This window comes from Acinetobacter radioresistens DSM 6976 = NBRC 102413 = CIP 103788 (genome assembly GCF_006757745.1).
In the GTDB taxonomy this organism is placed as follows: Bacteria; Pseudomonadota; Gammaproteobacteria; order Pseudomonadales; family Moraxellaceae; genus Acinetobacter; species Acinetobacter radioresistens.
Genome location: NZ_AP019741.1, coordinates 57,672 through 173,014, shown reverse-complemented (window position 1 = coordinate 173,014; position 115,343 = coordinate 57,672). Strand labels below are relative to the sequence as shown.

Genomic DNA, 115,343 nt, shown 5'->3' with positions numbered 1-115,343 from the left:
AAGAGGCTTTAGTATTAAAAAATAATTAAGATTATTAGTCTTAACTTAAATGTTCATCAAAGTATTTCTGAAAGCTTTGGCAGTAGTGGTCATGGTTATACATGCCTTGAAACTGAGGATCAAAGTTTTCTACTTCGCTACCACAGAAAGTACAAAATGCTCTTTGTATCCCCTGCTTAGCAACGATTTTAATATCTGGTTCCATATCATATTTATCTAAGGTGGTAATTTGATAGCCACTCAAAGCAAATAATGAAAGACGAATATTAAGGTCGATAGATGTAATCATGGTAAATCTCCGTTGGCGTACGGATAACGGAAGAACGCGAAAAGTGCGATCATCAGCTATCCGTAAAAAATTATTAATCGAATATAAACTGACGAAAAACACTTAATAATTAAGCAATCTTCACCACGCAGATTAGCCGATGTATAAATATTTTGCAAACATTTCAAAAATTTAGGCCAAAAAAAAAGCCAAATAGAAAAATTCTAAGAGGCTTCTTGTTAAAAGATTAGATAACGTGATTAGCGTTACTTACAACTCATGAATAGCGACAACTAAACAAGAGTGTTCATGTAGAGCAGGAACGGCGCTAAGACATTCCTTACAGTAATTAAGCTGAATTTTATCGCGTGTCATTCGGACAAATGATTTAGCGTTAGTAGATTCAACAATATCCTGACGTTTAAACCCTTGATTCTGTAATGAACGAACATACTGGTCAAAAAAGTTTAATTGAACATTAGTTAAGATAACTTGTTGCATGGTAGAACTCCGTTGGCGTACGGATAACGGAAGAAGGCAAAATTGCGATCATCAGCTATCCGTACAAGTTTTATTAAATATGTAGGGATAGAATGTGATGTAAAACAATTTAAATAGCATTCTTCAAGACGAATATTAATTGATCTTTTTCATTTCTGCAATTCTAATATTATGCAAATTATTGTTTAGACAATAAAAAAAGCCAAATAGAAAGTTCTAAATGGCTTTTGTAAGATGAATCAACAATGAGTATTAATCATTATTGGAACTTAAATGATTTGATAAAACATTTAAGGGATACAGCTAAGGTATAAGTTGATGCAACCAGAATTGATAAAGCGATAGGAGCCATGTACCAAACCAAGAAACTAGATAGTCCATCAAGGATATAAGAGTTACTTAGAAGTTGGTAAACAGGTATTCCGCATAAGCAAATAATGGCTACAACAAACATGAATAGCAAGTGAGATAATGCAACCAAATCCAGACGATCTTTAGTCAGATAATTTGGATGTGCAAGATTAATTGCTAACATGACTACAACAACCAGTGAATATGAAATAAAACAGAAGAAGATCGAAGTAATACCCCAACCTAAAGCATTCATAAAGATTTCACGATTCAGAACTTCGGCGTAATGATCCCAGAACATAACTTTCGTATTCATTGCAGAAATAAAGCTTTCAGCGCAAAAAAGAAATAAAACGAAAGATGCAGCGAACAGTGCAGTAGATAAAAATTTCATTATTGAACTCCGTTGGCGTACGGATAACGGAAGAACGCTTGGTATGCGATCATCAGCTATCCGTACAAATTAATTTATGTATGGAAACTGATGAAAAACACTTATAAGAAAAAGCGATCTTCAAGAACCAATATAATTGAAGTTTTATTTTTAGGCAATTAAAAGGCAAAAAAGTTCAAAATTAGGAACTTAAATTAGAGTTAGATAAGGAAAATTAAGAAGTGGTAAGCACTTAAGGAGTGCTTACACTTTAGGTTTAATATACATCGTATATTTAACGTCTTTTAAAAAGAATTGGATGGTATGGTTTCGAGTGTCTACCCGATAGATAACTGCATTGTATTTCTTAAGCAGTTTCTTTGCCTCACCCATCTCAAATGCTTTCTGATCTGCCAGACTTTTTACGAATGCCTTTTCGCCGTTGGTGTCCTCTGTATCTTTACCAGAGATAGCCAATTCAAATGCGATGCACACAAAGAAGAATACAACAAATACTGGTAGCGCAACTGATTCAAATCCCAATGAATATGCTGCGGCTGCTGCCACGAAAGGGAGCAGATAAAAGAAAACCTTTTTTCGATCTAGGACTTTCTTTTCCATGGTTCCAATTTGTTGATTTAAAACACTAATAGCCGTCATCTTACATTACTCACTATCAACAAACAATTAAGTTAAATGCTGCATATTTTCACCATATACAACAATATACCACATATATAACATACTTTAATAATCTATTAAAATAGTTTTTATATAACCAATTGTACAATTTAGATATATTCAGATGTGTTCAGAGAGGTGCAAATGATTAAACAGCAATTAAAGAAACATAAAAAATATTTCATAATATAAAGTTAGGTTTTTATTTGGTATTAGTAAAACTATTAGATTTAAACGGTGTTTAATAAAGTTCAGACAAAAAAATAAAGCTCAATCACAAGGAGAGAGCTTCATCCGATTGGTACGTTAATACCATTCATATTGCTACAAGAACAATATGTCCACTTATAGATCAACTGAAATGAGCTATATTGAATGTAAGGTTATTATTGCAGATATATTCCTGAAATCAAATCATTTCATTAAAAAAATATTAAGACGCTATATCAGTAATAACCAAATCATTCTCAGGTGTAATTTCGGTGAATCTCAGGTGTTTGGTTAGAGGCATACGGCGTGTAAAGTATGGAATGAGCTTCCCCTTTCTCTCATATTCCGCATGAATGTTGTATATCTCTAATTGATTTTCATCATTCAGGACCAGATCACAGGCGACAACATAGCCAAATGTTTGTAAGGCTTTACGTGCCAGTACCTTATATCGCTCAAAATTATTATCGTGCATTTTATTGCTACGGATTAGAGGATATGCGATCAAGCCTACTACATGGCCTCGATGCACAGCCGCCCAACAATGGGAAATAAGCTTTCCCTTGAGATAGGTTTGTTGTCTGGGGTGTAATGGTTTCAAATCACCTTCTTCATTAAGCAGATCGTGTTGCAAATAACGTTTTTTGGCTTTTTGAAAAGAAAAATGGGTTCGGCCTATTTCTTCGGATTTAAACGGCGAATTTGCATAGAGTTTCACTTCCCGACTGTTATCTTCCGCTATTTCTAACACCAGACGGCCAGAAGTCACCTTTCTTGTACTATGGAATGCTAATACGTCATTCAGCTTGTTTTTGATATTTATACGCGCCGTTGAGTCAGCAATATGCTTAGTGTTTGGCAACATAACTAGAGAGAGGATTTTTCCTTTATCAACACAGGCAAGGAACATGCTTTCTGTCTGGATCACAGTAAATTACCCCCTTCATCTAAGATGGTTTTACGAAGATCAACCACTCTAAATGCTGCTTGCTTAGCTCTTGATGAACCACCCGAATTTGCCACGCGATATTTATCTTTACCTTCTTTAATTTCATCAGCATTAGGATTGTAAGCTCTGTACATCTTAGTAGCTAATTCCCTATACGAAGGCGTGCTATTAGGTGACTTCACCATGGTTTCAAGATAATAAACCATTGCTACCCGACTTTTGTTCACGACAATCCCTTCTGCTGAGAGTCGGGCAAGTGTATATGTTGCTTCAAGATCACCAGATGATGATGCTTGGGATAGCAAATCAACAGCTTTTCTAGCTTCTGTTGGCGATAGTTTGGTTTTAGTGATGCCAAGAATACTATGGCGTGTTTTACACTGAGGAATATATCTAGCCGGTATACATGAAGCATAGGTTTTAATTGCTGCGTTCCAGTTTTTCTTCGCTTCATACATCTGGCCTAAGATGTAGGTTGCACGATACATATTTTGATTGCTTGCCAATACAAATAGCTTTTGGGCAGTATCGAGATTCTTAGGTACGCCACGGCCATTTAAGTACAAAATACCCAGATTATATAAGGCTGCGGAATCCCCTGCTTTAGCAGCGATAGCCCAATACTGTGCAGCGTATTTAGGATTAGGTGTTATTAATTTGGGTTCCTGATCATACAAATAACCCATTAGAACAATGGATTTCGCATGTCCACGATTAGCAAGCTTATGAAGTTCTGGAATAGCATTTTTATCGCGTTTTTCCATGATGCTTTTTCTAAGTGCTAAATATTTGGCCGTATCCGGAGCAAAGCCACTCGTTTCAATATTAGGTAGTTCAGGGAGCCACTTTGGACGTTCCATTAGGTTTCCAATATCCGTCAACGTCATGTCACGAGCTGCCTGTGCTGTCTGTATAGGCATTAGCCACGGCGCAGTAGTCGCCACAAGCAAAATTATTTTACTAACATTTTTTCTATTTAAAAACATTTCTAAAATATACCTATATTATAAATAGAAACATTTTATAATTATTATTTCATCTTTTCCACAAAACATAATAAAATATTATTTTTATATTATGATTTTAAGCCATGTATAAAACATTTGAATTATTTCAGAAGGCAATATATATAATTTGCTTTTGGTCTTTGATTTTTTTTACCTTACAAATCAGGCAACACCAGACTTCGGTACTAGGTCTGGCGGCAGAAACAGTAGTCGGGTGGCTAATTTTTTTGGCTATTGTGGTCCTTTTTTTATTGTTTGTTTCAAGCAGCCATCGACAATCTAAAACTTTAACTAAAGAAAAAATAACAAAAAATGTCGTTGAGGATGGCATGGTGTTCACTGTAGGCGGTCACACCAAGATTCTTCCTGTACTGCCAGATGCCTACTTAATCGAATCCGAAATATTAAATAAATATGAAGAAGAAAATCCGAGTATTGAAAGCTCAAAAAGAGCGTTTATTCAGTCTACTGGCCGCTTATTAAAAGACGTTTTGGATAATTCAACTGCAACAACAATTAATCTGTCAGAAGAAAAACTCTTTAAAGAAAATGAGGGTGGATCAGACGTTTATGGAGATGAAGAACAACGTAACAACTTCAATTCCACTAATAACCAGTCTAATGATGAAATTCAGAAAGAAGCGAATAACGGTTTCAAGGCTATTCAGGGTGAGATCACCAATGATCATGAAAGTCGCCGTATTGATAAAGGCATTCTTGCGTATAAGTATCAGTTCAATCTTCTCTACAGCCATATCATTAATTATGATATTTATGATCTTCAAGACCGCTACAACAAAGGTAAGGAAGTCTGTTCTAAATCTGAATTAGAAGCCAAGAAGAAGCAGCTTAAAGCCAAGGCAGACCAGAAGCGTCAAGAAATAGAACAATCATTAACTAAAATTCTGGATGCCATTCCCAAGTTCCAATACAAGGGCATTACAACCACTACCCCCGAGATTAAAAACAGACGCGATCTCGACATGCAGGATTATCAGCTTATTATCTTTGCTGCATTATTCCCTTACATCGACTGGTTAACTTTGCGCTCAAGTGCAGCCCTGAATGCCTTGGACCCAGATATTAAGAAAAGCCTTACCAGTGAAGATTTAAAGAAACTTGATCCATCAGAACTAGGCTTAAGCTTGCGTGACAAGCGTGTGCTTTGGAATGCACGCCGTATGTATGACGTTTATGTGAACCGTGACCGAGATATTGTTGTAAATGGTAAGAGTGTTTACAACATGCCAATCAGCTTCGATCAGAATGGGAAAATGTATAACCCTATTGAAGAAACAGTCGCGCTTTGTGAAATGCTTCGTTTCTCACAAACAGTACGTTTAGTGAAGAACAAAACCAACAAGCAGAATAAGAAGAAGCCACCGATCTACACAGACAACGACATCATTCGTCTGGTCTACTCTATTTTCACTGAAAAGAACCGTTTCAATACCACCAGTGCATTTGAACGGATCGGTATCATCAAGAACGATTTAATCTACATCGACTTTGATGCCTTTTATCCTAAGTTTAATGGTCGTTTCAAAGAGAAGTACCCACATTTAGCTAATCATCTTGAATACCAGAAAGCGTTTAAGGTTTTCTATGACAAGGTTAAGCAAATGGGCCTATTAGCGATGCGTATTCGTGATGAAAATGCGGATAACGCCGTTGAAACTTTCTCACACAAGACAGATGGTGAATTATTAAAGGTATTCTGGGAATTTAAGGAAAAATCTACAGTTACCATTGATAACACCTTGATCCTACATGCTTCACAGATGTTTAAAGACTTACTTTCTGATCATCAGGACTACAATGCTAATCCTAAGATTCTGGGTGTGAGCCAGACTAAAGCAATTCCACTGTCCGACTATGCAGAAAAGATCAAGCCATTGATTGAAGCTGCGGAACGCGAGAAAAAGCGTGTAAAAGACATCATGGATAGCGTTAAGACTCAGAACCAACCGACAGTCAAAAAAACGCATAACTCAATTATCGACAACATGAACAAGCAACTGGAAGCACAGCAGAACCCTTCTGTTGATCTTGCAGCAGAATTTATGAGCGATGATAGCGATGTTGAAGTTATAGCCACCCCACCTCAAGCAGCAGTTCAACCAAAAGTGCAATCAGTTAAAGCAACAGAAGTTGAACCAAAGCCTACACTCCCTATTGATCCTTTATCTCAATTAGATGATGCAGACTTAGGGTTATTAGATGCAATCCTTGAAAACGCTTTTGCTGCAACAGAAAACGATCTAGGCATTAGTAACAATGCGCTTGAAAATGTTCAGGATGAAGATGCGGAAGATGCTTTCAAATACATTAACCGAGAAGTTCAAGTCGTATCACTTAGAAAGGCAGATAAACAGGCTAAAGCAGCTAAGGACGGCGGTTATCGTTATGCGATTAACGAGTTCCATAAAAATAAACTGCAATTAATTCAGTGTAGCCGTGATGCAGTTAATGATGCGTCAATGAATCTGGACTTTACCATCTTGAAGATTCTTGATGCAGCCAAAGCTACCAACAATAAAGACAAGCTGATCTCACATACCACTACGAGCAAAAATGTCCTGATTAAAAAAACCAAGATATTCACGCTATTCAATGTTGTGGAACAAATGGCCCTTTATCAGAAGAAAGGTAATGGTAGCTTCTGGTCAGTTAAACAGGAAGTGTGTAAAGGCAAAACTGGTAGCCCTACGGATCAATTCAATCAGATCAGCGTTATTGAATGCCTGACTATTGATGAATCTAAAGAGGAAGAAATCTATAAGTCTATTCGTGAATCAATGTGGAACGAGAACAAGGTTCAGGAATTGTTTGAAGAAATCCACAACCGTTTAAATGACATGGATAGTGCGACCAAGGCAAAACTTTCAATTCTTAAAGACCCTAAATCTGAGCTGTATTTAATTCCTAAACAGCATTTAGGAAAACTCAGACGTACAGGTGTGAACGTGAATAGCTTCTTATCCTATTGTGAGCAATTTAAAGATGAGCTTGCCCCAGAACTTGCGCCGTATGCAGAAAAACTAAGTGCTATCGAACTTAATGGCAAATCAACAATCAAATTTGAAAAGGTCTAAGGTGGGATCATGGCAGCAGCATTAGACAGCATTAAAAGATTTTTCTCGATACAGGCAGACTTTAACCTGATTGACTTGAGGCATCTTGCCCTTGGTGGCCGAAAAGACGGATGGATGTTATTACTATTCATCATCGGATGTTTGGCAGCGAATCCCTTTGTAATCGACAATATCTACTACCGAATGATTGTGTTGATCGCATGTGGTATACCGTGTGCAACCCTGCTTTTTTATGGAAAGATTAAATACTTCTTTGATAAAGAATTCACTTTCGATCCAATTATGGAGCAGGATAAGGCCCGACCATTCAGATTACCTTCTAGTAATCCCGTAGGTAGCCTTGAGGATAATATCGGTAAAGGTATATGTGTGGGCTATACCACCGACACAGGTGAAGCAGTCTTTATTCCGTATAGCCATATCTCACAGCATATTGCGATTAATGGAAGTACGGGTACAGGGAAGTCAGTATTGGCAACCTCAATGATGGCCCAACAGATGCGTAATGGCGGTGGACTATGCTTCATCGATGGTAAGTTAAGTAATAAAGAATTACTGGCTGTATGGCAGCTTGCATGTTGGTCCGGACGCGAACTGGACTTACTGATTATTAATGCCGGCGATCCCTCCACTTCTAATACGATTAACCCCATCCTACGTGGTGATCCCCAAGAAGTGACAAGCCGTATCATGATGCTGTTGCCAGAGGTATCAGGCGGTGCTGAACATTATCGTAACAGTGCCTTAATTGCGCTACAGGTCATTGTGGCAGCTTTCCAACGTATCGGCCTACCTTATTCATTCCAAGACATTACGGCGTGCCTACAGGATTTTGATGCCTTCAAATACGTGGAATCTAAACTGCAATTAGAATTTCCGGATTCTCAAGAAACTGTCGCTTGGTTCTCATTAATGAAAAGCTTTGTGAAAAACAAGTTTTTCGATTTCGATAGCTTTAGAAATTTACTTTCAGGTCTTGCAGCTCGACTATCTCAGTTCAGTGAAGGTTCATTTGGGCAAGTGATGAATAGCTACAACCCAGAAATTGATTTTGAAGAATGTATTCTGCAAAACAAAATCATTTATGTGATGCTCCCTACAATGGCAAAGAACGAACAGAGTATTGCATTGGCTAAAATTCTTATTGCAGATATGCGTACAGCGATCAGTCATTTTCAGAGATTGCCGGCACACTTATTACCTAATCCACCATTCATGATTTTACCCGATGAGGCAGGGTCCTATATTGATGAAACGTGGGGACGCATCTTTGAGCAGGCACGATCGTCACGCATTTTTCTAGCTCCATGCTATCAAACATACGCCAACCTTAAGCCAAATGGCCTAGAAACACTGTCAGAAGTCGTGATGGGTAACACCCTCTTTAAAGTATTCTTTAAACAGCTCTCTACCCTATCAGCTCAACAGGCAGCAGATGAAATCGGGTTATACAAGCAGACCACTTGGGCTTTAGGTTCTGGTGAGGGTGTCAGCAGTAGCGGTGATGAAGTAGATACTTCTCCTATTCAAAATCGTGGAGATAATAGAGCATCCAACTTTACGCAACGTGAGGAAGAAGTCTATCACGTTAAAACTGAGGAATTTAAATACATCCCAATCGGTGATTGCATCCTGTACTACGGCGGTACACACCTCTATCATCTACGTGTTCCATTGACTACACTCACTGATAAAGCAGCGAAAGAGTTTGGTAACGTACAGTTCAATCATTATGCTATGGATGTCGTGGAAGGCTTGAACTTGCGTGAGATCGTACGCGAATCAGTAAGCTGATAAGGAGATAACAAATGTTTATGGATCGCTCTCATATTGAATTAATCATAATTAGCTCAATCGCAATATTATTTATTATTGTGATCATTAAGCCTCTACGTGATCTCACTATCTGGTTCATTAAAGATATGATCATTCCTGCAATCCTTTGGTTCTTTAATTACGTTGTATTGTTCTTTATTAAGCAACTAAAAGAAGTCGTGATAAGCCATCAAGATATTTTTAAGAATCTTTATTCTTCTCGCGCCGTCATTTTCTGGAACCTTGATGATCAGCGTAAAGACAGAGATAAGGCAATGAACCGCAAAACCTGATTAATCATTGTTTAAAACCATGGGCGCTCAATTGAACGTCCATTTTTCTATTCATAATCTATTATAAATTCAATATACCTCTTGAACTCTTAATAGAGATTTTTAGATGAATATTCAATATTGGAAAATTAATAAACATTTTACACCTATATATTAGGCTCAATTGATCATTATTTAATCACCCTGTATCTGGGTGCTTATATACTGATTTTTATTAATCTTTTATTATTTATGATGATATTTTAAGCAACTTTATCAACAATAAATGTGGATAAATCAAAATTAAATAATTTCTTTGAATATTCTAAATTTGTGGTATATTGTGTATATATAAGAAAGAGTGGATTTAATAGTGAATACTGAACAGAACCTAAAGAATATGCCAGTTGCCTTGACCCCTGAACAAAATTTATGTGCAGATTTCGCTGTTAAATTAAACTCGTTTAAAACTTTAGCGTATGCCGGCACTGGTAAAACCAAAACTCTTGAAGCCATTAGCTACCGAATGGGTAAACTTGGCAAGAAAGGTTTATACCTTGCATTTAACCGCTCCGTGGCAGGAGAAGCCAAATCTCGCTTTGATAGCAGTATTACATGCCGCACCTTTCATTCTCTTGCACATGCTCATGTTCCTGCTCAATTAAGCAAGAAAGCGTATAACCCTAAAAACTTTCCAAAAGACTTAGCTGAGATGTATCACTTGAAAGAAAGTGACTGCAAATATTCTTCTGGCTACATGGCAGAGCTTAAGCACCGTTCTTATAAGAAATTCATGGAAGTGAATAAACGTGGTGGATCACGCCGTTTTACTGCTACCCAAAAAATGCAGTACATCAATGATGCGGTGAAAAATTTCTGCAAGTCTAGTGACGTTCAATTGACATCAAAACATTTTGATCATCTTGATTGGCTTAATCCGACTCAAAACGAAGCAATCATTAAAGAACTGCTCCCGTTTGCGGTACGCCGTTGGAATGATCTTACCGCACCCGACAATAACCTGAATATTTCGCATGATGTCTACGTGAAATATTGGTCTTTATCAAATCCTCAAATTAAGGGTTACGACTATCTGTTGCTTGATGAATGGCAAGACAGTGATGCCTTAATGAATTACATCGTATCTAATCAGAATATCCCCTGCTTCTATGTCGGGGATGAATATCAATCTATCTACCAATGGCGCGGTGCAACCGATAGTTTAAAAAAACTCGATTTGCCTGTCGTTCGATTGACTCAATCATTCCGCTTCGGTGAAAGCCTTGCTAACCATGCGAATTTGATCTTGAGTTGTTTAGGGGAAACTGTGCCTTTAATCGGTAATCCCGAGGTGCATACAGATATTGTTTATGACCATGATATGTCTGTAAAAGCGGAAGCGATCTTATGCCGTACTAATAAAGGCGCTTTTGCTGAACTGGTGTATCAGTTACAGAATTTTCCTGATCGTAAATACGCGATGTTGGCTGAGATTCATGAAATCAAGAAGTGGTTAGAAGCGGCAGAGCAATTAATTAACGGTTCGAGAACTTACCACCCCGACTTAAGTGCTTTTTATCGTTGGGACGATGTTCTTGAGTACACTGAACTTAATAAGTCAGACAATGAGTTTGCGAGTATGGTACGTCTGATCAATCAGTTTTCATCTAGCTTTACGACTCTTTATTCAATTTTGGATAGAGTTAATTCAAATATGGATGAAGCAGATTGTGTCATTACCACTGTACATAAAGCTAAAGGCTTGGAGTGGGATTCAGTCTATATTTCATCTGACTTTGACCTATGCCTGATGCCTAATAAATTCAATGGTATCGATCAGGGGTTTAAGAAATCTAGTAGCATCAGTCAGGATTTATATCTGGAAAATTGGGACTTACTACCCTTTCCAACCTCACTAAAATTGATACCAATGAAAAATAACATGGTACAGGGTTTGATCCCTACCCTAGATGCGCTTGATAAGCGCATGTCGGAACAATACTACCGCATCACTGATATGCCACTAGACGAGCTACGTTTGCTCTATGTGGCGATTACACGCGCTAAGAAAACCCTATATGCAGGGAATCTTAGTGAGCTATTTGTTCTGCTAGAAAAATTACGCACTAATCTGGATTAATCAATAAAAAACCTCTCAGTTAATGAGAGGTTTTTTTATATTAAATTATCTTGTAGGTACAGCCACAGGGTTAATTGGCAAGCTTGCAGCAATGGTCCCTACCATCTGGTTTAGATCGTTAAACTGCTTCACCCTGCCATCTGGAGTTATCTGATATTTAGCAATTTCATTGCGCCAACGTTCCAAATTAGTGTCATAAGACTGAGGTGGAGTAGCTTTAACTGTAGAACCATTAAAGGTAAGTACAGCAGCTTCTTCTAAGGTTTTAGCAAGCTTTACGGCCATATCGTGAATTACAATCCGGCGTACATGTTCCGCGATCAAATAGACTTGATCTGGTGAGTTGTTCACTTTTGAAATGTAGCCAATTAACTGCGTATCAATACTGCCATAAAAAGCTTTTTCTTCGGCAGTCATTACTGATTCAATATTTGCTTTGCCGGCCTTACCTACAATACCGTGTCCACCATTGATTTGAGCTTGAACAGTTGTTCGATTCAAATTAATTTCAGAACTATCAATATTGTAAAAGCTTTTGTTAACAATACGCGCAACACCCTTAAAGTATGTAGATAATTTTGCATTCTGATTTAATGGAAGTTTTTGACAACCTTCATCAGCCGTATCACTACCTTGACAAGCATAAAATGGCTTAGCGTCTTGAGGTGAAATCAAGTCATCAATACTAATTACACTTTCATAACGAGCCGGCTTAGGATCACATTGACCTGAACCGGTAGCACAATCCTTATCTCCGCTTGCCGTCTGAGCAGAAGCATTAAATACCTCAGTACCGATAACATTCATTAGCATGATCTTAGCCTCAAGCTCAGAACCGCCACTAGCCGGCATAATAGCCTTATAGCTGTCAGACGCATTAATAGCACGCCATGTCACGTTACCTACGTTCGGTAGTTCTTGAATTGCTTTATCGGCTCTTGAGGTTGCTTCGCCATCAGGTGAATTACCTCTCAAAGAGTTCCAACCTTGGGAAAAGTTCTTTTGAACATTACTAAAGTAATCTTTAAAACCACCAGTTTGCGTTTTGATCTCACCCATTGATCCTTTTACAGCATCCAACATTGCTCCACCAGTCTTGTCGATCTGGAACAACTTGCGTGCAGCCTCACAGCTATTCTTAAGCAATGAGTTCATTTCTTGTAGCTTTGCAGACCAAGTAGTTAGCAAAGACGAAAGCGGCTGACTGATCGCGTTAAGGCCAAGTTGAAATAATAAGCCTAGTGCATTCTGAGCGATCGCCCGTAAGAGTTGAGTCAGTTCTTGAGCATTGATGAAGCTGAATGATCCACCGAACAAGTTTATACCACCACATCCGGCACTGACACGAGGCGGATCAAATGAAACTAAGTTAATTGATTTAATACCAAAACGACCAACAAATGAACCACCAGAAATGACACCACGCTGTTGTGTTTGGAACATGCCGGGGGCGGTCGTATTGCTGTACATATCTGACATGAAGTTATCCAACCCACCAGTAGTAGCAGTTTGACTTGCGCCGGCAAAAGTAGCGAAAAGACAGCAAATTCTTAAAGGTTTAAGAAATGTTTTTGGAATATTAATCAAAGTTTCACCAATCTTTTGTTTTATCAAAATAGTTATTCAACCTTATTTACTCATTGCCAACAACTTTCTTGATATAATCAACAATCTTTGTTGGATCATCGTTTAACTCTTTTTCCACCTCTTGCATACGATTCATTTGCTGCGGTGTAATAATGCCTTTAGAATAAGGATCGAGCTTGTCTTTCAAATGTTTAGGTAAAAGATTTTGTTGTTCTGCAACAAGCAATATCTTTGATTCTAAAGAACTTTGAGTAATTAACCCTTGGCTCACAACATAAAAGTTGTTCGGTGGAGCTAATAAAACAATTGACGGTGTAATCCGTAATCTGAGATTAACTGCTTGGCCCTTATCAGGTAATATTATTTCATCGTTACCCATTTTCGGCAAACGCTTTCCGTCCATAGATATATTAAATATTTTAAAATTATTATCCACTTTAAAATCTTTTAAAAATTCATATTGAGAAGAACAGAAAGAGCAGCTTGTGTCATAAAAGAACCAAAGTCCTGTAGTTTGAGCCAAATATTTCAGAATCATTTTTTTATCATGTTCAGCAGCAGCTACAAAAACACGGTTAGATGCTGTATCCACTGGAACCCGATTGGTTTCATCTAGGAATGGATCAAGTTGGGTGACAGTACTGGCAGCTTTTGAAAAGTTCTGAGATCGGTCTAAGGCAATTCTCTGCATATACATATATGTCTGAACTTCTTTACTTGGTCGCCCATTTTCATCTGTAGGATTATCCATAGCAGCTTGTAAAGCTTTTGGCATATTTACCTTCAACCACTCTGTTGAAAGGGGTTTTGGTTGTGCAGGAGCAGCTTGTACTACGATCGGCTCATTGATTGTGTTGGTAGTCGGGTTATAAATATCTACCTTCTTGGGCTGTACAGGCTGTTGAACAACTACTGGCGGCTGAACAGGTTTCTGCTTTTTCTTAGCTTCGGGGTCCTCATACCAATACCACCCTTCACTTCTACGATCATAAAAGTTTTCAGAATATTGAGTTGGCGGTTGATTGCTAATAGCTTGCTGTCTTTGTTCTGTTAAAGCTGCATAAAGATGCGTAACTTGGAAAGTTAATGCAGCAGAAAGTAGCAGTACTTTCGATTTTTTCACTTATTAATCTCCAAGTTAAAATAATATAGGCGTAGCAATATCAACTTTAGTGTTTTCCTTAATAGGCAACACACCCCAATACCTACTATCAAATGATCTGTAGTAAGAACCTAAAACAAAAACTGAATTTAGAGGAACAATATAGTCAGCTTGCATTTGAGCTTCTGTTTTCTTGAGTTTTACTAAAGCGGCAGGATTCAATTCAGCACGCTTAACACCATTAATAAATAATTCGAGTCCTTTGATCTGAATATGATCCCCTTGCTTTGCAACTACTTTTTTAATAATAGTACTTTTACTACTAACGATAGGCTCTAATTTAGAAGAACTAAATGAAATATACTCACCGACTTTTAATTCTGAATAAGTTTTAATACCTTTATTAACTTTAAAGAAAATATGGTCATTAGAAGATACATTACTAATATCCACAGCGATACCAAAGTTATCTTTAACCTTCTTTACATAATAATCACTACTGATATAAATGAAACAAAAAATAGCAATTATCCAGAGAACAGTTAAACGGCGACCTTTACAAGCAATAAACAGCTCTCTAATGAATGAAATTAATGGCATAAATAAATAAGCCAAAAATAAATATACTTTATTTTGTCTAAAACTAATTTTCATCGCCAATTCTCAATAATACATTTTAAAAAGCGGTCAGTTGACCGCATTATTTAGTTCATTCAATATCAATGGATTGACCATTACTATCTGTAATAACTTCTGCATTATTTAGCTGTTGTTCAGCTTGTGCATTTATTGCTTGATTTGCATCATTTAATGCAGCAGTTTCGTAATCACTAACATTTGTTTGAGCAAAGGTTTTTAAAACCTCATATTTTTCTTGATTAGAATAATCTGCATCAAACCTTTCACGTTCTACAGGCTCAAATCCTAATGATTTAATAACCTGATCTGTGATGTCATTTGTTTCAGAAGTCACATAAACCGCACTACGATTAATAATGATATAGCCATTATCAGTATATTCCCGCACAACCTTTTGCAAGTTATCTCTGTATTGAAGTGAAACTTGCTGAGCTTGTTCAGGAGTAAGCTGTTTACTCATATAGGGAACGGTCGCAGAATAGGCCAAACGTGCAGTATCCAGTACCACTACTTTCGCCCCTTCGGTAGCCGGAGATATTGGCATCTTTATCAGGTTATATTTATATGCAAGAATCAAGGCCAAAATAGATACCAATATACATGAGCCAATAATCAACTTACGATTTTCTTTTCTGTTTTCCTCTTTAATTAAATCTATTTGGGATTTAATCTCAGCAACAGAATATATTTTAGCGAGTAATGCTTTAGAAGCATTAGTTTTATTTAGCTCAATCTTTTTTATTAATTGAAGCAGAGTAAGGTTCTTTATCCCACTATCATTGATCGTGAATAAAACACCACCTAGTACGGTTTCATCTGACTCATTTAATTTTTCAGGGGTAATAAAACTATCAATTGTTTCAATTACCTCTGCTTTTGAATATTGACCATCTATATAGGCAGACTCAAAAATTGGATTTTTAATATTTAATTCATTCATAGCATCCACCTATTAACCAACCACACGCATAATTTTGTTTTTAAAATCTAGTAATACTTGATCTAGGTCCTCACCATTTTCAATTCTAGCTTTGAGATCATTAATATCCTGATTAGAGTTTGCTTTATTTTCATATTTGTCCTTTTCTGCTTTCAACAAATACGAATCAATGATTTCAGCAATATCCTCACCTTTATCAATTCTTTCAATGAATGGACGGAAATATTCATCACTTGAGGAAAATAATATCTTTTCAAAATCATTTAAAATCGTACGAATGACTGAAATATTTTCAGTACTGGTTTCAAAGATCATTGCCTCTGAATAAACGCCTTTTGACAAGCGAAGTGATTTATAAGTATTAATAATGTAGGGATCGTCTTTAAGTAATTTCTTCTGTGCCATTACATCGATCTGTTCAGCAACATACGGTAAGTAGATCATGTAGTTCGCATTGATCATCACCTTCCCGATTGCAGGAGAATCAGCAATACGCTCAGCATTCTGAGTTACCAACCAACAACCGCCACGATACTTACGCACACGCTCATAGAAGTCAGCAATGAAAGCGCCTACTAGCGGGTCCTCAAAGTAACTTGTCACTTCCTCAAACAACACAAATTTACGTGCATAGCTAAAGTTACGGTACATATCAGCCTGAATACGTGTGCAGACCATCATCATTACGACCGTCTTAAGCAATGGGTCTGATTTCAAGCCTTCAAGCTCAAGCACAACCATTTGAGCATTCAGATTTAAGTTATTATCACCGTTGAAATATTTGCCGTATGAACCGTCTACTGTATATTCAAATAACTGGCTACCGAGTCTGCGAATTTCTTCTTCGGGTTGGATAGATAAAAAGTCAGCAATATCACTAATCGTTGTTTTTTTAGCACTGGTACTGTACACCGACTTAATAGCTTGCTTGATTTTAGACATACAAAAGTCGTCTAAATGTGTAGTGGGTGATGCCATCTGTTTTACTATACGTGCAAGCTGATCAAGTTCTTCATTGATATTTTCAACAAGAGTAAATGGATTTAAACAAACATCACTACTGTCGGTAAACTCAATGAATGACCCGCCAACCGTATAACATAATTTTTTATAAGATTGACCATCATCCAAAACTCGGATTAATGCACCTGATTCATATTCTTGAAGAAGGAAATTTTGACCAAATACTGATTTACCACCACCTGATGAACCAAATATCATGCCATTATGGTTCTGGCCGGCCATAGGATCGAAACCAAAGATATTTCCACGGCGCGTATAGTAGATTTGACTAAAATTACCGCGCAAATTCTGGAAATCAGCAAACAGAGGGGCAAATGTAGCAGCATGTACTGTTGTCATGCGTAATGTACGGCTTGTATTTTTAAGCGACTCAATACTTGCATATAGGGGCAAGGTATTCCAAAAAAGCGGTAAAACAATTTTAGAATCAGGTACAAGAATCAAACCAAGTGATTTGTAATAGCTTTGAAGAACAGTAGCGATTCGGGGTAGCTTTTGCTTATCTTTACTGAATAAAACTACATTAAAATACAAACGGCATGGTATTTCGCCGCGCTTAGTTGCATTACGAAGCAACTCTAAGCCTTCAAGACGATCCACCAATTTAGGAGCAAACTTTTTAGCCCATGGCGTTGCAGTATCGAATGTCTGTGCGTAGTCAAAATCAATTTTGGTGTTTTCATCCTGCGTTTCAGGAATAATGATCGTGCAGTTAATAAAATATGGACATCCAACTTGTTTGGTTGAACCCATTGGATCGCCAACAAGCATATTGGTTAAAGAAATATCATTCTTCTTAGGCAATGCACTTACAGACAGCACTGAAATGTGTGTATCCCCGATTTTCGTAATATTAGGATCACGATTATCTGTTTCAGTAGTCTTTCTAAACACCTGTTCGGATATTTTCTGGAATTCGTCATAAGTGTTATCTAATGGCTCAAATGGATAAACGATTGAGCGTAATTCAGATAAATACTCGTTCACTGTTAACTGCTTTAAATCTGGCAGTGTAGTGCTTCGTAAGCTGTCATATACAGTCAATATCAGCTCTTTACAACGCTGTAGATCGTATTCACTAAGCTGTAAGTCGGCAGGAATTTTTACACTCACAATAATTCGTGATTGACGTAAAGTAATACCATTTGCCGGAACCGGCGGCGTGATTTTAGCTTGTCTTAATGATTCGGTACGTTTTAAAACGATCGAATGAAGGTTTTCTTTTTGCTTTGCATTTAATCCATGATTATTTTTAATTGAATTATAGTTATTTTCATAATAACTATCGATCTGGTCATCAACATGGTTAGTTGCAGCTTGCTGAATTTGAATAATAGAATTCGGTGGAAGCTTTACCGAGATAGCACTCACAAAGAGGTTGAAGCCCTGATCATCCATACCATTTAAAGGCGTTGCCAAGAAACAAGCACCAACGTATGACTGCTTTTTATTATTTTCACAGTAAAAAAAATGATCTTCGGTTGGGCTAATTACTGGTGTTAAAGATGACAGACTGTATCGGTGTAGCATCTTATCGATGATAGAAGCTTTGGTTTGCATAATACATCCGAATTTGTATATAAAATATTTTAATTATTATAATTATTTTATTATAAATATCCAAACAAAAATATAATGTTTTATTAATATTTATTTTTAATTATGGCAAACGTTAACTTAATGATATTTCTTGGATTGCTAAAATTTTCTCCAAGCAAAAAAAAACTCGCCAATGGCGAGTTTATTTTTTTTGTACTTAGATGATCGCACCGAAGATAGACATCAAGATTGCAGGACCGAATACAGCAGCGATACCGATACCGATTGCAATGATGATACCCATCAATGATTTAGCAATAACAGCAGCATAAAGAGTCATAACAAATGCTAATACAGTAGCGAATAAACCACCTGTACCTTCAAGGAAGTTAATTACCCAAAGTACTGGCGTATTCATCACAGTACCAGATTCTGCTGCACCAGTACCCGATGTTCCTTCAAGGTCTGTTACTGAAATAGCCATTGATTCGTTAATCATGGCAAACATGATTACGGTAGCTACAGCTAAAGTAATATATGACATTAAACGTGCTGCTTTCTGAGAAGCAAAATCAGCAATGCTGAATTTCTTTTGAACTAATTCCATGGTAATTCCTTATTAATGACTAAAATTCTTGTGCAAGACTCTCAAACTTGCAATTATTAATTTTACATAGTTTTTTTAATTTTACTAGATAAATTATAAAAAAATTATGGAAATGTTTTAATATTATTAATAGTAATATTATGAAATTAAAAAAACCCGATTAATCGGGTTTTTTTAATTAATTCAAACTTTAATTGAAGCTACCATTTTCAGCCAATTGCTGTTGTCGCTGCATTTCAGGAGAAAGGTTTTGTGCTGAATTTGCCTGCCCCTGTTGTCCCGAATTTGCACTGTTAATAATTTCCTGAGCTTCTGCATTTGCAGGACTAGAATCACCGCCTGTTGCCGGCGTTGTAGAGCTTGGTGACATATAATCAGCTTGGTTAGGGGCAGTAACAGGCGTATTACGCATTACCGAATCCCCGAAGTTCCATCGGCGAGGTGTAATTTCAGTGAATAAATACGATGACCAATTTAAAGTTTCATTTTCGTCTTTCCACGGAGCAACCCAGATACGCAAAACCTTTGGTTGCTCAAGTACTGGCATTGGTGAAGATGCAGCCTGAAATTGTGGTTTAGCAAATAAGTTAACCATCTGCTCAGCTTGTGACGTTGGTTGATTCTTCTTAGACGAACCTTTGTCGTATTTAGACTTAGGACCAGAATCTTCTTGCAAATCTGATTGGTAAACTGCTACACGGTCATCACTATTAGTTTGTTCATAAACTTGCATTGGTGATTTACATACGATCCCATCTGGCAATCCAGAACATCCATACTTAGATTGCATACCTGTACAAGCTGTCATCAAAGCAGCTAAAGCACTGACGGTTAATAAAGTTTGAATTTTCATTATTAGTTTCCTTGAGTTGCTTTAGATACGTTAAATTTATTGTTTAAAATCAGAGTAACTTGACGGCCTGCGTCAATTTCAATCACTGGAACCATTTGTTCAGCTAAATCCATGTAAAAATTCGCTACACGATCAAGTCCACTACCAACACCACTAGCTACAGCCATTTTTGAAGCATTACCTAAATTTGGAACTTGGTATTGGGTTTCATCGCCACCTGAAATATCAAGGGATGGGACCGTAGTAGGAGCCATTTGCTTACCAAAGCCACCAAGTACACCGGCTACCATGGAACGTGCAATCACAGAACCTTGTTTTGATACTACACGACCACGTAAACCTGATTTACCATCTTCACCTACCACCCACGCTGAAATTGGACCATCAACAATTTGTCCATCTTTAAAGATACAAGAGATAGTTTCGCCACGCATTTCAGCACGTTCAGTAGCCAAGTTACCCACACCCGATACAATGATGAAGCATTCTTTAACAGCCTGAATATAACGGTTAGGCAAGACTGCATCCTTTTTTACACGTATCAATGCAGGAACCGCATTACCCTTTCCCCGTCCGGCTGTTGCATCCATACCATTAATTAAAACGCCTTGGATCATACTTCCTGTTGGTAGACCATGGGAGATAAGCAATTTAGCCTGTATGGATAAATCCTCTTTCTTTGCATTCGGGTTGCTACTACTACGATAGCCATTACTTTGAAATTTACTTGCATCTTTACCGCTACGAATAATCTGAAACGGATCAGATGATTCAACTGGACGGGCATCAATAGAGTTTTCAGGTACAGAATTCAAAGAAGGATCAGCCATTGGCGCTTGCCCCATATCTGGTACACTTCCTGCGTTCTGATTTTGATAAGCTTGGTCTAAATTAGGATCGATACCCTGCAATGGTGGCAGCGACACACCATTAGCACCACCTGATTGATTGCCTAATTTAAGTTGCTTTACTTCGTCAGTTACAGAAGCCAACTGACGAGAAAGATCAGATACAGTTTGACCTACAGCTTGATTACCACTTTTATAATCATTAGCAATCTGCTCTTGGTTTTGAATCAAGGCTTCTTGCTGCAATCGTTGACGTTCTAATTCTGATTGAGTCATACCACGTAAATCATCAATCCCGACTTCACCAACATTAGGTTGAACAAGTTTAGTTGTTTGAAGTTCCGTTTTTGGATTAATTGCATCTTGACGTTTTTCTGTATTTTCTTTTTCACGCTGATCGCCCAGATAGAAAATAAGTACTGATAAAAGGGAAATGAATGTAACCGCCATGATAATTCGGCGTTTAGTCGGATCAGTTTCATTCCATTTTTGCTTATATTCAGCAAGGCTAGTTTGAAGTTTTTCTTTCATGCTCATTGTAATGGCTCCGATTAGTCGTAAATTGAATCTTCGCCATTGCCAACATCAGCAAGGATCAAGATTTCAGTAGATTCATTAGGAGCTAATTTGATTTTGCCTTCACCAAAAGCAACTGCTCGTACCCCTTTGTGCCAAAATGAAGGTTCACTCAATTCTACATATTGACCAGTCACGTTTTTGGCTGAGTAGACATAAACGTTATGTTCAACTCCTGAATAAATTGCTTTTGGCTGCAACGTGACTGCACCAATACGAGCAAGCACTTTTCCATTCACATTTGAACGAGAATAACCATCTGGTAGTTTTTTCTGAGCAATCATCCCCAACGTCTGACGAATAACATCTGTGTAATCCGAAGCAATTTTGCCATTTGGATTTGTTAGTCGCTCTTTCATTGAATTTTCTAAAACAATAGAGATATTTTGTGGCGGTACAGCTTTCGGGACCAAGGTTAACGAGGCTACAGGACTGTTATTTGCTAAATTGTCATCTTCACGAATGAAAATACCAATTGGCTGATCACTTTCCATGACAAGAAAAACATCTTGACCGACTACTTTTGATTTAGCACCGCCATTAACCAACACAATCGGGTTACGAAACGGTGTTGAGATACGGTTCATATTCGATGCAGATACAGGAACAACATGCGTATCATCATTAGAAATTTGAACTGTTTGCTGCTTAAGGTTTGCCTGATCAAGTGAAATGGGCTGTTGAGCAATCATTGAAGCATTAGTCAATGAGCTATGCGGCATTTGTGCAACCTGAGTACGCACATTACCACCCGACTGAAAATTAGCAGGTAAATTCGGGGCAGGTTGATATTGGGTCTGCGGTAATGGGATATAGTTATTATTCCCACCATTTGAAGGTGCAGGAATATCCTTCGCATTTCTGAAAATTTGTCCATCAGCCGAAGCAATCGGGATCGTTACCGACATCCCTACTGCAACAGCTAAACCAATAAAAATCTTATTAAGTTTCATTTAATTTCTCCAATTATTATTTAGCTGCTATGCCTTGAGCTTGTGCTTCGGCCTTTTCTTGTTTACGCAATAAAGACAAGGTACGTGGCTTAGAGCCTTCATAACTATCGAAGAACGTAACGATAGGTTTTCCGCTTTGCATCTTAATAATGAACTCGTAAACAACAGGTTTTGCTTGGACATTTGCCCCTGTTAAAGAAGAATGCAAATTACCTGAAATGAATAACTTACCTGTTTGCTTTTCATAAGATGATTCACGAGGTACAAACCATGAAGTGAAGTTGCTTTTTGGAAGCTTGGCTACTAATGCACTTAAAGATTCAGACATCTGGCGCTGTAAAGCAGGAGATAAAAACTGGTTTAAAGTCTTAATCGTGTTATCAACATTTTGAGGCGTGGTTTGACCAATAATCCCCGCAATAACTACAGCAAAAGATTCGTAATAGGCTGTATTCGCAGAGTCATACTGGATTTGATAAACCTGATCAATTGTAGGAGGCGCAAGAATTACTCGTTCACGTTTAGTCGCCAGACCCCAAGACTGAACTAAAACAGTCGCCCCGAGAATTACGTTAGCGCAGCATGAAACAATAGCTACTTTATGGCTAAGGTCCCAATTTCCGTTGAATAAACTAAATTTCATTCCTTGTACTCCATAATCGATCCATTTTTAAAATAAGAATTCAACGGAACAATCCCCCAACGATACGGATAATGAATATAGAAGCCGGCCATCGATCTTTTTTTGTAGTTCACATATAGCTTAGAAAATGCGTAAAGGAGAATGCACATCACAATCATGTTTGTCTTGGTGAATAGACAAGCAAAGACGATCGTTACATAGATACTGAGTTCGTCCGATTCAAACACCAACAAGAATGGTGGACCATCGATAGAATCAGGGATGTCAATTTGAGTTAAGGCCATGAGTTTCCCCTTTTATTCAGTAACGTTGATTGTGAGAACAGCGCGGCGATTTGAAGCTCTGCCTTCACGAGTTTTATTTGTAGCGATCGGCTGTGTTTCACCCTTACTACTTGTGATGATTCGATTACTGTTAATACCTTGCTGTACTAACCATCGTTTAACTGCATTTGCCCGCTTTAAACCAAGCTTGTAGTTATAGCTCTGCTTACCAATTGAATCTGTATGGCCTACGATGTTGGCAATAGAAGTAGGATCAGCTTTCATTTTTTCTGAAATCAAAAGCAATTTAGACAGATCGCCTTTTAACTTAGCTTTATCAAAGTCAAAGTGTTTAGCATCGATGATCGTTTCTTCTGGTGCAGGAACCATGCGAATCCAGATAACATCATCTTCTTCTTGAACCCCTGCTGATACTTGATCACAGCCATTGCACACTACAGTTTGTTCTGTGGTTTGTACGCGAACAACTTCACTGTCCACATAAACTTTCAAAATGTTGAAAGAAGGCTGTGGTATTGTTTCGACTTTTAATTCTGGTACTGGTGCTTTGCTTGCACATCCATATAAAGAAGCAATTGCAAGTAGTACCGCACCGCTTAAGTATTTAGTGTTCATCGAATTGCTACTCCATTTTCAGCGATGTATTTAGAAGTGATTGCGTTAGCAAAATCGATAAACGAGGTTTTACTTTCTGCAATTGGTTCAGGAGTGAGGGTGTAAATACCCCCAACAGTTAAAGTTGGTGTGTAATCCACTTTATATTTGGCTCCCAAAATCACGGCATTTTTCACCAGAAGAACAGTACGTTGTGTTCCCCAATGTTTTTTGAATGTAGTCAGGTTTAAGCCGGCACGTTTAGCGGCTTCATAATATGTCCATTGGTCAGATGGGTCTTTTCCTAATGTTTTAATTAAATTAAAAGCATGTTGTTGGAATAAGTTAATTTTGGTCTTATCAGTCTGGAAGGCAGCGTAATAAGCAAAAGCACCCACAGTAGAGTTAGGTTCTTGAGTAATTACTGGAACACGAACATATTTGAATTTTGATGGAAGTGTTTTTGACCACTGTGCCATTTCAGCATCGTACTTCTGGCCGTAATCACAGGTATAAGTAAAGAAGAAGCGAATTACATTAAATTCGTTCTGTACACTTGTACGGCCAAAGATTTGCACATCAACTTTTTGACTTGTTTTTGGATCAATACCAGTCGCCTTACCCGTTTGCAGAAGGTTATCTTGTGCATGAATCACAGTACCAAAAGCAATCAAGCCTATTGCTAGTACAGATTTCTTAAGCATCAGGCGCATCTGCCACCTCATTGATTTGCTCAAGGGAACAGTAATGAAGTTCAAGAATAATTTCTGAGAGCTTTTTACGGTTCACTTCTGACGTTGAACGTTGAATGCTTTGTGCATATGAAAGTTGGTAGTCAGTGATATAGCCTAAAGAAAGTAGACGATCGCCAAGTAACATACCGTCCATGGAAGAACCAGATTTTGATTTACTGATTGAGATTACTTCTTCAAGAGAAGTTTTACCTTCCATGGCTAAACGTAAACATGCCTCAGATAATGGTTCATATTGGGGTTGCTTACGAGCCAGTTCATAAATTGGAGTAATGTCGTGTGCAGCTATATGCTCACGAATTTCATCGTTAATGACCAAGAATTCAATTACTGGTAGACGGCCTTGATAATTTTCTTTTGAATAGCCACGCCCGAAAGCTTGTCGAATATATTTTGTATAACCGTTTTTACGCAGCCAATCAGCTTCATGATTGTTTGGATGGTCCATGTTGCGTGCATCTTTACATTTACGCACCAGACGTTGTGCGCTAACAGCAAGCAAGGTTTCATTAATATGTGCGGGATCAATACCCAATTCAATTAGACGAGAGATTGCACCGACTGATGAGTTGGTATGAAGTGTAGATAAAACTAAGTGACCAGTTTGAGCAGCCTCAATCGCAATCTTCGCTGTTTCTTTATCACGAATTTCACCAACGAGAATAATGTCAGGGTCTTGACGTAATGCGCTTTTAAGTGCGCGTGCGAAAGGAATATTACGATCAACATTAATATGTTGAACACCTTGAATGGTGTATTCAACAGGGTCCTCTACAGTGAAAACCTTACGCTCTGGTGAGTTAATTTCGTTTAGAAAGCTATAAAGCGTAGAAGTTTTACCAGAACCAGTCGGGCCAGTGATCAGTACCAAACCATGAGCCGAATTAATCACATCGAGCGTTGCTTCACGAGTAGCATCCGTCATTTCAATCGTTTCAAGTTTACGACCTGAGTTTGATTGATCCAGTAGACGAATAACAATGGTATATCCTGCTACAGTCGGAAGTGAGCTAATACGCAAATCAAGTTTATTGCCATAGCGTAACCATGCACGAGCATCAACAGCATTACTTTTTGCGTATGATTCTTCAATCATTGCACGAGAATAAATTTTCTTACGAATGAAAGAAAATTCGGTATCAGAAAGCAAACGGCCATATTTATGAAGAATACCATCTTGGCGAACACGGCAAAGATTTCCTACTTCCTGACTTTCCAAATGAATATCGGAAACTTTGCTTTCCATCATCACTTTAAAAAGTTCATTTAAGTAATTGACCGCGAATACTTCATTCTTATTTGTTGAATCCACAACAATGAAGTTATCAGGGATGCGATCAGCACCACCACGCTTTAAATATTCTTCATCAGTAAGAGTTTCATCTTTGAAGAAGTCTGGTCTTAAAAAATCATTCATCATTCAACCCCTGCTTTTGTTTCACTTCATCATCTTTTTCTGAAAGTGAACTATCTGTTCCAAGAACACGGTCCTTATAAGCATCCCAATCACATACGACTGGTGGAACTGATTCGGAGTAAAACTGAATGCGAAATAAAATTGCCGCACGTAATCGGGTTCTAGCACTCCAATTGTCAATTGATTGAAGTGTTTCTGGTTCAGCCCATGGCTTAGCAAGTACATTCACAAAATCGGTCGTCAATTGAATAGGTTTGGTTGCCCGACTGATACGTTCACAAGAATCTGTAGTTAACATGACGTAGGTGAAATAAATCACAAACAGAAGAACGATTACTGCACTGATCAGCATCCGTATAAAAATCATAGTTGCCCCGCATGGAGTTTTTTAAGGTTTGCTGAAACTTTGTTGATGTAGCGCACGCGCTTATATTCGGTAACAGCGTTATATGCACCCACAGCACGCCACGAATAACCGAACTGCACAAAATTGTGAGCCAAAATCCACGAGGCCACTTCAATGTTGGTACAAGGGTTATAAAGATCAGTTAATGTGATATTGAATTTTTTACGAAGGCGAGGAACCCACCAATCATTGATCTGCATCAGGCCATGATCAGCACCCCAACCAAGTTGACCTTTAATGTCATGTCGAAATGAAGATTCTGTCTGTGCAATAGCCATCAAAAGATCAACTGGCACACCGTATTTGCGTGAGGAAGTGTAGAAGCAACCAACGTAAGGAGGTGGATTACGAAGCTTTATAGAGCTGCTGTACTGAGGAATATTTTTATTAAAGGTATTTGAATTAACAGGACTTACAGATGTTGCATAGTTCGGAGCTTTAAATTCTTGGGTAGCCACGCTTCCCATTAACTGCTTCTGAGTAGTAGTTGTTAAAGTAGATTTATTGGCAGGATCATTAATGGATGTTGCTACAGATGCCGATACAAGCTTTGGTGCAGAACTAGATGCAACATAGTTTGCCGGCGCAATTGATGGTACAGATGTTGATTTTGCAGCATCAGGTACAGTGCTAGAGGCAGCAAAGTTTGCCGGCGCAACAGAAGGTACTGACGGTGACTTGACAGCATCAGGTACAGAGGTTTCTTTACGCACGATAAGAATTTCTGCACTTACCGTCTGGGTGAATGCAGTAGTTGTTAGAAAAACAAAAGGTAAAATAAAACTTTTGTGAAACATTCTAAAACCTAATTATATAATGTTTGATAAATCATTAAGGCTAGTATAATCGTTATTTTTTTAATTTTAAATATTATTTATAGTAATTTTAATATTTTTAATAATAAACATTCTTTTAATATTAATTTTTAATTAATAGAAAAAGGTAAGCCCTGTCTACTGATGTAGAACAGGGCTTATGTTGGAGTTTCACGTAACCGCCTAACGCCAATAAAACGTATTGGTACGCTTTCACAGTTATCAACTTGTGACATCTTCTTTGCTGAGCAAAGGAAGCGAATCTCAAACCGTTCAGACAGCTTATGCCCGACTGTCATCACCACTGAGTTTGATACAAACTTCGGTTGTGTTTTAGTTCCACAACTACGACTTTCTAATACCATTTTTCCGCTAGTTACAAAGCAAGATGTTTTCCATCACCGCTAAGTACAGGTTCGCTAGTATTTTGACTAGATAAGTCATCGTCACCGCTAAGTCACATTTGGACCGCTAGATGAAAACCCAGATCAAATACGTCACCGCTAAAACACTATTCCGCTAGCAAAACAACTTTACTGCTTAATAACGTCACCGCTAAAAAAAATAGCTAGTAGCGATTAATTCAACATTAATATTAAATTAATGTTTGAGTAATAACTAAGATATTTGGTTGGCGTGAACCAACAACGGAGCCACCGTTAATGCTTCTTACTGAATAATCATCAAATACCACAACTATTAACAGCCACGTTAATATTTGGGTAATAGGTTTGATTTTCTTCCACGCCAAAAAAGTTTGTACCATTTCATAGATACTGAGGCTGCCACACCTCGCTTTTAAAAACCCTTGTCTTTGGTTTTAAATATTTCCCGCATTGTCTTTCGCTTCATCACCGCTTACGTTTTTATTCGCTCGAAGTGACTGGATTTATATAATCAAACATCTCTTTAAAGAGTGATTAATATATATAAAGTCTACTCAACAATTCTCCCTCTCTCATTAATCAAAACTTATTGCCCACTCAAGGTAGGTTTTCGCTTCAAACAGTCTATATCAAGGAGCCACCTTGTATAATAATCGACCTGAGAGATTCCCATATTAGTCATAATGGTCTTTGTCTATTAACTGAATAAATCAGTATTAATAAACGATCAGTACGCCTATCCACTCCACAAAATAACAGCTATTCCATCTTTCTACAGTAAGAGTTCCAAAAACCCATATTATTAACCGTTATTCGACTTCATTGTGGGTAAAGCACTTGATCTACGCAAAGCAACATACTTAATAATGCACACACCAATAATAAAAAAGACCACATTAAACTTAATTAATGCAGTCTTAATATCTTGATGACATTATCTTTTACGTGTCACCGTTACAGGCTTGAGCTATCCAACGATCTCACCAACCAACTTAAAATGTCATCTCGACAAGTCATTTAAGTCAATCCTTGAGTACCAGAGTTATCCAGATTTCTCCTCAAACTCCCTAATACCTCACGATATTCTCAGCAGCCCACCTGTGCGCCATACATCATGCCCTTCGTAAAAATTGAAGCATGAAATAGGTGTTATTAACGCAACTATCATTCCTTGAAGTTACTCACACTCTCCATTAGACAGGGTTTGATCTAGTCGCCTAGATTCCCGTTTCTATGTCGCCCAACGATTACATATAAATACTCAGATCAGCTTAAAAGCAGTCCTTTTCTTACATGCTGTCAGGATTGGGTCAAAGAGCGGAATTTCACCGCCCAGTGCCCTTCATAGCCGCGCCAGCTACCTTTCGGACGCACGCAGCTTTGCGAGTTTTAGCAATGTGGTGGCTGCCACATGCACATAAAACCTATCGACAAGAGTTTAGAAATTTTTGGTAAGGACACTACTCACATCCCCCCAAAAAAATCATGTTTGGCAAGCACAGGATATGCCACTGAAACCGCAAAAACAACCCTCAAAACCTTTATCAGCACGAATTCACAGGAATTCACAGGAACTCTTATTTACAGATAAACCATTCACCTTATAAAAAAGATAGATTTTAAACAAAATTTCTCTTATTCTTTTTGTAAAACATGGTGTCGCTTTTATGCTTCAACCAAATTTACTAAGGTTTGAACAAAATATGATCACTTATAGCATTAAGAAAACTGACTGCTTATCTGCGCTCATGAATGCGGTCGCCATGGCAGGATGCCGTTATTGGATGAATGGAAAAATTCCAATTAATAGCGTTAATGCTGTTATCCCAAAACTAATTGATAAGTACAAATTGGATCAGGATCAGAATGAACGCCAGTATCAAGCACGTAATGGTTTACCTGTTTGGACCTTAGTTATTCATTACAACCCTTCTCACATAGGCGAGATTGAATTCTGGTTGCTGACTACTGGCTTCCGTAAATCATCTCGAAGCAAAGTCAAAGAATCGGATGAGATCAGAAAGCTCAATGAGAAGCTGATGGCCCAAGAAAACTTGAAGCCTATCATTACCCGAAATCCACTTGAGTACCTTAAGTTTGGTGAATACGTTTTAGGTCTGTACATTTCTTATGATGACCTAAAGGACAATATCGATAACGACTATTTATTCCCTTTTAACTATGGCATTCCTATCGATCCTTCCATTGCAAACAACATGGATCATCTGTCATTTAAGTCAATTAATGGGCTTAAGACCAGTCTTGATTTAGGCTCGAAACTATCCCAAACCGAAGAAAAAAAATACGAAGCTATTAAAGAAAACTTCGGCTTTCTCTATATGAAAGATGCAGATAATCTTGAATATAACCAAGAGAAGGCTATTAGCATCCTTAAGAAACAATACGGCGTAACGGTCGAAGAAGGCACTTCTTACAACGATACAATCAAGCTATTAACCAAGCTACTGAATCGCACGAATAACCAGTATCTACATATTTTTAAAAGGAAATCTAAGAAGCGTTTCCGTTTTACTTGGTATCTAAACAACGAATTCTTGCAGAAAATGGGTACAGATATTGAACGCAAGATCACGCTGATCCCAACTCGCCCAAGTCAATTTGAAGATGCTATGCGCCGACTGTATGCCCGTGGCAACTTTCATGGGGTGCGTCACCAGATTGGGAAGATTTCTGGCCGAGTCAAAAAGATCGTTAAAGAAAACTATCCTAATATTTTCAATAAGTTGCAATTTCCACAAATGTTGCATTATGTGAGATATTCCCCTGTGCCATATAAGAACTTTAAAGAGTTCCAACAGGCTTGTATTAATGAAACTATTATGATTGAAATTAATAAAGAGCAACGTGAGAATAATCAAAAACGGCTTAAGAAATTACGGACGGCGCTACGAAATAAAAATCCTGAATTAATGAAGGCTTCCCCTGCAACATTAAATTCATTAATCCAGAAGCACGATACGAATAAACCTGACCGTATTGTTATGCCTTCCGATAAAGAAGTGGAAAACTTTATCGAACAACATAAAGAAATGGACCCAAGATTAATCTCAGACACGTTCTAAATATAATCTTGAATAATAAATAACCAGTGCTGCACCCTAAGTTACCAAGTTCTTTCATTTCAAAGTGAAACTACTTGGTAACTTACCTTTCTAAGCCTCATAAGATGTGGTTTTCCTGAATCCCCAAATTCCTCATTCTACTTGGTAACTTTTGCCTTAATTTCTTGCCAGTTTCCTACTTTGTTCAGGCACCTCTACGGCGTAACCAATTTCATAAGTCTAAACTATTGAATAGATTTGAATTTCTTCCATACTTTTATGACTGTTCTAGTTGGTAACTTTTTGAGTGCTAACGCTTTATTATCTTTAATTGATGAATAATCGCTTTCGCTACCTGAAATAAATCCATTACCTATAATATTGGCTTAAGTAATTCTGATTATCTCAAGTGATCTAATTAAATATTCATTGTATATCGCCTCACGGCTGCCATAAATGCGCTAACACTGTTTATGGTCATTGTGACTTCTACTAGATCGTGAATATAAAACCATTTTATGCTTGGGCTTTTTCCTTTGGATGAATGCCCTTCTATAGTCCACAATATAAATTATTATAGTTCCCTAGATTAAATCCTATAGCTCACTATTGATCAGGTTATAGCTCCCTATAGATAGTGGTATGGTTCCCTATATTTGGGATTATAGAATGCTATAGCGATAACATAGACTTCTATAAAAAAATGTTCGCCGTCCTATTTCCATAATCGGTAGCAGAACCATCAGAATGACTTTTTAGGATTTTATAATCGGTCGATCTATTATTAGGAGGTTTAATCTTATTATAGGGAAATGGTTTAGTACTCCCTATATCAGCGTGAGCTGATTCCTTCGCGTGAGCGTATCAATGATCCAGATCGGGTGCGCCGTAGCCTGATGTATTGTCCTCTATGTTGGGGTAAGAACCTGATGAAGAATGACGGCGTTTTGGTTCTGGAATGACTCGATTACTACTCTGGTGGCATGATGAAATTGACGCTTCTTTGACTCAACTTTTGTGAGGTGAATTTGGCCTCTTTTTCTTGTTGATTTTGATCTGATGCAGCAGTCCATTTTGATGAAAATTGAGATGTCCTTACGCCGTCTTTTTTCAGTACTGATTGAACTGAAATTTGCTGAATATTAATTAAACATTTCTTTTTTTCTCTTTCATGGAATTGCGCCGTGGTCGTAAATATTTTGAATTGACCTCCTATACCTTGTGGTTGCTTTAGACTATTTAGACTAATTTTAAGTGTATATAAGATTATTATTTTGATGCTTAGTTTATTAATTTGAATATTTTTATTTGCCCTCTACGGCGTTTTAAGCATTAAATATTTATTATCATTTTGGTTAATGTTCCGATCGCAACTGATCAGATTGAGTAGCAAAGTGATTGTGGGTTCGCTTCCGCTCCCTAGAGTTTTGACTTCCGCTAACGCTAATCTTCTTCTCCTATACCATGCTTAGGCAACTTGATTTGGGACTTCACTTTCCAAACTTATCCTACGCCGTATGGTCTATTACATTATTTGGCTTGCCTGATCTACCGTCTATCTCTCCCTATATAGATACATTCCCCTATATAGAGATTTGACTATTTCGACTCCCGACTGAATAAGCTTTGGCTTTTAAGGACTATCTTTTTTCTGGTAGCTGTTTTGATTCATCTTCTGCATGTAGCAGAATTGCTATATCATTCATAGCAAGATTTATTTAGTAAGTAGGCTTATGTTCAACTACATTATTTCAGAACCAAGGGATGCTATTGAGATATGGGGTACATTTAGCGATTACCGTTATCTTCATATGACAATAAATTCGGTTATTGCTACACCCCTTCTAGGATTAGAGGATAACGAATTCCTTTCCGAATTTTCACAGCTCATTCAAGCCAGTCTTTCTACGCAGAAAAATACTCACGTTTCCTATGGTGCGCCTCCAAGCTTGATGCTTAGTCCTTTCGATAAATCTGGGTTCCATCAATATCACGAACATCGTGTGACCTTAGACCCCATCCATCTCGTATTAAGTATGGCCTACCTAAGAAAAGTATTAAAAAGTGATTTTCTTGACTATATGGATATAGGTTACATCTGCCTGTTAAATCATGTTTCAACCAATGCTTTTAACGAATTAGCTTTTTGTTCACTCCATCCTTTAGAGTGGGGTGATGAACTAATAGCTAAACACTCTTATGAAACCTTAAGAAAACGATACTTCGATGCCCTAAAGCAGTTTGAGAAAATGTCTGAACCAAAACGCTATGAAAATTTTGAATCCATTCTGAATAAACTTCATGGCTAAACTTATAGGTAGCTATATCCATTCGTATAGTTACCTATATTCCCCTATATAGTTCCCTATGTATTTCTATTGCTCCCTACCTTAGTACCTTAGTTCCCTATTGATGGATCATAGTTATCTATCTCCCCCTATATTGATCTAACCCCTAACAGGGAATTGCTATATAGGAGATCAATCTCTTTTCCCGAACAATGTTTATCTTGGTATGAGCGAGAGCGGTGTTCTTCACTCTATGCGTGAGCATAGCAATGGGTGATCCGATCTACAGCCGGCCAACCATGTTCCTTTTGATTTTGATCTACGCCGTATGTGTATTCCCCCTATATCGGAATCAGGTTATGTCTTTCCCCTTATATAGCGTACTTATCACTTCCTCATGCTTATGTCCTTCTCCTATGATCTGCTTCGGGTGATCCAGATACAGGATCAGACCTTATATCTCTCCCTATATAGAGATTGGTATATATGTCTACCTATACACATGAAGGCTATGACACAGCTTATTTCATGTATTCATATGCACTGGCCGCCGTTTTCAAATTTTTGTCCCAAGCATTTTTTCTTTTTTTATCCAATCGGTCTAATTTAAAAGCAAAATTGGCCCGTAATGATTCTTTAACATATACACTTTTGTCTACATTGATTTATGATGTTGTTTTCTTTCTTACAGAACAATTTAAGTCATGAGCAAGCAATACACTCAGGTCAATTTTAGAATGCCAGTCAGTCTTAAAAAGAAGATCGAGAACGTTATTGCTGAAAAAAATGAAGGCTCCATTACAGAGGAAATCGTTAACCGTCTGGAACTGACCTTCGATCTTACTCACGCCGAGGGATATAATTATGGCTACCGTGATGCCATAGCTCACATGACTTTTGCTATGACCGCAGCTTTACAAAAACAGAATATTCCCATGGATCAGATACAGTCCATCATCAATGAAACCATGCAAAATTTTGATAAAAATGGTTAAGCCTATTTTTGACTATGTTTTTGTCATTGGCCGGATCAGTGTTCAGCTTCCATCGAAGGCTCTATTTGTAGAGCCTTTTGCTTGTCTACAGATCAGAAATGATTATGTTTGCTGATACAGGCCAGAACCACAAAAAGACTATCTATCAGATGGCAGTATTTCTAAAAGCTTCATTACTTTCTAATAAGGTTTACTACTATGCTTAAACTTGAAAACTCAACCGATCTCGAAACCCGTCTAAAGCTTTCCAGTACTCCCGAAATTTTGGGTTACGCTCTCTGGTACGAGAAATGCGATAAAGTAGGATTCATCAATAAGTTCAAGTTCAAGTTCGATAGCGTCAACGGCGATCGCAACAGCTTCGGTTTTAGCGTGCTTAAGGCTCCAACCAACAAAACCCCTGCTGATGGTTATATCTATGATCTGGACACAGCCATCATGGTTCAAAGCGTGTTTAAGTGGTTTACCGAGGTCACACCTCAACTGCATTACGTCTATATCAACCAGATAAATGGCAAAACAATCCTGTCTACAGCTTTGGTTCATAAAATCCTGTCTTAGACCTTTTTTGCGGGTGTAACATTTTGCCACCCCTAGAATTAGGTTAAGTTATTGTTATTAAAATATAAAGGTTCATATTTAACGATATGGGCCTTTTATATTTCCCCGAGGGCCAGTGTCATATAATGCCAATCCACGGCGTTTCTGATTGATTATTAAGGAACGAATCCAGACAATATATATTTTTAATTCCTTTTATTTACAATTATATACATATTTTTATATATTAAATATGCGGTATATGCTTTAACTGGTGTATAATGTATCTATCAACTTAGGAGATACACCATGTTAAAAGACGCATTGAAAGCAAGCTTCCTTAAAGACTTAGAGTTCAGTGGTTGGACTGATTCAGTTAACCTAGCCACCTTCCGTCAACCCAAAAACGGCTACACTAAAATTGTAGGCGAAATCAAAGATTCGGCCGCAGCCAAGAAAATTCAGGTGATTGTTTCAAACGGCGTGAATATCCGATTCCTAGAAGGCAATAAAATTATCCGTAAAATCTATTGGTCCAAAGCGATTGAAGATTCCAATTTTGAAAGTACTGTCACTGACTTTCTAGGTCTACCTTTCGCCCAAGGCCGTGAAGTATTCCGCTCTCTCATGGTCGTGATGGCTAAACAGTTTTAATCCGATGGCTACAGGTGAATAGATCGCCTGTAGCACTTCCCCCTATATAGATTGGAGATCAACAGCATGTTCATGCTTAAGGTGCTTGTTAAAAGTAAGACTGGTGGTTTTCTGGCTTATTTTTTCTTATCTGTCGTGATGGCTTTCATCGGTGACAAGTATTTGCCTTCTGGTGCTTTGACCAACCATGTACCGCCGTTTAGTTGGTTACTGTTTCTCTTTACTGGTCTGGTCTACGCTGCCTTGATTTTTGCAGTCTACTTCGCTATCAGACATGCCATTCAATTTGCCTATGACGATTTGACCAGTACGGCCAAGAAGCTACGCAACCAAGAAAAATAATGTATGTGGCCCGTATCTCCACTTTTTAAAGTCTTAAGTTGATCGTATTATCTAAATCGCCTAACTCCAATCCTGCCAAGTGCAGGATTTTTTTATGTAACATTTCTCCAATCCACTTCCTTTTTTTCAAACACCCCACGCTTACGCTTTATGCGCCGTATTGCTAACGCATTCGGCTCTTAGCCTTCAATAAAGGCATTGCGCGGATTTTGGAATTATCCTTACCCGACTGAATCATCTTTTTTTTGATTCTTAATTCTTAAAAGCAGAATTATTAAAAATATACTGATATTGGTATTCTATATTTGCGGTATATGCTCAAGTAGGGTATAATATAACTATCAACTTTGGAGAATCACCATGAAATTTCAGTCTATTGAAAGCATTGCTTCACAAATCAAGCACCCAAAATTTTCAGCAGAAATTTTCTTCAATAAAATGTCTGATAAAGACTATTTGATCCAAGATCAGGTATCTAATAAATTTCATGAAGAAGCCTTTCACGGTACTGTGAAAAGTTTCACAACCACTTTGGCTGATGTGGTTCCAGATTCTCCAATCGATCTTAAAGTGGGTGACTTGGTAACGTATACCAATGAAGCCGGCCTATCATGGGTAAATCATAAAATTTTGGGCTTTGATACCACCCCAAGCTATAAGCGTGTTGTTTACTTGGATTTTAGCTCGTACTGGTTCGCCGTAGAAATCGAATCATTAACCCTGCAAGAAGGCTATGTCGGCCTGAATGCTGATGATATGGCATTGATCGAAGAAAAATATCAAAACAGCTTTGTGCCTTTTGATGTACAGATGATTCGTAATAAGAAGGACGCTGCTTAAGCAGCTCCGGACGGCGCGACCGATCCTAAACTTAACTCATACACATACTGAGAAAATCCTAATGAATACCGTTGCAAACAACAGAAAAAACTTATTTACCTTTATTGGCCTTAGCCTTGCTCTACTATTGGCCTTCGGATCAGTTGCCTTAAGTATTCATGCTCAAAATAAAGCAGACAAACAGGCGCGAGATGCTGAACTTGAGCAAATTGCAATGTTCTATGCCCACAAACAGGATTTAGAAACCTGTAGCAACCAGACCCCAGACAAGGCAATCCGGATAGAGAGTTTTAATCTGCTTTTACAGCACACTATTAGCCAAGATGTGCCAGTCAGCACCATGGTTAACATGATCAATAAATGCAAAGCCACTTTAGGACTTTAATTAGTCCGTCTGCCCCACGCTTACGCTATGAAGCCATCTGCTTTCGCATCTGTCTGTAAGCCTTCAAAAAGGCATGTGCGCGGATTTTTGAATCATCCCTGACCCGACTGAATCACTCTTTTCATTTCACAATATTTAAAAGCAAAAATAATAAAATAATACGGCGTATGAGTATTTTATATTTGCGGTATATGCTCATTTAAGATATAATGCTAGGTATCAACTTTGGAGCTATTCCCATGAGTCACTATAAGACCACCCTACAAATTCATTCAGACAATGCAAATACAGTTCTTAATGCGCTTGCCTCTCAAGATTCTTTTGTGGACTTTGCGAATATCGTAGCCCTTCCAGAAGGTCACGAGCTGATTAGCGACATGCAGACCAACGAAGCAGTTTATTACTTCCTAACAAAGCGTTTAACACGCCCTCTAGCAGCATTTGAGTACAACATGTACTTTGTACTGTGCAATATTCCAGAGCTGCATACCCCATCGCTTAATAACATCATTTCTTTTACGGTAAATTACCTGTCTAAATTTAAAGAAGATGGCACGTTTGATACCGTTAAACATGCCGGCTACTATCCTTTCCCTCATAAAAACCTTGATCAACTGTATGAAAGCGGCAAAAAGACCGTTGCCATGATCGACAAGTACAACATCAATAATCTGTCGTACTGGAAATATAAAAATTGGGGTAGTTATACCAATGCTTTAGCTTCTGAGCGTATCAATGAAAACACAGTTTCTTTTAAAACTATGAGTAAAGATGCCCTACAGGTAATGAAGAAGCTGATCAAGGATCAAAAACTGACTTGCAGCCTGAAAATGACGTATTGGATTGATCAATCCACTGTAGCCGATCTCGAATTTGTAGACGGCGTACTTCAATTATCGAAAGCAGCTTGAGGATCAGGACATGACGACAGATAGAGCAGATGTATATATTGCGGTTAAAACTACGGATGCAGTTAAAGTCACTGAACTATTCCAGAAGAACCATTTTTATTTTGATGTGGATGAAAATGTCACAGGGCCATTCGGTAGTGACGAAAGCCTAACCGTGTTTTTCTTCTCAGAAGTGAAACACGCCAACATGGAGCGGGAAACCGCCCTATTGATGGAGCATTCAATCCCTTTTTCTCTTTTTCATGAAGAAGGGAGCGATTTTTATTATGGTTGGTCCCATGGTCGATTAACCCCAGAAGGCACGATGACGTATACTCAATATTTCGGTGACGGCGAAAACGTGAGTATTTCAGAAGTACAAATGCTTCTGGATCAGTCCGAATCTCTGGATCAGGCACGAACCGCGATTCGTGATTTATGTCAAAAGCAACGTTACCCCGATTGGTAATTGCTTGTTTTTCAGAATTACAGATAAAAATTTAAGGAAACGTATGGACACCCAACACTCAATCATCGATAAGCTTCTGGCCGAGAATAATATTTCGGCTTTAACGCAGAATTCAGGCGATGAAGATCAACGTTTTTTCGTTATATCTGACACTCAGGCGCAACCGTTTGTTGCTGCCTCATTTATTGATCCGTCTAATGCGAATTATGACGAAGCTGTTTTAAATATCTTCCTGCAAGGTATTGCTACAGAACTTCCTAAAGACTCAGTAGTTCAGATTTCTTTAGTTCATGAAGGGTATGAAGATTACAAGAAGTTAGCTGTACAGAAAAATGAAGATTTTAATGAAATCGAAAAGGCTGAATTACTGGATACCATTCATCAATGCTGTAATTCGGTTTATGAGCAAGAATCAAAGCCTCTACTGGTCAGCATAAAAATCCCAACCCATGCCGATCTCAAACCAGAGGAATCTAAAAAATTCGTTCAGGTTGTATATGACAAGCTGAAAAACTTCCTGATGGCTGAAATCCGACATCTTAACCGTGATGAATATGTGGTCCATCATCTGATCTATTAGGTCCTAGATCACTCACCCTTAGACTAGACTCTCCATTTATCCTCTGGTGAAAATGGAGAGTCTAGTTATTCAAGCTCAGTCAGATATTTTTTCAATTTTAAAGCACATATCCTATAGCCAATAGCACACTGAAATTGCTAATATTTTATTGCAAAATAATGTTATTAATTTCTAGTAAGATATGGTTTATCTGCGGTATATTCTATATAATATATTATTATTTTCAAATTATACGATCTTGGGGATTCAACCATGCCACTTGGCCCAATTAAACGTTTATCTCTGAGCCTTGCCACTATAAATTTTGCTCGAATTCTCAAGAAAACTCAGGCTGAAAAAATTGTCTGGGAAAATGGCGACAATATTCTTTGTGAATCGGCAATTAACCTAAAATGCCTCAATACAATCTGTGATCCGAATAGCGCAGAAAGACAGAATATTCACAACATGGACCAGACCGACTTCGATAGCCTGAAAGCGGCTGTTTCTAAACTGGTGGATCAGAAAATTATTCATACCACAGTCGATATTCAGGAAATCACCGGATTAGCTGCCAGTGGTTCAGATATTGCAAAACGGCGCACCATGGAGGAATTCTTGCAAAAAGACTGTGCAGGATTCTATGAGCCGACTGAACATAATTTTCAGGCCAATTATGAACACAAGCAGATCAGGGCCATTCACGAGCCGAATAGTGAAAATCTAATGATGTTTGGTTGGAATACAAAGCTCTATCTGGCTAATGCCGGAGGATCGCACCATTTCGCTTGTTTAAGACATATTGCATCAGAGCTTGATAGAAGTGTGCCAATTACTTCCAACATGCTCCTACAAGCCTTAAATCGTGATGCTGTGAGTGCGTTTAATCAGGATTATTCGTTCTATCTGTTCAATTCAAGTATTCACTATTCTCTTATTAGTGAATTTATCGAAAGTCAAAATCTACCTTCTTACACATGCTGTATTAATATTCCTTCTAGTCAGATTGGATTACTTTTTTTGCAAAAAGATCACTGGCAGCTAAGCCAATCCTCAGATAGTGCTATAAAAGATGTACTGACTGATTTCGGATCAGAGCTGACCAAGTTAGTTTCCATTCAAGAGAATAATCAACAGTTTCAAACGTACTGGTCACGCTAAAGATAGCGCGGCCTTAATCTATAAAATAACGATATGGAATATTCAGTTATGAATAACCCAATACAACAAGAAATCTTGCAGCTCGAAGCATCTTTTTCCGCAAGTTCTGCGTGTCCGGCGGTTCCAGTCCTGAAATCAATCAATCATAAAGGGATTACATGGGGAATCACCTTAGCCAATGACCAAGCCTGTCAGATGCACAGCACCTTTAATGACATTGATCATGAAATTTACGTGGTACATGTTGATGCTCAAAAATTCTATTATCACTGGCTTAAATCATCTCAATTTCTAAATCAACCGACTCGCCGCGAAGTGAACTGCTTGCTGATTAAAGATATGCTAAATGATCATAAATTCCATCGAGCAGCAGCCGGCTTTGCCAATTCACACTTCAATCCGGTTCCACTGGCATTTATCTCCCCGTCTGTCCAACAGGGCCATGACTGCATCGCATTTAACAACGGCGTAACACGTACTATATGGCTTTTAGCGAATGGCGCTAAATCATTTCCAATTGAAGTCCACAAACAGCATATGGCGCGGCATCTCTTTGGTCTGGCCGGCATTGGTGAGCCTCCATTGTCTAATCAGGACTATAAAGATCGTCATAGTGTCCAAAAGCCTTATTACCTTACTCAAGCGTATTTCGACACATTCAAGGATGATTGGTTAGAAAGCCCAGAGTTAAATGAGAGAAAATAGGATTTAATTAAATATATTCTCCAAGCTGTATATTATATTTGCGGTATATGTTGGTTATGCTGTATAATGTATTTCATCAACTTGGAGAATTATCATGAGTGCAAAAAAGAAAGCCGCACCGCTAAAAGAGAAACACATTCTTTATGTGTCTACTGGTGCAAAAGAACATTTCTACACCCTGCGGAAAATGGTCATCGATCGCGCCGGTAATTCCCGTGATGATTACATTTGCAATCTATCTAAAGACAAAGTTGAAGCTATTGCCAAAGCCAAAGAGTACTTTGAACAGATTCAAGCGCGTAACAGTGCCGCTCAGGTAGAGTTAACCCTTTCAAGTGAACCAGAGTTCAACACGACTCAGTACTTTAAATCCCGTAAAGCCCTGTCAGATGATCGCTTAAAAGACATCGAAAATGGCATTACACCGATTGGACGTTACAACGGATTCAAAGTTACCGAGCTACCTGAAACCTATATTCTCTGGTTAGCCGACAAGTTCACTGGTGAAGTGGTCACAGACAATGATCGGGTATTTCAGGCCCTATGCTCAGCAGCTCTAGGTCTGGCCCTAGAACGCAAGCTTTTTGACAAGCGGATTGAAGAAAACAGCCAGATCGGACATTTTGGTGAAGTAGGTCAACGGGTATCATTCAGAGGTGAAATCACCAAGTACGAAGTTAATCTGTCTTTTTATGGAAATATGCTAGATTACACGCTCAAGGTGGACGGAAAAACGGTTAAATACCGTGGGTCTAAGTTCATCGGGGCAGTTGGTGACATTGTTCAAATCAAGGCCACTATCAATGAACATCTAACCCTTGAAAATGGCTTTAAAATGACTTTTGTTAAACGCCCAACTCTTGAGAAATAAGGTCCAGAAAAATTGAATATTCTGAAAACTTTTAAAAAGAACAACGCGCCTCAAAACCTGTTCTTAATCTGTATGATTCTGGCCGGCATCGGGTCACTTATTCAACTTAACTGGCAAGCTTTCATTGCATGGGGCTGTTGCTTTGTCCTTTTTGTAATGTTCTGCTTTCAACGTGATCACAGCAATTATCTTATGGATCAGCTTAGAGAGCTACGCCGTGAACGTCTGGGCTTTGATAAAGAGGATTTAGAATGAATATTACTGGATGGGGCAAGCTCTATGCACGTACTCCCCTTTTTAAAGGCTGTGAAGTATTTGTCTGTATGGATCATGGCGGCATTATCGTATCTAAAGATACCCTTCACACTCACCCATACTTTGAAAAACTGAAATCGGTTGATCTTAGTAAATTTCAAATGGAAAACGGCGATTACGCTTTTGAGCAGGATTGCAACGCCAGTATTATTCTGGCCTTGGTCCCACGAGAAGTATTGAAGGTGTATTACAGCTATTGCAAAAGTGAGGAAACCTACACCGGATTCTATGAGCATTGTCTTATCATGCTTGAGCAATTTAATCCTGATGTCCTAGAGGTCATCACAGGCAATCAAACTCACCAGAACGGCCCTAGAATTGTTTAAATTCTGGGGTTCACTGTGGTCCCCGCGCTATCGCTTGTGCGCCGTATGCTGACGCTATCCGGCTGAGCCTTCAAAAAAGGCATTCGCCTTAATTTAAAAGCATTAACCATGGTAAAAATTCCAATTCCATCATCGGAAAACGTATAGCATTATCCAAAATGCTGAATCATCTAATTTAAAGGGAATATTTAATGAAAAATGCGGTACTGATCGTGGATATACTGCTTACAGTTTGCGCCGTAGCTGTCCTGATACTTCAACCTTTTGAAAGTTTTTCGATCAATATTTATGCCATGGTCACACTGTTGTTTATTTCATCTGGATTATTGGTCGTGTATTTCTTTTTGAGCCGTAATGAAGCCCGAAACAGACAGATTTAAGCGTTTTAATTCATATTTGAGTATTTTTATTCATTTCTAAGCCGTTTTTATGCAATAAAAGCGGTTTTTATTCATTTTTAAATGATGATTAAACCAGTCATTCGATCTCACTCCCCCAATATTTAACCATCCCTTACCCGACTGAAATAGCTTGTCTGTACTCAAAATTATTTAAACTAAATGATAAAATAATTTAGAAAAGTATCTCCTTTTTGCGGTATATGCTGTATAATGTATATATCAACTTTGGAGAGCTAACATGCTACAAAATTCAGTTTCAAAAATAATTCTGCACAATGCGTCACCAACTAACGTGATTGATGATTTCAAAGGTGAATTTAGCTTTAGTGGGATTCTACCAATGCCTTTTGAAGTACAAATGCTTAGAGATTACGAATTTAATTTACATGATCCTCTAAGAGCTAATCATGCCGAATATGTAAAAATCCTTTCAATTGTTCAAGATAAATTGCAAGTTTCATCAGCGCGTGAATGGTGTGAAAAATTCTGGCATTGTCGTTTTGACTGCTTTAATTCCTTTATTGCAGATAACAAAATCCAATTTAAAACCTCTGGATCAATTCCAATGGGTTTAATTGAGCCGTGGATCGCATCAAATAAAATTTCTTGTGATATTGCAAACCTCCAAGATGATTTTGAGTATTGGAGCTTTGCAACCTACAAGGACGGTGTACTGGTCAAGTTTGAAGATACCCTTGATGATATTTTATTAAAGGTACTTATGATGATTGATGAAGAAAAACCGAATGCTGAAACCTTTAAGCGTATATATAAGGAGTGCAATGACAGGAGTATCCCTAAATCGCTCTTAAAGACCTATATGAGTGGTGAAGCCTACATGCACACCTTCTAAACGAAACGAGCTGATAAAGGCACTAGAGATGCGAACTCTAGTGCCTTTTTTTATATTTTCTCGCCTCCCAAATGCAAAACGAAATCCCGTAGGGTTTTTTAGAAAAAATATTAAATTTCCCTTGGAGTTATGGCATATCAGATTTAACAAGATTAATTTAAAAATAAATATAAATAATACCCTAACAGGTATAGCATAATTGCGGTATATGCTATATAATGTTAGACATAATCAACTAAGGGGAAAAATACATGATTAACAACGAACTACAACAACAATTACGTGATGCGACTTCAAGCGATCAGTTCACTCAAATTGCTCAAGCGAACGGCTTGAAAGTATTTGGTGGTAATGGTGTCGGTTTTACCGCATTGGCTTGGGAAGAAGGCGATTACGACAATCGCATTTGCTCAAAACGCTTCTGCCCTGCTTGTGGTACGGCTGATCTGCCACGATCTACCCTGCAATGCAAAACCGAATACTGTACGCCGTGTGGCATCAAGTTCGGTGAGGTCGATCCCGAAGAAGTTGAAGAAAGTTCAACTTCGATCTTCAACGATCCATTTCTCAACAGTAACCAAGATGTTCCGCATCGTGTTACTCAAGGTGAAATGCACGATGATCGTATGGCGATATTCAATAAAGAATACTAAGAGTCGCCATATTTTAGTTTAAAACTTGGTATCGGTGGCATTCCCTCTGCCACCTACTTGCCCTGCAAGTTTCTTCTTAAATTTGTTCCCTACAAATTTGAAAATTCTTCTTCAAAGAAAACAGATATTTTCTTTGTGAATTCGATTTTCATTACCACGGCGCTCACGCGCCTAAGTTCTCCCGCAAATAACCTAAAAATGTTTTCCCCTCACCAGTATTTCCCATTGGCTTACAGCTACGCTCGTTTAAATATGTTGCTTCATAAGTTATATAAAATTTAATTAAATCTCTGTTAAATAATAATATATTACATTTTTTTGCATAAATATATTTCTTAAAAGCGGTATATTTTTGTATAATTGCAGGGTGGGTCATCATTGGTTTGTAGTGTTTAAACAACACAATGATAAAAGACAGTTGTTATGTTATTCTGATACCGTGTTTAATAGGCATATTGTTTTATTACTATCCAGTAAATAATCTTTATTGGAATTTAAGCAAAACAATCATATATTGATTATATAGAACGAAGTATTCGTGCAAGAATCATCGCTCTATCTATCAAACCTGATCACGGAGAGGTTTAAGATATGTCAACTCAAGCCCGAATCATCGAAAATGAAAAAGACATTGCTACTGCGGCGGGTACTGTTCTTAGTCAAAGATTTAGAGCAGTTCTTGAAAACCATACAGTGATGTATGTGGTAAATGATACAGTCGTGAGTAAATCACCAAATGGCAAACCTGTAGTGGTTAAACATTTGACTGGACGCAACCCAACTTTGGCAAGCAAATTTAATCGCCGTGGCACTTTCAAACTTAAAAAACGTACATTAGAAACAACAGAGTAATTTATGACAGTAAAAACACCACGAGTCAGAATGTTCGCAGGTCCTAATGGATCAGGAAAAAGTACAATGATTGGTGGTCTGGATAGTCGTTTATCCAAACTGTTTTTAAATGCTGATAATCTTGAGCGTGATCTTAAAGAAAACCCCATTCTTGATCTTACGCAATTTGATACAAATATTGATCCACATGCCATTATAGGTTCACTCAAAGAAGCCACCATTCCCCAACAGAATGATGATGGCACTAAAACCAAAGTTCCTTTTTTAGTCACTGAGCCTGTTATTGATGGAACAACTATCAATTTTAGTGGCAATCCTATTAATTCGTATTTAGCCTCTTTAATCATAGAGGCTGTACGTTTTGAACTTGTACGACTTAAAGTTAGCTTTACGTTTGAAACGGTCATGTCGCATGAATCCAAAATCGATTTTTTGCGTTTTGCAAAAGATAATGGATACAGAACCTATCTGTATTTTGTGACGACTGAGGACCCTGTAGTAAATGTAAACCGTGTACGAATTAGAGTAAGCGAGGGTGGGCATCCTGTAGACGAGATTAAGATCAGACAGCGATATTCCCGAACTATGAATTTGCTCCTTGATGCAATCGAAGTATCTGATAGAGCGTTCCTATTCGACAACTCAACAGAAACCTCCGATCACAATATAACTTATATTTGCGAAGTTACTGATGGGGCAGACCTGACTTTCAACCCTGAATTTGATGGTGATCTTCCTATTTGGTTTGAAACTCATGTCCTAGTTCATCTGGATAATGAAGCAGAATAAATAATCTAGTTTTTCAAATAATATGCTTCCCTTTCTTGACCCGCAGGAAACCTCAAGGGAGGCATATTTATGTCATATTGTCTTAAATATTTTTATCGACTATCTCTATTAAATCAGCACTTTAAACATTAATTAAGCTAATATTTTATATATCATATTTGCGGTATATGCTATAATGAAAGCCATAAATATATGTGTCTGGGTGATTTATGAAAAAGTCTAATTTTGATACGAAATACGACAATGATAATGTCCGTACTTACCGCAATGTCACGATCTATAGAAATCCTAAAATCAAAGTCGGTGATCTGGGCTGTTATTACGTGAAAGACAGTAAGCGCACTTCTATTGAAGATGCCAAAGAGTACATTGATAGTATGTTAGACGCTTGCGGTATTGAGTTCTTTAATACTCGTAGCAATCCCCTGATTGATCCAGAATTCAGTTAAGTCCCCTTATCCCATAAAACCTCTCTCTAATGCCAATTTAAGGAGAGGTTTACTTTTTTCACCACGGCGTTGCACCTTCGCTTGCGCTCATAGGATGTATGCTGACGCATCCATACCTGTGAGCCTTCAAAGAAGGCATATTCACGGATTTTTGAATCATCCCCGACCCGACTGAATCATCTTTTTAGAATGTCTTATTTAAAAGCATAAATATAAATTAATAATAGATAAAAAGTATTATATATTTGCGGTATATGCTCAATTGCGGTATAATGTCAGGTATCAACTTTGGAGCAGATAATATGAATAATCCAGTCGAGTTCCCCGATACAACATCATCATTTTTATACTTTCTTCAAGACAGTTTAGAAGAATGGAAAGATAACTCTATTGAGCAAAAAGACCGTGTTTTGCATGAATATTTAAACATCGAGTGCGGAGCCGGTGTTTTCACTGATGTTCTGAATGAAACTGACATCCGTATCGAATACAGCTATTCAAAGCATGTTGTGATCAATGTCATGGACGATCTGGCGACCATAAGCCAGAAAGTTGATGCCTTTTTAGAATTATTGGGGGACTAAGGACATGCCTATTCAAAATGAAGATTATTACTTTGTCAGTGTGGGTGAGAAAAGTTATTTCTATACGCTGAATTACAGCTACATCCATATTAAATATGTGAAGTCTGGAATTGAGCAAAGACCCTTCCCTGTTGCCGAGCGCCGTTATCAATTCTTGCGTAACTTAAGCCATGATTTTGACGAAGCCATGGAAAAAGCAAAGCAATGGCATTCCAATTCTAAATCTAAAAATCCTCTAAAATTGCTTGATTCGCCCCGCTCAATGTCAGAACGCGAGAAGCATGAATTACAGGAACGTACTGCGGTGATTGAAGCCGGCTACCTTCCAGTAGGTAAGTTCCAAGGTCAGCATGTCAGTACAGTTGATATTGATTACATACATTGGGTATGTCGCAATGTTTATGATCCGGAGCTTGCAGACGGCGAACAGAATCTAATGGCTCAGATTTGCTTCAACTACGCTGACGAGCAAGGTTGGATTGATCAATGGACCCAACAGGTTCAGGATGAACACTTTGGTCCGGAGGTTGAAGATCAACTCAATTCCGCACTGGAAAGTGATGTATTGTTAGTAGGTCAATATCGTGGTCAGTCATTAAAGGATTTTGGATACACAAAAAAAGGTTCAATGAAAGTCAAAATTGCGGATTATATTCAGTGGTTCCGTAAACAGATGACAGTAGTGGATATAATCATCAACAAGTTTAAACTTGAGCCTCAGTTGATGGATGACGGTTTTGAATACTACATCATCAAAAGTGAACACTTTTTAGAGAGAGAAGAATCCAAGCCGAGCGATTATGATTTAACAGTCCTGATGCTTCGCCAGATGAACAACAGACAGCGCAATGCCAAATTGGACGATCCGATCTTACCGCTCTACCGTTTTGAGTGGAATAAACATGTAATGCCACTGAAACAGGCTCTCGCTCTGTCCAAGTGCAAATAAAACCATGGGCGTTAAGCGCCCTTTTTTTCGTCTGTTACTTTTATATCCAGATGTAAGGCCATGAGCAAACTTCTGATACGGTCGCCCCGCGCTTACGCTTGCCCATTGTCTGCTGACGCATCCAAGGATTAGCTCTCAAAGAGAGCATCACGCATATTTATTACTGTTTTAAATTCGATTTAATACACTGAAATTACTACAATATTTAAAAGCATTTTATATTTGGTATATCATTTCTGCGGTATATGCTGTATAATGTTCAGCATAGGGCAAGTTTTATAAAAGGATTCTCAAAATGTTAATTGCAGTTAAAGAAAATGGTAGTCACGATGCAGTAAAGGTAGACAGCGTATTGGCTACAGAATTGATTGCGCGTGCAATGAACTCCTACTTGGACAAAGGTGTTTTCAACATTAAAGAGGTGATGTTAAACCCTGAAAGCGGTGCATACAGAAAATATAGTGGTTTGAATGATGCAGATTTTGTTGACATCCGACATGAACAACATACTTACCGCGATCCCTCAAATAACTTTGATCCAGTGATTTCCTATAACTGTCATAACTACATCCTGTTTGATTTCGATGCAAACAAGATTTTAGTTCCTGATTTCTCTGATCATGATAATGAACATCAGCTCTATGCCACCAATGAACTTAGTACTTTTTATTCAGCCTATAAATACGCTTCAAGCTACAATACTCTGCATAAGTCACAGGTATTTGCGATCGAGAAAGGATGGTTTGTAGCCAAAAGCGTGATGGAACATAAATTCCTAAATAACTGCTTGATTAGTGCAAACATCAAGTTCCGCGAGTACAAGCCAAAATCTGAAATCATGAGCCTTGATTGGTGCTTCTGTTGCGGTACGTTTGACTGCAAATGCACAGACGAACAGCTCGAAGAATTTTCAAGAGATTTACCATTTTGAATCATGTATTGAGGATCAGATAATATGAAAATCACCCCTGTACTACTTCATGGCTACTATCACTATATGACGACCCTTTCACGCACAGCCATGATTGGGGAGCATAAATGTACTTGGCACAAGTCCTTAATGATTATGACCAAAAAAGCTTTTTATAGTTTAGATGCCTTGAATAAAGCGGTAATGAAGCAAACCGAATCAGGCGTTAATCTTGCCATAGATATTAAAATGATGATGGAAGAAGAAGGCACTAAAGAAGCAGATGGCGGTACGGTGATTGGTAGTTATGAATTATTGTTATGGATTAAACAAGAATGTAACTACACGCTATTGGAAATTTGATCTAAGAGCCTTAAATGGCTCTTATTTTATCAATATCTCTAAATGCGCCTTAGAACGCCGTATTTACTCGTTTAGTTCCGACCTACCATGTGAGGAGCCACCCACTCACTAAACCCCCGCGCTTACGCTTCTACGCTGTCTGCTAACGCATTCATCGGTATGCAAGCAGATAAGAACGTTCACGAAAATGAAATTAAACTTAGTTTTAATAGGCTTTACAGGTCAACTATCACAAATAAAAAGCAGAAACATTAATTTAATATTAACATTTAAGATGTGGATTCATTGTCTTTATGTTATTATTTGTTACGTGTTATTTTCTTTTTGAGATAATTAAAATTTAGAGGTAAGTGTGATAACAATTATTCAGCCCTCATTATCAGACCACGATGTATTAATTTTAGCTCTGTGCATTTGTATGAGCGTATTAGTCACATCATTTGGTGCATTATTATCAAGCAGAAAGGCGCTCTGGTTCTGCATTACCCTATCTGTATCAATCGCTGTTTTTGGCATTGCATATTCAGCTTGTGATCATAAATATGATCCGATGTGTTACGGCATATAAATAACTTTCTTTTCAGCAGAACAGTACGCACTATGATGCGATCAGGAAAAATATAAGCAAAAACCACAAATTAGTATTATCTTTATGCGGTAGATTGTTTATAATATTTCTATATAATTTCTTTTAAAAAAAGGTCAAGATATGTCAGACCACCTACTTCCATTCGGTCTTGATATACTCAAGCATCTCAACCAAGTCAAAAATATCAAATCTGTCCAGTCTGGTTATTTCAGGCAATATCAAACTATCACCTTTACTTTTAATCATGACGGCCAAAGTTTAGAGAAAAGTATCATCGTTTACATCAAAGATAGCGGCCATACGGAATATAAAACTGTGAAGCTAGGCGGCTTTGAAACGCCGATTAAAGTGCCTTTAAATGAAATTTCTGTGATCCAGTTTAAATACGGTAATCCAGAATATGCAGTTTCTTATAATGATGAACCAGTTAACTTATTTCTAAAAGACTGCGATCAGATAGCAGCATATAGTGGTGATGTATTTGCTAAGCTACACGCTCAGTACCTTTTAGACCTGAATCAGCCCCGAGATCAAAAGTAAATCAATTGTAGAATTATAAAGGTATCCCTAGCCGACTGATGAATTCTTAAAACCAAAATTAAATACAGATATATTTGCTACTGTATTCCTTTTCTGCGGTATATGCTGTATAATATATTGTATATCAACTTTGGAGTGAATCAACATGGGCTTTTATGCTATCCAACAAAATTTCCGTAATGTTCAAGAATATGCAGAACAAGAATTAAAAATCAGTGAAGCAAATGGAATCCTTCTGGATCGTGCCTATCACGGCAATACAGTTTATTCCTTAATACAGCTCAAAAAAGATGGCTCAAAGTTAATTTTGGTCGATCTAGTACGCAAGGGATCAGATGGATTCTGGGGACATAAACCATTGTCTGAAAGTTGTGGCCCTTATGAACTTGACTGTCCTGAACGGATTTTAAAGCAATCAACTTGTCAAAGCCCATTAGCAGTAGCTTGGCGTGAAAAATGCCGCCAGAAACGCCGTGATAAAGCTGAAACCATCAAGATTTTCAAACAACTTAAACCCGACACCATCATCACGACCAATCGTGGCGATAAGTTGAAGTTTATGCGTGCCTACAATACTTCTTACTCACAGATCGTATGCAGTCAGGTGACTGATGGCAAAGTTTATCGTTTCAGCTATACAGATTTTGAACCGAATCAGTTGAAACAAGACCTATTAGAAACTGTAGCAGCTTAAGTCACACCCACCCACTAAGGCGGTCATTCTGGCCGCCTTATTTTTTTGACATATAATCTGAGATTCATCTTGACAGTTAATGTGAGATTTTTGACAGATATTTCGAGATTCATTCCACGCATATTCATACTATCGCTTTATTCATAAGCTTTTGATCAGCTACAAGTCGCTTAAAATCTCAGGTTATATGTCATTAGTTTGCAGAAAATCTGAACTTATCTGTCACTTTTTTAAACCACCCCACGCTTACGCTCGCCGTATGTCTGCTAACGCATCCATGCGTATAAGCCTTCAAAGAAGGATGTTCGCAAAATTTAACCAGTTCTAGGCCGATTAAGTACACCAGATAAAATCCGAATAAATAAAAGCAAAAAATATTGAATAAAATATACTATATGTGCGGTATATGGTGTATAATGTAAGACATGGAAGGGAGATGATCATGAACATACTTAATCAAAATCGAGAAGCAGCAATCAAAGAACTTAACGTGTGCTTTAAAGATATATCAGAAGCCGTTTGTCATGAACAGGCTATGGGGATCGATTGTTTTATTCGTGGATTCGCTAGTGCGTCAGTAGTAATGAATGCGATAACCCAAAATGAAGCTGACCAAATCATAGCAAGCTTAAACAAGACCTCTGCCCCACCAGTAAAACCATCGTTCTTAGATGTACCAGAGAAGCAGCTAAGCCGAGCTGATGCCAAAAAGACGGTCAAAACAATGGCTCTGGACCATGGCCGCAGCCTAGATTCAGCCTTGGATTGCCTGAACACGCTGATCTCACAGGACTTTGAATTCCCTACGGCGTTGTCATTGGTACTGGATGAATACCAAGTAGATCAAGAAGAACTCACCAACGCTTATGATGAACAATAACCCCTAAACTACCTGATGGTTTTGGCAGCTCCAAAATCAGACGGTCGCCCCCCTCGCTTACGCTCATTTGCTGTCTGCTGACGCTGACACCACTAAAGCATTCAAAGAAAAAATGTTTGCAAATTTAATGATTATCCCTGACCCGACTGATATTATCTTTTCAGATAAAAGAATTTTAAAAGCAAAATTATTCAATTATTTCAATAAGTAGTATGGTTATTATGCGGTATATGCTATATAATAATCATATTGATAACAGATAATTAATATTAAATATTTTGGAGAATAGAATCATGGAACAACGAGTACGAGTTTGTGGTGGGTTTATTACTGTGCCGGCTCCATTTCGCTCTTTAGCTGATGGCTACATCAAGCACTATAAAATCAAGGTGCCGAAAAAGTCGAAACTAGCGGCTAAAAAGGTCACAGCCGAAAAGTTCTGTGAAGAACTGGCCGATACATTTAACGATGACTACCAGAGCAACGGAGTGGAGTGTTTCAGCCGTTCGAGTTGGTACGTTAAACGTGGGTACATGTTTTTAAGTGTCCGGAGTGATGTGAGCTGCTAATGGCTCACTACGCTCTACATAAGGATAAATGATGAAAGACCGCGCCAAAACTACCATGGACGTTCCTGTAGGCTCGTTAATTGTGATCGATACGATCTACAATCATTCGGCTGTCACTCCGAGAGTATTCAAGGTTATCCATGAAACTGACAAATTAGTTGAAATCACTTCTCTGGATGCAGAAGGTGAGCCGAAAAACCTTGATAACACTAGAACGATTCGTAAGACCTCAATTGTGGCTGTATTGAACAATCTTGAAGAATTTGAGCCATTCAAGAAGATGAATGACGATCTGGCCGAGAAATTCAGAATTTACAATGAAGCTTATGCACAGTATGAAAAAGAGGTAAAGCTCATTAAAGCCAGAACCCACGGGAAATAGCGTTTATAGCCTGCTCTAAGCAGGTTTTTTTAACCCCAAAATAACAATTAAATATATTAAATCTGCGGTATATGTTATATAATATAAACCATATGACGGAGAGCTTGAGTATGTTTGTTTATCTTTTACCTATTGAAAATTTTCATGGTGGCGATGGTTGGAAAATGCCAGTTGTATTCTCTACTGGTACTGACTTGGATCAGCTTAAGCGTAGTGATCTTGCACGCTATATTAAGATTATGCTTCTGGCCTTCCAAAAGGCACACAAGGAAAAGTCATTTGATCATGGTTTTACTGCAATTCAGCTCGAAGCTGAATATAGTCAGATGCGATTAGAGCCTGACTTCTGGAATGATCAGAGCATTACAGTTGAACACATGACAAGCGATGAAGAACTCAAGCTCAGCATAATCGATAATCTAAATATTACTTATGATGTACTAGAACCAAAACGACTTAAGCAAGTGTTAGACCCCCTATTAATGGATCATCTACATTACATCAATCTATCCGTTGCTGATCTTGAAATTATTAAGGATGAGTAACCCTTCATTCATAAAATTAGCAATTTTGGGTTGCTAATTTTTTTAAGGCCCCACGCTTACGCTTTTTGGCTGTCTGCTAACGCATCCATGCCTGAGAGCCTTCAAAGAAGGCATGTTCACAGATTTAACGTTATCCCTGCCCGACTTTTATCACCTATCCACTAACCGCAATTTAAAAGCATAAAATTTACAATAAATAATGCCTAAGTATGGTTATTCTGCGGTATATGCTGTATAATGTATTTATCAACTTTGGTAATTATACAAAAGAGCTTAAACGCATGAAAACATTAGATTTAGCAATGAGTTGGAAAGGTGGTTTACCGGCTGTTTATGCACGCAATATGATAGAGCATGGAGATTATCCAACAGTGGCTTTTATTGTGGGTAGCACTCGCGGAGAATTAAAGGACAACGGTAAGTACTTGATCGACATTTGTTCTAGTTTCAATAACCCTGAGTATCTTAACCAAGTTAAGGCTTTTCTAAAACGTATCAATGATTCAATCAGCTTTGCCAACGATCAGCCAAGCGGCTGCTTTTTGGAGCCAGAAGCAGTTCTTCAAAAAGCCTCTGAACAGTTCAAGTTGATGAACTTTGAAAAAAGAATGATTTTAGATAACAAAAATATGCTGCATACCATTTATGTCAGCGCCATCAAGCACAATAAAAAGCCTGAACTACCGCAAGAATTTGAATATCAGGTGATGTCGGGCGGTTTATATCCTATTCGTCAAGTCTATCGCGCTATCTGCGAACTGATCTGAGAACAGGGGTCCAGCTATGAGCCGTATTCAACTCAATTGTGGTCAAAGTCTTTGTGACTGTTGTACAAATTTCAGTATCGTTTATTTTCGGTCTGGGATGAAGGAAACCATTTCGGAGCGTTTGCCAAAAGAAACAGGCTTGGCAATCATGCAGAAGAAAGCACGCATGATGCCTGTGGGCTATATGGCCCATGCTGTACACCCAGAAGATGCGAAACACTTAATTTAGGGATATATGAAGATGTTTAACTCATTCATGGAAACAGTTAATGAAGGCGATGCAGTACGCCTACGCAGTGGAAAGGTATGTAAGGTTGAATTCATTGCTTACATGCCAGATGATCTAATCTCCAATTATGATTATGTCGTACGCTTATCTGGTTCAGAACCCGCCACTTATACCAACGATGGCAAATGGTATGAAGATGAAGATACCGAGAGTGATATTGTGGAAGTACAGGAAAAAGCCTCATGAGTACTAAAAAATCAGCGTTTAATTTTGGCTATGAAGCTTTTGCCAACCATATTCAATGTGCCGCACATGATCAAGCGTTCATGGATACCCATATCAAGGGTTTAAAAGTCGGTGAATCTCATGAGCTTTTAGAAGAATGGAGCCAAGGATTTATACAGGCTCAAGAAGAATACTGTAAAGCCAATTTCCCTGAAATGTATCCGGCTTAACCCTTTAGATTTACCCTCTCCGTTGTTTGCCTTGAGTTCGCTCAAGGTTTTTTTTGCCCGTATGATCCCAAACCCCTTCCCCATATTCTAAAACCCCACGCTTGCGCTTTTTGGCTGTCTGCTGACGCTGCCACCCTTAAGCCTTCAAACAAGGCATGTTCGCAAAATTAAGACCTGTTTTGGGCCGACTGAATTACTGATCAGAAGCCGATAATTTAAAAGCAAAATAATTAAAAAATATTTAAATTAGGTATTCTATATTTGCGGTATATGTTGTATAATACCATCATAGGCTGAGATGCTTAATATCAACTTTGGAGAGTACTGAAAATGAATGATTTAGTTATTTATTACACTGCAACTAGCGGCACACTTAAAGGCCACATTTTCGTGCAATGCTTTGTTGATAGTCTGACTCAGGCTGAGATTGATGCCAAGCTTGCTCAGTTGCGTTCTGAGGGCTATGAGGGGCTGAATGTAGGTTCATATCAAGAATATGAAAAGGCTGCTGCCCAAGCTTCCTATGCAGCTTACAAAGCGTATGTAGCTCAACCGAGTACTGCTGAACAATTCAAAGAGATGTTTAACATCATGCCCCCTCAAAATCATGTCAAATACGAAGATTTTGAACTGTTTAACGTCCGTGAGCAGCTTGACGCAGGGCTTTATAATTTCTTTGTCCGTATTGCAGACCAATACTTCAAGATCGTGGCACGCCGCGACTCAAACAAATTTGAATTGGCAAATCTTTGCCGTAACGCTATCGCAGCATAAACTGAGAAAAGGAATCTACCTCATGCGTAATGTTTTTAACCCACCTAAAACATGTGCCGGCTCTCTGGTTGGTGTAAACGGTAATGCTTTTGAGATTATTGGCTACTTCTCCCGTTGCGCTAAAAATGCAGGATGGTCACGCGAAGATATTCTAAAGGTTCGCACCGAGGCCACCAGTAAGGACTATGACCACCTCATTTCAACCATCATGATTCATCTGGACGACTGATCCGAAGCTGTACCCCGAAGCCGAAAGGCTTCACACCTCTCCGTTTTTGCCTTGAGTTCGCTCAAGGTTTTTTTTGGCCCCCACGCTGACGCTACTCTGATGTCTGCTGACGCTAACATCAATCCTGTGTCCGGACAGAGAAGCCGAAATATTAAGATTGCCATTCATGACCTCACAAGTAAGCAATTTATCCAATCATAAAATCCTTAAAAGCATTCATTAAATATTCTATATATGCGGTATATGCTGTATAATATATATTATTGATATTAATCACATATTAGGAAAAATTTATGATGTTCAACCAATGGTTTAGACACGGTGTTGCTGATGTAAAGTTAATTGATTTCCATGTTGAAGATGAAGGCTGTCCACACATCTTTTTTAGCGTACATACCCCAATTAACTTCCTGCATGGGGCCAAAGCCCAGATGGAAACCTTAAAAATTAGTGCGCGGGTTTTTGTGACTGGATCAGAGTGTTTAGCAATTGATGGATATATCTTGACAGTTGAAGAAGAATTCAATTTTGCTGAATTTCATAATCAATTCGAGAAGCAACAGATCACTGTAGAAAAAGCAGTCGATGACTTTAAGACTAAATTAAAAGTAAATCTGGCAGAACAGTGCATGTTTGAAGGTATGACCAGTGAACTTGAAACGAAAGTCTTTTCTTTATGCCAGACCGGAGAGATCAATATTAATCAGATCGAACTGATGGATAATGTAAGTCGCGCCGTCATTCTAATTGATGAAACTATGACAGAGTTTAAAAAACTACTTGAGCTGAGCATCACTTTGAAACAGGTAGATCAAATCGTTTGACTTATTAAAAGATAGCATTAATAAAAAACCACCTCCTTAGACTCACTTAAGGAGATGGTTTAAGGTTTCTTATATTAATTACAAGGGATCATGTTCGGCAGTACACGGTTTTTCCAATACTCGATAATATCTTCAACACTTGCAGGTGTTCCATATTTTTCATGCTCATAAGAATAATGATAAGGCATCATGTTTAGTAAATACTGCTTGGTCCCTGAAAATACCTCTCTCGTTTTAGGTTGCTCCCCCAATTTGGAGATACTTTCAGCATCACCTAACAAATCACGAAACTCAGTATATTCAAAATCACTACCGCCAGTTTCAAAGTTAATGTTAGTAAAATATTTGATTACATACCTTTCTGATAAAAAATACTTTTTTCCTTCATCTAAACGATAATACTTTTTATCGGTTGAAATTTCGCTAATGATGGCCTTGAGTGCTAGTTGGTTATTTAGTCGAGTTTCTTCTTTAACCTTCTCAAGTTCAATATTCTCCTTAAAATCTTGAACTGTAGCTGCATTTCTATACGCCGACTTAAACTTAATTGTTACTTCTCTATCTAATGGGTTAGAAGTTCGACCAGAGATTTTTAATTCAACTTTATATAATCTGCTCATTATACGAATGAGCTGATTTTTAAATAAGGTAAAACTACTGTCATCCCATTCTGTAAATGTTACAAATTCTCTGAGAGGAACCTTATCAATTAAGTACTGACTTCCATCACCCTTACTTATATACATCGCATGACTAAAAAATGATGTTGCAACGCCATAATAATGATTGAATTCTTTAAATCGAGGAACAAAATTCACATCTGAATAATTTCTACCTGATTCATCATAGATATATCTACCATCTATTAAAGGCGTTAAACCAAAAGCAGTTTTTAAATTTTCAGTATTAGATTTATTTCGCTTAAATCCCAAATAAATATTTTCTGAAAGATTATTATCATTAAGTAAATCTCCCATAATTGCAGAAGAAAGCACATTCCATATTTCAGTATAAAATTTATTTAATGGGAATGGATTTAGAAATTCAAGTGCGTTCTCTTTAAGGTCATGGACTGAGATGCCTGATTCAATAAGGCCATTATAGGTGTTATATCCGATTGATCTCGCAAACGATTCAAGTATACGCTTATACCCAAAAGGCTTTATCAAATCGCTAGGAAATCCAATAGATTCTCGATTGTAGTTTTTATAAATCGGGGATTGCAGATTGTGATGGTTATTAAATAAATCAGTAGATTTATATCCACTAAAACAATTTTCAATAATACGTGCCAACGAACTCATTTCATTGAGTGACTTTTTCATTCTATTCACCTTGATTTAATGCTTTGGCATGAGATTAAACAAAGCTCAAATGAAAAGATTGAAATTCTGATTCACGAACTTTATAAGAATATCTGTTGATATAGGTTCTTTTCACTCTCATGTAAGTGCGGATACCCAACCCTAATAAAATTAAAGCATGTATTTTTTTATAATACAAATAAAAGAAATCAATATTTTCTTAGGAATATCAACGTACTCCATAAGTGTCCATATGTGGACATACTTATAATATTTTCAATTTATTACTAAAAAATAAGGGTGCAATATTGTATTTTGCGGTATATGTTGTATAATGTATTTATCAACTTGGAGATAAGCATAATGAATACAGCAGTTCAAAACATCGCTAATTTGGATCAATTTGCTAAAAAGGCAGTTAATTTTATTGATAGCTTCGGTATTAACTGGCATGGCATTGATAACCTTGGTGAAGCTACAAACTTCTTGCACAGCTTCAAAGGGATCACTGAGCGTTTCCAAAATTTGACTATTGATGACCTTCTTAACGAAATCAATCTGATTGAGTGCATTGATCGCCCAGATGCAGATTCAGGCTTTACTACTGACAACCGCAACCTTGTAGTGAAATTCCTACAAGAAGTGAAAGTGTTCAAAGAAGAATTTTTGAATTTGAACAATGGCCCTGACTTCATTAGCAAACTTGAACAGTTGAAGAAGCAGAGTCGAGAGCTAAATTACCTTGAAGTACGCGCAATCATTTATCACAACTTCCTAGCTTAAGCTAGGAATTATCACTTCTCTAAAATAAGGATAAGCTTGTGAGTACAGTTAAAATAATCATTGCGAATCATCATAAACAAGGGATCGGCTATCCGATTCACTTCGGTCAGGCTTGGAGCCATGTTCATAAAGCTCTTGAAGGCATGGGTGCATTCTCTCTAGGCAAGTACAACCAGAAAGCACCACTCACCAATATTCTTGATTCAGCAGCTTTCACCGAAACTGAGTTTAGCGCCGTCCATAAAAGCTATATTTTATGGACCAATGTAGTTGGCTTTGAAACACGCCAAGACTTGCAAATTAATATTTTACAGTCGGTGAACACTGGTTATCATTTTCTTTTCCCAAAAGAAGATTATATTGTTCTCATTTTAAAAAATGAATCTGAACCATTATTAAATGAAGTGGCTTATAATATTACAAAGCCATTAATACAAAATGATTACCGAGTATTTATTCCTAACCCTGATAGCTCGACAGGTGAACATATTTTATTAACTGAGAATATTATAGAAAGTATTCTTAAGGATGAAATCAGAACTTAAATAATCTTAAAAGAAGAAACGTCATTATTCACGTAATGGCGTTTTTTATCGCCCAGATTTTGTAATTCTGTTGCATTTTTTACAACATTTTTAGGCTCTAAACTTGCGTTTTTAATTTCACTTATGGTTTATGTAAGTAGTCCTTGAAATTAGCATGGACGAAAAAATCAACTATGGAGTTAAAGTCATGAGTAATAAAAATTCACCAACAGCGAATGATCCTTGGTACTCAACTGTAGTAGCATCAACAGGCACGCCAGTAAGCGGAGCTGCTGCTTTATTGGCGCGAATCAAGGCAATGGGTGGAATGAGCAGTCTAGTGAACAACTTGAATCAACAAGCAGTTCAACAGGCCACACAAGCTACAATGGCAGCTTACGTTAAGACACAACAAGGAGATGTGATTGGATTCCCTAAGTCTAAACGTAAAAAATAAGCCAAGTAGGGACTACATGCAAAGGACTGCAAAACCCTGCCCTCGCTTACGCTTTGATGTTGTCTGCTAACGCAGTCACCAATAGGTAAACAAAAAAAGGATGCGCGAATTTTAATACCCCCTCCCCCGACTGAAAATAGCATTTTATTAATAGGTGTTATTTAAAAGCATAAGCACTACATCGTTATGGCTTTTATTTATAATATTTATTTTAGTTAATATATTATTAATAATAGTGCAAACCGATCTATTATTTATAATAATCTGATATTGCAATTAATAATATTAAATTAATGTTTGATTATAATATTAAATATTTATATAATACTCGTATTGGAGTTAATCAACTCTATTTATTAACCTTAAGGTTGGAATTAAAAAATGACTACAGAAGCTAAAAAAACCGCTACTTCCCTTTATGCTATGTCTAAAGTAGACAAAGAAAATGTTCGCCGCCGTGATCAAATGATGGTTAGCCCTGAAATGCTAGTCGTTGAAGAAGGTTTCAACGTGCGTGGCGTGGGAATGAGCCAAGAGGAATACTGGCAGCAAGAACACGTTCAAGAACATGTCAACAATCTGGCACAGGCTTATGAGGCCGGCGACTATGTTCCGCCTATCGTGGTGAAATTCCGTGAGTCGGATCAGAAGGCCGTAGTGCGCGATGGACACCATCGATTAAAGGCCCTGAAAGCCCTTTTAGAACGCGAAGTACCAATTCAATTCGTCAATGTAGTCGAATATAAGGGTGATGAAGCGAAGCAGCAGCTTCTTATGCTCAAATCCAGTAACTCTCTGCAATTATCAGCAGTAGAGAAGGCTGAGATTTTCCACCGTCTACATGCGTATGGCTATAACCCTGACGAGATTGCAACTCAGGTAGGCCACTCTGTACAGCACGTTTACCAGATGTTGCGTATTTACGATCTTCCACTTGAGAAGAAACGCTTAATTCAGCAGAAGAAACTTAGCGTGAATAACGCCTTGGCTGAAACTAGCACCCGAGCGAAAAAGTTCACTCCACCGAAGAAAGCTGTAAAGCAAGTACTTGAGCTTTTAACTGTAAAGGCTGAAATCCAAGGTGATGTCGTTAAAGCAGAAATCCCACTGGAATTATGGCAGCAGCTCATGGCCCCAGAATCGCTTAATCAGTCTACTACCGAACAAGAATCAATGGACGGCGTAGAACTGGAAAGCAGTACTGTCAATTAAGACAGCTTCCATTTGATAAGGCTGCATCCTCAAGGATGTGGCTTTATCGCTCAGGTATTGGTCCTCAATCCTGATCCAGTTAAATAAGGTATCCGGTCGCAAGATGGACGAAAATAACCAAGTTATCTATACAGGTTATTCGGGCAACCGAATTTCTAAAAAATTGACCGTTTTTTTTAATGGCAAGAAGTATAAGTTTTTATTCCAGACGTTTGATCGAACCCAACCGACCCGAGAGGAACGGTCAAGAGGTATAAAAGCAAAACGGATTCTACTTAGTGAAAAGGAACTATTTTTCAGTTCCCTTGAAAATATTAATTTTAAATTATTCCCTTTTCAGGATTTCAGAGAAGATTTGATCATTAAATTAAATCTGGTTGTTTAACATTATTCAGGCAATTTAAAGCAAGTCGGATTGCTTAAGCTCACTTTGGTCCATTAAACATGAATATACTCGAAAAATTTAGAATCTATCCCACTCAAGAAAGCTTTGCGGCTCAATCTTCCGACTGGACAGAAATCACAGGTGATATTGATTTTGAGAAATCTGCTTTGATTACCAGTGATGGAAAACAATATCGCCTTAACTTCTCAAAATATTCTCTTAATGATCCATGGGAGGATATGGATTTCAATACCCCGATCAGCAGGATTGTTTGGTTTATTCCATTAGACGACTATAAATGGCGAATCGGTAGTGAAGCAGGAATTCAATATTATGGGTTTAAAGAAAATAATAATTGGTATCTTCACACTAATGGGAACACAGTTGGAAAAGCTAATAACTTTATTCCTGCCGACATCAAACGTACATATAGACGTTGTTTAAAAGTTATTAGAAGGGCAGAGTAAAACTTGAAGTGCGACATAAACCACCTAATTAATTTAAAGGGTTTATGGAGTATATAAAATTGTCATACCATCATCTTAACTTTGAAGATCGTACTGCATTAATGCTTGAGTCAAGAAAAGAAGGCTTTTCAGCCAGAAAATTTGCTGAACTCATTAAAAGACATCCTAGTACGATCTATCGTGAGCTTAAAAGAAATAGCATCAATGACGTTTATCAAGCTCGATATGCTTCTGATAACACCTTCGCTAGACGTAGACGTGGTCACAGAAAACTCAAAATCGATTCAATCCTCTGGAAATTTATTGTTGAAGCGATCCGTTGTTTATGGTCTCCTCAGCAAATAGCAAAGCGTTTAAAGACATTTCCTGATTTGGATCAAACAATGAATGTAAGCCATACAACGATTTATTCAACGATACGAGCATTACCAAAGGGTGAGTTGAAAAAAGACTTATTATCCTGTCTGCGTCATGAAAATAAAAAGCGAAAAGCTAACGGTGAACCTAAAAAAGATTCTATATTACAGGATATTAAAACTATTCATGAGCGCCCAGCCGAAGTTCAAGAAAGAAAAATACCGGGTCATTGGGAAGCTGATTTAATTAAAGGTAAAGACAATAAAAGTTCGATAGCAACACTTATTGAACGAAATACACGGCTCTGTATCTTGGCAACATTACCTGATGCAAAGGCAGAATCAGTGCGCAAGGCTTTAACTGAAGCTCTGAAATATTTACCTGCAGAACTGCGTAAAACGTTGACCTATGACCGTGGACGCGAGATGGCAGAACATAAAATACTTGAAGAAGATTTAGGCATAGATGTATATTTCTGTGACCCACATTCACCCTGGCAAAAAGGCACATGCGAAAATATGAATGGTTTAATTAGGCAATATTTACCTAAAGGGATTGATTTAAATCAGGCAGATCAGCATTATTTAAATCAAGTTGCCATGTCACTGAATACTCGTCCTAGAAAAGCGTTAGATTGGCTTACACCATTAGAGAAATTTGCTCAGCTTGTTGATTATCATAAGACTTTTCAAACTGTCGCACCTCATGTTTGAATTCGCCAAGTAATGGCGTAGATAACTTTTTAATGTGTTTTCCATGGGAGTCGCCTAAGTTCATTATTGAGCAAGCAGGGCCAAAAAAAATTAGACACACCCAAATGACTAAAGACCAGAATCAAATGCCAACAGCTTATGTTGATGATGAAAATCAGGAAGAAGTAATCGGCTACATCTACCCTGCTCCCTAATCAGAACTGCCTTCGTTCAAGGAGAAAATAGATCAATGAAAAAGTTATTGCTGCTTGCCTCTGTTGTTGGGTTGATTGGGTGTATGGAAGATATAACGGATGAAGATGTTGCGAAGGCACAATATTCAGAAACCTTCAATGCTGCCGACAATTATCTAAGCAAATACAACCAGAAAGGAGGGAATGATAAGGTTTATCAAAATTTTGAAGTGGATGGTAAATATTTCAGCGTAGACGATGTAATCCAAAGCGTAATGTTCAAGTGTTCTTCTTACATACCTGTAGAAAAATCTGATGTTGAAAAATACGAAGATAGATTAAGAGGTGATGTTAACTACTGGATCAAGGAAGGAGTGGTCGTTGATTATCAGCAGTTTGATCAGTGTTTGGATAAGCAGCTCGATAAAACTGGCCTAAATTATAAAAATCTTATGATCTTCTCTAATGATCCGGATGTTCAGAAATATAAGGAAGCAGATCAAGCCATTGCAAAATTGATAAACCAAGCGAAGTCTGATGGAGAGATTAGCTATTTTGAAGCTTTAAATATTTATATGGCAGTCCATACCCAACGTGAAAAAGACCTTTTCAATAAGATATAGTTTGCAGAGGAAACCATTTTATGAGTTCTAATACAGCGTATGATTATCAGGTAATGAAGCTGATTGATTACACTCAGACGGATTTCATTCTTGGAAGTCTGAATGGAAACCAGATTCTATCTAAGCTCATGGATAAAATCTGGGTTAGATCAACATCAGTTGAAATCTCATTGGAAGGGATTACAGGGGTCGATGCCTGTTTCATTCGTAACAGCATAGCTTCACTATCAAAGATGTTACTTAGTCAAAAAGGTGTAGTGGTATCGCATGTTGAAAATAAGGATGTATTGGATAATTTGATTTATGGATTCCATGCCATCAATGCTCCACTACTGCTTAAGAACAACGATGGATCAGGCGCGATTTATGCCAAGTTGCCATCTGGTGCAAAAGAAATTTTATCTTATGTTTACAGCCAGTCTAATGCTACAACTCAAAAGGTTGTTAAACAGTTTGATATTTCGGCACCGAATGCGAGTGCCAAGCTTAACAAGCTATATAAAGAAGGTTATTTACTGGCTGAACAAAAAGACGCACCTACGGGTGGCATAGAATACGTTTACAGCCCTATTTTTACTTGTCGAAGCCTCACATACCCTGCCCATTCATAATTGATCAAATAGAGCGTATACGGCGCAAACAAAGGTGGCATTAAGCCACCTTTTTCATACTTCAAGTTTTTGAAGGTTTGAAGCTATAAATTTTCCATCCAAAGAAATCTGATTCAAGGCAGCCCCATTCAAAGTTGTAATCAGGATCATGGCATTTAGGCGGCCCTTTCCGATCCGACTTACACGCCGTCATATAGTCCTCACCCACGGTAAAAATCTGCAATGTTCCAGTCCGGCCATAGTGGTAACGATTCTCTCTCAGGTCGGCTACATCCCATCCTAAATAAGTTGCTATTGCTTCTGAAACGCCTCTAATTTTCATGATCTATCTCCTTAGTTGATAAGGAGATTATGGGTTTTATTTACCTTCTAATCCAACGGTATATAGCGATAAAGGACCATATACAGAAACTTTAAAAAATATGGTCCAAAAACATCCGATCCCTCATTTTTTTATAAAAGTCATGTTCCCATGGAGAGGCCAGTTTTCAGATATTTGGTAGAGTTCGCCATTTTTTCATGCTCAAACTTCTCCTTTTACTTAAAAGACATTCATCGGTTAAAACGATCCAATAATAAGCGCCCTTCGCTTACGCTCATGCCCTGTCTGCTAACGCATCCAAAGCCTGATTTCAGAAGCAAGAAGCGCGAAAGTTTTGTCAATAAAACTCAAGTTAAGTAAATGTTTTAAATGGATATTTTATAAAATCAAGAGCGTCAAATTGTGTCGCACGCGCCCCATTTGATATATTAAATATGCGGTATATGTTTTATAATTTACATATCAACTTTGGAGCTATCTCTATGAACGACATCGTATTCTCAACAAGTGCAAAAAACTTAACTTTCAGCCTTATTTATGATCAAGACTGTGCCAGTCCACGCGAAGATAATGACGGTAATATCTCCCATTTTTATGTTGATCCACGTAACCGTTCAGGCTGTGTAGATAACCTTGCAGAATCAACCAATTTACTGAATGAACTCGCCAAAGAACTCAAGATTGCAGATTATTACGATCTATCTCAATTTGACCTGATCCGAGAAATTCAGAATGCCGATCCTGAACAAAAAAAGATTTTAGTCGAGCCGCTATACAAATTTGAACATTCAGGAATTATGTATGCGACCACACCTTTTAGTTGCCCTTGGGACTCAGGACAGGTTGGCTTTATTTTCTCTACATATAAAGATTTTAAACGTGTTGGCCTTGAGTGGGATACAGAAAAGGCGAAAGAATACCTCAAGGGTGAAGTTGAACTTTATAACAACTACATCGCCGGTGAATGCTTTGGATTCAAGATTGAAGAAGTTTCAACATGTGGAAGCTGTACCGCAGATCATTCAGAAGAACTTGAGGCAGTATGGGGATATGTAGGCGACCGAGATCAAATCATTAAGATGATTGCCAGTGATTACCTTGACCCATATCCAAGCCTTAAAGAAAAAGTTTTGGAGAGTGTTTAAGATGACCTTAACCAATAACGGACAACAGGTTCAGCAGCCTTCTGTTTACTTTACGACTTTGTGGTTACAGTGCTTTAACCCTGATTTAATACTTGAGCGATTGGACTTGGTTGAAGCTTATATCAATGAATCGTATGCGCGTTTTATCCAAAGCAAGTTTAACAGTTATGAAAGTTCAGAACTTGATTGCATTGAACGGTATTTAGCGGCAGAGCGTAAAGATGCTCAACCGATAAAGCTAACCGATGATTCATAAGCATGACATCTCAAAGCTTAGCCATTGTGCTAGGCTTTGAGGCATACATCCACAATCAAATCCAAAGACCCCTCGCTGACGCTCTTTGGCTGTTCGCTAACGCATCACGCCGTATTGCCTTCAATGAAGGGGTAAGGATTAAAAAGCCATCAAGCAATGCTTAATGCGGATCAATGTAATAACGCCCTTGCAAAGCCGATATAAGCAAGTTTAAGCTTGAATTAAACAGGGATTAAGAAATTCATGAGCTTAGATTCGAGAACTCTGCGTAAAGACGATAGCCCGAAGAATCGGGTTTTAGGTACACATCCAAATTGCGTGTGTGTCAAAAAGGAAGCACGCTTATTTGTCATCATGGATGGCGCGAAATATGTTTGTCATGACCGAAACGCTTATCAAGCATGGTTAAAAGCAGAAATATTTCTAAAACAAGAATGTGTATAGCCCAACATCGCTCCAAAGCGAATATAAGAAGATTTATAAAATGAGTATAATTCACTATCTCACCATCCAGTCTTGTAAACGTGTTTTCTTTGATCCGGACTATGGTGTTATGCGCTCAACTGAACCACTGGAAGCGGATGCACAGCTCAATCCCCTATGCTTACTTGGTATATCTGTTGATAATCTGCCATTAAAATACACCAAGTACTATCACAAAAATGATCCGGCCATATCATTATCAGCGTTTGTTAAAGCGTTCTGGGAACGTGTTTTTAAAGTTTCTGGTTTTAATAATCCAATAGTGACTGGAATGCCTGATCTATTGGTTATTGATCACCGAGCAAAGGACCTGATTCATGAAAATTTCTTTGAGTGGCTTAAGATCAATAATATTGAATATAAATTTTCAGACAGTAAGAACAGAACCGCTCTGGCGAAATATTTACAGCATCAAAGTTTCCCTCATGTTGGCTTTTGTGAAATGACGGAACAAACGTCATACGTTGCAGCACAGGAGAAATACGCGCTATCCGTGGATGTCTTGAATTACTATGAGAACTACAACGAGCATATTTCTGCTTTTTCAAAGCATCTGAAAACATTGAATCTTTATCAAAAAAATATTTTCAAACTGCGTTCGGTCCACCCCCCCGTTGATCATGATATTGATCTACAAAGTATCCAACCGCTACCTAGTAAAGCGGATCGTAAACTAGAAAATGCGTATTGGGTGAGAGCTGATCTTGAAAGAGAAGAATTTGGCTACTTGTATAACCGGCAAGATATGGACATTGCCGACTCAGAAAGAGTAGAAAAGAAGGCATTTATAGCGGCCATAAAAGCCCTGCCAGAATCACAGTGGCAAAACATGTTCACAGACGAGCAAATAGCCTTAATCAAAATTTTTAAAAAAGAGAGATTTAAGGATACTAAAAGCTTTGATGAGGTGAACTATCGTGATATGTGCAATCAGCTAGGTTTTAACAATGACCATTCTGAAATCTGCTTAGCTTTTGACACAAAGAGTTTATCCCGATCTGAAATGATTGAGCTTTGGGATGAGTATACATACGGAGGTGATGTAACTTTTTCGTGTGAGATATTATTACCGGTGTGGCAAAATTGTCGTAGTGGAAAGACCTATCGTTTTTTTTATTTAACCAGTGGTAGTAAAAGCATCTTTTTTGTATGTACACCGGATTCAGCAGCTTCAAAAGCATTTGATGATGAGAGCTGCACAAATCACATGGTTAAAAATAAATTTGATGTCCGTCAGATCAATGAACATATCAACTTATCTTACTTTGACGAGATGCTTCTCAATACCAGACAGTATTTATTGTTTATGGCAGGAGAAATGCGGAAGTTCCATACCTTGATTCTTGATTATTATTGACCGTCCAAAAACGACCCGCTTACGCTCTTAGGCTGAATGCTTACCCATTCAGCCTTAATGCCTTCAAAAAGGCATGTCAGCGAATTTAAGCCATGCCAAGGCCGATAGAAATACATAACAAATAAAGCGAAAATTAAAAGCAAAAATATTAAATATCATATATTAAATGTGCGGTATATGTTGTATAATATGTATATCAACTTGGAGATATACAAAATGCCATTACAAAGTGAGTTAACAATTCTACCTAGCAATCCATCACATGATATGGACTTCGGTACTGTATTTAATCATTGTCTTGAAGCTTTTCATACAAATGGATCGTATTCAGAAATTAGTTTCAACAATGAAAAGTATATAAACAAAAAAATCAATCTTGAGTTTTGCCCCCTCATTAAAGGTACGTTATACGGCCATTATCCGCTTTATGTACCAACTTTTGTTGACGATGGCGAATATACCCGCCGTAGTCCTTTTTTCCATTTTTCTACCCTTGTAGAAGAAAATATTGAAGATGCTAAAACTGCTTTATCAATTGTTTTAGATAAAGACGAACACGCCCAAACGTTTCTTATCACAGTAGCAATTTGCCTAATCCAAAAGGGCTATCGAGTATTTATAAATCCGGACAGTACGACCCCTTCTACACGTATTGAAGTCACCAAAGAATCAGTAGCGAAAAACGTTGCTAAAAATACCGGCTTTATTCATTAAGGGGAATGATCATGGAATTATTAGAGAAGCTGTTAAGCAATAAATTCGGCTACTACCTTCACTCTGTTGACGGCGCTTTAATTGACAATGATACCGAGCAAGATGTAGACGACTTTAAAAATTTGGCCGGATGTGACTTAGCTAACCAACCTAAGACCAACGTGATTCACCGTTTTTACTCTGATCAAAGTGATTTGAATTATGACTTTAATCCCAAAATGCCGGTGTCTTATTCATTCCAAAATGGCTTGATTACAGTGACAGACATTTACGGCCAAGAACGTGAGCTTAAGTTTGTCATGAACCTACAGCTTAGCCACCAAGTATTCGAGAATATCTGCTACCGATAGACCGTAACTTTTAACCGAGAGCGGGAGAGCTGAATAAGCCTTCCGCTTTTTTATGGTCTGGCCCCGCGCTTACGCTTTTCGCTGCCTGCTGACGCAGCCACCAGTTAAGCTTTCAAAGAAAGCATGTCGGCAAAATTACAATTCATCCCCGACCCGACTGAATCATTTTTTCTTATGAAGGAAATTTAAAAGCAGACGACACAGAATGACGTATGTACTTATTATTCAAAGATTAAATTAGGTTTTTTTAGTATAATCTCATTATCAACTTTGGAGATACAACCTTATGAAACATGCCTCAATTAGTAGCCTTGAAAAAACCACCATTAACAATATCAATAATTATTTGAACTTTACATGCCATGAGCCTTTTTCAACTGATTTCATCAAAGCTATTCAAAACACCCATATTTCTAATGAAATTGAAAATACACTTGGCTTGAATTTCCGTGGTTTTTTTATTGATTTGAGCCATAGTGATAACCCAGAAGAAGCCAATATGTTAGGCATTGTCCTTAGCTCAGCGATTAATGGTTCATACACCGATGTACTTTTGCTGCATCCAAATTTAGAGCCGTCTGGTATTAAACAAATTTTAATGTAATGGATGTGGTATTTCATAAATATAGTTTGGTGAAACCCCAGACATAAAGCCCTTAAAACCTTGGTGATTCCAAGGTTTTTTAATAAATAAATTAAAAAATAATTAATTAAATATACCTTATATGCGGTATATGGTGTATAATAAATCTATCAACTTTTGGAGAATAACAATGTCTATTCAGTTAGCAGCAAAACCATTCAACTACCATTCCGAAATTCAAGCGGCTGCCGATTTTCTCGATTCTGATGAAGTACTGGCACACCAAAAACACAAAGAAGCATCAGCTAAAAATAAATGCCTGAATAACATTATGGGCCTGTTCAATGAAATCCAGTTCAAAACGTTGCCGCATTGTCTTGTTCAGATGGCCCTTACACGCCCAGAAGCAAAATACCTTGTAGAAACATTTCTAGGTAGCTTTGTCGCATTATTCAACGCAGCACCAACGCATATTGACCTACGCAATAAAGCGAGTTTTGAGTTTTTTGAAGCACTGAGCAAAAATCTGGCTGATTTTGAAAACGCTACGCCAAAGGATACCTACACACTTAAAAATTTGACGGTCGATCCTTCACAAATCGAGATCGTAAATAAACTGGCTGACAACCTAATTAAATTAGGCACTACAGATGCAGCTTCTAGCGTTCTGGCGACTTGTTTAGGTAAAACCCACCCTACCCATCAACAGGACATTGCACGCGCCTATCTGGATGCCATGTTAGACATTACAGCATCACATTCCGACAAGGTTGATCCGGATGTTTTAAAGATGGCTGAATATGTTTCGGCGTATGGTGAAAACATTGGCCTTCCATACATTTAATCTGGGGAATATGATGTCTAATGATCCAGTCGTAGACCGATTAAACTGTGATCCAGTCTATTTAAAATCACTCTCAGATTTCGCTTTTAAGCGAAGTCTGGGATTGAAAGAAATCACGGTGAGAGGCATTGATCATGATCCTGCCACCCCAATGACCCAACCAGTAACAGCACAAAATAATTCACCCGTTTGACCCAACGCCGTTTTATTGATCCTCAGTCAGTAAAACGGTTTTTTATGTGCGCCCCACGCTTACGCTTTTTGCTGACTGCTGACGCAGCCACCAATTAAGCCTTCAAAGAAGGCATGTCGCCAGATTTTTTTATGGTGGAATTCGAGTATTTCATCTATCAAATAATCGCTATTTAAAAGCAAAAAATTAAATAAATACAAAATATTACTTTAATTTGCGTCACTAATGACGCATAATAACATCATTGATAAATATTACACAGGCATAGTCCGATGATCGATATTCAAAACTTATATACCGCCACTACTGTTGATCTAACTAAACTTGATATGTCTGTTTTACTTGGATGGCGTTATGGCAAACTTAAGCCAATGTTCCTGCATCTGATGGAATACGATGAAACGCTTAAAACTGCTATGGCTGAAATCAACCAGTGGACGGCGACCAATATGCCGATCCTGCATGATCTAGTGGCTGAATCAACTAAGTATAAAACTGGTTTAGCTGTCCTGATTGCAGTTTTGATCAAAGCTCAACAGGAAGGCGCGATCGAAAATGCACGCTATAAAGAATTTAAAGACGAGTTTGCCAGTCTTATTAATGACGTTTTCAATCAGGCTAAGGCTCAATTAGAAATGCTGCATGGCCGTCAAGAAATTGATCGCCGTGATGACATGTCTGATGCCATCGTTTATGACCGCCCTACCAATTTGCATGAGATCGGAAGTGCTTATAAAAAATTCACCAAGCTCACAAAATGGGTGGATGATAATACCGATCCTGCACCGATCCTTTTTGGTTTAACCAATCTGTTAAATGAGGTTTATGTTTTTCATATAGCCAATAAAGAGCTGAAAGAAATCATTACCGCTACAGTTCGCAAGAAAGCAGAACCTAGACCAGACCAAGGCGAACAGTTCACATGCTCATGCTGTTTCCGTCCAATCCGACTACAGAACAAGAAGTCGAATACCATTGCTTACCATGGATTTACACGCGACTGGTACGGCATTACATCGACTAGCTGTAAAGGCTCATGGTATCCACCTTTTGAGCAAAGTTGTGAAGGCACACTGGCATATTTGAAAGACTTAAAGCAGCTCCTTATTTCTCGTAAAGAATTTCTACCTAAGCTTGAGGCAAAATTTGCAGGGATGACCAAGGAAGATGAGGAATATATCAAAACAGGTCAGGCGGTGAGATCGCTTAAATCTCTCATTGAACGTGAAATTCCTTCTACTCAAGAAATGTTGTGCAATGCCATTAAAAAGAGCTATCCAAATCAGCACCCAGAAGCCCTAGCACTGGTTAGTACAGAGGTTAAATAATGAAAACTAAATCGAATGAAGTGAAACAGACTGATATTCCTGATATAGAGCAGATTGGTAAAGCTCTATATGGGGAAGTATGGGTTGCTCAGTTAACTCGACAGCTTAAAAATAAGCATGGTGATCCGTTACCGCAAAGCTCACTTAAGAGTATGCGGGACCGCAATAACCTACCGGATTACATTAGGGACCAGTTAAGGGACATCTTTGATAGCCGCATTAATGAGCTTGAACAAGCTAAAAAAAGATTTCATGCAGAACCAAAGGTCCGTTGTAAATTATTAGAACTACGTCTTTTTGGAAATATTGAAACTACGGTCGTAGAACAGATCAAGTTCATTGATGATAAGGAGGTTTACAGCTTGATAGAGGAATTTACGAAAAAGGTTCAGCGTGAGGGTTTAATTGACATAACTCATGCAGCTAGTACTGCTCTGAATAATGGGCATTATCAAGATGAACACTTTTTCTTTCGTATTCATCAGATAATATACTGAAAAATAAATGACTAAAAATTTGCTAACCAATCAATATTAAAAGGTAAACAGATATGAATATCATCCAAGACAAAACCCTAGACCTCCGTTTTTATTCAAATAACGGCCTGATTGAGCGGGATCACAAGATTGCTGACGTTCAAGAAGTTCATGACCTTGTAGACCAGTTCATTAAATATATCGATCGTGATGGCCTGTTTGATGTTGCTCAGGCGACTGAAAGCATGATCACTACTGGTATCTATGAAAATGGACAATTGATGCTTCGCTTAAACAGCTAAGTCATGACAAAGCAATGCGGCTTTTCTGGTTTCGGCCAGAACAGCCGCACCCTTTCCCAGAATACTGAGAACCAAAATAACAGTAAAATATAATAAATAAATATAAATAGTATGTTTATTTTGCGGTATATGCTGATATAATGCTAATTATCAACTTTGGAGATTATTCTTATGTCAGCTACTTTAGTAAAACCGTTCCATCTCGCCGTTGCTATCCAATATGCCTTAATCCATCGTGACGTACACAATGGCGGTGAACAGAAGTCTTTAGCCGCTTACTTCTTTAAGTCTATGGAATTGAAACTTAAGGCTCAGCACCTTGAAGGCAATACATTGATCCAAGAGCGTAAGGATATTTCCGATTTTGATAAAGCATTGTATGTAGAACTGGCTCAAAACGATTTTTTTGATGTCGATCTATTCCGCAGCGAGAACTTTGAATTCTTGGCCCGACTGATTTACACCACGAACTTTCAAGCTCTACAAGACCTCTACGGCGTAGAGTATGTCAAAGATATGAATCGTGATCTTCATATTCAGTTTGTTCTTGATCAGAAGCACAAAGCATATAAATATGCTAAACAAATGACATATTTAGGATTCATCAAGCTGATGGACTGCATCAATTATCAATGTTCATCAATGAATGGCTATAAAGATTCCCTATGCAAATCATTTGTTGATCTGGTGACTTATCACATTGTCCGTATTCAACCAGATTATGCAGAATTCCCATGGGATTTAACGGAAGCAGCTTAACCGTTCAGGAATGCCCCATAAATCGCCGTTAATTGCGTGTTATGGGGTTAACCCTACACTGATGAATCAATACAGTACAGGATCAAATAATGGATGACATGAAAAGCTATTTAATTACTTGTCCTAAATGCCTTGCAATGACTGGTTTAGATTAAGGATCAGAAAATGATATTCCCATTTTTTAAGAAATATTTTGTCGTTGAAGTCCGAGCAAATGGCAACCACCGCTTTTACCATACTCATGCTAAGAATAAAGATGATGCTTTGTTTGATACTTTGCATGAAACATTAAAACGTAAAAACTTAGATGTCAGCCGTGATGTTATTGCCCAGAACTTCGATATTTATGTTGAAGCTTCATGGCAAAATGAAGAATTACGCCGTTTTAAGACTGCTATGGATACTTTCAACCAAAAGAACAGCATCAGCCCGAGAAAACCGCAGCCGGCAGACTACGACCTTCAATATATCAATGAAGATAATTACCTACAGGCATTTGACTTTCCAGTATCGATCCTACCGACTGGCGTAGATCAATACCTTATTCAAACTTCACCAAATACAGAAGATGATTTTATAATTTGTGATCCGGTCAAAACCAGTGGCCGGACATTGAAGCAATATCCAAACATCGAGAAGATTGGATAAAAATATGATTCAAGCAATTGAAGTACCCGAAGGTTTCAAAGTTGTGCCTCTTGAACTAAGGATCAGTCACAAGGCATTAAGGGCATTAAGGTTCAACCAAAAAAATTAGAGCAATTTGTTAACTTCATTTACCAGACATCATACCTACCTGATATTCGGAAAAAGACACAATAGTTCATCGGACTAGAGTATTGCCCAATCAGGTCCCGCGCTTGCGCTTTTAATCTGCCGGCTAACGCAGCCAGATACGGTCATAAAAGGGATAGGCTTTAAAAGTTATTTATTATTTAGGATTTGATATTCCCAATTAAATTAAGTTTAATATTGAAAAGCCAAAGACTCTCAAACTCTTGCATATTCAGGCTTTCAGATACATTAACTAACGCAATTTATTGATAAATATCTAATATGGTATTGTATATTTGCGGTATATGCTGTATATTTATTGGTATAAATAAGACTTACAGCAAGGGTAATAAAAGATGCAAACTATCAGTATTTCAAACGTAATGGGCCATATCGGTAGCGATCCAGTATTCTCTACCCTGCCTAATGGAACACTTAAAACAACTGTATCAATTGCAACTAATATCGGTACTGGTGATAAACAGAAAACTCAATGGCATACAGCAATCTTCTGGGGGAAAGCTGCGGAAGCTGCTCAAAAGCTCAAAAAAGGTGATGGCCTGTATGTCACTGGTGTTCTTGAATACCGTAAGTGGACCGATGCAAATACTGGCGCACCACGCGAAAAATCTGAAATTAATGTTCAGCAGTTCAGTAAGGTGGATAACCCACTTCAAACGATCAACCAGATCAATATTCTGGGGAATCTGGGCAGCGATGCTCAGTTCAAAGCTTTCAGCGATAATGCTAGAACTACGATCTCAATTGCAACCAACTCAGGTTATGGCGATAAGCAAAAAACCCAATGGCATACTGTGATCCTCTGGGGCATAGCAGCAGAAATCACATCTAAGCTTAAGAAAGGTGATTCACTATTTGTATCTGGCTATATTGATTATCGCAAGTGGATTGATACCAACTCAGGTCAGAACCGTGAAAAGGCAGAAATCCACGCTCAGCAGTTCAGTATTATTAGCGGTGAAACAGGTCAGATCAGCAGTCACAGCAAAGGCAATGCACAACAACAGCCAAAGCAGTCACAAGGCTATGCGAATCTAAATAATCAAGGCAATGCGAATGCAGAACCCCACCCACAAGATTTTGCGCCGTTTGATCCCAACTACAGCCCAGAAGATTTAGGAAATGTAGATAAGTCTTTTGATCTACCTTACTGATCAATGTCCTAATGAATAAGCCTCTGACGAACAGAGGCTTTTTTATGTTTAAAAATCATGGTTAATTGACACATCATCTGAGATTTGAAAATTAAGATTAATCAGCTACATATAAATTTTACTGACATATAATCTCAGGCTAGTTTTGCCATATAAGTTAAGATTTTCATTAAAATTTTGACACATAACTTTAGATTTTTTTTCTTATGATAAGCGCGAATGCTTGTTATATCTGGGCTGATGTATCCGATCTGATTTCAATCTCGAAACTTATGTCATAAATCTCACACCTTATGTCATTTATTAAGGCAAGCTAATTATTTCCATAAGTACCAAACAAAGGCCCCACGCTTACGCTTTCCGGCTGTTTGCTGACGCATCCACCCTTAAGCCTCCAAAGAAGGCATGTCACCAAAATTTATAACCTTCCCTGTCCGACTGTTCTTGTAACTGTTATTTAAAAAAATATAAAAGCTGAAACATTAAAAATATTTAATTAAGTATACTATATCTGCGGTATATGCTGTATAATGTATTTATTGAATAATTATAGAGATTACAATGGTTACTGATACTTTAAAGTCAAAAGTTTTAAGTTTAATCAAGCAAAGTGCAACTGATCTAGGTGTGAATCTTCGTGTAACTGCACGCATCAAAGATTATTCCGCTCTAAAGGTCAATATCCAGTCTTGCAGTATCGACCTGAAACAAAACATGCTCGATACCATCAAAGATAAGCTTGTGAATGGCCGCCTACTTGGTACAGATCGTGAGTATTTACAAAGTGTATTAAGCAACTTAGAGCAAGAAACTGATGAACCACAGTCACTTCCTTGTAGTGAATATAAGCTCGATAAACTGTTCTCTGGTCAAGCTCTGGAACTCATGGAGAAGCTTTTTGCCAGTATTCGTTGTGACTATTATTGCAACAGTGATTCCGCTCGTGATTATTTCGATGTGGCCTACTACTATGAGTTAACCATCGGTAAAAATAAGTCAGGGTTTAAAGTCGTTTAATTTTTAAGGAATCATTAATCATGCAAACTAAATATTACAGCGTAGTCCTTAACATCACAGATGGCGAATCTAGCCTACCGACTGCATACATTGCATCGGTCAGTGAACCGGCAAGATTCGACCAAAATCAGCTTGAATCAGCCTTATTGGATGCTATCGCAAATGATCAGGGTTTTAGTCATAATGGCGAGTACTATGAAACAGTAGGCTTATCAGGCGTAAAATTAAATCGCATCGAAGCACTAAGCGAAGAAGATTACCTGATTGCAGCACGAATTTTCAGAAGTTTTGTATGTCATGTAGATTAATTTCTCTATTATAAAACTCAAAAAGAAAATAAACCGGAGAGTATTTTTGGAACTTTTTTTTCAAATAACCAATACTATTGTTGATTATTTATATATCGGAATGTCAATAGGTTTGTCACTCCTAGTTATACATAAACTTCTTATATATTGTTGCAGAAAAAGTGATGGAAGTAAGAATATTCTAAGCATTTTCAAAATTTTATACATCCGTTTCGCCGTAGCAAAAATAAATAAAATCGGTCTGGATGCCCTAGCCTATAGCCCTATCATTGATGGTAAAAAGGTCACGACTAAAGAGGCTAGAGATGATTTAGCCTTTAATTACCAAGACCCTTTAATACTTGAGCAGGATCATTCAATTCGTGGCTATATCTATAATAAAAATCTGAGCATTTTGTTTTATAAGCACGAAGATTCATCCGTAAAAGGATATTTTCATGTTCTGGGACGTAAGACTGTATATGCCGCTACACTAAAGGTAAGTGATAAATGAATACACTATTAATTCAAATCATCGCTATAGTAAGCCTACTTGTGGGGATTTATCTTGGATATAAAATATCTGATCTATTGTATGAAATATGGATGCTGAAATCGCGTAAGAATACTGTTAAGAAAGCTCATATAGACGAATTTTGCGTTGTTAATGAAATCGTCAATGAAAGGTATAACCTTGGCGCATTAAATCTTTATCCTGATCATTCATCATTTGAAAATGATTTCAGCATTCAACAATTGAATAAGATTGGTAAATTTTTTAACCAGATGGAAGAATTAGGTGTTCATTTTATTTATTTAAAACCAAAAGAAAAAAATAACTTAATTTATGTGGCAACTGGTATAAATAAAAACGGTGCATTTATTGGAAAAATTACTGTAGATGAATATTTAAATTAGATAGAAGAACTCCTTAACGGAGTTCTTTTTTTTGTGTGTTTCAGGAATTTAATGATAATTACGGCGGTGCTTACGCACCTCACTTCTGCTGCTTAATCTCCTATACATTTTTCTCTAGTCATATATTTCCCATTGGTTTACAGCTACGCTCGTTTGGTGCTTAAAAAAAAGTTAGTACACGCTGACGCTACTAATCCATCTGCTTTCGCATCTGGCTTATCGTTTAAAGAGAATAAGGGTGGCCGAACTATTTCAGGTCTGAATCAACTAGGATTTCAGAGCATATTCCAGAAGTTTAAAATCAAAAAAAACATAAAAATATCGAATAAATATACCTTATCTGCGGTATATGGTGTATAATGTATTTATCAACTTTGGGATGTATGAAAAATGAATATCACAGCTATTTGCCAAACATTACAATACTCAGAACTTACTACTCAAGTAATGGCTTTACTTGTTGCTCAATTTAATGAAGAACTAATCAAAATTGATGAGCATGAAGTTTGCCAAAAATACGGCGCAATCGACTTAACTCTAAGCACGCCAGAAGCTAAAGAAAAATGCACTCTGGAAGTTAATGATCAATCCCTGTATATCAACCCTATCAAGTCCATGGGTGACGACCGAGGTGACTTCAAGCTTAATTTCGATACGAGCCGAAGTGCAGAAGAATGGGCTAAGATCGCTATGGTGTTTATCAAAGACATTCTTTGGATCGGTAAAAATGAGTTTGTTTTTGAAGTCTATGACATTGAATATGAGCTGATCCATGAAAGCTTTACAACCAAAAGCCTGATCCATGCAATGTATAAAACCCAGAACCTTCATACCCTACGCGATGTAGACAGCGATCTTATTGATGAAGTGCTAATCATCATGGATAACGATGAATGCGAAAGCCGTGAGATTAAGTTTAAACCTCAAGATAATTTCTTTAACCTGACCGATCGTAGCCTTAAAACCGATGATTTAATCCTTGTGCTTTACTATATCAAGACTTTAAAAAAAGAAGCATCTTACTGCCACCGCCAAAACCTGAAATTGGGTGTAGAGCTATAATCACCCGTCAAATCATTTAAATGGAATGGAGTGTAATGCTCCATATCCACTCATTTGCCCTGCGCTTACGCTTTAACGCTGTATGCTGACGCATCCACCAGTTAAGCCTTCAAAGAAGGCATGTTCGCGGATTTTTAAATCATCTCCGACCCGACTGAATCATCTTTTCTGATCTTGAACTTTTAAAAACAAAATTAAAAAAATATGCTGATATTAGTATTCTATATTTGCGGTATATGCTAGATTGAGATATAATGTTAGATATCAACTTTGGAATAAAACACATGAATCAATTACCTACCATCACTCATATTACTCCTACTTCATTAGCTGTTTTCTTTCACGCTGTAGGAATTGCAGATGGTGAGATGCACCCAGACACTTTACGTTTTTTAGAAAGTCGCACTGAGTTGCTGTTTGAACAACCAGTACCCGTTAATCAAGACGGCGATCTCAGAGAAGTCGAAGAAGTTTTAGCACATCTTCTCGCAGTAGAATTATTTGTTTCTTACCGTCAGTATTTTGAATCGGCGCAATTCATAGAAAAGGTGAGCGTTTGCGTGCGTGAATTTGTTAAGGAAGCTCGTACTATTGCGACAACTTATCAGTCATACATGCCGGCCTTAAGTGTGATCAGTACTGCTAAACCTGTTTTTTATATGCGTAATAAAATTCAGGAAGATGCTGCTAGAAAACTCCTATCTGGAAAAATTACCAGTCAAGAATTAGCTTGGATTATCAGTATTACGAATCTGGTTTCAGATGGCTTGCTTGATTTGAATTTTGACTACCTTGAAGCACCAAGCTCCCACTTGATCTGATTTAAGAACTGGTAAAGGAATGTACGATATGAAAAGTAATATTTTGGTTCCGCTTAGAACGCATTACGCCCACTTAAAAAAACTTGAAATCTTCAAGCTTGAGGAAAAATTTTCAAATTTTTATAAAGCTCCTGAAACGCCTGTTTTAACTTCGATTAACCATAAATCTGCTGTCTGGGAGATTGCACTTGCAAACTCTCAAACATGCAGTATGCGCTGCGATTTTGGGGCCATTGATCAACAGATTTATGTTGTTATGGTTGATGCACTCAAGTTTTATTACTACTGGCTAATATCGTCTTTATATGAGGAAAACTTACGGCGATCAAATCACTGTGTACTGATCAAAGACATGCCACAGGATTATAAGTACAAAGACGCTGCTGATGGATTCGCCAATATTGATAGTCCAGTACCATTAGCGAACTTATCGGCAGGATATGTTGATGATCGGCCCTACATAGGCTTTACGAATGGTGTTACTCGTACCTTTTGGCTTTTAGCGAATGGGGCTAAATCTTTTCCTGTTGAGGTTTATTATGAAGATGCAGCAAAGCATCTGTATGACTTCGCAGGGATCGGTGAGCCTCCTATTAGCTATCAGCATCTTCAAGATCGTCATGACGTTATCACGCCGTATAACCTGACCAATGAAACCTTGAAAAAGTTGAAAGATACCGGCGTGATTAAAATATAAGAGCTATGGATCAAATTTTCCATTTGTTATGCCCCTTGCTTGCGCTAAGCTGTCATCAGCTTACGCATTTTTTCTATCCTTAAAATGTTTCTGATGAAGTAATAATTAATTGTAAAATTCTCTCCATGAGTACGGTATATTTATAAGCAGATTTTTATATATTTTTGAGATGTGGATAACTCTTTAATTTTGAATTTATGTTCATATTTAGGCTTCCTATCTCTTTTTCATAATTTGTTGTCTAATTTCTTCGTATTTCAATTTTTAACAGAATCATGTAGTCGTGCTTAGGAAAACTTTTTAATACGCCTTACAACGCAAACCAAGAGCATTTAGAGCATATTCGTAGATTGGTTCTTGCTCCTTGTTCAATTTTTTCTTATTAAATTAATCTTTAAATTTGAAAATAAATTTATAACTATTTTTTTAAGAAAAGTAGTAAGTAAATTTCTTTATTTAGATCGTTCCGTATCCCTTTATTTACAATGCTTCCGAGGAATTTAGGTGTAGAGATTCACCCCCTTTAGGTGTAGAGAATCACCCCCTCATAAGTGTAGAGATTCACCCCCCACGATCCTCAAGGTGTAAGGATTCACCCCTTATAAGTGTAGAAATTCACCCCCTGTAAAGTGTAGGAATCCACCCCCTCTGTGGATAACCCAGAAATAGTCTACGAAAAAAGACAAATAACCAATTAATGCCATGTTCTTAGGTGTAGAGATTCACCTCCTTTTAAGTGTAGAGATTCACCCCCTTTATTTGGAACCGATAAAAGTCATTTTCAGTGCATATACCAGTACTGATCAGGGCTAAAGGTGTAGAAATTCACCCCCCTTTTAAAGTCATAACTAGGTCTGTTTAAAACAATAGGTGTAGAAATTCTAGTTTTTATAAATTTTTTATATTTTAGGTAGAGTGCTTTCAACCTTTCGCACTTCATTAGCAGTCGATACATGGCTTTTGAGTGCAAAGATTCTAACAAGTAGGGTTATAGGTGTAGAAATTCACCCCCTTTTAGCGTCTATGACTGGTGATATTGCTCTTATAGGTGTAGAAATTCACCCCCTTTTAGCGTCCATAACAGGTGATATTGTTCTTATAGGTGTAGAGATTCACCCCCTTTTAGCGTCCATAACAGGTGATATTGCTCTTATAGGTGTAGAGATTCACCCCCTTTTTTATCCAAATCCTTTTATATAGGGCTTTAAGATGCAGAAATTCTTTATTTTTGAATATTTATTCATCATAGGTGTAGAAATTCACCCCCTTTTTTAATCCAAATCATTTTAAACAGGGCTTAAAGATGTAGGTATTCTATATTTTTGAATATTTATTCATCATAGGTGTAGAAATTCACCCCCCTTTATTGGCTCAATTGAGAACGGTATAGGTGTTAAGGTGTAGGGATTCTAGGATATGTGATTATTTAATATTCATAGGTGTAGAGATTCACCCCCCTTTTGACTTCAAAAGCAGTCTATATATGGCTTATAGGTGTAGAGATTCTTGGAATAGGGATTATAGGTGTAGAAATCCACCCCCTATGGCCGGATTTACTGTGGTTTTTGGTCAAGGATGCAGGAATTCAAGTAAATCGATCACATCGTACTCAACGGTGTAGAGATTCACCGACTTTTATAATTTAAACGCCGTAGCAAAGGTTTTAAAGGTGTAGAAATTCACCCCCTTTCAAGCTTCAATAGAAGCTATACATCGGGTTTAAGTGTAGGAAATCTGGGAATTGGACTTATAGGTGTAGAAATTCACCCCCCTTCGGGAATTAGATGTCCAAATAAACAACTACTAAAGTGATATTAGTTGATCATAAACTAAGTTTTTAAGGTGTAGAGATTTATTTTGACACCTACACCATTTGAATGTATAAATGTTTTTTATTTGAAAATGATAAAAACCATGAACAAAAAAGAGGGTACTGATGCTACTGATTTTAGTATCACAAATCCTGCCGATTTTAATATCGTAAAAACGGATCAATCATTTGTTCACATCAAGCACAATATCACCATTCGCCAATATAAATTTTGGCACCTAATTATTAAATCATTTGGTGAACAGCTTGAGAACGGCATTGAACCAGATAGCAATGGATTTTTTTATCAGTCAATCAAGGAAATTTCAGATTTCATTGGCTATGAAGTCGTTCGCTCAGAATTGAAAAATGATCTTGAGGGTTTAAGGATTGCACCTATTGTTGTCAATTACCTTGAAAAAGATGGTTTGCCTGCTGAACACTTCATGGGTTTTATTAGCGAATATAAAGTTCTAAGTAAGCGGGTCGGATTCCGATTACCCTCAGTAATAGAAAGCATCGTAAGAAATAAACAACAGAATCAGCAAATGTTCCTTTTATTAAACTGGGATATTTTTAATAGTTTCTCAGGTAAATATGAGGCAATTATCTACAAGCTATGCCGCGATTATGTCGGTGTTGGTCGCACACCTAACTTTACTCTTGAGAAGTATAGAGAGTATATGGGAGTTGAAGATACTGAGTACAAGGAATTCAAGGAGCTGAACCGTTGGGTTATCAAAAAGCCTGTAGGTGAACTCAATAAAAGTGAGCTTTGTGATATTGAGATTGATGTTGTATTTGAGAAGAAAGGAAGAAGTGTAGTTGGGCTATATTTCAAAGTAAAATATGCTCGACAAAACCTTCTCGAACTACCGCTTACATTGGAAGATTCAGCATTTAAAGATGCGTTAATTAATATACCTATTCTTGATCAACGCAAATATTTAGATCAATTTGACAGTGAAGAAATTCATGCAAGTATTTCCAGAGCTAATGCTTATATTGAAGATTTAAAATCGAAAAATAAGGAAGTTAAAATCGGTGCTATTTATCATAAAGCTATCAGTGAGCGTTGGGGCTTAACTGAATTAGAAGAAGAAAAATTAAAAGAAAGAGAACAAGAGGAAAAAATTAGGAAGCAAAATTTAGCTAAGCAGAAAAAGAAAGAACAAGAGCTTGAAGCTGCTAAACGTAAAGAGCAAGATGAAAAACTGCTGACAGACTTCTTACTATTGGATGATATGATTAAACATAACCTTATTTTAAAGATGATAGAAAATTTTAAAAAGATAAAAAAAGTTCATATGTTAATGTGGGATTTATATAATGAGCATGGCTTTGATGCACATAACCAATCAGAAGTATTTAAGGGTAATCTGTTGGCAGTCATCAAAGAACATTTTCAGCATACAGATCAGCCTATCAACGGCGTACTTTTTTAAAACAGATTAGTGTGACTGATACTAGATAGTTAGCATGTCTAAGTATTTATTGAATTTGCTAAATAACAAAAGAAGCTTTCAGAAAGGCAATGGATCGAATTTTTAAAGCATCCCTCCCCCGACTGAATCAACTTTTAATAATCCTGAATAGTTAAAAGCAAAAAAGGCCGTGAATCATGTTACGGCCTTTTTTATTCGTATTTAATTTAACTGAATGGGTTTGCACCTAGATTTGATTCATAGTAATCACCCAAGCTATACATCTGTTGAGCATATTCCTTAGTAATCTCGATAACGTTCTCTATGCAGCGATATTTATAATTTCCTACATCCACACAACCAAGAAAACCGGAGGCAATACAGTCCTGTTCATTTTCATCAACTGTATGCTCCTGAATCGCCTCTTTAAGCTCCTGATGCGAGTTAAAACTTTCTTCTAATAGAAAGTGCATCTCAACCCATACTTGAGCATGTGCAGCCGATGGCGCAGCTATCAGGAAGATACGATTAAATTCCTCAGTATCTCCGTGTGACATGACCAAAGTAACACCGTTAACTCTATAAAAGTTGTGGTCATTAATCACAGGTTTACCAATACGCTGATTAGCTTTAGCAAAGTCGAATTCATTAATTGTCATGGTATTTCTCCAAAGTTGATTTAGATATTATAAAACATATACAAAATATTTAACATACTTTATTTTATTATTTAATAAATAAACTACTGTTTTTATTATATATATAATATTTAAATAATATTGTCTTTGTGCGGTATATGCTATATACTATGTATATCAACTGAGGTAATATTATGAAAACATTAACTTCCAATCAAAAATCTCACTCACCAGTGAATGATGAGGTTTTGCTTTACGCAAAAGACCAAGCATGGCACTTATTTTTTAAAGATGGTTGTCACCCAAATTTCAATAACCAAATCGAAGTAAACGCTTATTTATTTGATTTGATTACCAACCTTCCAAAAGGCACAAATCTTTTTAAAGCTTATGAAGCTGAAACCAAATCAGCTTTGCCAATCCATGATCATTATAAAAATACAGACCATGACACGATCGTAAATGAGCTAAAAACCTTCTGCGAATCTGTTATGGCTTTATGTGCTTTTGAATTTGATCTTCCTGTTGAAACCAATGAAAAACCGCTACTTTCTTAGTAGCGGGACAAAACTGAATTATGAACCAGACTACTTCAAGAAAACGCCATTTCTTCGCTTACTACACTCCAAACGGCGAGGACGTAAAACGTAAGCACCGGATCACCGCCGTAATTGCTTTCACATGCGTTCTAGCTCGTGAGAACTGGATAGAGTTCTTTAATCGAGATGATGTTAATAGCGGTCATGGAATCTTGGCTCATAGAGCGACATCTCAAGAAATACGAAAATATTTCGGCATGGATAAAGGGGATGCTTTCGTGTTTACCCCTATTTGTTCAGCAAGCAGATTTTATCAGCCACAGCTCTCCGACAAGACCTATTACCTAACTGATGTATCCCGAAACTAAGTCAGATTAAATATCGCGCCCAGAGGTAAAAAACAATGAATAATATCACTGCTAAAGACACCCTAACCCTAGATGAACTCATTAAAGTAGTAGAGCAAGATGTTCATGAAAAAAAACAGGCTTTTGAGATTGCACAATCCAGACTAAAACAGGCACGAGAGGAACTTTTTCAGCTTCGTACTTCTCGTGATGCTTTTCATATTCAAAACCTGAACGACCAAAAAGATTGGGATATGGTTTTCAATTACACCCCGAATGAAACAAATGTAGCCACTGAGTATCGGGAAAATCTGTTAAAAGAATATGAGCTAATTCAGACAGGGGAATTTGATTCAGCCACCCAACAGCACTGTTTTGCCATCAAGTTTGAATCCGATATGGAAGATGAACGTTTACTGTTAAAATCAAAAGTCGAGTTTATTTTCAAAAATCTTAAGGTCAATCCAGAAACAGGCGTGAAAAGCATCACATTAGAAAATATTCGTGATGATTCATGGAGTGATTGGACATTAGTATTTAATCCAGTTGAGCAGAAATATTCAGTTATCAAAAAGCAATATGGCATTGATACTGAGATGTTCGCTTTTTCATGCCTAGAAGCAATTTTGGAAAAGATTCAATCGATTTCAGATTTTGAACCAGAAGATTGAACCAAGGAATAATTATGTTTGATACCACCACAACGCATTCTGTGGAAACTCCGGTTCAAGAGCCACTTAAATCAGTCGTACAGCTTCTTATGTCGGCAGCAAAAGGCAAACTAATCACCTTCCCTTTAGTTTGGCAAAATGGAAGAAAAGGCTCTATAACCCTTTATTCAGGCACTATTTATAAGATTACCAGTGTAGATGATAGTGAATCTAATGACTCAAAATGTACTGTTTACTATGTAGATGAACATTCTCCAGAAAGTTACAACTCAAACGGACAATTCAAATGTACACTTTCAATGGATGAAGTTATTCAGCTTATCAATAAGTGAAATATTCATAAATAAAAAAACCCAAGATTCGGTCTTGGGTTTTTTGTTTTAACTTAGATTAGAAATAATATTTTAACTGGATACCCGCGCCGTTGCTGTTCGCATAGCCTTTAATCGGATCATTTGTAAAGCTGTTGTTATAGGTGGCCTCTACTGCGAAGTCAGGACTTATTTGATAACCCAGACCTAGTTTGGCGGTGATCACATCTTCCTTAAATACTTTCTCAGCTTCAATCTTGCCATAGCCAACATAGGATTTGGCATACAAACGTTGATATAGATCAGCTTGAAATGTCACACCTACGCCGTAGTGCTTGATCTTGATTTCTTCTGAAAATTGACCTTCATTCAGGATTCCAACCTTGCCAGTGTTTTGCGACCAGTTTAACTCCAAACCCAAATAATCATTAAATTGCAAACCACCAACGACCCCGATCATATCAATACGATCTCTACTCGCCCAATAGTCTATATTCTGCACATCAATTCCCAAGTATGGGTAAACATCCCACAATGTACGATCTGAATAGTAATTACTATTTGCCACGGCGCTTAAAGCTGTACCAGAAAAAAGAAGTGCTGCAATACTACGCTTGAGATAAGTCATGAATCGTTCCCAAAAAATATCTTTATACAAATATTCCTAAATTTTAATGTTTATTATTAACAAACACAAAGAATATTATTTAATTATTAGATTTATCCAATTTTTTCTTTTTTTCAATATTAACTAAAGTTTCATAAGTTTTTGAAACTTGTTTATCGGAATATTTTTTAACTTTTAATACAAATATCTCCAATAAGGCAATGCCCAAAATAAACGCCAATCCAAAAGCGATAAATACAAAGATCATGGCACTAACGATCATGTTTACATGGTAATGATTGCCCACCCAAGCCATAAAAATAGCTGAACCAATCAGGAAAGCTGTAATGCCAAAAATGATACGATAACCATTGATTCTAATATATTTTATGAGTTTTTTACGTTGCTCTTTAATTTCTTTTTCTACATGAATATTCATAATTTAAACTCATAATAATCGCATAAGTATATTACCATAAGTCTTTCAGAAATCGCAGCCATTCGATGCGGTTTTGAGTAATAAACATGCTGCTTAATTCACACCTAAATATTGTATTTCTGTGGTATATTTTATACTATAAAATCTAATCATTTGCATTGGTCATTACAATGATTCCATCAACTTTTAATAACATTCACAACAAACAATTAATATATGGCTTGGTTAGTACTTTGACTGATCTTGATCCTAATATTATTGAAATTAGACAGCCCATTGAGGAAAGTAACCTTCTTGTAAAGGAAATCACCCAGAATATTGAACTTTTAAAAACCAAAAACGATCTCATTAAATTTGGTCATTTGGCTGTACTTGAGAAAAACCTTCCCTCTCTCAAATCCCAACTTGAAGGATTTATTGATGACATCAAAACTGGAAAATTAGATGCTGAAAAATTAGTCCAAGATTTTAATGTTGTGATTAACACTCTGACTCATGCCACCAATGTTCTTGAAGAAAATGACGCACTTAAAACAGATGCCTTAAGTATCGTAGCTTTAAACAATATCAAAGTTAAAAACATCCAAAACCAAATCAAGAATGCTGATCATCAAATAGAGATACTAGAGCGATTTAATGCAATCACGCTTTATCATCTGAATGACACTATTAACAGCAACAAGAAAGACAAGGACATGCCTGTTCTGGTGGAAATTGAGCGTGTTATGGCTCAAGTTCTCAATAAAATGCGTAGATTTAAGAGTGCAGCTTTTTATCTGGCGATCTTAAGTGGTTATAACTATCTTGCCTCAAACTACCATATTGCTTTTGAAAGGGTAGAAAGAATAGCCAATGGATCATTGTCTACAGCATCTACTTCATCAGATTTTCAGAGTGAAATTGATACCATTTTGTCTGTAATTGATGCTGCGGGAATGGTGATGATGACATTAGGCTCGATTTTTGTGTTTTTTACTATCTTTATGATGACTCAAAGAGAGGGTGGATCATCCAACATGTTCAGTACTGTAATAATAGCCATTACAACTATGATGCTTGGAGTCGCTGCTCCAATCGTTGCTGAAAAAATGTTTGGTAGTAGTGAACAAGTTCAATACATTGAAAAAACATCCTTATTTACTTTCGACTTTTGGAATTTCGGCTTCACTGGAACCTTAATATTTTTTGGGTTGACTGTGTTTTGCGTAATCATGGCCGTGATGAAGCATAAAGAGAAAAAACAATTCGAGTCACTTATTCAGAAACTTTCTGATAGCGAATCTAAATCGACTAATACCGATAAACATCAATCAACACTTGTACAAGCAGGGTAAGAAAATAATGCTTAATATTAAACAGACATTAATAGTAGTAGGTATTTCAGTCGCAGGTTTATCCGGATGTGGGCAAGAAAAACAGAGTATAAATTTTAGTTCTGATGATTATGCAGTTCTGGCCCAGATCACCGAAAAACCGACAGATGAATTCGATTTATATTCGCATATTGATAGTGTTTTAGGACTTAAAAAACTCTCATATCTTCATTTCTTAAATGAAGTAACGCCGTATACACAAATCACTTTAGAATGTATTCACTCAGGAGCTTTGAAGCTCGATAGTGACAAGTCAGCATTTCATAAAGTTGTTAAAAATGATGGTCTGAATATCTGTATCAAAAATGCCAGTCAGAAACCTGTAATGGTCGATGTCTTATTAACACATTCAAATGGGTGGAACATAGAAAAAATGAATTATGTTCCAGAAGTAAAACAATTGATAAACGAAGCCAAAAAAGACAATGTTTTGACTGTAGACGAGTTTCTTAAAATTGGTTCCTTAGTCGAATTAGAAGCATTAAAAGTAGATGATATGCCACTAAAGAATAAGGAATCTAATACAGAGTTACTTGATAACATTGAAGCAGTAAAAACAGCCTCATAATTTTATCCAGAGAGTATGTGGGCCATGGCTTGCTACTCTCTCCTTAAAATAATTCAAACATCAAACATCAAACAATTCTAATGAAAGGAGATATTGGGTGACTAACATCATTCAATTACATTGCGAATTAAAACAAATTAATCATGAATTAAAAGAATTCATCCTCTACCCGACTGATCGTATTCTTTCACCTGTAGGTTCATGGATTACCATTTTTTTAACGAAGAATGGGTGTGAGTTCACAAGTAAAATGGGCGAACATATTAATTTTTTTGCTGCTACAAGCAACCTACACAAGAACCAGAATGACTATAAAAAGTTCATTGGCGTATTACGCAATGCAATGGACGAGATATTTACAGGGATTAATAAAGATCGGTTTGACATCATAGTAGAATCCAAAAATTCAGACTATATTGTTAAAATAATATAAAATAGTATACCTTATCTGCGGTATATGCTGTATAATGTAATTATTGCATTTGAGGCATGACAATGAATAAGCAGAAACCAGTCAAACGTAGTACAACAACAAATGATCCATTAAACAGAGAAGTTTATGATCACCCTGCATTCGGTGTAATCCGTCTAAGCAATAGCCATGGTGGTAATGTGGCTTTGCTAGGTTCTGACCTCCCACATAGCGACTACATCACCCTTGAGATTGCACCGGCTGAACTGCATCGTTCATACGGTGATAATCGGGTGTATGGCACACGCAAGCCGATAATTAAAGTCGCATTAACCCATGCTAGTTTTCAATCGCTTGCTCAATCCATTGGCAGCAGTCAGGGTACACCAGTCACTATTCAACAAGGGCCGTCATCACTAAATAAAGAAGTTGTTCCTTTTCCAGATATAGAACCGCTTGAAAGCTCATTAGACATGTCTAAAGCTGAACTTGAGAAGATGCTTAAGGCTCAAGTTGGTAACGCCATGAGTGCGCTCTCAGAGCTATCTGAGGCCATTCAAGCTAAAAAGACAGGCAAAGCTGTACTCGAACTGGTACAGAAGGCCCAAAACCAAATCTCAATGCTTCCTACTAATCTTAGCTCAAGTCTGGATTTTGCCAGTGAATCTCTGGACAAGACCGCAAAAGAAGCGCAAGCAAATGCTCAATCATCAATTCAAATGCGCTTACAGGAAATTGCCATCAGCTCAATCAATGGTGACACCTCAAAACTACTCATGATAGAAAACACAGCGTATACAGCCGAAAAAAAGGATGATGAAAATGAATAAAGACGTTTTTAAATCAATCATCCGTGTTCATGCCAACGCCGTCAGCTCAGCTATCACAGCAGCTCTACCAGAAGAATTGATTATCATCAGTCCACACGCGCTATCTGAATCCACGCTTCTACTGATCAGCCATGACAAGTTACAGGAAAGTTTGGTAAGAGCTTTGGGCCAAGATTTTTTAATTCATTATATGGAGGATGATAGCGACAGCATTCATTACTTGCGCCTTAAAGATGGTGCAGGAACTTTGGAGTATCAGATCGAGCAAAAAAATAACTTGGTATCCGGACTAACCCCGAATGTCGATATTATGCGCTTGATCCGTGAAGTACGTTTATTTACACCATCCTCCCAACCACTTGAAGGGACTGTTTCATTTGGTATTGAATTCACCTTTAATAACGTATTGTGTGCAGCATCTTCCGATACAACAGACGATAGCCGTGTCTATGGGATAGTTTCTTATCATCCTGAATCTCAAACTCTGGATATTCATTGTCAAGATTTTATTGATAACGATTTGTCAGGGTTCGAGGATTTTCAAAATGTCATCAAGGGTTATGCAGATGCTTTCTTTAATCATCCGACTATCCCCTTCTCCCAGATGACCAATCTACAATTGGACATCTTTAGCCATCCATTACAACAACAGGACTATAAAGAAGTCCTGATCCAAGAAATTGCACAGCATTTCAAGGTTGCTTAATCAAATATCTACGCCAAAAAGAGAAACAGAATGAACAGTAATTTAATTAATTCTGGGCCATTTAAATAATGGCTCACTTTGTTATTAAACAAACTATTATATTTTTTTAATGTTAATATAATGTTTGCATTTATTTGTATTATCTTTTATTATTTAATCCATCAAGAGTGAAGCTAAACAAACCCCTAATTGTATAGTTTCATTTTCTTGACTAAACCCCTCTGTCCTCCTAATTTTGAGGACGATTTTTACACTCTGCTTCGGCAGAGTTTTTTTTACCTGTATTATGCTCCACGCTTACGCTACATCGCTGTTTGCTAACGCAACCAGACGTTAGTTTTCAAATAAATAAGAACGCGAATTTACTGCCAAAATAAAGCCTAAACCATGGTAAAAATAATGGCATAAATAAAAGCTTAATATTGTTATTATGCGGTATATGCTGTATAATTGATTTTATCAACTATGGAGCTTTATCAATGCAAAATACAGCAATCAAATTTAACTTATCTTTAATGGATAACGACACAATTCTAAAAAATGTTTATCTGGCAGACCATGAGAAAAACATGGAAATATTTGCAGCTTTAATGCAAGGTAAAGAAGCTATTAATAAGTACCTTCCTAATCACTTCGGGAGATTAAAACTTTGCTGCATGGAGGTTTGTACACTTCTTTCATCCCCCGATATTCACAATTTTATCTTAGAAGATGACATTCGCGCCGGCTTCCCCTTTCTGATGCTTGATGGTGTACCAGAGGAAGGTACAATCCTTTCAAATCGTATGAACTACGCAGATGAGAAAGTCGGCCCACTCGAAGCTTCGATGGTGGCTAATGTACTCGCTTATAGCTATCTATGCGAACAGTCAGGTGATGAAGATGAGCAATACTTTGCTGCTTTCATGGTGGACTACCTCAAGATGTTAGCAAGCTACAACCGAAGCAATAAAAAATTCAGTTCATCAGCGTTTACCCGAATCATTGATTAATACATGAACCTTATAGGGTTAGTCCTTATAAGGTTTTTAGCCGGCCCGCTTGCGCTCTTTCGCAGTCTGCTGACGCAAACTTACGAGTAGATCAAAGAGCCAGTCAATTGACTGGTTTTTTTTGTTATTCAGAGATGAAGGTCATATTAAATGCGCCTCGGATAACGCCGTAAGACTTGCCGATCGGCAACTTTTCTATTTTAAAAGCTATGTATTCAGTCGTATCATAATCAAGACCAAATAAAAAAGCCTGTAATGTTTACAGGCTTAGTGCAGTATGGGCTACTTATGAATTTTAATGAAAATGGCTACGTGGTGTAGAATTATCATCAAATTTCGTAATGTATTCTTCTACTTTGCGTTTTACAGCATCAATAAATTTTTCAGAAGATAAAAACTTTAATACTTCGTTTCTGATCTGCTCTTTAGACATACCAGTTTGTCTTAATTCTTCCGCATAATCTATAACGATGGTATCCGCCACATCACTCACCATTTTTTGACATTTACTTAAGTTATTGCACATATACCACACTCCTATTCATAGTTCCATACTGCTAAGCCGTTTAAAACAATCGCTCTTTTGGTAAACTGATACGGGAATCTATTGAGTAATTCATTATCACTCAAGTTCATAACATCCACTCTATCCAGATCAACCAAGTCACTTCGACCCGCTTCACTTACTGCAACTGCCAATGCTTTTAAAAGACTATCTACAAAATAATCTTTAGCGCCCTCTGTCTGTGAGAAACCATACACCGTGACTTTACGGTTAATGTGTTCTCTCTGAAAATCATTTAAAATACAAATTCTTTCCAGTTTTATTCTTAATTTCTCATTCATAAAGATTTCTCTTTTTAATAAAAGAAACATTAATATTTAAGAACAGGAAAAAGGAACGGCAACTACAACTTTATTACGAAACATACCGCATATTTACCATATATATAGCAGATATGCTATATATATTTTTTATGCTACGGCGTGAAACAAACTTATAATTGCAAACCTAGACTGTGAGATGCAGTGCAATGTAGCCACTACAAATCCCTTATTTATAAGAATTAAATGCTTTTCAGAGTTCCAATGGTATTCATCTGCACCACCGCAAGCCTGAATTGCTTCCATGATTGAATCCTCATTAATTGTATTTGTAGAAGCATAAAAAACATCTTTCTTAAGCCTGCTATCGAATACAAAATTATTAGTTTCTCTCACATCAATAATCCAGAAAAATCTAAGTATTTAACCACTTTTCCATAACAAGAATTATACAACATATACCGCTTAACAACAATCTAAAATCGCTCTAAATACAGTGATTTTTACATAAAATTACACAATACCTATGCGCTGAAAGCCTTTAATAACAAGGGTTTCAGGCATTTTAAGAGGATATTCGAGCATTCAACCCCGACTGTTTTTACATTCTTTTACAATGACTATGGCTTTAGTATTTAATATACTCATTTAATGATTTATTTATTATTTAATAAATATCTTATTTTAGTATTGCAATTATCTGTATATGTTGATACTATGATCTTACACACAGAATTCGTTGGTTAGCCAACAACAGTCATCCCTTTCTCGCCAAAGTTGATATGAATATGAGAAAGGGCGCTATAGTGGAGTTAATGAACTCCAAAGCTTTAAAGCCTCCAAGCAGACTTGTTTGGAGGCTTTTTTTCATGTCCAATATTTAGAAATGTATAATTAAAAGTTAATCTATGATTCTGAATAATATATAAATATAGATATTGCATATGTGCGGTATATGCTTTATATTTAGGGGTGTCAACTTTGAGATGGTTATCATGGCAAATAAAGAATTAGAAGTATTAAATATAAACAATGATTACTCTAAAAATGATCAGTCGATTCAGAACATTGAAGTCATTGAAAATTCTAATATTCTCAAAGAAGGCATGTTCGCAGCTCTTAAGAAACTCACTCCAAAATTATCCTATGACCTTGGTACTGTACTGCTTATTCAAGAGCTAAAGTTTGCTGATAATAATCTGTACGCTGTCTATGTGCGTCATCATCCTAATTCTGCTGATAACAGTAAGACGGTGGGTTTTATTCTGGATGAATTCTATGATCACTTTGATGTGCTTACCCAATCTGAGGGTGAAGCTGTCCGTGAGAGTGAGATTGCGAAAATACAACAGCGTATTGCCTATAAAGAATCAGAAGTCCAAGACCTTAAAGACAATCCAAAAAAGTTACAGGCTTTGGCTTTTTCGATCTATTCAAAACGTCTTGAAAGTCCAATGGCTCCGACACACATTAATACGGACAACATAGTAAATCTGTTGGGCCAAGAGAATGCCTTAGAACAAATTAATGCGTTTAAAAGCCAGACCAATATGTTTGCTGATGTAGCCAAAATTCAGGCAGATATTATAAAGGGTTGTGTAGATGAACTACAGGGGCTTATGAGTAAGCTCTCTCCTTTCATGGTAGAGAAATATGCAACAGCTTTAGCAACTACCAAAGAAGCTCAGGAGAGTGTCAAGGAGATCAATGACGGCGTTGCTACCTTGTCTATGTACACAGGTGACGGTGTTGAGTTGATCGAGATTAAAAGAGGCGCAGATGCAGCACCAGAAGTTCCTTTAACACTGGTTCAAGAAAAGATTCTTTGTGATGTAGAGCTTGCGTATTTCAATGATGTATCGGCAGCTTCCTTAAGCGTTGAAAACATCCAAGAACGTTTTTTTGATGTTATGGCGACCAATCAGCAATTGGTAGATCAAATTTTCCCTACGCAACGTTGTATTTGTATCGCGGCCATCAGAGAAGCCCAAGTCAAGCTAGGTTATAAACCTGATCCTCATTGGCGAGTGATTTTAGACAAGTTAAATAAGCAGACCTTCCTGCTTATCCGTAACGGCGACAACATCAGTGCAGTCTATTCCCCTATCGGTTCGCATTTGGCTGCTAATAACCTGTTCCCATCTAAAGACGTTCTTGATAAGTGTTTCTTCTCTCATGACGGCGCAGTTGAGATCACGGTCGATAGTTTGAACTATTCAGATGTGCTTAATGACATTGATCGCCTTACTCTGCACTATAAGCGTTTTCTGATTCTGATCGCCGGTTTGCAGCATCGATTAAATTTACTTGGTCGTTTTTACCCAGATAATGAAAGCTTCGGGATATTCTTTCCAGAGTTCCAAAAGAAGTACTTCAATTTCATCCATGATGAAGATGGTTCTGACCTATTAGGTGAAGTGGCTGAACATACGCTTGAAGATTTTGTCTGGCAGCAAAATATGCGCTTATCGATTGGCTCCAAGCTTATCTGTAATACAAACAAGATGGCGAGTGAAGAAGCTGCACCTTACTGTTGGACGTATTCATGGCGTAGAGCAGTATATGGGAGTGATGGCAAAACCTTTACCCGCCCACCAGTATACGATTATGAGATTGTTTCGGTTGAATATGATAAGGATGGTTACTTTGTCCGTTTCCCTGTTAGTTCAGGTACAAGCAATCGTACACAAATGGCGAAAGTGCGTATTGTAGAAAGCCGTTCTGAGATTGATTATCTGGTTTTAGATAACCTGAATGTTGATCTACTGAATAACTACATCACTAAGCGTAAGTACCGTAAAAAGTATCTTGAATATATGGGTCTGTTCAAAGGTGCTAAAGCGTACCTAGCGCAATTTGAGGCAGAGAATCAGAAAAATATTCAATGTTATCTGAATGCAGTTGAGCAGATTAAGGGCCTCAATATACACGGCGCAGGGCTTAAGGGCATTGTAATGAGTGCCATCAACTTCTTTTCACCCAAAGTCACTCAAGCCAAGGTGTTAAATAACCTTTACCTGATGCTGTCTGCTAATGAACAATCAAAAATTCAGACTCAATTTTCTGAATTAAAATTTATGAGAGATCAGCAGTATCTTTTAGATGCTAAAGCTATTGCGATTGTGGTTGATCGCTCAGGTAATGAGTATTTATATACCAGTCTACCGAAAGCGTTGGGCCTTAAAGAGCTTGAAAGTATTGAAAAGGACTATTGGGTTTATCGCACGCCGATCAAAGCCATCAAGAATGGAACCTTCAAGTTAGATAAAGCTGAGATCGTTTCCCTACTTGATAGTGTACGCGATGAACTGGTTATCAGCGTTGTAGATGCCGATCTATATACTTACTATCGTGATCTAGGGGCTACGCGCCGTCAGGCCAGTTTAGAGGCCGGTAAAGGCAAAATGACATACAACAAGTATTTTGTTTCTTATCAACATAAGCGCGATTTTCTTGATGCTATGTCGTTCTCCAAAACATTTATCGAGGCTTTCTACTCCAATCAAGTTACCCGAGAGATGGTTACAGCCCTGCAAGCGAAAATCAAAGATCAGCGAGAAGATTTGAAGGGAGATCAATTTGATCGTTGGGGTAATGCGCTGCATAAAGAACTCATTCTATGCTTACCATTCTCAATAAGTCATCATTTACGATTAGGAGCAATATGCCTTAAGGATGGTTTAAATTGGCTTGATCGACTAGCTGAACGTTATGAGCAAACTGCAAGCAATCTGATTGAGCAGGACAATCATTCTCAGACGATCGGTGTAATTAAACAGGACTTCCACAGAAACGAGGCAGATAAACTTTTTACCAAGGCTTTTGATATAGACCAAGGCTCAAATTCATTTGTCAGTGTGAACCTATTACAAAGCCAATATACGCACTCTACCAAGCTACTGTCTTATGTTCTCCATTCAACATCACATCAGGTATTAAAAGCTGATTATCTCTTTGAAGAAAGTTCTCCTGATGTTCTGTCTGATACTAGATATAGCGTATTTGGTATAGAGCCATTATTAAAACTGGATACGTCATTGGACGCAGTAATCAATAATTCATATTTACCAGAAGTTGTACCAGTCATCCAAGCCTATCATTTTGAGGTGCTTAAAAAAGATGGGCAGGAAACTACCTCATACCAAAAGCATCAGTATATTGGAGAGGAACATTACCTGAATGCCTTCATCAATGATCTTAAACGTAAGATACAGGCTGATTTAGATCAGTTAGAAGGTAAGGAGCATGGGGAAATTCGCTTTGATCGCCGTGATGAAAAATACATTTGCTCTACAGGTGACTTTGAACAATTCAAGAAAGATATAGCCGGTTCAGTTGAATTAGAGTTCAACCAGATTACGCCGCACATTTTTGGCCGTATCATTGAAAAATTGTATTAGTAAATTGATCACAAAATAAAATTAAGGTATTCTATATATGCGGTATATTCTGTATAATATAACTCATGATATTTGAGTAACCACCATGAATACAGATATTGATAAATTACAGACCCAACAATTTAAAGTTGAATGGCAATTGCCTGTAGCTCTGCAATTAGACCCTGATCTAAATGATGAAGAATCAGAGGAAATGGGTGAAACATTCTATGGGGATAATCTGGTCGTGAAGATCAGTGTACTTAATCATGTTTTTGAGGTCGCACGCAGATTTTTGATTTGTAGCACCAAAGATTCAATAAAGGTTCATCCGGAAGAAGCTTGGCACTGGAATGAACACGGCGATCTCACCGCATTAGAACAAGACCTATTTGAGTTCATTATCAAGAAATGTCCGGAATGCTTCATTCCACCAGAAGCATTCAAGGAAAAATTAAAATCAATGTTATAGGGAAGGCATTGCCTTTCTTGGCCCCACGCTTACGCTATTGGCATGTCAGCTAACGCAGCCCTGCTCTGTAATGAAAAGGGGGTGGCTGCGCAAATTTTTCAGTTATAAATTCGCATGAATTTCCTATCAATTTCCAATCTTTAAAAGCGTCATATCGTGTCGTTAAACATTGATAATACTGAATATATTGTTGTTTTTAATGGTAAAATATCTCTATCAACTTTGGAGATAATCTTATGTCAGCTCTTTCGTATTGCTATGGTCTATTAGGTAAGTGCTTCATACATGGTGAAGCACTTGATCCGGATGCAGAGGACCAATCTCTTAAAATCACATTGGATGAATTCGTCACGCAAAATAATGATGAAGATTACCCATCAGAAAACTATAAGCTGACCTTCGATAAGACAGCATTCCAGAATATTTTTCAAAACTATGATGGCACATTGCCAGAAGTCAAAATTGTTATGGCACATGTTCATGATTTTGGCCGCTATACCGTTGAATCTTATATCGGGTACAAGCACGATACTGCGACAGGTGACATCAGCTTTAAACTTGAAGATGGTTACACACCGATCTTCAACCTAAATCATCTGAATGAGTATGACGGCTATAATGTGCAGATTCACGATATTGATTATTTCCTAAATAACGTGGGCGACCAAATTTCACTAGATCATCACTGGATTATGGCCGTACTGGTTGATCCGGACAGTAAACAGGGATTAGTACCTGATTACAACTTCCTTGAAAAATATGGCATTGAACTGAATTAACGCCGTAGCAGCGAATACAACATGGACCGTTCTTTCAGAATATCCGATTCATGAAAGAATGGGTCCTCTAGCTTATACCGTTCAGGTGTGCTACTTCCGCAATAGATATTACCTTTCATAAAGCGTACAACGTCTACCCTACCCCTTTCATTGATTTCTAGTATTCCCCATGTGTTAGGTACTCTGGATGGATCGATGATGCCTCTGGGAGCTAGATAAAGGCGATAATTGCCCAGACTGCTGCATAAACCTTGCCGTTCAGGTTTTTTGAAGTCACTTAAGAAGTCAGCCCGAGAAGCCTTACACTCAATTAGAAAACTGGTGTCAGAACGAAAGCCAATTACATCAGGTATTTCCCTGCTACCAATACATTTTACTTCCTTAGCGATTACAGGGCATTTAATCACTTGCTTAAGCCACTTAGCGCCGATGTCTACTACATCATCATGCGTAAATTCTATAAGTAAACTCATTACTTCTTCTCAAATAATTTTCAAGCTCTTTAAGTTTTATCAAAATAAAGAAATTACTAATAGCAGTATTGTTTATCTGCGGTATATGCTTTATTATTATGGCATAGTTTGAGGGATTTAACATGACGAATAATTTTGTATACGGCACAACCCGAGTAAAGCCTAATAAAAAATTTGGAAACTGGCGTATTGAGGAATTCACAGTTACCGAAAATGAAGCAGAATTTTTTAACATGCGTATGCACTTTCAAGGGATACCAGATGAGTGCATTCAAGCAGGACAGTACCTCAGACTAGAACAGCTCAGTACCGGCAATGTTGTCATGAGCAACACGCCTATGGAATGCAATACAAACCAAGTTGCTTATGATTATGCGCGTGGTTCTGTTTTGGTGGCCGGATTAGGTATGGGCATGATCTTAGAAGCCATGTTGTCCAAACCAGAAGTGACCCATATCCGTGTAATTGAGATCGACAAAGACATTATTGATTATGTTGGTGGTTTTTTTAAAGATGATCCGCGAGTAGAAATCATTCAAGGTGACATTCTCAACTACTATCCAACTAAGGATGAATTCTATAACTATGTCTGGATCGACATCTGGGATGACATAAATAACCAGAATGAACCGCAAATTGCAGAACTAAACGAGCGTTTTAAGGACCATTGTAATGAGATGAATCTATGGAGTATGGACCTCATAGGTTGTGATCCCGAGGATTATTTCAAAATCGCTTTTTAAAACGTGAAAAATCGGGGGTTTTGGCGCTTTTGGCTGAAATCCCCTTACCTACCCCTTAAAACACTTAAAAAAGCAAAATAAGAGCAACCAGAGAGGGGTATCCACACCCGATCCGTCTACATTGTAGTTTTGAATTTAAACGCCGTCTTTTTTGTATTCAAGAACAAGTAATAAATAAAAATTATCTTTTCAAAACTCCCAGATTTTTCCTCTTATAAACCAGTTTTCTTTGTGTAAATTATCATTGCAATAAGCTACTCGTTCCTTGATCAACATGTTTTTACCTTTTGTTTTCACAAAAACATTTCAATTATGTTTTGTAGTACTTGGGATCATACAAAGTAGATAGGCAGAGAGCATGGATGTTGTTCAAGAAAAAAAAGAATTGAAGAAGAAAAAAAAATAAAAAAAAGTAGTCAGAATAGTAGTTTAATTTGGTTTCAATAAAGCAACTTAAACTGTTTGTTCAATATGGCGCTTGATAATTAAAGTAGCTTAAGCTTTATTTAAAAAATGGTATAATTCAACTTTAGGGAAACGGAGTAATTTTGGTTAATTAATATTATTGGTATTTATTTATTAATTATAATAAAACATTAATTTAATATTTTATTATTAAAGATTATGTATGAACATCAAGAAGTTTTTTGGTGTCGTTCAGACCGCTCAAACGAATATTAGAGTATATAAAAGAATAGAATAGAATATGTTAGAATAAGGACGGTTTTTTTTTAAGTCATATCAATGGGTTAAGTATAGGTCATCACACACAATACCTACCTGATCACACACAATACCTACCTTGTCACACACAATACCTACTTCGTCACACACAATACCTACCTCGTCACACACAATACCTACCCATCACACACAATACCTACTTTCATCCACAGCCTTATCCACAACAGGAAATAGTTAGATTTATTATGAATTTATTTTAACCATAGCAAGCTTACTATTATAAAGAATTATAACGAGGATTGAATTTATTTTAACCAGTTGCACTTAGTTTGATTAGTATTGTTGCTTTTGTGTACATTTATAATTGAGTTTGTTAACTATTATATGCAATAGCTTTAAAACAAGGTTTTCAGAATATCCATTCTCATTGCTTAAAATACTTATTTTCTACCTAGTATTATTGGTCATCACACACAATACCTACCTTTTTTGCTCCGTTTGGGTAGATCATCACACATAATACCTACCTGAAAAGCTTTTTAAGAGCTTGGATCACACACAATACCTACTTCTTTATGATTTTTTTGGCTTCATCACACATAATACCTACTTTTTAAAGCGCCATTTGCTGTGATCACACATGATACCTACCTTTTTTCTAAGTTTTTGGCTGCCATCACACATAATACCTACCTATTCTTATGTTTTAGTGGGCTATCACACACAATACCTACCTTTTTTTGGGTAAATTTGTCGTCATCACACATCATACCTACCTTTTTTGGGTAAATTTGTCGTCATCACACACAATACCTACCTTTTTTCTGAGTTTTTGGCTTCCATCACACATCATACCTACCTTTTTTCTGAGTTTTTGGCTGCCATCACACATCATACCTACCTTTTTTCTGAGTTTTTAGTAGCCATCACACACAATACCTACCTTTTTTAATTTTTGAGGTACTACGATCGCCATGAATCAGTTTAATTTCATAAATTGGTGTTTTTTTCTGCTTTAGGGTGGTGTTTATTGATGTTTTAATGTGATTTTAGTTGATTTAGAGCTATTTCTGAGGGGTTTTAAGGAGCCATCACACAAATCTGTGCCGTATTTTTTGGATTAATCACACAAATCTGTTTCACTAAATATCTATATAAAACAATAATATAAATATTAAAGCTTGTTTTTAAATTAAATATAAACTATTTTTTAGTGAATTTATGCAAATACTAAATATGGTTTTTAAAACAATATGAGTGATTTTACTCCTAAAGTAATAATGAAGCCTGTTCGGGAACATGATGTAGTTTCAACATTAAGTTCAATGCCGCAAGCATCGTATTTACTAGATATTAACCTTGAAAAATTGATGTATTGCGCGATAACCATAATTCATAAGCATGAAATGGATAACAATGCAGATTTCAATCCCCGAGATAAAGTTTCCATTACAGCAGAGAATTTTTACCAATTACTTTATGAAGATGTAATCGACAAAACAAAAAGTCATGAGGTCGATGCTGTGCGGCTTAAGAAAACACACATGCAGAACGTACGCCGTATCATGGAACGCGCTTATGAGCGGTTTACCTCAAGTCCTGTAATGCTTGTAAAAGTTCCGGATAGTGATATTCCTGAGAAAGTCACAATGATCCAAAAGTTGCACTATGAACCTAAAACTAAAGTTTTTAGCATTCAATTTGCAGAAGAATTTTTCAGATTTTTCTATAACTTATTAAAAGATAAAAATAACAGTTTCAATCGCCATGAACTTAAACAAATCATGAAAATGAATTCTTACTATTCATTGCGTCTATACAGAGTATTTAACAGTGAACTCTGGCGTACCAATACTCTAGTTCTTTCTTGTGACGAATTAAGACGTATGTTTCTTAAAGAAAATCAATATCGTCAACACAGTCATTTTAGAACTCGTGTCATTGAGCCTGCTATTGAAGAAATAAACTCTCTAACGAACTTACAGGTGAAACATACTTATATTAAAAATGGCGACAGTATTGATTCCATCCAGTTTCACTTTAACTATAAGACGGAGTATGTATCGAGCCGTATGTCTAAGGCTCTCGAAAAAATTAAGATTTCTTATCTGAAAAAAGCAATTCCATGGTCAGATGATTTGTCACATTTCGAGGACACAGATCGAATCAACCATTTCACACCACCTTTAAGTTTGAAACCTAAACAGATCAAATTCTTGATCAGCTCCCCTACTTTCATGAATGATTATGGATTTTTCTATGAAGGAAATGGTTTTGACTTGAAAACTGCTCAAACCATTATGAAAGCACTTCTTACAGAGAATTTAGCTTTAGTGAACACTAGAAAGCCAATTGATCTGGATTATTACTTTGCTCTCGATTATAAGCAGAAAGCTGAGAACAATGAGGATGAGGTGGATCATGATAATGATGATCTGACCGATCAAAACGAGTAAATAACTCATAATGGCTAATAGTTTGGTGCTGTTAGCCATCACTTCCAGTTGATATAGGTCGCAGGATAATAATTATTACAACAGACAACAAAAAATCGGCAGCAAATGAAGTCAAGAATGTAGAGGGGTTATCTCAAACTTCTTGTGATGATATATATGAGTCGGGGTTGCAAAAATTGGATCAGGAAAAGCAGAATCATCAAACACTAAAGGGACGTACCAAACCCTTCCTTTTCTCAGGTAAATGCCTTGATTTCATCGGGACCATGTTTACGCTCATTGTGTTCATGTCAGCGATAGGTCAGACAATCTTTAACCTCTTTGCTCATAATTACCTAATAATAGGCATCTTGCTCATGCTAAGTATGTTTTCGATCATACTTTTGCTTTTAGTAGGCTTTTACCTCTATCACGGCATTACTGGTCTACCTGTACACTTGGATAAAGACCAATCTACTCTATTCCCCCCTGCCCGACTTAAGATCAAAGATGTCATTATTATTGCTATTACACTTTCAGTAAATTTAGCTGTACTGATAGAAGGATTTACCTTAGCCCAACAAGGTACGTTTAACTCATTTGACCTATTCCAATCGTCATTAGCAGTAATAGCCTTTATTTTTGTTCTTTCGGGGTTCTTTCAGCTCTACAAAGAGCATCAGATTTGGAAAGCCGCTCATTAATTTTAATTGGTATTTAATAGTTGATTAAATAAACTTTAATCGACTTATTCAACACATATAGTATGTAAAATGTGTGGTATATTGTTGTATTGAAAATGCTGAATAATTACTAAAGAAATTTAAAAATTACCAGTTCTATTTTCATCATAGACGATGTTATGTGTGGATGCAGTTATGGAAAAAACTAAGAAGTTTGAAATTACTAAATTTGAGAAAATTAAGCTCTTTTATATTAATTTCTTCCCTGTAGTGTTCTTGTCATTCACTTCGCTTTATCTACTGGTCAGTGGGCATGATCCAAAGGGTTTTCTCTTAACCAATGTTCTTATCAGCATCTCTATCATCCTGATCCCTTTATTGATCGCGGTGTGTATGCTTGCTACTAAAATTCTGTATAAAGATCAGAACAAGCAAATTGAATACGCTTCAATTGGTATAGGCTTACTGTGCTTATTCTTTATGACCGGATGCAACTATTACCAGTATTATAAGTTTGCAGCAGACGTAATACCGTTGGTTCAGTTCGAGTTCGCATTTACAACCGCAATGCTACTTGGATGCTTCGTTTCCATACCGATATTTGTGATGAAATATCTGAAATATACAGCAGAAGTGAATGTGTCACGAAATTTAAGAATTACCCATATGTTATTTGCCGGTATGTTCCCCTTACTTGTTGCCCTTAGTTCTTATTTCTTTTAATAATTGATGTTTATTGCTTGTTAGTATGCGGTATATGTTGTATATTTGCTATATATCAACTTTGGATTTCTATCATGAATACAATGAATAACCGACCTAAAGGTAAAAATCTTAAGCCTATTTCAAAAGCTTTATATGTTTTATCTCAATTGGCAAACCTCAGAAAGCAGGATATTGCTTCCACAAACGCCCTACTTCGCACCAAAACTGAATCTGGTGCAGCTACAGATGCCGAACTCGCGGAATTGCAGCATACCGTTCAACAGTTATCTAAAAAGCAGCAATACTTCCATGCAGAACGTATGGAGGTGATTCGTAGTTTGATGCAAAACAAAGAAGTGAAAGTAAAAGGATATGTGGCATCAGGTGGCTATAATTATGGTGTAGTCCAGATCGGGGCCTACCAGTTCTATTCGATTCTGAATAACCGGATCATTGCTAAACTTAAGTTGGAGCAGCTTGGTACTGAGCTTGAACAATTTGAAGTATTATCAATGGAACAATTTGAAGTATTATCAATGGAACAACTTGAAGAAATTATGCCTGTGAATGAAGCTGAAAAAACCTTTAAACTTTTTTTAGCTAAAATCCGCTTAAACAAAAAGAAAGCAGATAAACAAGCTCAAAAAGCCAAAGCTTCTAAACCGGCCCAAGACGAAGTGTTATCTAAGAGCATCAGTGCCAAAGGCAATATTATGGTGATCAAAAAACGTAAGTTTTCCGATGTTGCTAAAGCGAATATGAACAAATCTTTTTAATTTAATTAATACTGTTGATGCGCCGTGGTGTATTAACAGTAATTTATTCATGCCCTAAAAAATAGAGTACAAATCCTGTATAAAGGAGAGCCTTAATGAAAAACATATTCAGTGTGAAGAATATAGTGCGTTTTTTTATTTTTTGCTTACTTAGTATCTTGTTTTCATTAGCTTTACTAAAAATACTACCAGTTGAAATTATTTTTACTATGTTAGAGGTTCAATCGTCAGAACATTCTTTTATTACTATAGTAATTTACTTCATTTATTTAGTTACTTGGATAAATATAATAATATTCGCCCAAGAGCTTGCCCACAAAATAGTTCCTTCACAGAAAACAGAAGCTATAGATAAGAATTAACCCTTTATTATACTCAATATAATATTTCTAATTTTTTAATCCCCCTTCGCTTACGCTCATGCGCCGTCTGCTTTCGCATCCCGCTATGCTTTTCAAAGAAAAGATGTGTTTAAAATTTAAAGCGGAATTAACTCTAAGTAACGGTATCTAAATGTTTTAAAGTAATTTTAAAAGCGTCAAACCGTGTCGCAATTAACAAATATAATATTGTATATGTGCGGTATATGTTTTATAATTCATATATCAACTTTGGAGCATATGCAATGAACTCAATTAATCTTGGTTTCATGGAAATTCAGCATTTCAATAATAATATCGATGCTATCAAGTGCCTAAAATTACATGAGGCAAATAGCACCACTCCTACACTGGCAGACATCGAATTACTTAAAAAATACGTTGGTTGGGGTAGCCTCTCTAAAGCCTTCCCTCATTCTGATGATAGCTTTGCCTCTGATGCTTGGCGTACACGCAACCAAGAGCTAAAAGACCTCTTAACCGATGATGAATATGCCGATGCACAAGCGTCAATTACAGATTCATTTTATACGCCCGACTTCATCATTTCTGCTATGTGGAATATTGCAGCACGTTTGGGCCAAAACGCCGGTATTGTGCTTGAACCTAGCTGTGGTAATGGCAAGTTTATGTATCAAGCCCCTACCCCTGAAAATATGCGTTTTGTAGGTGTTGAAAAGGACTCTTTAAGCGCACGAATCGCTAAATATATAAACCAAAATACAAGCTACATCTTCCAAACTGGTTTTGAAAAAATCCCTTTGCAGCCTCATTGCTTCGATCTGGTAATTGGTAATCCACCATACGGTGATTTCAGCTTAAACATGTCTGATTGTATTGAATACAATCGCTTCTCTATTCATAACCAGTTCATACTTAAAAGTCTGCAATCCCTAAAGCATAACCACTATGCAATTTATGTTGTGTCACGCTATGTATTAGATAGCTCAGATGCTCATGCGCGTAAGGAAATGTCTTATCTGGCTGATTTGGTCGGTGCATACCGTTTGCCTAATGGCGCGTTTAAAGATGGTACAACCTCTAATACTGAGGTGATCACGGATATTCTGGTATTCAAACGTAGAAGCGCAAACGATGAAAATCACGCACGTTTGAATTATGGTACTCATGCCTGTGACTATCCTTCATGGGTTTATACTGACTCACTGGAAAGCCAAGGCGAAAGAAATATCTTCATCAATGATTATTTCAATACAAACCCTGCTCATATTTCTGGCGAAATTTCTTTTAAGTCGGGGCCGTATGGTCGGGAACTGGCGATTACTGCAACAGGCAATCTTGAATCTGGTTTGAATGAATGGATTATCAATACATTCAGAGAATCTAAAGAGCCTGTAACTGTTGATTTAAACCACTTACAGACCGAATTTGATGCACTGGTAGCACACCTATACATTGAGTTATCAGGTAAAGAAATTGGTGTTATTGATACCAATGAAGCCGGCAACCTGTATCGCATCATTGAACAGGATATTGATAAAGGCTTTCGTTATAAGACCCAAGTACTTGATGAAAATACAGTATGGTCAGAAAAATACATTCCTCATATCAGTGGTCAGTATTACGAAAAAGTAGCGCGTCTGAATGAGTTAGGTCAGAAAGTTTATGAAGTTAACGAGCAAGGCTATTCCAATGGTCGTGTCGTTTACGATAAAAACTTCATTGATCCTGCTAATATTGGTCCACGTTCTAAATTAGGTAAAACGCGCTTTAAAAAGCTACAGCTTTTAATTGCTATTCGTGACTGTCTAATTACTCAACTTTCCCTTGAGTCAAACGATGCAGATCAAACGGAAATTGAAGCGAACCGTGAAAACTTAATTAAACAGTATGATCATTTTTACAAAAAGTTCGGTTACATCAACTCAAGTTCTAACCTTGCTTTAATCAATGATCTGCCAGATGCCGGCTTATTACTGGCTTTAGAGAACGACTATAAAAAACCTGTTAAGGAATTTGCAGGATACTTGCCGACCGGCAAGCCAGATTACAAAATCGTGAAAGAAGAAAAGGCCACTAAAGCCGCTATTTTTAGCCAACGTGTAATTTTTAAAACGATTCGACCAGTTAAAGCAGATAACCCATCACACGCGCTTAGTTTGTCCTTAAGCTACCGTGGTTGTGTCGATCTGGATTACATGGCTGAACTATTGAGCTGTTCAACAGATGAAGTAATCGAGCATCTACACAAAAACACCCCTGCCCCGCAGATTTTTTATGATTATGAAATTGGTGGGTGGGTTCACAAGAGCGTTCACCTTTCTGGTAACGTACGCAAGAAATTACGCCTTGCTGTTGCCAATGGTGACTATATCGGTGAGCAAGCCCTAGAAGCTGTGCAGCCGGCCTACATCAGCCTTGAAAATATTTCTATCTCACTAGGTATGACATGGCTGCCGATCGATATTTACCGCTCATTTGTACGGTTCATTACAGATGATGAATCAGCAAAAGTATTCTATGAGCGTGTATCTAATATTTATGATATTGACTGCACACCAAGCCAAGCTAAAACCGCCTTATACAGCACCGATTACATTACGCTTAACAAGCTGCTTGAGCATCTATTCAATAACAAGACAATCCGGATCATGCGTACTGAATACAACCCTATTCACCGCTCAGAAGTTAAAGTATTTGATCCAGAAGCTACAGAACTGGCTATCTCCCTTGCTGAAACCATCAAGCAAGAATTTATGTCATGGCTTTACAGTCAAGGCCACTTATTAGAGCAGTTAGAGGAAATCTATAACCAGACCTTCAATTCTTATGTTGCCCCTAAATTTGAAGGCTCTCATATCATTTTAGAGGGCAAAGTACCTGACTCAATTATTGCTCTTAGACCGCACCAGTTAAACGCCGTATATAGAGGTGTATTGTCGCAATTCACGCTTTACAGTCATACAGTGGGCGCAGGGAAAACGTTCATCACTATTTCTCGTGCAATGCTTAGAAAACAATTAGGTTTGACGAGTAAATCAATGATTATCGTGCCTAATCATCTGGTTTTACAGTTCGCGGCTGATGTTTACCGTTTATTCCCATCGGCTAAAGTACTCGCAGCGACCCCAAAAGATTTCGCTAAAAAGAACCGTAAACGTCTGTTCGCCCGAATTGCTACAGGTAACTACGATATTGTAGTGCTATCTCATTCATCATTTGAGTTTATTAAGCTAAGTGATGCGATTCAGGATCAGTTTATTAAGGATGAAATCACAGCCGTAGAAGATGCCTTATTAGAGATTCAAAGCAATAGCGGTCAGCGTAAAAGCGCAAAAGCTCTAGCAAGCCTTAAAAAACGTCTTGAGAAAAAACTAGCAGGGGGCTTGAACCTTAACCGTGAAGATAAGTTGATTACTTTTGATCTGTTAGGCGTGAATAATATTGAAGTTGATGAATTTCATTCTTATAAAAACCTTCAATTTTTTAGTAATCTAAACAATATTGTAGGTATGGGTAATCCTAGCGGCTCATATCGTGCATTTGATATGTATCTTAAGTTTCAGTATCTCCATAGTATTAATGGTTCTGCCGGATGCTATACAGGTACACCAGTATCTAACAGCGCCGTTGAACTCTACAACATCAAACGCTTTTTAATACCTAATGAGCTGAAAGAATTGGGCCTACAGCACTTTGATAATTGGGCTAGACTCTACGCTGAGAACGTCACTAAGTTTGAAGCAACAGAATCAGGCAAGTTAAAACAAGTTACCCGATTTGCCCGAGAGTGGCGCAATCTCAGCTCATTAATGGGCCTATGGTTCCAGTTCACAGATGCCATCAGTAATGAAGATTTAAATAAAATTTTTCGTGAAAGTACAGGTAAAGACTTTCCAATTCCACGATTGGCAACAGGTAGCCGCCAAACGCACGTTGTTAAGCCGACTTATGAACAACAAGCGATCTTGGATGAAATACTAAAACGCTATGAAAACTTAGATAAGATTTCAGACTTGAAAGAACGTAATAGTGAACGTCTACGCCTGATGGATTTAGCTAGAAAACTTTCTCTGGCTGCTCGTTGCGTAAATCCTTTTAGATACTCACGCGAAACAGGCGGCAAAATTGAAGCCATTGCTAACAATGTTTTTTCAATCTATCAGCAATGGGATCAGTTCAAAGGTACTCAATTAATCTTTTTAGATCGCTCAGTTCCTAAGTCAAATGGTGATCTAAAGATTATTAAGCAATATGATGCCCTGCGTGAGAAGCTACAGACCGCTATTGATGAAGAAAACGAAATCGCTATTCAGGTGTTAGAAGATCGTTTAGAAAGCTTTAATGCAAGCGAAATAGAAGCAATGCGTGATGCTCAAGAATCTAATTGGTCAGCTTATCAGGAGATCAAAGATCACCTAGTTTCGTTAGGAATCCCAAGCAATGAAATTCGTTTTATTCAAGAAGCTAAAACGGACCAAGAAAAGCAAGATATTTTTGATCTGGTAAATTCTGGTGAAGTTCGCGTATTGATCGGAAGCACACCGAAAATGGGGTGTGGTACTAACGTGCAAAAGCGTTTAGTACATTTGCATCATGCAGATGTAACTTTTAAACCGTCAGACATCGAGCAGCGCGAAGGCCGTATTTTACGGCAAGGGAACATGCTTTATGAGCTGTTAGGCGCTGATACGTTTGAAATCGGAATTAGCTGCTACGTTACAGAAAATTCATGTGATGCCCGTATGTGGGAGCTAAACAGCATTAAGTTAAAAATGATTGGTGTACTTAGAAACTATACAGGTCAGCACAGCATTGATTTTGGTGCCGAAGCAGATGCAATCAGCATGAAAGAAATTGCTGCGTTGGCGACCGGCAACCCTCTTATGATGGAACGTGTAGAACTAGAAGCTGAAATTCAAAAACTTGAACGGCTGAAAGCTAACTACTCTCGCAAGCAAGCCAATTTTGCCCTACAGGTTTCTAAAGCGGAAAACCAGTTACAGACTATGCCGGCTCGTAAAGATAGCTATGTAGACAGTGCTTTGTTCTGCTATGGCCCTCGCCTAGAAGAAGCTATATTTCGTAACGAACAAATCAATATAAAGATCAATGCCAAAGTATTCAAAGATCACAACGATGCTATGGAATATCTGGATAGTTTGAAAGCAGCTAACAAGAAAATTTTCATCAATAAGGTTCCTTTCTCATATACAAAAGCAAAAACAGCCGTTAAATCTGTTTTAAAGAACAAATCAGAACCTTTCGTGTATGTTGCGCCGTCTGGTGGTGAGTTTAATAACTCCATAGATGCAGCAGAGGAAATTTTCAAATTGTTAAAAAATGAATCTATTTATGATTTTGGTACTTTGTTTGGCTTGCCATTGCTTAAGCGTGGTGTTGGGTGTGAATTGTCCGTAACAACGAAAGACCAAGAATATGATATTGCATTTGGGAACGTTCCAGATAATCGCCTCACAGTGATTAACATTGCAACTCTATTACTGACATTAGTAAATCGCGTTGGTAGTGAGTTCAGCGAAATTGAGAGCAGAACCACTAAGGCTCTGAAAAATGCAAAAGAGATTATCAGTCAAATTAAACCGAAGATCGGCGCTATTTTTGAAAGTGAATCAGAACTTCAATACAAAAAATTGCGCTTAAGTTTGGTTCAAACTTCCTTAGCAGATGCAGACCCAGAAAGTAAACTTGAAGAACTTCTTTTAGAAAATGAAGCTGAGATTTCACGACTACAGGCAAAGATCGAAGAAAGCACTATTACAAAACAGATTCCAAGCATTAATAATGTCGAATCTGAAAATTTTGACGATGAAAAGGCCATCGCCCAAAGTGAAGTAAAGACAACTAAAAGGAGTAAAGGTTGCATCAAAATGCTTGTAAATGGTGAGATTAAGTTAGCCCTTCAACTAGACCTATTCTAATTCCCTAATGTGTGGCTTAAAACTGTTTAAGTCGCACATACCAAAAACCGCTCCGCTTGCGCTGCGGCATTTCGCTGACACTCAATGCTTTTATATGTTTGGCTTACGCTTGATTCATTATGCTGACGCTAAATGAAGGAGGTCAGGAAAAAGGTATGTTGAATTTTATTGTAATCTACATTAGTGGATTAAGTTTATCGTTTAATGTTTTTAGTAAAAGCTTTTGCTTCACTTTGAGCAGCTAAATTATCAAAAGCATAGTAGACAGATAGAGTGGCTAACAGTGTGGAAAGAATTAAAACCAAAATAATTTGGAACCGATTTGGATGGTTTCTGAGTGTACAAGGAAGTTTCATGAGCTTTATCTTTGGGAGTGCAAAGTATGCACATATTATGCAATATAATTAACAATAATTTAATATTAAGGTAATAAAATATTTTAAGATAATTTATTTTTTGGTTATTTAATTATTAAATATATTCTATAATAACCTCTAAAAAAAGAAAAATAAAAGTGCTAATTAACGTTAATAAATAGCTAAACCATTGTTTATTATATGTATATTGTTAGTCTAATTAATTGAATATTAAGTAATGTATTGTTAAACTTTGATATATTGAATATTCAAAGCATCAAATCCATGAACTTTTTTAATATCTATATTCAGAATTATTTTGAGGATGTTAGTGATATACAACTAATATTCCGGCAATCAATCAAGCTTAAAATTATTAAAGAAGAACATTTACCAACTGTACCTTCAAAGGACGAGCGCCCTCTCCCCTCTCCTTTAATAGAGGATATAAATTCTGGAAAGTTGGCGAATAGGATTTCAAGTTATTCAATTACAACAAACTCAAAAAAACGGTGTGATTCGATATTTTCAATTTCTGATCGGGAAAAGTTTATTGAAGTTTCATGTAAAAATATTGATAAAAAAGGGATGTACACCTTTTGCCGAGCGGCAAAAATCCAATTTAGTGATGAAGTTCATAACTATCTTAAAGAGTTCGGCAAAGTCTACCTCTTTGCCATCTTTGACTCGTTTGATTTGAAAGTTGGAACAGATTTGAGAATTAAATCTATTGTTTTAACGCCTTTAGAAATGGAACAGATCACTAAGGAACAACAGCAAATTAAACATTGGAATGAATCTATCTTCAATGTCAAAAATACCTATACCCGACTGAAATATAGAATTTCTGAAATTGAGTGTGTATGACTATGATCCAGAATTCCATAAAACGTATTAAGCAAAAGAAAAATATTTTTTTAACTTCACTTTTTATAGGTATCAGTTCTTCAAGCTATGCTGTTGGGTTTGACCGTTGTAATCATAATTTCTATGCCAAAACGCCTCCTATAACTGTAAATAGTCTGCTTACAAAAGCAAATTATGATCTCTGTTTTACAGGGTTTGCTGTTAAATATTCTGGCTTATCTAAAACTGGTTTATGGTCGGCTTCTATTCTTACACCGGACTCTTTAAAAGCTGCATCGCAAATTAAGCGAACCAATAACTTTCATGAAGAAGAAAGAATTCCATTGGTACATAGAAGTTTACTAACAGACTATCGTGGCTCTAATTTTGACCGAGGCCACCTTTCTCCAAGTGCGGATAGGAAAAGTATTAAAGACCAATATGATAGTTTTTCATTGGCTAATATGATCCCGCAAAGTTCTCACGTAAACCAAGAAGAATGGCGTTTAGCCGAAGAAGCTGTTCGCGCTTATGTGAAAAGCCACAATCAATCGGTTTATGTAATCACTGGATCATTATTCTTAGGTAATAAGCTCCGTAAAATCGGAAATAATGTTATCGTTCCAAGTCACACTTATAAGGTTGTTCTTTTTCCCCAACTCAATGTTGCCGGTGCGTATGTTGCAGTTAATGATGAATCTGGCCGAATAGATTATGTTTCTATTAATCAGTTACAGCAATATAGTGGAATTAATTTTTTCCCTACTGTAGCTAAGTCAGACTTGTTCAATTATCGCTTTGTACTTCCTCTTAACTCGCGTGAAGCGGTTGCCATGAAAAGTTTCCGTACTGCTGCGACTAATCAAAGCTCAATATTTACTAAATTACCTTTGTATGGTGCAGCCAACAAAGCACCAAGAGAAAAAGAAGCAACAACGCAAGTAAAACAGAATCGTTTAGATGCTGCTAATCTTGCTGCTGAATCAGCCATATCAAATGCAGGAATGATTTCTGAATGGGCTAAAAGAGTCCTTTCAAAATAAATTTAGTTTTGTATGTCGAAGCCTTGGTATTATCCAAGGTTTTTTTATTTTTTAGATTCTTAAATCTTGCCGATCGGCAACTAAATATGGTTCATTCATGAAATGTACTTTTTTGAAAAGTCGATTAGAACGTAAATTTTCTACAGCTTCAAACTTGCCGATCGGCAACTAAATATTGTTCATTTATGAAATGTATGTTTGAGAAATGTCGATTAGAGCATCTAATTTTTTAAGTCTTATAACTTGCCGATCGGCAACTAAATATTGTTGTTTCATAGATGTAAGTTTGGGCAATGTCTATTAGGGCAGCAATTTTTTAAGCCTTGAAACTTGCCGATCGGCAACTAAATATTGTTGCTTCATAGATGTAAGTAGAGGCAATGTCGATTAGGGCATCAATTTTTTAAGCCTTGAAACTTGCCGATCGGCAACTGAATATTGATGCTTCATAGATGAAAGTTTGAGCAATGTCGTTTTCGGCAACTAAATATTGTTCATTTATGAAATGTATGTTTGAGAAATGTCGATTAGAGCATCTATTTTTTAAGTCTTATAACTTGCCGATCGGCAACTGAATATTGATGCTTCATAGATGAAAGTTTGGGCAATGTCGTTTTCGGCAACTAAATATTGTTCATTCATCAAATGTACGTTTTTTGAAAAGTCGATTAGAACGTAATTTTCTACAGCTTCAAACTTGCCGATCGGCAACTAAATATTGTTCATTTATGAAATGTATGTTTGAGAAATGTCGATTAGAGCATCTATTTTTTAAGCCTTGAAACTTGCCGATCGGCAAGTATTATTAAGAATTCACAGAATGGATGATTTTAAAGACTTATGATCAAAGTATATGTAAGGTCAATTTAATAAATTTTAGATATTGAAAAAGCAAACATATTAAAGAGCAAATAATAACATTTAGTATTGTATATATGCGGTATATGCTATAAAATAATAAGCAAGATATAAAGGTGAAGAATGATGATGGATTTTCTAATGTTAGTTGCTTATGTTGTGGGATTTGGTTTTTTGTCATATCTAACATTAAGCGCATTAGTTTATCTTATTAATGCTTTTAAGAAATGGGAATCTAAACCTGTTTCAGTAGTAGCAAGTATTGATAGCTTTTCTCGTTCCACACCTAATATGTTGGTGTCTTTGGACAAGCAATTAAATGATATGGATTTACAGGTTGTTCCAAGTTATTTAGGCGATTTTGATACAGGTGTTGTCCAGTCACTGATAGATGATTCGATTGTAGGTAACTATGAATTTGTTAATTCAAATGATGGTGGAGGTGTATATTCAGTAACAATTAAAGACGCTAACTATGGTGAATTTAACAGTGACTACAATGTAAATGAGAACCATAACATTACAGATATTCCAGAAGCAGTTTCTAAAATGCTCATGGATGAATTTAATTCAATTGCCGGTCGTCAAGCAGAAACTAAAGATCATAAATACTTTCATGAGAATGGCGTAACAGTTAGCAAAGGCATCTTACTTGCTTCTAAGAAGCACATAATTAAACATAACCATGTTGGCGATGAAAAGTTAGATAGTGGCCGAACTTTCAAAGTGGCTAAGAACGATATTCTAATTCCTATTAAAAATGTTGATGGTAAGTTTTTAAGTTATCAAGTAGTGAATAGTTCTTGTGCTAAAAATGTCCGAATTGCTTCGAGTATTAAGGGTGGGTTTTTTGCAATTGGTGACTTTCCATCTAAAAATAAAGAATACGTTCTGTGTGAAGATTACTTAACAGGTAGTACTTTGAATCGAGTCACTGGTGATACAGTTCTTGTATGTATTGATGTTCAAAACATACCTGATGTGGCTCGATCAATATTATTTAAGGATTCCGATAGTAAGTTGACTTTTGCAACTGCAAAGGATTCACTAACGAAGAATCAAGCAAGAATTAAAAAGGCTTTACAATTTGCTAATGAATTTAATATGCCTTTCATTTTTCCAGTGTTTCCTGTCGGCAAGAAGTTTGAACAATATAAAACATGGAACGAATTACAAAAATTTGTATCTGATGGCGAAATGAAATTACAAATCGAACGTCAAGTAGAATTCTTTTTAAGGGTAGGTAAGGAAGTGGCAATTCCACAAGTAGTTAAAAAATACGGAGTTGTATATAACTAATTTATGAAGATCAAAACGTTAAAGACTATCTAAAACCACGTATTTTTATTTACAGAAAGGTTCGGTGTCAGTATTGCAACGTACTATCTAAAGTGATGGAGGGTAGGTCACTATATGGAGAAAATCACAAGCTCTCTGCAAATCAATTTTATAATTGTGGGGCTTGTGGTTCTAGGGTTGGAATACACAATACAAATAAAAATTCTTTAGGAACATTAGCCAATGTTGAGTTGTGAAAATAGCGAGTAGCAGCACAT

Annotated in this window: 127 protein-coding genes; 97 read left to right on the top strand and 30 right to left on the bottom strand. The window is 37.2% G+C overall.

Annotated features, from left to right (window positions below; translation table 11 throughout):
- Window positions 1-40: 40 nt before the first annotated feature.
- From ACRAD_RS15305 to ACRAD_RS15280, 6 genes are all read right to left on the bottom strand, one after another.
- A complete protein-coding gene (locus tag ACRAD_RS15305) occupies window positions 41-289 on the bottom strand; it encodes a hypothetical protein (protein ID WP_010699969.1) in 249 nt (82 codons plus the stop codon).
- A 249-nt stretch (window positions 290-538) separates the two neighbouring features.
- Window positions 539-769: a hypothetical protein gene (locus ACRAD_RS15300; RefSeq protein WP_010699968.1), complete on the bottom strand. Its 231-nt coding sequence runs from the start codon at window positions 767-769 to the stop codon at window positions 539-541.
- Window positions 770-1,028: 259 nt separating this feature from the next.
- Window positions 1,029-1,514 carry a hypothetical protein gene (locus tag ACRAD_RS15295; RefSeq protein ID WP_010699967.1) on the bottom strand — a complete coding sequence of 162 codons (486 nt, stop codon included), beginning with the start codon at window positions 1,512-1,514 and terminating at the stop codon, window positions 1,029-1,031.
- Window positions 1,515-1,757: 243 nt separating this feature from the next.
- Window positions 1,758-2,153, bottom strand: a complete 396-nt coding sequence (locus ACRAD_RS15290; protein ID WP_010699966.1) for a hypothetical protein — start codon at window positions 2,151-2,153, stop codon at window positions 1,758-1,760.
- Between the two features lie 454 nt (window positions 2,154-2,607).
- On the bottom strand, window positions 2,608-3,312 hold the full coding sequence (locus ACRAD_RS15285) for a hypothetical protein (RefSeq protein WP_010699965.1): 705 nt from the start codon (window positions 3,310-3,312) through the stop codon (window positions 2,608-2,610).
- Entirely contained in the window at window positions 3,309-4,193 is an 885-nt protein-coding gene (locus tag ACRAD_RS15280) for a tetratricopeptide repeat protein (RefSeq protein WP_170211171.1), read from the bottom strand. The genes ACRAD_RS15285 and ACRAD_RS15280 overlap by 4 nt, the downstream gene beginning before the upstream one ends.
- A gap of 476 nt (window positions 4,194-4,669) precedes the next feature.
- Here ACRAD_RS15280 and ACRAD_RS15275 point away from each other — a divergent pair, with 476 nt between their 5' ends.
- From ACRAD_RS15275 to ACRAD_RS15260, 4 genes are all read left to right on the top strand, one after another.
- Entirely contained in the window at window positions 4,670-7,435 is a 2,766-nt protein-coding gene (locus ACRAD_RS15275) for a hypothetical protein (RefSeq protein ID WP_010699963.1), read from the top strand.
- 9 nt (window positions 7,436-7,444) lie between these two features.
- Entirely contained in the window at window positions 7,445-9,229 is a 1,785-nt protein-coding gene (locus ACRAD_RS15270) for a type IV secretory system conjugative DNA transfer family protein (RefSeq protein WP_010699962.1), read from the top strand.
- Between the two features lie 14 nt (window positions 9,230-9,243).
- Window positions 9,244-9,543, top strand: coding sequence for a hypothetical protein (locus tag ACRAD_RS15265; protein WP_010699961.1), 300 nt, complete (start codon window positions 9,244-9,246; stop codon window positions 9,541-9,543).
- Window positions 9,544-9,895: 352 nt separating this feature from the next.
- Window positions 9,896-11,662: a UvrD-helicase domain-containing protein gene (locus tag ACRAD_RS15260; protein WP_010699960.1), complete on the top strand. Its 1,767-nt coding sequence runs from the start codon at window positions 9,896-9,898 to the stop codon at window positions 11,660-11,662.
- Between the two features lie 45 nt (window positions 11,663-11,707).
- Here ACRAD_RS15260 and ACRAD_RS15255 read toward each other — a convergent pair whose 3' ends face one another.
- The 16 genes from ACRAD_RS15255 to ACRAD_RS15180 form a co-directional block, all read right to left on the bottom strand.
- Window positions 11,708-13,141, bottom strand: coding sequence for a conjugal transfer protein TraH (locus ACRAD_RS15255; protein ID WP_227548718.1), 1,434 nt, complete (start codon window positions 13,139-13,141; stop codon window positions 11,708-11,710).
- 154 nt (window positions 13,142-13,295) lie between these two features.
- Window positions 13,296-14,372 carry a conjugal transfer protein TraF gene (gene traF / locus ACRAD_RS15250; RefSeq protein ID WP_010699958.1) on the bottom strand — a complete coding sequence of 359 codons (1,077 nt, stop codon included), beginning with the start codon at window positions 14,370-14,372 and terminating at the stop codon, window positions 13,296-13,298.
- Between the two features lie 15 nt (window positions 14,373-14,387).
- Window positions 14,388-15,005 (bottom strand): signal peptidase I, encoded by a 618-nt coding sequence (lepB, locus tag ACRAD_RS15245; RefSeq protein ID WP_010699957.1) that lies wholly within the window; start codon window positions 15,003-15,005, stop codon window positions 14,388-14,390.
- 55 nt (window positions 15,006-15,060) lie between these two features.
- A complete protein-coding gene (locus tag ACRAD_RS15240; RefSeq protein WP_010699956.1) occupies window positions 15,061-15,930 on the bottom strand; it encodes a hypothetical protein in 870 nt (289 codons plus the stop codon).
- 12 nt (window positions 15,931-15,942) lie between these two features.
- Window positions 15,943-18,513, bottom strand: coding sequence for a TraC family protein (locus ACRAD_RS15235; RefSeq protein ID WP_010699955.1), 2,571 nt, complete (start codon window positions 18,511-18,513; stop codon window positions 15,943-15,945).
- A gap of 196 nt (window positions 18,514-18,709) precedes the next feature.
- Window positions 18,710-19,099 (bottom strand): hypothetical protein, encoded by a 390-nt coding sequence (locus tag ACRAD_RS15230; protein ID WP_010699954.1) that lies wholly within the window; start codon window positions 19,097-19,099, stop codon window positions 18,710-18,712.
- A gap of 190 nt (window positions 19,100-19,289) precedes the next feature.
- Window positions 19,290-19,952, bottom strand: a complete 663-nt coding sequence (gene traV, locus ACRAD_RS15225; protein WP_010699953.1) for a type IV conjugative transfer system lipoprotein TraV — start codon at window positions 19,950-19,952, stop codon at window positions 19,290-19,292.
- Between the two features lie 2 nt (window positions 19,953-19,954).
- Window positions 19,955-21,337, bottom strand: a complete 1,383-nt coding sequence (locus tag ACRAD_RS15220) for a TraB/VirB10 family protein (RefSeq protein WP_010699952.1) — start codon at window positions 21,335-21,337, stop codon at window positions 19,955-19,957.
- Window positions 21,338-21,351: 14 nt separating this feature from the next.
- Window positions 21,352-22,284: a TraK domain-containing protein gene (locus ACRAD_RS15215; RefSeq protein ID WP_170211169.1), complete on the bottom strand. Its 933-nt coding sequence runs from the start codon at window positions 22,282-22,284 to the stop codon at window positions 21,352-21,354.
- A gap of 61 nt (window positions 22,285-22,345) precedes the next feature.
- Window positions 22,346-22,972 (bottom strand): type IV secretion system family protein, encoded by a 627-nt coding sequence (locus ACRAD_RS15210; RefSeq protein WP_010699950.1) that lies wholly within the window; start codon window positions 22,970-22,972, stop codon window positions 22,346-22,348.
- Window positions 22,969-23,256: a type IV conjugative transfer system protein TraL gene (locus ACRAD_RS15205; protein ID WP_010699949.1), complete on the bottom strand. Its 288-nt coding sequence runs from the start codon at window positions 23,254-23,256 to the stop codon at window positions 22,969-22,971. The genes ACRAD_RS15210 and ACRAD_RS15205 overlap by 4 nt, the downstream gene beginning before the upstream one ends.
- Before the next feature lie 12 nt (window positions 23,257-23,268).
- Window positions 23,269-23,871 (bottom strand): OmpA family protein, encoded by a 603-nt coding sequence (locus tag ACRAD_RS15200; RefSeq protein ID WP_010699948.1) that lies wholly within the window; start codon window positions 23,869-23,871, stop codon window positions 23,269-23,271.
- Window positions 23,868-24,563 carry a thioredoxin domain-containing protein gene (locus tag ACRAD_RS15195; RefSeq protein WP_010699947.1) on the bottom strand — a complete coding sequence of 232 codons (696 nt, stop codon included), beginning with the start codon at window positions 24,561-24,563 and terminating at the stop codon, window positions 23,868-23,870. The genes ACRAD_RS15200 and ACRAD_RS15195 overlap by 4 nt, the downstream gene beginning before the upstream one ends.
- Complete coding sequence (locus ACRAD_RS15190) at window positions 24,547-26,019, bottom strand: GspE/PulE family protein (protein WP_052017292.1); 1,473 nt, start codon at window positions 26,017-26,019, stop codon at window positions 24,547-24,549. Before ACRAD_RS15190 ends, ACRAD_RS15195 begins: the two co-directional genes overlap by 17 nt.
- Window positions 26,012-26,386, bottom strand: coding sequence for a hypothetical protein (locus tag ACRAD_RS15185; RefSeq protein ID WP_010699945.1), 375 nt, complete (start codon window positions 26,384-26,386; stop codon window positions 26,012-26,014). Before ACRAD_RS15185 ends, ACRAD_RS15190 begins: the two co-directional genes overlap by 8 nt.
- Complete coding sequence (locus tag ACRAD_RS15180; RefSeq protein ID WP_010699944.1) at window positions 26,383-27,222, bottom strand: lytic transglycosylase domain-containing protein; 840 nt, start codon at window positions 27,220-27,222, stop codon at window positions 26,383-26,385. The genes ACRAD_RS15185 and ACRAD_RS15180 overlap by 4 nt, the downstream gene beginning before the upstream one ends.
- A 2,071-nt stretch (window positions 27,223-29,293) precedes the next feature.
- On the opposite strand from ACRAD_RS15180, the gene ACRAD_RS15175 reads away from it, so the two are divergent.
- The 39 genes from ACRAD_RS15175 (at window position 29,294) to ACRAD_RS14980 (ending at window position 56,308) form a co-directional block, all read left to right on the top strand.
- Entirely contained in the window at window positions 29,294-30,709 is a 1,416-nt protein-coding gene (locus ACRAD_RS15175; RefSeq protein WP_010699942.1) for a hypothetical protein, read from the top strand.
- A 1,712-nt stretch (window positions 30,710-32,421) separates the two neighbouring features.
- Window positions 32,422-32,997, top strand: a complete 576-nt coding sequence (locus tag ACRAD_RS15170; protein ID WP_010699941.1) for a hypothetical protein — start codon at window positions 32,422-32,424, stop codon at window positions 32,995-32,997.
- A gap of 683 nt (window positions 32,998-33,680) precedes the next feature.
- The gene (locus ACRAD_RS15160) at window positions 33,681-33,971 is read left to right on the top strand and encodes a hypothetical protein (RefSeq protein WP_142093834.1); all 291 of its coding nucleotides are present in this window, start codon (window positions 33,681-33,683) and stop codon (window positions 33,969-33,971) included.
- Window positions 33,972-34,169: 198 nt separating this feature from the next.
- Entirely contained in the window at window positions 34,170-34,532 is a 363-nt protein-coding gene (locus ACRAD_RS15155) for a hypothetical protein (protein ID WP_010699938.1), read from the top strand.
- Window positions 34,533-34,820: 288 nt separating this feature from the next.
- On the top strand, window positions 34,821-35,165 hold the full coding sequence (locus ACRAD_RS15150) for a hypothetical protein (RefSeq protein ID WP_010699937.1): 345 nt from the start codon (window positions 34,821-34,823) through the stop codon (window positions 35,163-35,165).
- A 66-nt stretch (window positions 35,166-35,231) separates the two neighbouring features.
- Complete coding sequence (locus ACRAD_RS15145; protein ID WP_010699936.1) at window positions 35,232-35,507, top strand: hypothetical protein; 276 nt, start codon at window positions 35,232-35,234, stop codon at window positions 35,505-35,507.
- Between the two features lie 360 nt (window positions 35,508-35,867).
- Window positions 35,868-36,347: a hypothetical protein gene (locus ACRAD_RS15140; RefSeq protein ID WP_010699935.1), complete on the top strand. Its 480-nt coding sequence runs from the start codon at window positions 35,868-35,870 to the stop codon at window positions 36,345-36,347.
- A 61-nt stretch (window positions 36,348-36,408) separates the two neighbouring features.
- Window positions 36,409-36,732, top strand: coding sequence for a hypothetical protein (locus tag ACRAD_RS15135; protein ID WP_010699934.1), 324 nt, complete (start codon window positions 36,409-36,411; stop codon window positions 36,730-36,732).
- A 239-nt stretch (window positions 36,733-36,971) separates the two neighbouring features.
- On the top strand, window positions 36,972-37,643 hold the full coding sequence (locus tag ACRAD_RS15130) for a hypothetical protein (RefSeq protein WP_010699933.1): 672 nt from the start codon (window positions 36,972-36,974) through the stop codon (window positions 37,641-37,643).
- A 10-nt stretch (window positions 37,644-37,653) separates the two neighbouring features.
- On the top strand, window positions 37,654-38,091 hold the full coding sequence (locus tag ACRAD_RS15125) for a hypothetical protein (protein WP_010699932.1): 438 nt from the start codon (window positions 37,654-37,656) through the stop codon (window positions 38,089-38,091).
- Between the two features lie 43 nt (window positions 38,092-38,134).
- Window positions 38,135-38,671, top strand: a complete 537-nt coding sequence (locus ACRAD_RS15120; RefSeq protein ID WP_010699931.1) for a hypothetical protein — start codon at window positions 38,135-38,137, stop codon at window positions 38,669-38,671.
- A 252-nt stretch (window positions 38,672-38,923) separates the two neighbouring features.
- The gene (locus ACRAD_RS15115) at window positions 38,924-39,811 is read left to right on the top strand and encodes a DUF6685 family protein (RefSeq protein ID WP_010699930.1); all 888 of its coding nucleotides are present in this window, start codon (window positions 38,924-38,926) and stop codon (window positions 39,809-39,811) included.
- Between the two features lie 48 nt (window positions 39,812-39,859).
- Window positions 39,860-40,516, top strand: coding sequence for a plasmid fertility inhibition factor family protein (locus ACRAD_RS15110; protein ID WP_016801620.1), 657 nt, complete (start codon window positions 39,860-39,862; stop codon window positions 40,514-40,516).
- Window positions 40,517-40,610: 94 nt separating this feature from the next.
- On the top strand, window positions 40,611-41,387 hold the full coding sequence (locus ACRAD_RS15105; RefSeq protein ID WP_010699928.1) for a putative quorum-sensing-regulated virulence factor: 777 nt from the start codon (window positions 40,611-40,613) through the stop codon (window positions 41,385-41,387).
- Window positions 41,388-41,399: 12 nt separating this feature from the next.
- The gene (locus ACRAD_RS15100) at window positions 41,400-41,642 is read left to right on the top strand and encodes a hypothetical protein (protein WP_010699927.1); all 243 of its coding nucleotides are present in this window, start codon (window positions 41,400-41,402) and stop codon (window positions 41,640-41,642) included.
- Complete coding sequence (locus ACRAD_RS15095; RefSeq protein WP_010699926.1) at window positions 41,639-42,028, top strand: hypothetical protein; 390 nt, start codon at window positions 41,639-41,641, stop codon at window positions 42,026-42,028. Before ACRAD_RS15100 ends, ACRAD_RS15095 begins: the two co-directional genes overlap by 4 nt.
- Before the next feature lie 191 nt (window positions 42,029-42,219).
- Window positions 42,220-42,408: a hypothetical protein gene (locus tag ACRAD_RS15090; protein ID WP_010699925.1), complete on the top strand. Its 189-nt coding sequence runs from the start codon at window positions 42,220-42,222 to the stop codon at window positions 42,406-42,408.
- 259 nt (window positions 42,409-42,667) lie between these two features.
- Window positions 42,668-43,282, top strand: a complete 615-nt coding sequence (locus ACRAD_RS15085) for a hypothetical protein (RefSeq protein WP_010699924.1) — start codon at window positions 42,668-42,670, stop codon at window positions 43,280-43,282.
- A 251-nt stretch (window positions 43,283-43,533) separates the two neighbouring features.
- Complete coding sequence (locus ACRAD_RS15080; protein WP_010699923.1) at window positions 43,534-43,935, top strand: hypothetical protein; 402 nt, start codon at window positions 43,534-43,536, stop codon at window positions 43,933-43,935.
- 591 nt (window positions 43,936-44,526) lie between these two features.
- A complete protein-coding gene (locus tag ACRAD_RS15075) occupies window positions 44,527-44,787 on the top strand; it encodes a hypothetical protein (protein WP_010699921.1) in 261 nt (86 codons plus the stop codon).
- A gap of 3 nt (window positions 44,788-44,790) precedes the next feature.
- Window positions 44,791-45,576: a hypothetical protein gene (locus tag ACRAD_RS15070; protein WP_010699920.1), complete on the top strand. Its 786-nt coding sequence runs from the start codon at window positions 44,791-44,793 to the stop codon at window positions 45,574-45,576.
- 209 nt (window positions 45,577-45,785) lie between these two features.
- Window positions 45,786-46,025, top strand: a complete 240-nt coding sequence (locus ACRAD_RS15065) for a hypothetical protein (protein WP_010699919.1) — start codon at window positions 45,786-45,788, stop codon at window positions 46,023-46,025.
- Window positions 46,026-46,327: 302 nt separating this feature from the next.
- Window positions 46,328-46,609, top strand: coding sequence for a hypothetical protein (locus tag ACRAD_RS15060; protein WP_010699918.1), 282 nt, complete (start codon window positions 46,328-46,330; stop codon window positions 46,607-46,609).
- Between the two features lie 4 nt (window positions 46,610-46,613).
- Complete coding sequence (locus ACRAD_RS15055; RefSeq protein WP_010699917.1) at window positions 46,614-47,558, top strand: hypothetical protein; 945 nt, start codon at window positions 46,614-46,616, stop codon at window positions 47,556-47,558.
- A gap of 295 nt (window positions 47,559-47,853) precedes the next feature.
- Window positions 47,854-48,489 carry a hypothetical protein gene (locus tag ACRAD_RS15050; protein ID WP_010699916.1) on the top strand — a complete coding sequence of 212 codons (636 nt, stop codon included), beginning with the start codon at window positions 47,854-47,856 and terminating at the stop codon, window positions 48,487-48,489.
- Window positions 48,490-48,513: 24 nt separating this feature from the next.
- Entirely contained in the window at window positions 48,514-48,831 is a 318-nt protein-coding gene (locus ACRAD_RS15045; protein WP_010699915.1) for a hypothetical protein, read from the top strand.
- A 709-nt stretch (window positions 48,832-49,540) separates the two neighbouring features.
- The gene (locus ACRAD_RS15040; RefSeq protein ID WP_010699914.1) at window positions 49,541-49,960 is read left to right on the top strand and encodes a hypothetical protein; all 420 of its coding nucleotides are present in this window, start codon (window positions 49,541-49,543) and stop codon (window positions 49,958-49,960) included.
- A 145-nt stretch (window positions 49,961-50,105) separates the two neighbouring features.
- A complete protein-coding gene (locus ACRAD_RS15035; protein WP_010699913.1) occupies window positions 50,106-50,654 on the top strand; it encodes a hypothetical protein in 549 nt (182 codons plus the stop codon).
- Window positions 50,655-51,096: 442 nt separating this feature from the next.
- A complete protein-coding gene (locus ACRAD_RS15030) occupies window positions 51,097-51,534 on the top strand; it encodes a hypothetical protein (protein WP_010699912.1) in 438 nt (145 codons plus the stop codon).
- 293 nt (window positions 51,535-51,827) lie between these two features.
- The gene (locus ACRAD_RS15025) at window positions 51,828-52,103 is read left to right on the top strand and encodes a hypothetical protein (protein ID WP_010699911.1); all 276 of its coding nucleotides are present in this window, start codon (window positions 51,828-51,830) and stop codon (window positions 52,101-52,103) included.
- 55 nt (window positions 52,104-52,158) lie between these two features.
- Window positions 52,159-52,485, top strand: coding sequence for a hypothetical protein (locus ACRAD_RS15020; protein ID WP_227548712.1), 327 nt, complete (start codon window positions 52,159-52,161; stop codon window positions 52,483-52,485).
- Window positions 52,486-52,595: 110 nt separating this feature from the next.
- Window positions 52,596-53,030 carry a hypothetical protein gene (locus ACRAD_RS15015; RefSeq protein ID WP_010699909.1) on the top strand — a complete coding sequence of 145 codons (435 nt, stop codon included), beginning with the start codon at window positions 52,596-52,598 and terminating at the stop codon, window positions 53,028-53,030.
- Between the two features lie 281 nt (window positions 53,031-53,311).
- A complete protein-coding gene (locus ACRAD_RS15010) occupies window positions 53,312-53,797 on the top strand; it encodes a hypothetical protein (RefSeq protein WP_142093832.1) in 486 nt (161 codons plus the stop codon).
- A 16-nt stretch (window positions 53,798-53,813) separates the two neighbouring features.
- Window positions 53,814-54,026 (top strand): hypothetical protein, encoded by a 213-nt coding sequence (locus tag ACRAD_RS15005; protein ID WP_010699907.1) that lies wholly within the window; start codon window positions 53,814-53,816, stop codon window positions 54,024-54,026.
- Window positions 54,027-54,038: 12 nt separating this feature from the next.
- Window positions 54,039-54,272, top strand: coding sequence for a hypothetical protein (locus tag ACRAD_RS15000; RefSeq protein WP_010699906.1), 234 nt, complete (start codon window positions 54,039-54,041; stop codon window positions 54,270-54,272).
- Complete coding sequence (locus ACRAD_RS14995; protein WP_010699905.1) at window positions 54,269-54,481, top strand: hypothetical protein; 213 nt, start codon at window positions 54,269-54,271, stop codon at window positions 54,479-54,481. Before ACRAD_RS15000 ends, ACRAD_RS14995 begins: the two co-directional genes overlap by 4 nt.
- Before the next feature lie 330 nt (window positions 54,482-54,811).
- On the top strand, window positions 54,812-55,255 hold the full coding sequence (locus ACRAD_RS14990) for a hypothetical protein (RefSeq protein WP_010699904.1): 444 nt from the start codon (window positions 54,812-54,814) through the stop codon (window positions 55,253-55,255).
- Between the two features lie 22 nt (window positions 55,256-55,277).
- Window positions 55,278-55,484: a hypothetical protein gene (locus ACRAD_RS14985; RefSeq protein WP_010699903.1), complete on the top strand. Its 207-nt coding sequence runs from the start codon at window positions 55,278-55,280 to the stop codon at window positions 55,482-55,484.
- Between the two features lie 293 nt (window positions 55,485-55,777).
- Window positions 55,778-56,308 (top strand): hypothetical protein, encoded by a 531-nt coding sequence (locus ACRAD_RS14980; RefSeq protein ID WP_010699902.1) that lies wholly within the window; start codon window positions 55,778-55,780, stop codon window positions 56,306-56,308.
- 74 nt (window positions 56,309-56,382) lie between these two features.
- Here the strand turns inward: ACRAD_RS14980 and ACRAD_RS14975 are convergent, their stop codons facing one another.
- The gene (locus ACRAD_RS14975; RefSeq protein WP_010699901.1) at window positions 56,383-57,633 is read right to left on the bottom strand and encodes a hypothetical protein; all 1,251 of its coding nucleotides are present in this window, start codon (window positions 57,631-57,633) and stop codon (window positions 56,383-56,385) included.
- Window positions 57,634-57,975: 342 nt separating this feature from the next.
- On the opposite strand from ACRAD_RS14975, the gene ACRAD_RS14970 reads away from it, so the two are divergent.
- From ACRAD_RS14970 to ACRAD_RS14930, 9 genes are all read left to right on the top strand, one after another.
- Entirely contained in the window at window positions 57,976-58,395 is a 420-nt protein-coding gene (locus ACRAD_RS14970) for a hypothetical protein (RefSeq protein WP_010699900.1), read from the top strand.
- Window positions 58,396-58,433: 38 nt separating this feature from the next.
- The gene (locus tag ACRAD_RS14965; protein ID WP_010699899.1) at window positions 58,434-58,940 is read left to right on the top strand and encodes a hypothetical protein; all 507 of its coding nucleotides are present in this window, start codon (window positions 58,434-58,436) and stop codon (window positions 58,938-58,940) included.
- 154 nt (window positions 58,941-59,094) lie between these two features.
- Complete coding sequence (locus ACRAD_RS14960; RefSeq protein ID WP_010699898.1) at window positions 59,095-59,376, top strand: hypothetical protein; 282 nt, start codon at window positions 59,095-59,097, stop codon at window positions 59,374-59,376.
- A 381-nt stretch (window positions 59,377-59,757) separates the two neighbouring features.
- Entirely contained in the window at window positions 59,758-60,588 is an 831-nt protein-coding gene (locus ACRAD_RS14955) for a ParB/RepB/Spo0J family partition protein (protein ID WP_010699897.1), read from the top strand.
- A 444-nt stretch (window positions 60,589-61,032) separates the two neighbouring features.
- Window positions 61,033-61,440 (top strand): hypothetical protein, encoded by a 408-nt coding sequence (locus ACRAD_RS14950; RefSeq protein ID WP_142093830.1) that lies wholly within the window; start codon window positions 61,033-61,035, stop codon window positions 61,438-61,440.
- A 44-nt stretch (window positions 61,441-61,484) separates the two neighbouring features.
- Window positions 61,485-62,510 carry an IS30-like element ISAba125 family transposase gene (locus tag ACRAD_RS14945; protein WP_010326927.1) on the top strand — a complete coding sequence of 342 codons (1,026 nt, stop codon included), beginning with the start codon at window positions 61,485-61,487 and terminating at the stop codon, window positions 62,508-62,510.
- Window positions 62,507-62,704, top strand: coding sequence for a hypothetical protein (locus ACRAD_RS14940; RefSeq protein ID WP_142093827.1), 198 nt, complete (start codon window positions 62,507-62,509; stop codon window positions 62,702-62,704). Before ACRAD_RS14945 ends, ACRAD_RS14940 begins: the two co-directional genes overlap by 4 nt.
- 35 nt (window positions 62,705-62,739) lie before the next feature.
- On the top strand, window positions 62,740-63,306 hold the full coding sequence (locus ACRAD_RS14935; RefSeq protein WP_010700232.1) for a hypothetical protein: 567 nt from the start codon (window positions 62,740-62,742) through the stop codon (window positions 63,304-63,306).
- A gap of 20 nt (window positions 63,307-63,326) precedes the next feature.
- Window positions 63,327-63,917: a hypothetical protein gene (locus ACRAD_RS14930; protein ID WP_010700233.1), complete on the top strand. Its 591-nt coding sequence runs from the start codon at window positions 63,327-63,329 to the stop codon at window positions 63,915-63,917.
- A 61-nt stretch (window positions 63,918-63,978) separates the two neighbouring features.
- On the opposite strand, the gene ACRAD_RS14925 is transcribed toward ACRAD_RS14930, so the two are convergent.
- A complete protein-coding gene (locus ACRAD_RS14925; RefSeq protein ID WP_010700234.1) occupies window positions 63,979-64,239 on the bottom strand; it encodes a hypothetical protein in 261 nt (86 codons plus the stop codon).
- A 482-nt stretch (window positions 64,240-64,721) separates the two neighbouring features.
- Here ACRAD_RS14925 and ACRAD_RS14920 point away from each other — a divergent pair, with 482 nt between their 5' ends.
- The 22 genes from ACRAD_RS14920 to ACRAD_RS14815 all read left to right on the top strand — a co-directional run bounded on the left by ACRAD_RS14920 (window position 64,722) and on the right by ACRAD_RS14815 (window position 83,035).
- Window positions 64,722-65,384 carry a hypothetical protein gene (locus ACRAD_RS14920; RefSeq protein ID WP_010700235.1) on the top strand — a complete coding sequence of 221 codons (663 nt, stop codon included), beginning with the start codon at window positions 64,722-64,724 and terminating at the stop codon, window positions 65,382-65,384.
- Window position 65,385: 1 nt separating this feature from the next.
- A complete protein-coding gene (locus ACRAD_RS14915; RefSeq protein WP_010700236.1) occupies window positions 65,386-65,640 on the top strand; it encodes a hypothetical protein in 255 nt (84 codons plus the stop codon).
- Window positions 65,641-66,124: 484 nt separating this feature from the next.
- Window positions 66,125-67,480, top strand: coding sequence for a hypothetical protein (locus tag ACRAD_RS14910; protein ID WP_010700238.1), 1,356 nt, complete (start codon window positions 66,125-66,127; stop codon window positions 67,478-67,480).
- Between the two features lie 216 nt (window positions 67,481-67,696).
- The gene (locus ACRAD_RS14905; RefSeq protein ID WP_010700239.1) at window positions 67,697-68,194 is read left to right on the top strand and encodes a hypothetical protein; all 498 of its coding nucleotides are present in this window, start codon (window positions 67,697-67,699) and stop codon (window positions 68,192-68,194) included.
- An 11-nt stretch (window positions 68,195-68,205) separates the two neighbouring features.
- Window positions 68,206-68,544, top strand: coding sequence for a hypothetical protein (locus ACRAD_RS14900; protein ID WP_010700240.1), 339 nt, complete (start codon window positions 68,206-68,208; stop codon window positions 68,542-68,544).
- Between the two features lie 286 nt (window positions 68,545-68,830).
- The gene (locus tag ACRAD_RS14895; RefSeq protein WP_010700241.1) at window positions 68,831-69,148 is read left to right on the top strand and encodes a hypothetical protein; all 318 of its coding nucleotides are present in this window, start codon (window positions 68,831-68,833) and stop codon (window positions 69,146-69,148) included.
- 169 nt (window positions 69,149-69,317) lie between these two features.
- Window positions 69,318-69,971: a hypothetical protein gene (locus tag ACRAD_RS14890; RefSeq protein WP_010700242.1), complete on the top strand. Its 654-nt coding sequence runs from the start codon at window positions 69,318-69,320 to the stop codon at window positions 69,969-69,971.
- 13 nt (window positions 69,972-69,984) lie between these two features.
- Complete coding sequence (locus ACRAD_RS14885; RefSeq protein WP_010700243.1) at window positions 69,985-70,164, top strand: hypothetical protein; 180 nt, start codon at window positions 69,985-69,987, stop codon at window positions 70,162-70,164.
- A gap of 272 nt (window positions 70,165-70,436) precedes the next feature.
- A complete protein-coding gene (locus ACRAD_RS14880) occupies window positions 70,437-71,492 on the top strand; it encodes a hypothetical protein (RefSeq protein WP_010700244.1) in 1,056 nt (351 codons plus the stop codon).
- Window positions 71,492-71,989: a hypothetical protein gene (locus ACRAD_RS14875; protein WP_010700245.1), complete on the top strand. Its 498-nt coding sequence runs from the start codon at window positions 71,492-71,494 to the stop codon at window positions 71,987-71,989. The genes ACRAD_RS14880 and ACRAD_RS14875 overlap by 1 nt, the downstream gene beginning before the upstream one ends.
- 53 nt (window positions 71,990-72,042) lie before the next feature.
- Window positions 72,043-72,270 carry a hypothetical protein gene (locus ACRAD_RS14870; protein ID WP_010700246.1) on the top strand — a complete coding sequence of 76 codons (228 nt, stop codon included), beginning with the start codon at window positions 72,043-72,045 and terminating at the stop codon, window positions 72,268-72,270.
- Between the two features lie 171 nt (window positions 72,271-72,441).
- A complete protein-coding gene (locus ACRAD_RS14865; RefSeq protein ID WP_010700247.1) occupies window positions 72,442-73,029 on the top strand; it encodes a hypothetical protein in 588 nt (195 codons plus the stop codon).
- A gap of 165 nt (window positions 73,030-73,194) precedes the next feature.
- Window positions 73,195-73,677, top strand: coding sequence for a hypothetical protein (locus ACRAD_RS14860; protein WP_010700248.1), 483 nt, complete (start codon window positions 73,195-73,197; stop codon window positions 73,675-73,677).
- 482 nt (window positions 73,678-74,159) lie between these two features.
- Entirely contained in the window at window positions 74,160-74,978 is an 819-nt protein-coding gene (locus tag ACRAD_RS14855; protein ID WP_010700249.1) for a single-stranded DNA-binding protein, read from the top strand.
- Window positions 74,979-75,539: 561 nt separating this feature from the next.
- A complete protein-coding gene (locus tag ACRAD_RS14850; protein WP_010700250.1) occupies window positions 75,540-75,995 on the top strand; it encodes a hypothetical protein in 456 nt (151 codons plus the stop codon).
- A 20-nt stretch (window positions 75,996-76,015) separates the two neighbouring features.
- The gene (locus ACRAD_RS14845; protein ID WP_010700251.1) at window positions 76,016-76,303 is read left to right on the top strand and encodes a hypothetical protein; all 288 of its coding nucleotides are present in this window, start codon (window positions 76,016-76,018) and stop codon (window positions 76,301-76,303) included.
- Window positions 76,304-76,349: 46 nt separating this feature from the next.
- On the top strand, window positions 76,350-76,796 hold the full coding sequence (locus ACRAD_RS14840) for a hypothetical protein (protein ID WP_010700252.1): 447 nt from the start codon (window positions 76,350-76,352) through the stop codon (window positions 76,794-76,796).
- Window positions 76,793-77,200, top strand: a complete 408-nt coding sequence (locus tag ACRAD_RS14835; protein ID WP_010700253.1) for a hypothetical protein — start codon at window positions 76,793-76,795, stop codon at window positions 77,198-77,200. The genes ACRAD_RS14840 and ACRAD_RS14835 overlap by 4 nt, the downstream gene beginning before the upstream one ends.
- A gap of 390 nt (window positions 77,201-77,590) precedes the next feature.
- Window positions 77,591-78,262: a hypothetical protein gene (locus tag ACRAD_RS14830; RefSeq protein WP_010700255.1), complete on the top strand. Its 672-nt coding sequence runs from the start codon at window positions 77,591-77,593 to the stop codon at window positions 78,260-78,262.
- Between the two features lie 254 nt (window positions 78,263-78,516).
- Window positions 78,517-79,083: a hypothetical protein gene (locus ACRAD_RS14825; RefSeq protein ID WP_010700256.1), complete on the top strand. Its 567-nt coding sequence runs from the start codon at window positions 78,517-78,519 to the stop codon at window positions 79,081-79,083.
- 28 nt (window positions 79,084-79,111) lie between these two features.
- Complete coding sequence (locus ACRAD_RS14820; RefSeq protein ID WP_010700257.1) at window positions 79,112-79,780, top strand: plasmid fertility inhibition factor family protein; 669 nt, start codon at window positions 79,112-79,114, stop codon at window positions 79,778-79,780.
- A gap of 1,857 nt (window positions 79,781-81,637) precedes the next feature.
- Entirely contained in the window at window positions 81,638-83,035 is a 1,398-nt protein-coding gene (locus tag ACRAD_RS14815; RefSeq protein ID WP_142093825.1) for a replication initiation protein, read from the top strand.
- A gap of 206 nt (window positions 83,036-83,241) precedes the next feature.
- On the opposite strand, the gene ACRAD_RS14810 is transcribed toward ACRAD_RS14815, so the two are convergent.
- Complete coding sequence (locus ACRAD_RS14810) at window positions 83,242-83,673, bottom strand: hypothetical protein (RefSeq protein ID WP_010700260.1); 432 nt, start codon at window positions 83,671-83,673, stop codon at window positions 83,242-83,244.
- 173 nt (window positions 83,674-83,846) lie between these two features.
- Between ACRAD_RS14810 and ACRAD_RS14805 the strand changes: the two genes are divergently transcribed.
- Genes ACRAD_RS14805 through ACRAD_RS14790 form a run of 4 tightly spaced genes read left to right on the top strand, consistent with a single transcriptional unit; the run spans window position 83,847 to window position 85,541 of the window.
- A complete protein-coding gene (locus tag ACRAD_RS14805) occupies window positions 83,847-84,209 on the top strand; it encodes a hypothetical protein (RefSeq protein ID WP_010700261.1) in 363 nt (120 codons plus the stop codon).
- Between the two features lie 20 nt (window positions 84,210-84,229).
- Window positions 84,230-84,559, top strand: coding sequence for a hypothetical protein (locus tag ACRAD_RS14800; RefSeq protein ID WP_010700262.1), 330 nt, complete (start codon window positions 84,230-84,232; stop codon window positions 84,557-84,559).
- Between the two features lie 35 nt (window positions 84,560-84,594).
- A complete protein-coding gene (locus ACRAD_RS14795) occupies window positions 84,595-85,209 on the top strand; it encodes a hypothetical protein (RefSeq protein ID WP_010700263.1) in 615 nt (204 codons plus the stop codon).
- 14 nt (window positions 85,210-85,223) lie between these two features.
- Window positions 85,224-85,541, top strand: a complete 318-nt coding sequence (locus ACRAD_RS14790) for a hypothetical protein (protein ID WP_010700264.1) — start codon at window positions 85,224-85,226, stop codon at window positions 85,539-85,541.
- 58 nt (window positions 85,542-85,599) lie between these two features.
- Here the strand turns inward: ACRAD_RS14790 and ACRAD_RS14785 are convergent, their stop codons facing one another.
- Both ACRAD_RS14785 and ACRAD_RS14780 read right to left on the bottom strand, forming a co-directional pair.
- On the bottom strand, window positions 85,600-86,148 hold the full coding sequence (locus ACRAD_RS14785; protein ID WP_042861815.1) for an outer membrane beta-barrel protein: 549 nt from the start codon (window positions 86,146-86,148) through the stop codon (window positions 85,600-85,602).
- Between the two features lie 79 nt (window positions 86,149-86,227).
- Complete coding sequence (locus tag ACRAD_RS14780; RefSeq protein ID WP_010700266.1) at window positions 86,228-86,566, bottom strand: hypothetical protein; 339 nt, start codon at window positions 86,564-86,566, stop codon at window positions 86,228-86,230.
- A gap of 170 nt (window positions 86,567-86,736) precedes the next feature.
- Here ACRAD_RS14780 and ACRAD_RS14775 point away from each other — a divergent pair, with 170 nt between their 5' ends.
- The 6 genes from ACRAD_RS14775 (at window position 86,737) to ACRAD_RS14750 (ending at window position 91,447) form a co-directional block, all read left to right on the top strand.
- Window positions 86,737-87,900 carry a hypothetical protein gene (locus tag ACRAD_RS14775; protein ID WP_010700267.1) on the top strand — a complete coding sequence of 388 codons (1,164 nt, stop codon included), beginning with the start codon at window positions 86,737-86,739 and terminating at the stop codon, window positions 87,898-87,900.
- 7 nt (window positions 87,901-87,907) lie between these two features.
- Window positions 87,908-88,507 carry a hypothetical protein gene (locus ACRAD_RS14770; RefSeq protein WP_010700268.1) on the top strand — a complete coding sequence of 200 codons (600 nt, stop codon included), beginning with the start codon at window positions 87,908-87,910 and terminating at the stop codon, window positions 88,505-88,507.
- A 97-nt stretch (window positions 88,508-88,604) separates the two neighbouring features.
- Window positions 88,605-88,940, top strand: coding sequence for a hypothetical protein (locus tag ACRAD_RS14765; RefSeq protein WP_010700269.1), 336 nt, complete (start codon window positions 88,605-88,607; stop codon window positions 88,938-88,940).
- A 62-nt stretch (window positions 88,941-89,002) separates the two neighbouring features.
- Window positions 89,003-89,749 (top strand): hypothetical protein, encoded by a 747-nt coding sequence (locus ACRAD_RS14760; protein ID WP_010700270.1) that lies wholly within the window; start codon window positions 89,003-89,005, stop codon window positions 89,747-89,749.
- Window positions 89,742-90,455 carry a hypothetical protein gene (locus ACRAD_RS14755; RefSeq protein WP_010700271.1) on the top strand — a complete coding sequence of 238 codons (714 nt, stop codon included), beginning with the start codon at window positions 89,742-89,744 and terminating at the stop codon, window positions 90,453-90,455. Before ACRAD_RS14760 ends, ACRAD_RS14755 begins: the two co-directional genes overlap by 8 nt.
- A gap of 479 nt (window positions 90,456-90,934) precedes the next feature.
- Window positions 90,935-91,447, top strand: a complete 513-nt coding sequence (locus tag ACRAD_RS14750; RefSeq protein ID WP_010700272.1) for a hypothetical protein — start codon at window positions 90,935-90,937, stop codon at window positions 91,445-91,447.
- A 295-nt stretch (window positions 91,448-91,742) separates the two neighbouring features.
- Here the strand turns inward: ACRAD_RS14750 and ACRAD_RS14745 are convergent, their stop codons facing one another.
- The 3 genes from ACRAD_RS14745 to ACRAD_RS14735 form a co-directional block, all read right to left on the bottom strand.
- A complete protein-coding gene (locus tag ACRAD_RS14745) occupies window positions 91,743-91,931 on the bottom strand; it encodes a hypothetical protein (RefSeq protein ID WP_142093823.1) in 189 nt (62 codons plus the stop codon).
- 53 nt (window positions 91,932-91,984) lie between these two features.
- A complete protein-coding gene (locus tag ACRAD_RS14740) occupies window positions 91,985-92,293 on the bottom strand; it encodes a hypothetical protein (protein WP_010700274.1) in 309 nt (102 codons plus the stop codon).
- Window positions 92,294-92,422: 129 nt separating this feature from the next.
- Window positions 92,423-92,668 carry a hypothetical protein gene (locus tag ACRAD_RS14735; RefSeq protein WP_010700275.1) on the bottom strand — a complete coding sequence of 82 codons (246 nt, stop codon included), beginning with the start codon at window positions 92,666-92,668 and terminating at the stop codon, window positions 92,423-92,425.
- Between the two features lie 599 nt (window positions 92,669-93,267).
- Between ACRAD_RS14735 and ACRAD_RS14730 the strand changes: the two genes are divergently transcribed.
- The 13 genes from ACRAD_RS14730 (at window position 93,268) to ACRAD_RS16775 (ending at window position 115,322) form a co-directional block, all read left to right on the top strand.
- Window positions 93,268-96,672: a hypothetical protein gene (locus ACRAD_RS14730; protein WP_010700276.1), complete on the top strand. Its 3,405-nt coding sequence runs from the start codon at window positions 93,268-93,270 to the stop codon at window positions 96,670-96,672.
- A gap of 85 nt (window positions 96,673-96,757) precedes the next feature.
- On the top strand, window positions 96,758-97,123 hold the full coding sequence (locus tag ACRAD_RS14725; protein ID WP_010700277.1) for a hypothetical protein: 366 nt from the start codon (window positions 96,758-96,760) through the stop codon (window positions 97,121-97,123).
- 236 nt (window positions 97,124-97,359) lie between these two features.
- Window positions 97,360-97,902: a hypothetical protein gene (locus ACRAD_RS14720; RefSeq protein ID WP_010700278.1), complete on the top strand. Its 543-nt coding sequence runs from the start codon at window positions 97,360-97,362 to the stop codon at window positions 97,900-97,902.
- Between the two features lie 595 nt (window positions 97,903-98,497).
- Entirely contained in the window at window positions 98,498-99,118 is a 621-nt protein-coding gene (locus ACRAD_RS14710; RefSeq protein ID WP_010700281.1) for a polyamine aminopropyltransferase, read from the top strand.
- A 1,937-nt stretch (window positions 99,119-101,055) separates the two neighbouring features.
- A complete protein-coding gene (locus tag ACRAD_RS14705) occupies window positions 101,056-102,258 on the top strand; it encodes a replication initiation protein (protein ID WP_010700282.1) in 1,203 nt (400 codons plus the stop codon).
- Window positions 102,259-102,425: 167 nt separating this feature from the next.
- On the top strand, window positions 102,426-102,941 hold the full coding sequence (locus tag ACRAD_RS14700; protein WP_042861825.1) for a hypothetical protein: 516 nt from the start codon (window positions 102,426-102,428) through the stop codon (window positions 102,939-102,941).
- A 174-nt stretch (window positions 102,942-103,115) separates the two neighbouring features.
- Window positions 103,116-103,643, top strand: coding sequence for a hypothetical protein (locus tag ACRAD_RS14695; RefSeq protein WP_052017294.1), 528 nt, complete (start codon window positions 103,116-103,118; stop codon window positions 103,641-103,643).
- A gap of 74 nt (window positions 103,644-103,717) precedes the next feature.
- The gene (locus ACRAD_RS14690) at window positions 103,718-104,401 is read left to right on the top strand and encodes a hypothetical protein (protein ID WP_010700285.1); all 684 of its coding nucleotides are present in this window, start codon (window positions 103,718-103,720) and stop codon (window positions 104,399-104,401) included.
- A gap of 625 nt (window positions 104,402-105,026) precedes the next feature.
- A complete protein-coding gene (locus ACRAD_RS14685) occupies window positions 105,027-110,684 on the top strand; it encodes an Eco57I restriction-modification methylase domain-containing protein (RefSeq protein ID WP_010700287.1) in 5,658 nt (1,885 codons plus the stop codon).
- Between the two features lie 641 nt (window positions 110,685-111,325).
- A complete protein-coding gene (locus tag ACRAD_RS14680; RefSeq protein ID WP_010700288.1) occupies window positions 111,326-111,907 on the top strand; it encodes a hypothetical protein in 582 nt (193 codons plus the stop codon).
- Window positions 111,904-112,929 carry a DNA/RNA non-specific endonuclease gene (locus tag ACRAD_RS14675; protein WP_010700289.1) on the top strand — a complete coding sequence of 342 codons (1,026 nt, stop codon included), beginning with the start codon at window positions 111,904-111,906 and terminating at the stop codon, window positions 112,927-112,929. The genes ACRAD_RS14680 and ACRAD_RS14675 overlap by 4 nt, the downstream gene beginning before the upstream one ends.
- A gap of 999 nt (window positions 112,930-113,928) precedes the next feature.
- Window positions 113,929-115,086, top strand: coding sequence for a hypothetical protein (locus ACRAD_RS14670; protein ID WP_010700290.1), 1,158 nt, complete (start codon window positions 113,929-113,931; stop codon window positions 115,084-115,086).
- Window positions 115,086-115,322 carry a zinc-finger-containing protein gene (locus ACRAD_RS16775; RefSeq protein WP_151298626.1) on the top strand — a complete coding sequence of 79 codons (237 nt, stop codon included), beginning with the start codon at window positions 115,086-115,088 and terminating at the stop codon, window positions 115,320-115,322. The genes ACRAD_RS14670 and ACRAD_RS16775 overlap by 1 nt, the downstream gene beginning before the upstream one ends.
- Window positions 115,323-115,343: the final 21 nt, after the last annotated feature.

Excerpts from the sequence above, each read along its gene's own strand:
- ACRAD_RS14985 (WP_010699903.1), top strand. The coding sequence starts at position 55,278 with ATGCGTAATGTTTTTAACCCACCTAAAACATGTGCCGGCTCTCTGGTT.
- ACRAD_RS14725 (WP_010700277.1), top strand. The coding sequence starts at position 96,758 with ATGAATACAGATATTGATAAATTACAGACCCAACAATTTAAAGTTGAA.
- ACRAD_RS15070 (WP_010699920.1), top strand. The coding sequence starts at position 44,791 with ATGACAGTAAAAACACCACGAGTCAGAATGTTCGCAGGTCCTAATGGA.
- ACRAD_RS15255 (WP_227548718.1), bottom strand. The coding sequence starts at position 13,141 with ATGTCAGATATGTACAGCAATACGACCGCCCCCGGCATGTTCCAAACA.
- ACRAD_RS15105 (WP_010699928.1), top strand. The coding sequence starts at position 40,611 with ATGAGTGCAAAAAAGAAAGCCGCACCGCTAAAAGAGAAACACATTCTT.
- ACRAD_RS15200 (WP_010699948.1), bottom strand. The coding sequence starts at position 23,871 with ATGAACACTAAATACTTAAGCGGTGCGGTACTACTTGCAATTGCTTCT.
- ACRAD_RS15115 (WP_010699930.1), top strand. The coding sequence starts at position 38,924 with ATGCCACTTGGCCCAATTAAACGTTTATCTCTGAGCCTTGCCACTATA.
- ACRAD_RS15135 (WP_010699934.1), top strand. The coding sequence starts at position 36,409 with ATGAATACCGTTGCAAACAACAGAAAAAACTTATTTACCTTTATTGGC.
- ACRAD_RS15220 (WP_010699952.1), bottom strand. The coding sequence starts at position 21,337 with ATGAGCATGAAAGAAAAACTTCAAACTAGCCTTGCTGAATATAAGCAA.
- ACRAD_RS14960 (WP_010699898.1), top strand. The coding sequence starts at position 59,095 with ATGGACGAAAAAATCAACTATGGAGTTAAAGTCATGAGTAATAAAAAT.
- ACRAD_RS15270 (WP_010699962.1), top strand. The coding sequence starts at position 7,445 with ATGGCAGCAGCATTAGACAGCATTAAAAGATTTTTCTCGATACAGGCA.
- ACRAD_RS14850 (WP_010700250.1), top strand. The coding sequence starts at position 75,540 with ATGGTTACTGATACTTTAAAGTCAAAAGTTTTAAGTTTAATCAAGCAA.
- ACRAD_RS14755 (WP_010700271.1), top strand. The coding sequence starts at position 89,742 with ATGAATAAAGACGTTTTTAAATCAATCATCCGTGTTCATGCCAACGCC.
- ACRAD_RS14990 (WP_010699904.1), top strand. The coding sequence starts at position 54,812 with ATGAATGATTTAGTTATTTATTACACTGCAACTAGCGGCACACTTAAA.
- ACRAD_RS14790 (WP_010700264.1), top strand. The coding sequence starts at position 85,224 with ATGTTTGATACCACCACAACGCATTCTGTGGAAACTCCGGTTCAAGAG.
- ACRAD_RS14975 (WP_010699901.1), bottom strand. The coding sequence starts at position 57,633 with ATGAAAAAGTCACTCAATGAAATGAGTTCGTTGGCACGTATTATTGAA.
- ACRAD_RS15130 (WP_010699933.1), top strand. The coding sequence starts at position 36,972 with ATGAGTCACTATAAGACCACCCTACAAATTCATTCAGACAATGCAAAT.
- ACRAD_RS15280 (WP_170211171.1), bottom strand. The coding sequence starts at position 4,193 with ATGGAACGTCCAAAGTGGCTCCCTGAACTACCTAATATTGAAACGAGT.
- ACRAD_RS14675 (WP_010700289.1), top strand. The coding sequence starts at position 111,904 with ATGACTATGATCCAGAATTCCATAAAACGTATTAAGCAAAAGAAAAAT.
- ACRAD_RS14825 (WP_010700256.1), top strand. The coding sequence starts at position 78,517 with ATGTTAGATATCAACTTTGGAATAAAACACATGAATCAATTACCTACC.
- ACRAD_RS15065 (WP_010699919.1), top strand. The coding sequence starts at position 45,786 with ATGAAAAAGTCTAATTTTGATACGAAATACGACAATGATAATGTCCGT.
- ACRAD_RS14720 (WP_010700278.1), top strand. The coding sequence starts at position 97,360 with ATGTCAGCTCTTTCGTATTGCTATGGTCTATTAGGTAAGTGCTTCATA.
- lepB (WP_010699957.1), bottom strand. The coding sequence starts at position 15,005 with ATGAAAATTAGTTTTAGACAAAATAAAGTATATTTATTTTTGGCTTAT.
- ACRAD_RS14955 (WP_010699897.1), top strand. The coding sequence starts at position 59,758 with ATGACTACAGAAGCTAAAAAAACCGCTACTTCCCTTTATGCTATGTCT.
- ACRAD_RS15170 (WP_010699941.1), top strand. The coding sequence starts at position 32,422 with ATGTTCAACTACATTATTTCAGAACCAAGGGATGCTATTGAGATATGG.
- ACRAD_RS15030 (WP_010699912.1), top strand. The coding sequence starts at position 51,097 with ATGAACATACTTAATCAAAATCGAGAAGCAGCAATCAAAGAACTTAAC.
- ACRAD_RS14895 (WP_010700241.1), top strand. The coding sequence starts at position 68,831 with ATGAAACATGCCTCAATTAGTAGCCTTGAAAAAACCACCATTAACAAT.
- ACRAD_RS15110 (WP_016801620.1), top strand. The coding sequence starts at position 39,860 with ATGAATAACCCAATACAACAAGAAATCTTGCAGCTCGAAGCATCTTTT.
- ACRAD_RS15240 (WP_010699956.1), bottom strand. The coding sequence starts at position 15,930 with ATGAATGAATTAAATATTAAAAATCCAATTTTTGAGTCTGCCTATATA.
- ACRAD_RS15275 (WP_010699963.1), top strand. The coding sequence starts at position 4,670 with ATGGTGTTCACTGTAGGCGGTCACACCAAGATTCTTCCTGTACTGCCA.
- ACRAD_RS14950 (WP_142093830.1), top strand. The coding sequence starts at position 61,033 with ATGAATATACTCGAAAAATTTAGAATCTATCCCACTCAAGAAAGCTTT.
- ACRAD_RS15235 (WP_010699955.1), bottom strand. The coding sequence starts at position 18,513 with ATGCAAACCAAAGCTTCTATCATCGATAAGATGCTACACCGATACAGT.
- ACRAD_RS14870 (WP_010700246.1), top strand. The coding sequence starts at position 72,043 with ATGAATATCATCCAAGACAAAACCCTAGACCTCCGTTTTTATTCAAAT.
- ACRAD_RS14785 (WP_042861815.1), bottom strand. The coding sequence starts at position 86,148 with ATGACTTATCTCAAGCGTAGTATTGCAGCACTTCTTTTTTCTGGTACA.
- ACRAD_RS15035 (WP_010699913.1), top strand. The coding sequence starts at position 50,106 with ATGGGCTTTTATGCTATCCAACAAAATTTCCGTAATGTTCAAGAATAT.
- ACRAD_RS14775 (WP_010700267.1), top strand. The coding sequence starts at position 86,737 with ATGATTCCATCAACTTTTAATAACATTCACAACAAACAATTAATATAT.
- ACRAD_RS14845 (WP_010700251.1), top strand. The coding sequence starts at position 76,016 with ATGCAAACTAAATATTACAGCGTAGTCCTTAACATCACAGATGGCGAA.
- ACRAD_RS15160 (WP_142093834.1), top strand. The coding sequence starts at position 33,681 with ATGAGCAAGCAATACACTCAGGTCAATTTTAGAATGCCAGTCAGTCTT.
- ACRAD_RS15120 (WP_010699931.1), top strand. The coding sequence starts at position 38,135 with ATGGACACCCAACACTCAATCATCGATAAGCTTCTGGCCGAGAATAAT.
- ACRAD_RS14780 (WP_010700266.1), bottom strand. The coding sequence starts at position 86,566 with ATGAATATTCATGTAGAAAAAGAAATTAAAGAGCAACGTAAAAAACTC.
- ACRAD_RS15305 (WP_010699969.1), bottom strand. The coding sequence starts at position 289 with ATGATTACATCTATCGACCTTAATATTCGTCTTTCATTATTTGCTTTG.
- ACRAD_RS15295 (WP_010699967.1), bottom strand. The coding sequence starts at position 1,514 with ATGAAATTTTTATCTACTGCACTGTTCGCTGCATCTTTCGTTTTATTT.
- ACRAD_RS14770 (WP_010700268.1), top strand. The coding sequence starts at position 87,908 with ATGCTTAATATTAAACAGACATTAATAGTAGTAGGTATTTCAGTCGCA.
- ACRAD_RS15060 (WP_010699918.1), top strand. The coding sequence starts at position 46,328 with ATGAATAATCCAGTCGAGTTCCCCGATACAACATCATCATTTTTATAC.
- ACRAD_RS15210 (WP_010699950.1), bottom strand. The coding sequence starts at position 22,972 with ATGAAATTTAGTTTATTCAACGGAAATTGGGACCTTAGCCATAAAGTA.
- ACRAD_RS15215 (WP_170211169.1), bottom strand. The coding sequence starts at position 22,284 with ATGTCGGTAACGATCCCGATTGCTTCGGCTGATGGACAAATTTTCAGA.
- ACRAD_RS15010 (WP_142093832.1), top strand. The coding sequence starts at position 53,312 with ATGAAAACATTAGATTTAGCAATGAGTTGGAAAGGTGGTTTACCGGCT.
- ACRAD_RS14820 (WP_010700257.1), top strand. The coding sequence starts at position 79,112 with ATGAAAAGTAATATTTTGGTTCCGCTTAGAACGCATTACGCCCACTTA.
- ACRAD_RS14880 (WP_010700244.1), top strand. The coding sequence starts at position 70,437 with ATGATCGATATTCAAAACTTATATACCGCCACTACTGTTGATCTAACT.
- ACRAD_RS14670 (WP_010700290.1), top strand. The coding sequence starts at position 113,929 with ATGTTAGTTGCTTATGTTGTGGGATTTGGTTTTTTGTCATATCTAACA.
- ACRAD_RS15230 (WP_010699954.1), bottom strand. The coding sequence starts at position 19,099 with ATGGAATTAGTTCAAAAGAAATTCAGCATTGCTGATTTTGCTTCTCAG.
- ACRAD_RS15180 (WP_010699944.1), bottom strand. The coding sequence starts at position 27,222 with ATGTTTCACAAAAGTTTTATTTTACCTTTTGTTTTTCTAACAACTACT.
- ACRAD_RS14795 (WP_010700263.1), top strand. The coding sequence starts at position 84,595 with ATGAATAATATCACTGCTAAAGACACCCTAACCCTAGATGAACTCATT.
- ACRAD_RS14885 (WP_010700243.1), top strand. The coding sequence starts at position 69,985 with ATGTCTAATGATCCAGTCGTAGACCGATTAAACTGTGATCCAGTCTAT.
- ACRAD_RS15050 (WP_010699916.1), top strand. The coding sequence starts at position 47,854 with ATGTTAATTGCAGTTAAAGAAAATGGTAGTCACGATGCAGTAAAGGTA.
- ACRAD_RS15265 (WP_010699961.1), top strand. The coding sequence starts at position 9,244 with ATGTTTATGGATCGCTCTCATATTGAATTAATCATAATTAGCTCAATC.
- ACRAD_RS15095 (WP_010699926.1), top strand. The coding sequence starts at position 41,639 with ATGAATATTACTGGATGGGGCAAGCTCTATGCACGTACTCCCCTTTTT.
- ACRAD_RS14915 (WP_010700236.1), top strand. The coding sequence starts at position 65,386 with ATGACCTTAACCAATAACGGACAACAGGTTCAGCAGCCTTCTGTTTAC.
- ACRAD_RS15090 (WP_010699925.1), top strand. The coding sequence starts at position 42,220 with ATGAAAAATGCGGTACTGATCGTGGATATACTGCTTACAGTTTGCGCC.
- ACRAD_RS15085 (WP_010699924.1), top strand. The coding sequence starts at position 42,668 with ATGCTACAAAATTCAGTTTCAAAAATAATTCTGCACAATGCGTCACCA.
- ACRAD_RS14730 (WP_010700276.1), top strand. The coding sequence starts at position 93,268 with ATGGCAAATAAAGAATTAGAAGTATTAAATATAAACAATGATTACTCT.
- ACRAD_RS14890 (WP_010700242.1), top strand. The coding sequence starts at position 69,318 with ATGTCTATTCAGTTAGCAGCAAAACCATTCAACTACCATTCCGAAATT.
- ACRAD_RS14830 (WP_010700255.1), top strand. The coding sequence starts at position 77,591 with ATGAATATCACAGCTATTTGCCAAACATTACAATACTCAGAACTTACT.
- ACRAD_RS14690 (WP_010700285.1), top strand. The coding sequence starts at position 103,718 with ATGAATACAATGAATAACCGACCTAAAGGTAAAAATCTTAAGCCTATT.
- ACRAD_RS14905 (WP_010700239.1), top strand. The coding sequence starts at position 67,697 with ATGCCATTACAAAGTGAGTTAACAATTCTACCTAGCAATCCATCACAT.
- ACRAD_RS15155 (WP_010699938.1), top strand. The coding sequence starts at position 34,170 with ATGCTTAAACTTGAAAACTCAACCGATCTCGAAACCCGTCTAAAGCTT.
- ACRAD_RS14695 (WP_052017294.1), top strand. The coding sequence starts at position 103,116 with ATGGAAAAAACTAAGAAGTTTGAAATTACTAAATTTGAGAAAATTAAG.
- ACRAD_RS15025 (WP_010699911.1), top strand. The coding sequence starts at position 51,828 with ATGGAACAACGAGTACGAGTTTGTGGTGGGTTTATTACTGTGCCGGCT.
- traV (WP_010699953.1), bottom strand. The coding sequence starts at position 19,952 with ATGAAAATTCAAACTTTATTAACCGTCAGTGCTTTAGCTGCTTTGATG.
- ACRAD_RS15055 (WP_010699917.1), top strand. The coding sequence starts at position 46,614 with ATGCCTATTCAAAATGAAGATTATTACTTTGTCAGTGTGGGTGAGAAA.
- ACRAD_RS14910 (WP_010700238.1), top strand. The coding sequence starts at position 66,125 with ATGAGTATAATTCACTATCTCACCATCCAGTCTTGTAAACGTGTTTTC.
- ACRAD_RS14970 (WP_010699900.1), top strand. The coding sequence starts at position 57,976 with ATGAATACAGCAGTTCAAAACATCGCTAATTTGGATCAATTTGCTAAA.
- ACRAD_RS14750 (WP_010700272.1), top strand. The coding sequence starts at position 90,935 with ATGCAAAATACAGCAATCAAATTTAACTTATCTTTAATGGATAACGAC.
- ACRAD_RS15140 (WP_010699935.1), top strand. The coding sequence starts at position 35,868 with ATGAAATTTCAGTCTATTGAAAGCATTGCTTCACAAATCAAGCACCCA.
- ACRAD_RS15190 (WP_052017292.1), bottom strand. The coding sequence starts at position 26,019 with ATGAATGATTTTTTAAGACCAGACTTCTTCAAAGATGAAACTCTTACT.
- ACRAD_RS14930 (WP_010700233.1), top strand. The coding sequence starts at position 63,327 with ATGAGTTCTAATACAGCGTATGATTATCAGGTAATGAAGCTGATTGAT.
- ACRAD_RS14925 (WP_010700234.1), bottom strand. The coding sequence starts at position 64,239 with ATGAAAATTAGAGGCGTTTCAGAAGCAATAGCAACTTATTTAGGATGG.
- ACRAD_RS14855 (WP_010700249.1), top strand. The coding sequence starts at position 74,160 with ATGCAAACTATCAGTATTTCAAACGTAATGGGCCATATCGGTAGCGAT.
- ACRAD_RS15300 (WP_010699968.1), bottom strand. The coding sequence starts at position 769 with ATGCAACAAGTTATCTTAACTAATGTTCAATTAAACTTTTTTGACCAG.
- ACRAD_RS15015 (WP_010699909.1), top strand. The coding sequence starts at position 52,596 with ATGTTTGTTTATCTTTTACCTATTGAAAATTTTCATGGTGGCGATGGT.
- ACRAD_RS15205 (WP_010699949.1), bottom strand. The coding sequence starts at position 23,256 with ATGGCCTTAACTCAAATTGACATCCCTGATTCTATCGATGGTCCACCA.
- ACRAD_RS15125 (WP_010699932.1), top strand. The coding sequence starts at position 37,654 with ATGACGACAGATAGAGCAGATGTATATATTGCGGTTAAAACTACGGAT.
- ACRAD_RS14935 (WP_010700232.1), top strand. The coding sequence starts at position 62,740 with ATGAAAAAGTTATTGCTGCTTGCCTCTGTTGTTGGGTTGATTGGGTGT.
- ACRAD_RS14860 (WP_010700248.1), top strand. The coding sequence starts at position 73,195 with ATGATATTCCCATTTTTTAAGAAATATTTTGTCGTTGAAGTCCGAGCA.
- ACRAD_RS15195 (WP_010699947.1), bottom strand. The coding sequence starts at position 24,563 with ATGCGCCTGATGCTTAAGAAATCTGTACTAGCAATAGGCTTGATTGCT.
- ACRAD_RS15020 (WP_227548712.1), top strand. The coding sequence starts at position 52,159 with ATGGACGTTCCTGTAGGCTCGTTAATTGTGATCGATACGATCTACAAT.
- ACRAD_RS14710 (WP_010700281.1), top strand. The coding sequence starts at position 98,498 with ATGACGAATAATTTTGTATACGGCACAACCCGAGTAAAGCCTAATAAA.
- ACRAD_RS14680 (WP_010700288.1), top strand. The coding sequence starts at position 111,326 with ATGAACTTTTTTAATATCTATATTCAGAATTATTTTGAGGATGTTAGT.
- ACRAD_RS15075 (WP_010699921.1), top strand. The coding sequence starts at position 44,527 with ATGTCAACTCAAGCCCGAATCATCGAAAATGAAAAAGACATTGCTACT.
- ACRAD_RS14805 (WP_010700261.1), top strand. The coding sequence starts at position 83,847 with ATGAAAACATTAACTTCCAATCAAAAATCTCACTCACCAGTGAATGAT.
- ACRAD_RS14810 (WP_010700260.1), bottom strand. The coding sequence starts at position 83,673 with ATGACAATTAATGAATTCGACTTTGCTAAAGCTAATCAGCGTATTGGT.
- ACRAD_RS15080 (WP_010699923.1), top strand. The coding sequence starts at position 43,534 with ATGATTAACAACGAACTACAACAACAATTACGTGATGCGACTTCAAGC.
- ACRAD_RS14900 (WP_010700240.1), top strand. The coding sequence starts at position 68,206 with ATGGAATTATTAGAGAAGCTGTTAAGCAATAAATTCGGCTACTACCTT.
- ACRAD_RS15005 (WP_010699907.1), top strand. The coding sequence starts at position 53,814 with ATGAGCCGTATTCAACTCAATTGTGGTCAAAGTCTTTGTGACTGTTGT.
- ACRAD_RS15040 (WP_010699914.1), top strand. The coding sequence starts at position 49,541 with ATGTCAGACCACCTACTTCCATTCGGTCTTGATATACTCAAGCATCTC.
- ACRAD_RS14865 (WP_010700247.1), top strand. The coding sequence starts at position 72,442 with ATGTCAGCTACTTTAGTAAAACCGTTCCATCTCGCCGTTGCTATCCAA.
- ACRAD_RS14740 (WP_010700274.1), bottom strand. The coding sequence starts at position 92,293 with ATGAATGAGAAATTAAGAATAAAACTGGAAAGAATTTGTATTTTAAAT.
- ACRAD_RS15150 (WP_010699937.1), top strand. The coding sequence starts at position 34,821 with ATGTTAAAAGACGCATTGAAAGCAAGCTTCCTTAAAGACTTAGAGTTC.
- ACRAD_RS14800 (WP_010700262.1), top strand. The coding sequence starts at position 84,230 with ATGAACCAGACTACTTCAAGAAAACGCCATTTCTTCGCTTACTACACT.
- ACRAD_RS15045 (WP_010699915.1), top strand. The coding sequence starts at position 48,514 with ATGAAAATCACCCCTGTACTACTTCATGGCTACTATCACTATATGACG.
- ACRAD_RS14875 (WP_010700245.1), top strand. The coding sequence starts at position 71,492 with ATGAAAACTAAATCGAATGAAGTGAAACAGACTGATATTCCTGATATA.
- ACRAD_RS14995 (WP_010699905.1), top strand. The coding sequence starts at position 54,269 with ATGAGTACTAAAAAATCAGCGTTTAATTTTGGCTATGAAGCTTTTGCC.
- ACRAD_RS15000 (WP_010699906.1), top strand. The coding sequence starts at position 54,039 with ATGTTTAACTCATTCATGGAAACAGTTAATGAAGGCGATGCAGTACGC.
- ACRAD_RS14980 (WP_010699902.1), top strand. The coding sequence starts at position 55,778 with ATGATGTTCAACCAATGGTTTAGACACGGTGTTGCTGATGTAAAGTTA.
- ACRAD_RS15145 (WP_010699936.1), top strand. The coding sequence starts at position 35,232 with ATGTTCATGCTTAAGGTGCTTGTTAAAAGTAAGACTGGTGGTTTTCTG.
- ACRAD_RS15185 (WP_010699945.1), bottom strand. The coding sequence starts at position 26,386 with ATGATTTTTATACGGATGCTGATCAGTGCAGTAATCGTTCTTCTGTTT.
- ACRAD_RS15175 (WP_010699942.1), top strand. The coding sequence starts at position 29,294 with ATGCTTCAACCAAATTTACTAAGGTTTGAACAAAATATGATCACTTAT.
- ACRAD_RS14945 (WP_010326927.1), top strand. The coding sequence starts at position 61,485 with ATGGAGTATATAAAATTGTCATACCATCATCTTAACTTTGAAGATCGT.
- ACRAD_RS14760 (WP_010700270.1), top strand. The coding sequence starts at position 89,003 with ATGAATAAGCAGAAACCAGTCAAACGTAGTACAACAACAAATGATCCA.
- ACRAD_RS15290 (WP_010699966.1), bottom strand. The coding sequence starts at position 2,153 with ATGACGGCTATTAGTGTTTTAAATCAACAAATTGGAACCATGGAAAAG.
- ACRAD_RS14685 (WP_010700287.1), top strand. The coding sequence starts at position 105,027 with ATGAACTCAATTAATCTTGGTTTCATGGAAATTCAGCATTTCAATAAT.
- ACRAD_RS14835 (WP_010700253.1), top strand. The coding sequence starts at position 76,793 with ATGAATACACTATTAATTCAAATCATCGCTATAGTAAGCCTACTTGTG.
- ACRAD_RS14920 (WP_010700235.1), top strand. The coding sequence starts at position 64,722 with ATGAACGACATCGTATTCTCAACAAGTGCAAAAAACTTAACTTTCAGC.
- ACRAD_RS14705 (WP_010700282.1), top strand. The coding sequence starts at position 101,056 with ATGAGTGATTTTACTCCTAAAGTAATAATGAAGCCTGTTCGGGAACAT.